Annotated in this window: 109 protein-coding genes and 4 pseudogenes (2 of these 113 cut by a window edge); 62 read left to right on the top strand and 51 right to left on the bottom strand. The window is 61.6% G+C overall.

The features are described from left to right. Together AC0NIE_RS31320 and AC0NIE_RS31315 are read right to left on the bottom strand one after the other, a co-directional pair. Positions 1 to 447 carry the 5' portion of a response regulator transcription factor gene (locus AC0NIE_RS31320; protein ID WP_473489608.1) on the bottom strand. 189 nt of this gene lie to the left of the window's left edge, so only the first 447 of its 636 coding nucleotides appear in the window; it begins with the start codon at positions 445 to 447; its stop codon lies off the left edge, out of view. Next, complete coding sequence (locus tag AC0NIE_RS31315; protein WP_473489609.1) at positions 444 to 2,558, bottom strand: ATP-binding protein; 2,115 nt, start codon at positions 2,556 to 2,558, stop codon at positions 444 to 446. Before AC0NIE_RS31315 ends, AC0NIE_RS31320 begins: the two co-directional genes overlap by 4 nt. A gap of 465 nt (positions 2,559 to 3,023) precedes the next feature. On the opposite strand from AC0NIE_RS31315, the gene AC0NIE_RS31310 reads away from it, so the two are divergent. The 5 genes and pseudogenes from AC0NIE_RS31310 to AC0NIE_RS31290 form a co-directional block, all read left to right on the top strand. Further along, positions 3,024 to 3,335 carry a hypothetical protein gene (locus AC0NIE_RS31310; RefSeq protein WP_473489610.1) on the top strand — a complete coding sequence of 104 codons (312 nt, stop codon included), beginning with the start codon at positions 3,024 to 3,026 and terminating at the stop codon, positions 3,333 to 3,335. 369 nt (positions 3,336 to 3,704) lie between these two features. Then, a complete protein-coding gene (locus AC0NIE_RS31305; RefSeq protein WP_473489611.1) occupies positions 3,705 to 4,475 on the top strand; it encodes a porin family protein in 771 nt (256 codons plus the stop codon). 172 nt (positions 4,476 to 4,647) lie between these two features. Next, a complete protein-coding gene (locus tag AC0NIE_RS31300) occupies positions 4,648 to 5,937 on the top strand; it encodes an alpha/beta hydrolase (protein WP_473489625.1) in 1,290 nt (429 codons plus the stop codon). Positions 5,938 to 6,044: 107 nt separating this feature from the next. Further along, a complete protein-coding gene (locus AC0NIE_RS31295) occupies positions 6,045 to 7,046 on the top strand; it encodes an Lnb N-terminal periplasmic domain-containing protein (RefSeq protein WP_473489612.1) in 1,002 nt (333 codons plus the stop codon). Beyond that, positions 7,046 to 7,150 (top strand): annotated as a pseudogene (locus tag AC0NIE_RS31290) (transposase); the annotation flags it as partial. The gene AC0NIE_RS31295 and the pseudogene AC0NIE_RS31290, both read left to right, overlap by 1 nt. Position 7,151: 1 nt before the next feature. Here AC0NIE_RS31290 and AC0NIE_RS31285 read toward each other — a convergent pair. From AC0NIE_RS31285 to AC0NIE_RS31235, 11 genes are all read right to left on the bottom strand, one after another. Continuing rightward, positions 7,152 to 7,865 (bottom strand): LssY C-terminal domain-containing protein, encoded by a 714-nt coding sequence (locus AC0NIE_RS31285; protein WP_473489613.1) that lies wholly within the window; start codon positions 7,863 to 7,865, stop codon positions 7,152 to 7,154. A gap of 564 nt (positions 7,866 to 8,429) precedes the next feature. Continuing rightward, the gene (locus AC0NIE_RS31280; protein WP_473489614.1) at positions 8,430 to 8,819 is read right to left on the bottom strand and encodes a hypothetical protein; all 390 of its coding nucleotides are present in this window, start codon (positions 8,817 to 8,819) and stop codon (positions 8,430 to 8,432) included. A gap of 142 nt (positions 8,820 to 8,961) precedes the next feature. Then, positions 8,962 to 9,465: a two pore domain potassium channel family protein gene (locus tag AC0NIE_RS31275; protein WP_473489615.1), complete on the bottom strand. Its 504-nt coding sequence runs from the start codon at positions 9,463 to 9,465 to the stop codon at positions 8,962 to 8,964. A 334-nt stretch (positions 9,466 to 9,799) separates the two neighbouring features. Further along, positions 9,800 to 10,555: a hypothetical protein gene (locus AC0NIE_RS31270; protein ID WP_473489616.1), complete on the bottom strand. Its 756-nt coding sequence runs from the start codon at positions 10,553 to 10,555 to the stop codon at positions 9,800 to 9,802. A 114-nt stretch (positions 10,556 to 10,669) separates the two neighbouring features. Continuing rightward, entirely contained in the window at positions 10,670 to 11,242 is a 573-nt protein-coding gene (locus tag AC0NIE_RS31265; RefSeq protein WP_287322175.1) for an OmpA family protein, read from the bottom strand. A 27-nt stretch (positions 11,243 to 11,269) separates the two neighbouring features. Further along, entirely contained in the window at positions 11,270 to 11,698 is a 429-nt protein-coding gene (locus AC0NIE_RS31260) for a hypothetical protein (RefSeq protein ID WP_473489617.1), read from the bottom strand. 208 nt (positions 11,699 to 11,906) lie between these two features. Continuing rightward, positions 11,907 to 12,119, bottom strand: a complete 213-nt coding sequence (locus AC0NIE_RS31255; protein ID WP_473489626.1) for a hypothetical protein — start codon at positions 12,117 to 12,119, stop codon at positions 11,907 to 11,909. A 34-nt stretch (positions 12,120 to 12,153) separates the two neighbouring features. Continuing rightward, entirely contained in the window at positions 12,154 to 12,267 is a 114-nt protein-coding gene (locus AC0NIE_RS31250; RefSeq protein WP_473613759.1) for a hypothetical protein, read from the bottom strand. A gap of 265 nt (positions 12,268 to 12,532) precedes the next feature. Then, positions 12,533 to 14,053, bottom strand: coding sequence for a DUF1254 domain-containing protein (locus tag AC0NIE_RS31245; protein WP_473489618.1), 1,521 nt, complete (start codon positions 14,051 to 14,053; stop codon positions 12,533 to 12,535). Positions 14,054 to 14,120: 67 nt separating this feature from the next. Next, a complete protein-coding gene (locus AC0NIE_RS31240; RefSeq protein WP_473489628.1) occupies positions 14,121 to 15,554 on the bottom strand; it encodes a DUF1254 domain-containing protein in 1,434 nt (477 codons plus the stop codon). 97 nt (positions 15,555 to 15,651) lie between these two features. After that, entirely contained in the window at positions 15,652 to 16,470 is an 819-nt protein-coding gene (locus AC0NIE_RS31235; RefSeq protein WP_473489619.1) for a transporter, read from the bottom strand. A 1,397-nt stretch (positions 16,471 to 17,867) separates the two neighbouring features. Between AC0NIE_RS31235 and AC0NIE_RS31230 the strand changes: the two genes are divergently transcribed. Next, positions 17,868 to 18,143 carry a hypothetical protein gene (locus tag AC0NIE_RS31230; protein ID WP_473489620.1) on the top strand — a complete coding sequence of 92 codons (276 nt, stop codon included), beginning with the start codon at positions 17,868 to 17,870 and terminating at the stop codon, positions 18,141 to 18,143. A 691-nt stretch (positions 18,144 to 18,834) separates the two neighbouring features. Here the strand turns inward: AC0NIE_RS31230 and AC0NIE_RS31225 are convergent. Further along, complete coding sequence (locus tag AC0NIE_RS31225) at positions 18,835 to 19,362, bottom strand: hypothetical protein (RefSeq protein ID WP_473489621.1); 528 nt, start codon at positions 19,360 to 19,362, stop codon at positions 18,835 to 18,837. A 595-nt stretch (positions 19,363 to 19,957) separates the two neighbouring features. On the opposite strand from AC0NIE_RS31225, the gene AC0NIE_RS31220 reads away from it, so the two are divergent. The 7 genes and pseudogenes from AC0NIE_RS31220 to AC0NIE_RS31190 all read left to right on the top strand — a co-directional run bounded on the left by AC0NIE_RS31220 (position 19,958) and on the right by AC0NIE_RS31190 (position 28,470). Next, entirely contained in the window at positions 19,958 to 20,230 is a 273-nt protein-coding gene (locus tag AC0NIE_RS31220) for a tetratricopeptide repeat protein (protein ID WP_473489629.1), read from the top strand. A 185-nt stretch (positions 20,231 to 20,415) separates the two neighbouring features. Beyond that, a complete protein-coding gene (locus AC0NIE_RS31215; RefSeq protein ID WP_473489622.1) occupies positions 20,416 to 22,566 on the top strand; it encodes a mechanosensitive ion channel family protein in 2,151 nt (716 codons plus the stop codon). Between the two features lie 263 nt (positions 22,567 to 22,829). Further along, positions 22,830 to 23,617 (top strand): annotated as a pseudogene (locus AC0NIE_RS31210) (HAD family hydrolase). A gap of 54 nt (positions 23,618 to 23,671) precedes the next feature. Continuing rightward, the gene (locus tag AC0NIE_RS31205) at positions 23,672 to 24,655 is read left to right on the top strand and encodes a formylglycine-generating enzyme family protein (protein WP_473489623.1); all 984 of its coding nucleotides are present in this window, start codon (positions 23,672 to 23,674) and stop codon (positions 24,653 to 24,655) included. A 337-nt stretch (positions 24,656 to 24,992) separates the two neighbouring features. Beyond that, the gene (locus AC0NIE_RS31200) at positions 24,993 to 25,895 is read left to right on the top strand and encodes a Vgb family protein (protein ID WP_473489624.1); all 903 of its coding nucleotides are present in this window, start codon (positions 24,993 to 24,995) and stop codon (positions 25,893 to 25,895) included. 38 nt (positions 25,896 to 25,933) lie between these two features. Then, positions 25,934 to 26,155 carry a DUF5996 family protein gene (locus tag AC0NIE_RS31195; protein WP_258116552.1) on the top strand — a complete coding sequence of 74 codons (222 nt, stop codon included), beginning with the start codon at positions 25,934 to 25,936 and terminating at the stop codon, positions 26,153 to 26,155. A 1,115-nt stretch (positions 26,156 to 27,270) separates the two neighbouring features. After that, the gene (locus tag AC0NIE_RS31190; RefSeq protein WP_474044558.1) at positions 27,271 to 28,470 is read left to right on the top strand and encodes an IS256 family transposase; all 1,200 of its coding nucleotides are present in this window, start codon (positions 27,271 to 27,273) and stop codon (positions 28,468 to 28,470) included. A gap of 351 nt (positions 28,471 to 28,821) precedes the next feature. Here the strand turns inward: AC0NIE_RS31190 and AC0NIE_RS31185 are convergent, their stop codons facing one another. From AC0NIE_RS31185 to AC0NIE_RS31160, 6 genes are all read right to left on the bottom strand, one after another. Further along, entirely contained in the window at positions 28,822 to 31,101 is a 2,280-nt protein-coding gene (locus tag AC0NIE_RS31185; protein ID WP_473486198.1) for a tetratricopeptide repeat protein, read from the bottom strand. Positions 31,102 to 31,187: 86 nt separating this feature from the next. Next, a complete protein-coding gene (locus AC0NIE_RS31180) occupies positions 31,188 to 31,754 on the bottom strand; it encodes a hypothetical protein (protein ID WP_473486197.1) in 567 nt (188 codons plus the stop codon). Between the two features lie 202 nt (positions 31,755 to 31,956). Next, positions 31,957 to 32,694, bottom strand: coding sequence for a hypothetical protein (locus AC0NIE_RS31175; RefSeq protein ID WP_473486196.1), 738 nt, complete (start codon positions 32,692 to 32,694; stop codon positions 31,957 to 31,959). 56 nt (positions 32,695 to 32,750) lie between these two features. Next, positions 32,751 to 33,761, bottom strand: coding sequence for an HAD family hydrolase (locus AC0NIE_RS31170; RefSeq protein WP_473486195.1), 1,011 nt, complete (start codon positions 33,759 to 33,761; stop codon positions 32,751 to 32,753). Between the two features lie 74 nt (positions 33,762 to 33,835). Then, positions 33,836 to 35,458 carry an arylsulfatase gene (locus AC0NIE_RS31165; protein WP_473486194.1) on the bottom strand — a complete coding sequence of 541 codons (1,623 nt, stop codon included), beginning with the start codon at positions 35,456 to 35,458 and terminating at the stop codon, positions 33,836 to 33,838. Positions 35,459 to 35,691: 233 nt separating this feature from the next. Beyond that, positions 35,692 to 37,401, bottom strand: a complete 1,710-nt coding sequence (locus AC0NIE_RS31160) for an arylsulfatase (RefSeq protein ID WP_473486193.1) — start codon at positions 37,399 to 37,401, stop codon at positions 35,692 to 35,694. 230 nt (positions 37,402 to 37,631) lie between these two features. Here AC0NIE_RS31160 and AC0NIE_RS31155 point away from each other — a divergent pair, with 230 nt between their 5' ends. The 14 genes from AC0NIE_RS31155 to AC0NIE_RS31090 all read left to right on the top strand — a co-directional run bounded on the left by AC0NIE_RS31155 (position 37,632) and on the right by AC0NIE_RS31090 (position 50,897). Then, positions 37,632 to 39,515 (top strand): sensor histidine kinase, encoded by a 1,884-nt coding sequence (locus AC0NIE_RS31155; protein WP_473486192.1) that lies wholly within the window; start codon positions 37,632 to 37,634, stop codon positions 39,513 to 39,515. A 6-nt stretch (positions 39,516 to 39,521) separates the two neighbouring features. After that, on the top strand, positions 39,522 to 40,187 hold the full coding sequence (locus AC0NIE_RS31150; protein WP_473486191.1) for a response regulator transcription factor: 666 nt from the start codon (positions 39,522 to 39,524) through the stop codon (positions 40,185 to 40,187). Positions 40,188 to 40,251: 64 nt separating this feature from the next. Continuing rightward, positions 40,252 to 40,635, top strand: coding sequence for a response regulator transcription factor (locus AC0NIE_RS31145; protein ID WP_473486190.1), 384 nt, complete (start codon positions 40,252 to 40,254; stop codon positions 40,633 to 40,635). A gap of 29 nt (positions 40,636 to 40,664) precedes the next feature. Further along, positions 40,665 to 41,474, top strand: coding sequence for a transporter (locus AC0NIE_RS31140; protein WP_473486189.1), 810 nt, complete (start codon positions 40,665 to 40,667; stop codon positions 41,472 to 41,474). Between the two features lie 67 nt (positions 41,475 to 41,541). Continuing rightward, positions 41,542 to 42,867 (top strand): DUF3300 domain-containing protein, encoded by a 1,326-nt coding sequence (locus AC0NIE_RS31135; protein WP_473486210.1) that lies wholly within the window; start codon positions 41,542 to 41,544, stop codon positions 42,865 to 42,867. Positions 42,868 to 42,887: 20 nt separating this feature from the next. Next, positions 42,888 to 43,877 carry a DUF2950 domain-containing protein gene (locus AC0NIE_RS31130; RefSeq protein ID WP_473486188.1) on the top strand — a complete coding sequence of 330 codons (990 nt, stop codon included), beginning with the start codon at positions 42,888 to 42,890 and terminating at the stop codon, positions 43,875 to 43,877. A gap of 394 nt (positions 43,878 to 44,271) precedes the next feature. Then, positions 44,272 to 44,955 (top strand): DUF2092 domain-containing protein, encoded by a 684-nt coding sequence (locus AC0NIE_RS31125; RefSeq protein WP_473486209.1) that lies wholly within the window; start codon positions 44,272 to 44,274, stop codon positions 44,953 to 44,955. Beyond that, a complete protein-coding gene (locus tag AC0NIE_RS31120) occupies positions 44,952 to 45,161 on the top strand; it encodes a hypothetical protein (RefSeq protein ID WP_473486187.1) in 210 nt (69 codons plus the stop codon). The genes AC0NIE_RS31125 and AC0NIE_RS31120 overlap by 4 nt, the downstream gene beginning before the upstream one ends. Positions 45,162 to 45,363: 202 nt before the next feature. Next, on the top strand, positions 45,364 to 45,573 hold the full coding sequence (locus tag AC0NIE_RS31115) for a hypothetical protein (protein WP_473486186.1): 210 nt from the start codon (positions 45,364 to 45,366) through the stop codon (positions 45,571 to 45,573). A gap of 176 nt (positions 45,574 to 45,749) precedes the next feature. Then, entirely contained in the window at positions 45,750 to 46,421 is a 672-nt protein-coding gene (locus AC0NIE_RS31110; RefSeq protein ID WP_473486185.1) for a hypothetical protein, read from the top strand. Further along, entirely contained in the window at positions 46,418 to 48,352 is a 1,935-nt protein-coding gene (locus tag AC0NIE_RS31105) for a DUF3604 domain-containing protein (RefSeq protein WP_123146771.1), read from the top strand. Before AC0NIE_RS31110 ends, AC0NIE_RS31105 begins: the two co-directional genes overlap by 4 nt. Before the next feature lie 117 nt (positions 48,353 to 48,469). Continuing rightward, positions 48,470 to 49,348: a peptidyl-prolyl cis-trans isomerase gene (locus AC0NIE_RS31100; RefSeq protein ID WP_123146772.1), complete on the top strand. Its 879-nt coding sequence runs from the start codon at positions 48,470 to 48,472 to the stop codon at positions 49,346 to 49,348. A 98-nt stretch (positions 49,349 to 49,446) separates the two neighbouring features. After that, complete coding sequence (locus tag AC0NIE_RS31095; RefSeq protein ID WP_473486184.1) at positions 49,447 to 50,367, top strand: HupE/UreJ family protein; 921 nt, start codon at positions 49,447 to 49,449, stop codon at positions 50,365 to 50,367. A 56-nt stretch (positions 50,368 to 50,423) separates the two neighbouring features. Continuing rightward, the gene (locus tag AC0NIE_RS31090) at positions 50,424 to 50,897 is read left to right on the top strand and encodes a hypothetical protein (protein WP_473486183.1); all 474 of its coding nucleotides are present in this window, start codon (positions 50,424 to 50,426) and stop codon (positions 50,895 to 50,897) included. 243 nt (positions 50,898 to 51,140) lie between these two features. Here AC0NIE_RS31090 and AC0NIE_RS31085 read toward each other — a convergent pair whose 3' ends face one another. The 4 genes and pseudogenes from AC0NIE_RS31085 to AC0NIE_RS31070 all read right to left on the bottom strand — a co-directional run. Continuing rightward, positions 51,141 to 51,566 carry a type II toxin-antitoxin system VapC family toxin gene (locus AC0NIE_RS31085; protein ID WP_123146775.1) on the bottom strand — a complete coding sequence of 142 codons (426 nt, stop codon included), beginning with the start codon at positions 51,564 to 51,566 and terminating at the stop codon, positions 51,141 to 51,143. Continuing rightward, complete coding sequence (locus AC0NIE_RS31080) at positions 51,566 to 51,808, bottom strand: type II toxin-antitoxin system Phd/YefM family antitoxin (protein ID WP_123147434.1); 243 nt, start codon at positions 51,806 to 51,808, stop codon at positions 51,566 to 51,568. The genes AC0NIE_RS31085 and AC0NIE_RS31080 overlap by 1 nt, the downstream gene beginning before the upstream one ends. 113 nt (positions 51,809 to 51,921) lie before the next feature. Continuing rightward, the gene (locus AC0NIE_RS31075) at positions 51,922 to 52,878 is read right to left on the bottom strand and encodes an ROK family protein (RefSeq protein ID WP_473486208.1); all 957 of its coding nucleotides are present in this window, start codon (positions 52,876 to 52,878) and stop codon (positions 51,922 to 51,924) included. Positions 52,879 to 52,989: 111 nt separating this feature from the next. Next, positions 52,990 to 53,118, bottom strand: a pseudogene (locus tag AC0NIE_RS31070) (hypothetical protein); the annotation flags it as partial. Positions 53,119 to 53,259: 141 nt separating this feature from the next. Here AC0NIE_RS31070 and AC0NIE_RS31065 point away from each other — a divergent pair. From AC0NIE_RS31065 to AC0NIE_RS31000, 14 genes are all read left to right on the top strand, one after another. Beyond that, the gene (locus tag AC0NIE_RS31065) at positions 53,260 to 54,525 is read left to right on the top strand and encodes an ABC transporter substrate-binding protein (RefSeq protein ID WP_473486182.1); all 1,266 of its coding nucleotides are present in this window, start codon (positions 53,260 to 53,262) and stop codon (positions 54,523 to 54,525) included. Positions 54,526 to 54,585: 60 nt separating this feature from the next. Continuing rightward, positions 54,586 to 55,521 carry a carbohydrate ABC transporter permease gene (locus AC0NIE_RS31060; RefSeq protein ID WP_473486181.1) on the top strand — a complete coding sequence of 312 codons (936 nt, stop codon included), beginning with the start codon at positions 54,586 to 54,588 and terminating at the stop codon, positions 55,519 to 55,521. Then, the gene (locus AC0NIE_RS31055) at positions 55,514 to 56,416 is read left to right on the top strand and encodes a carbohydrate ABC transporter permease (RefSeq protein ID WP_473486180.1); all 903 of its coding nucleotides are present in this window, start codon (positions 55,514 to 55,516) and stop codon (positions 56,414 to 56,416) included. Before AC0NIE_RS31060 ends, AC0NIE_RS31055 begins: the two co-directional genes overlap by 8 nt. 10 nt (positions 56,417 to 56,426) lie before the next feature. Further along, positions 56,427 to 57,524, top strand: coding sequence for an ABC transporter ATP-binding protein (locus tag AC0NIE_RS31050; RefSeq protein WP_473486179.1), 1,098 nt, complete (start codon positions 56,427 to 56,429; stop codon positions 57,522 to 57,524). Positions 57,525 to 57,573: 49 nt separating this feature from the next. Next, positions 57,574 to 58,302: an SDR family NAD(P)-dependent oxidoreductase gene (locus tag AC0NIE_RS31045; RefSeq protein WP_473486178.1), complete on the top strand. Its 729-nt coding sequence runs from the start codon at positions 57,574 to 57,576 to the stop codon at positions 58,300 to 58,302. Between the two features lie 40 nt (positions 58,303 to 58,342). Next, a complete protein-coding gene (locus AC0NIE_RS31040; RefSeq protein ID WP_473486177.1) occupies positions 58,343 to 59,344 on the top strand; it encodes a sugar phosphate isomerase/epimerase family protein in 1,002 nt (333 codons plus the stop codon). After that, complete coding sequence (locus AC0NIE_RS31035; protein WP_473486176.1) at positions 59,341 to 60,153, top strand: SDR family NAD(P)-dependent oxidoreductase; 813 nt, start codon at positions 59,341 to 59,343, stop codon at positions 60,151 to 60,153. Before AC0NIE_RS31040 ends, AC0NIE_RS31035 begins: the two co-directional genes overlap by 4 nt. A 346-nt stretch (positions 60,154 to 60,499) precedes the next feature. After that, entirely contained in the window at positions 60,500 to 61,687 is a 1,188-nt protein-coding gene (locus tag AC0NIE_RS31030) for a magnesium transporter (RefSeq protein ID WP_473486175.1), read from the top strand. A gap of 15 nt (positions 61,688 to 61,702) precedes the next feature. Next, entirely contained in the window at positions 61,703 to 61,876 is a 174-nt protein-coding gene (locus AC0NIE_RS31025) for a hypothetical protein (RefSeq protein WP_473486174.1), read from the top strand. Positions 61,877 to 62,199: 323 nt separating this feature from the next. Further along, complete coding sequence (locus tag AC0NIE_RS31020) at positions 62,200 to 63,456, top strand: tetratricopeptide repeat protein (protein ID WP_473486173.1); 1,257 nt, start codon at positions 62,200 to 62,202, stop codon at positions 63,454 to 63,456. Positions 63,457 to 63,551: 95 nt separating this feature from the next. Continuing rightward, the gene (locus tag AC0NIE_RS31015; protein WP_473486172.1) at positions 63,552 to 64,268 is read left to right on the top strand and encodes a FecR domain-containing protein; all 717 of its coding nucleotides are present in this window, start codon (positions 63,552 to 63,554) and stop codon (positions 64,266 to 64,268) included. A gap of 15 nt (positions 64,269 to 64,283) precedes the next feature. After that, positions 64,284 to 66,203 carry a CHASE2 domain-containing protein gene (locus AC0NIE_RS31010; RefSeq protein WP_473527512.1) on the top strand — a complete coding sequence of 640 codons (1,920 nt, stop codon included), beginning with the start codon at positions 64,284 to 64,286 and terminating at the stop codon, positions 66,201 to 66,203. Positions 66,204 to 66,496: 293 nt separating this feature from the next. Further along, on the top strand, positions 66,497 to 66,685 hold the full coding sequence (locus AC0NIE_RS31005) for a hypothetical protein (RefSeq protein ID WP_473486170.1): 189 nt from the start codon (positions 66,497 to 66,499) through the stop codon (positions 66,683 to 66,685). A 12-nt stretch (positions 66,686 to 66,697) separates the two neighbouring features. Continuing rightward, positions 66,698 to 67,558, top strand: coding sequence for an alpha/beta hydrolase (locus AC0NIE_RS31000; RefSeq protein WP_473486169.1), 861 nt, complete (start codon positions 66,698 to 66,700; stop codon positions 67,556 to 67,558). A gap of 63 nt (positions 67,559 to 67,621) precedes the next feature. Here the strand turns inward: AC0NIE_RS31000 and AC0NIE_RS30995 are convergent, their stop codons facing one another. The 3 genes from AC0NIE_RS30995 to AC0NIE_RS30985 all read right to left on the bottom strand — a co-directional run bounded on the left by AC0NIE_RS30995 (position 67,622) and on the right by AC0NIE_RS30985 (position 70,972). Next, the gene (locus AC0NIE_RS30995) at positions 67,622 to 68,521 is read right to left on the bottom strand and encodes a proline iminopeptidase-family hydrolase (RefSeq protein WP_473486168.1); all 900 of its coding nucleotides are present in this window, start codon (positions 68,519 to 68,521) and stop codon (positions 67,622 to 67,624) included. A 298-nt stretch (positions 68,522 to 68,819) separates the two neighbouring features. Continuing rightward, positions 68,820 to 69,716 carry an arginase family protein gene (locus tag AC0NIE_RS30990; protein WP_473486167.1) on the bottom strand — a complete coding sequence of 299 codons (897 nt, stop codon included), beginning with the start codon at positions 69,714 to 69,716 and terminating at the stop codon, positions 68,820 to 68,822. 311 nt (positions 69,717 to 70,027) lie between these two features. Next, the gene (locus AC0NIE_RS30985) at positions 70,028 to 70,972 is read right to left on the bottom strand and encodes a LysR family transcriptional regulator (protein ID WP_473486166.1); all 945 of its coding nucleotides are present in this window, start codon (positions 70,970 to 70,972) and stop codon (positions 70,028 to 70,030) included. Between the two features lie 75 nt (positions 70,973 to 71,047). Here AC0NIE_RS30985 and AC0NIE_RS30980 point away from each other — a divergent pair, with 75 nt between their 5' ends. Continuing rightward, complete coding sequence (locus tag AC0NIE_RS30980) at positions 71,048 to 71,527, top strand: cupin domain-containing protein (protein WP_473613638.1); 480 nt, start codon at positions 71,048 to 71,050, stop codon at positions 71,525 to 71,527. Positions 71,528 to 71,814: 287 nt separating this feature from the next. Beyond that, positions 71,815 to 72,474, top strand: coding sequence for a hypothetical protein (locus AC0NIE_RS30975; RefSeq protein ID WP_473486164.1), 660 nt, complete (start codon positions 71,815 to 71,817; stop codon positions 72,472 to 72,474). A gap of 3 nt (positions 72,475 to 72,477) precedes the next feature. Here AC0NIE_RS30975 and AC0NIE_RS30970 read toward each other — a convergent pair whose 3' ends face one another. The 9 genes from AC0NIE_RS30970 to AC0NIE_RS30930 form a co-directional block, all read right to left on the bottom strand. Beyond that, positions 72,478 to 72,861 carry a transposase gene (locus AC0NIE_RS30970; protein WP_473486163.1) on the bottom strand — a complete coding sequence of 128 codons (384 nt, stop codon included), beginning with the start codon at positions 72,859 to 72,861 and terminating at the stop codon, positions 72,478 to 72,480. A gap of 707 nt (positions 72,862 to 73,568) precedes the next feature. Then, positions 73,569 to 74,648, bottom strand: a complete 1,080-nt coding sequence (locus tag AC0NIE_RS30965) for an ABC transporter ATP-binding protein (protein WP_473486162.1) — start codon at positions 74,646 to 74,648, stop codon at positions 73,569 to 73,571. Beyond that, positions 74,645 to 75,445, bottom strand: coding sequence for an ABC transporter permease (locus AC0NIE_RS30960; protein WP_091597346.1), 801 nt, complete (start codon positions 75,443 to 75,445; stop codon positions 74,645 to 74,647). The genes AC0NIE_RS30965 and AC0NIE_RS30960 overlap by 4 nt, the downstream gene beginning before the upstream one ends. 1 nt (position 75,446) lies before the next feature. After that, positions 75,447 to 76,307 (bottom strand): ABC transporter permease, encoded by an 861-nt coding sequence (locus AC0NIE_RS30955; protein ID WP_473486161.1) that lies wholly within the window; start codon positions 76,305 to 76,307, stop codon positions 75,447 to 75,449. 69 nt (positions 76,308 to 76,376) lie between these two features. Beyond that, positions 76,377 to 77,393, bottom strand: coding sequence for an ABC transporter substrate-binding protein (locus tag AC0NIE_RS30950; RefSeq protein WP_473486160.1), 1,017 nt, complete (start codon positions 77,391 to 77,393; stop codon positions 76,377 to 76,379). 54 nt (positions 77,394 to 77,447) lie between these two features. Continuing rightward, a complete protein-coding gene (locus AC0NIE_RS30945; protein ID WP_473486159.1) occupies positions 77,448 to 78,923 on the bottom strand; it encodes an aldehyde dehydrogenase in 1,476 nt (491 codons plus the stop codon). Further along, complete coding sequence (locus AC0NIE_RS30940; protein ID WP_473486158.1) at positions 78,920 to 79,972, bottom strand: LLM class flavin-dependent oxidoreductase; 1,053 nt, start codon at positions 79,970 to 79,972, stop codon at positions 78,920 to 78,922. Before AC0NIE_RS30940 ends, AC0NIE_RS30945 begins: the two co-directional genes overlap by 4 nt. A gap of 6 nt (positions 79,973 to 79,978) precedes the next feature. Then, positions 79,979 to 81,772: an alpha/beta fold hydrolase gene (locus AC0NIE_RS30935; protein WP_473486157.1), complete on the bottom strand. Its 1,794-nt coding sequence runs from the start codon at positions 81,770 to 81,772 to the stop codon at positions 79,979 to 79,981. After that, a complete protein-coding gene (locus AC0NIE_RS30930) occupies positions 81,765 to 82,352 on the bottom strand; it encodes an amino acid synthesis family protein (protein WP_473486156.1) in 588 nt (195 codons plus the stop codon). The genes AC0NIE_RS30935 and AC0NIE_RS30930 overlap by 8 nt, the downstream gene beginning before the upstream one ends. Positions 82,353 to 82,499: 147 nt before the next feature. Between AC0NIE_RS30930 and AC0NIE_RS30925 the strand changes: the two genes are divergently transcribed. From AC0NIE_RS30925 to AC0NIE_RS30885, 9 genes are all read left to right on the top strand, one after another. Next, the gene (locus AC0NIE_RS30925; RefSeq protein WP_473486155.1) at positions 82,500 to 83,171 is read left to right on the top strand and encodes a GntR family transcriptional regulator; all 672 of its coding nucleotides are present in this window, start codon (positions 82,500 to 82,502) and stop codon (positions 83,169 to 83,171) included. Positions 83,172 to 83,419: 248 nt separating this feature from the next. Beyond that, a complete protein-coding gene (locus AC0NIE_RS30920) occupies positions 83,420 to 84,004 on the top strand; it encodes a sulfocyanin-like copper-binding protein (RefSeq protein WP_473486154.1) in 585 nt (194 codons plus the stop codon). A 45-nt stretch (positions 84,005 to 84,049) separates the two neighbouring features. Beyond that, on the top strand, positions 84,050 to 84,241 hold the full coding sequence (locus tag AC0NIE_RS30915) for a hypothetical protein (protein ID WP_473486153.1): 192 nt from the start codon (positions 84,050 to 84,052) through the stop codon (positions 84,239 to 84,241). Between the two features lie 30 nt (positions 84,242 to 84,271). Next, a complete protein-coding gene (locus AC0NIE_RS30910; RefSeq protein ID WP_473486207.1) occupies positions 84,272 to 85,078 on the top strand; it encodes an SDR family oxidoreductase in 807 nt (268 codons plus the stop codon). Between the two features lie 11 nt (positions 85,079 to 85,089). Beyond that, positions 85,090 to 86,037 (top strand): 3-hydroxyacyl-CoA dehydrogenase, encoded by a 948-nt coding sequence (locus tag AC0NIE_RS30905; RefSeq protein WP_473486152.1) that lies wholly within the window; start codon positions 85,090 to 85,092, stop codon positions 86,035 to 86,037. Then, the gene (gene kce, locus AC0NIE_RS30900) at positions 86,034 to 86,996 is read left to right on the top strand and encodes a 3,5-dioxohexanoate:acetyl-CoA acetone transferase (protein ID WP_473486151.1); all 963 of its coding nucleotides are present in this window, start codon (positions 86,034 to 86,036) and stop codon (positions 86,994 to 86,996) included. Before AC0NIE_RS30905 ends, kce begins: the two co-directional genes overlap by 4 nt. Before the next feature lie 150 nt (positions 86,997 to 87,146). Continuing rightward, complete coding sequence (locus tag AC0NIE_RS30895) at positions 87,147 to 87,326, top strand: hypothetical protein (RefSeq protein WP_473486150.1); 180 nt, start codon at positions 87,147 to 87,149, stop codon at positions 87,324 to 87,326. A 97-nt stretch (positions 87,327 to 87,423) separates the two neighbouring features. Beyond that, positions 87,424 to 88,635 carry an acyl-CoA dehydrogenase family protein gene (locus AC0NIE_RS30890; protein ID WP_473486149.1) on the top strand — a complete coding sequence of 404 codons (1,212 nt, stop codon included), beginning with the start codon at positions 87,424 to 87,426 and terminating at the stop codon, positions 88,633 to 88,635. A 31-nt stretch (positions 88,636 to 88,666) separates the two neighbouring features. Next, complete coding sequence (locus tag AC0NIE_RS30885) at positions 88,667 to 89,698, top strand: phosphotransferase family protein (protein WP_473486148.1); 1,032 nt, start codon at positions 88,667 to 88,669, stop codon at positions 89,696 to 89,698. Between the two features lie 27 nt (positions 89,699 to 89,725). On the opposite strand, the gene AC0NIE_RS30880 is transcribed toward AC0NIE_RS30885, so the two are convergent. From AC0NIE_RS30880 to AC0NIE_RS30855, 6 genes are all read right to left on the bottom strand, one after another. Continuing rightward, positions 89,726 to 90,223 (bottom strand): sarcosine oxidase subunit gamma family protein, encoded by a 498-nt coding sequence (locus tag AC0NIE_RS30880; RefSeq protein WP_473486147.1) that lies wholly within the window; start codon positions 90,221 to 90,223, stop codon positions 89,726 to 89,728. Further along, positions 90,216 to 93,170, bottom strand: coding sequence for a sarcosine oxidase subunit alpha family protein (locus tag AC0NIE_RS30875; protein WP_473486146.1), 2,955 nt, complete (start codon positions 93,168 to 93,170; stop codon positions 90,216 to 90,218). Before AC0NIE_RS30875 ends, AC0NIE_RS30880 begins: the two co-directional genes overlap by 8 nt. Further along, a complete protein-coding gene (locus AC0NIE_RS30870) occupies positions 93,167 to 93,448 on the bottom strand; it encodes a sarcosine oxidase subunit delta (RefSeq protein WP_473486145.1) in 282 nt (93 codons plus the stop codon). The genes AC0NIE_RS30875 and AC0NIE_RS30870 overlap by 4 nt, the downstream gene beginning before the upstream one ends. Before the next feature lie 13 nt (positions 93,449 to 93,461). Beyond that, positions 93,462 to 94,718, bottom strand: coding sequence for a sarcosine oxidase subunit beta family protein (locus tag AC0NIE_RS30865; RefSeq protein WP_473486144.1), 1,257 nt, complete (start codon positions 94,716 to 94,718; stop codon positions 93,462 to 93,464). 10 nt (positions 94,719 to 94,728) lie between these two features. Further along, positions 94,729 to 95,877 carry a M24 family metallopeptidase gene (locus AC0NIE_RS30860; RefSeq protein WP_473486143.1) on the bottom strand — a complete coding sequence of 383 codons (1,149 nt, stop codon included), beginning with the start codon at positions 95,875 to 95,877 and terminating at the stop codon, positions 94,729 to 94,731. A 78-nt stretch (positions 95,878 to 95,955) separates the two neighbouring features. Further along, positions 95,956 to 97,146, bottom strand: a complete 1,191-nt coding sequence (locus AC0NIE_RS30855) for a M24 family metallopeptidase (protein WP_473486142.1) — start codon at positions 97,144 to 97,146, stop codon at positions 95,956 to 95,958. 219 nt (positions 97,147 to 97,365) lie between these two features. Between AC0NIE_RS30855 and ehuB the strand changes: the two genes are divergently transcribed. From ehuB to AC0NIE_RS30830, 5 genes are read left to right on the top strand one after another with little or no spacing between them, the layout of a single operon-like run. Next, positions 97,366 to 98,235, top strand: coding sequence for an ectoine/hydroxyectoine ABC transporter substrate-binding protein EhuB (ehuB, locus tag AC0NIE_RS30850; protein WP_352951645.1), 870 nt, complete (start codon positions 97,366 to 97,368; stop codon positions 98,233 to 98,235). Positions 98,236 to 98,290: 55 nt separating this feature from the next. Then, positions 98,291 to 99,019 carry an ectoine/hydroxyectoine ABC transporter permease subunit EhuC gene (ehuC, locus tag AC0NIE_RS30845; protein ID WP_287049344.1) on the top strand — a complete coding sequence of 243 codons (729 nt, stop codon included), beginning with the start codon at positions 98,291 to 98,293 and terminating at the stop codon, positions 99,017 to 99,019. Further along, a complete protein-coding gene (ehuD, locus tag AC0NIE_RS30840; protein ID WP_473486140.1) occupies positions 99,016 to 99,675 on the top strand; it encodes an ectoine/hydroxyectoine ABC transporter permease subunit EhuD in 660 nt (219 codons plus the stop codon). The genes ehuC and ehuD overlap by 4 nt, the downstream gene beginning before the upstream one ends. Beyond that, positions 99,672 to 100,451, top strand: a complete 780-nt coding sequence (ehuA, locus tag AC0NIE_RS30835) for an ectoine/hydroxyectoine ABC transporter ATP-binding protein EhuA (protein ID WP_473486139.1) — start codon at positions 99,672 to 99,674, stop codon at positions 100,449 to 100,451. The genes ehuD and ehuA overlap by 4 nt, the downstream gene beginning before the upstream one ends. Continuing rightward, on the top strand, positions 100,448 to 101,179 hold the full coding sequence (locus tag AC0NIE_RS30830) for a GntR family transcriptional regulator (RefSeq protein ID WP_473486138.1): 732 nt from the start codon (positions 100,448 to 100,450) through the stop codon (positions 101,177 to 101,179). Before ehuA ends, AC0NIE_RS30830 begins: the two co-directional genes overlap by 4 nt. A 120-nt stretch (positions 101,180 to 101,299) precedes the next feature. On the opposite strand, the gene AC0NIE_RS30825 is transcribed toward AC0NIE_RS30830, so the two are convergent. Continuing rightward, on the bottom strand, positions 101,300 to 101,605 hold the full coding sequence (locus AC0NIE_RS30825) for a hypothetical protein (RefSeq protein WP_473486136.1): 306 nt from the start codon (positions 101,603 to 101,605) through the stop codon (positions 101,300 to 101,302). 6 nt (positions 101,606 to 101,611) lie between these two features. Beyond that, entirely contained in the window at positions 101,612 to 102,382 is a 771-nt protein-coding gene (locus AC0NIE_RS30820; RefSeq protein ID WP_473486135.1) for a DUF899 domain-containing protein, read from the bottom strand. A 137-nt stretch (positions 102,383 to 102,519) separates the two neighbouring features. Between AC0NIE_RS30820 and AC0NIE_RS30815 the strand changes: the two genes are divergently transcribed. Both AC0NIE_RS30815 and AC0NIE_RS30810 read left to right on the top strand, forming a co-directional pair. Beyond that, on the top strand, positions 102,520 to 103,740 hold the full coding sequence (locus AC0NIE_RS30815; protein ID WP_473486134.1) for a helix-turn-helix domain-containing protein: 1,221 nt from the start codon (positions 102,520 to 102,522) through the stop codon (positions 103,738 to 103,740). A 9-nt stretch (positions 103,741 to 103,749) separates the two neighbouring features. Continuing rightward, a complete protein-coding gene (locus AC0NIE_RS30810) occupies positions 103,750 to 104,400 on the top strand; it encodes a Vgb family protein (protein WP_473486132.1) in 651 nt (216 codons plus the stop codon). A 265-nt stretch (positions 104,401 to 104,665) separates the two neighbouring features. On the opposite strand, the gene AC0NIE_RS30805 is transcribed toward AC0NIE_RS30810, so the two are convergent. From AC0NIE_RS30805 to AC0NIE_RS30790, 4 genes are read right to left on the bottom strand one after another with little or no spacing between them, the layout of a single operon-like run. After that, positions 104,666 to 105,136 carry a MaoC/PaaZ C-terminal domain-containing protein gene (locus AC0NIE_RS30805; protein ID WP_473486130.1) on the bottom strand — a complete coding sequence of 157 codons (471 nt, stop codon included), beginning with the start codon at positions 105,134 to 105,136 and terminating at the stop codon, positions 104,666 to 104,668. A gap of 1 nt (position 105,137) precedes the next feature. Continuing rightward, entirely contained in the window at positions 105,138 to 106,214 is a 1,077-nt protein-coding gene (locus AC0NIE_RS30800; protein WP_473486129.1) for a Gfo/Idh/MocA family protein, read from the bottom strand. After that, positions 106,207 to 106,536, bottom strand: coding sequence for an L-rhamnose mutarotase (locus AC0NIE_RS30795; RefSeq protein WP_473486128.1), 330 nt, complete (start codon positions 106,534 to 106,536; stop codon positions 106,207 to 106,209). Before AC0NIE_RS30795 ends, AC0NIE_RS30800 begins: the two co-directional genes overlap by 8 nt. A 10-nt stretch (positions 106,537 to 106,546) precedes the next feature. Beyond that, positions 106,547 to 107,659, bottom strand: a complete 1,113-nt coding sequence (locus tag AC0NIE_RS30790; protein WP_473486126.1) for a mandelate racemase/muconate lactonizing enzyme family protein — start codon at positions 107,657 to 107,659, stop codon at positions 106,547 to 106,549. Positions 107,660 to 107,893: 234 nt separating this feature from the next. On the opposite strand from AC0NIE_RS30790, the gene AC0NIE_RS30785 reads away from it, so the two are divergent. Both AC0NIE_RS30785 and AC0NIE_RS30780 read left to right on the top strand, forming a co-directional pair. Further along, positions 107,894 to 108,697, top strand: coding sequence for an IclR family transcriptional regulator (locus AC0NIE_RS30785; protein WP_473486125.1), 804 nt, complete (start codon positions 107,894 to 107,896; stop codon positions 108,695 to 108,697). Between the two features lie 50 nt (positions 108,698 to 108,747). Beyond that, positions 108,748 to 109,584 (top strand): amidohydrolase family protein, encoded by an 837-nt coding sequence (locus tag AC0NIE_RS30780; RefSeq protein ID WP_473486124.1) that lies wholly within the window; start codon positions 108,748 to 108,750, stop codon positions 109,582 to 109,584. A gap of 171 nt (positions 109,585 to 109,755) precedes the next feature. Here the strand turns inward: AC0NIE_RS30780 and AC0NIE_RS30775 are convergent, their stop codons facing one another. From AC0NIE_RS30775 to AC0NIE_RS30765, 3 genes and pseudogenes are all read right to left on the bottom strand, one after another. After that, entirely contained in the window at positions 109,756 to 110,892 is a 1,137-nt protein-coding gene (locus tag AC0NIE_RS30775; protein WP_473486206.1) for an extracellular solute-binding protein, read from the bottom strand. 20 nt (positions 110,893 to 110,912) lie between these two features. Beyond that, positions 110,913 to 112,073 (bottom strand): CaiB/BaiF CoA transferase family protein, encoded by a 1,161-nt coding sequence (locus AC0NIE_RS30770; RefSeq protein ID WP_473486123.1) that lies wholly within the window; start codon positions 112,071 to 112,073, stop codon positions 110,913 to 110,915. Between the two features lie 3 nt (positions 112,074 to 112,076). Next, a pseudogene (locus AC0NIE_RS30765) lies at positions 112,077 to 112,163 on the bottom strand (amine oxidase); the annotation flags it as partial. A 169-nt stretch (positions 112,164 to 112,332) separates the two neighbouring features. Between AC0NIE_RS30765 and AC0NIE_RS30760 the strand changes: the two are divergent. After that, positions 112,333 to 112,934: the 5' portion of a lactonase family protein gene (locus AC0NIE_RS30760; RefSeq protein ID WP_473486121.1), read on the top strand. The gene runs 496 nt beyond the window's last position; only the first 602 of its 1,098 coding nucleotides appear in the window; its start codon is at positions 112,333 to 112,335; its stop codon lies off the right edge, out of view.

Below are 112,934 nucleotides of genomic sequence, written 5' to 3'. Positions count from 1 at the left end.
GAAGACCTGAAACTCGCGCGGCGTCAGGCCGGCTGCGAGTGCATGAAGCTTGTCGATTCTATGATGCTCGGCGCAGCGTTTCTCGTTCTGCAGCAGCGCACGATTGATGGCCTCCAGCAGGTCCTTGGCCGAGACGGGCTTCTCCAGAAAATCCTCGGCACCCGCCTTGATGGCGCGAACAGTCGTGGCGATATCGCCGTGCCCGGTGAGGAAGACGGTCGGCAAAAGCGGCGCCTCCTGTGAAAGGCGGTCCTGCAGATCCGCGCCGCTCAGGCCGGGCATCTGCAGGTCGAGCAGTATGCAGCCTGGTTCCGCTGTCGGCAGGCGCGAAAGGATCTCTTCACCCGAACCGTAGGAAGCTACTCGAAACCCGGATGCCTCGACCAGCCGGCCGAGAGCCGTTCGAAACGACGCGTCGTCGTCGACAATGTGGATGACCGGTGTCATTGGATGCTCTGCGCCAGCGGCAGGTCGAAGCGAAAGACGGTGCCGCCCTCCGGGCGGTTGGCTGCCCAGATCCTGCCGCCATACGTCTCGATGATCGTCCGCGTGATGGACAGGCCCAGTCCGGTGCCTGCCGGCTTGGTGGTGTAGAAGGGATCGAAGACTGCGGCAAGCCGCTCATTGGGGATGCCGACGCCCGTATCCGAAATCGAGAGCTCGACCGTGGAGTTGTTGGTAATAGCGGTCTGGAATTCGAGTCTCCGCTCTGGCGAAGCCTTCTCATCCATCGCATCCATCGCATTCATCGCGAGATTGATGATGACCTGCTGGATGTGAACCCTGTCGGCGCGCACGGGCAGGTGCCTGGCCCCCCGAACCGAACGGACGGATACTTTCTGGCGTTCGGCTTCGGCGTGCAGGATGTTGATTGAACTGTCGAGAACCTCGTTGAGGTCGAAATCCTGCCAATCGATCTCGCCCCGCTTCTTGAGCATTTTGCGCAGGCGCTGAATGATGTCTCCCGCGCGCTGGTCATCGTCCTTTATGTCGGCGATGATCTGTTGGATGAGCTTGAGGTCGGGCTGATCGCTCTGAAGCAGTATCTCGGCCGCTTCCGCGTTGCTGCGTATCGCGCCGAGCGGCTGGTTGAGTTCATGCGCGATCGACGCGGACAGGGCGCCCGCCGTTGCGGACTGGTTGAGATGGACGACCTCGAGCAGGCGATGACGCGACTGGATTTCAGCTGCATGCCGGCGGCGACGCTCGTAGAACAGTCCGAGGATCGCCAGGCTCTGCGCCAGCAAGGCCAAGCCGACGAGGGTGATCTGCCATCGATACGTCTCCCAAAGCGTCGGCGTATAGTGAAGGATATTGGCGTCGTCCCGGAGGCTGGCCTTGTCCAAACCCCAGCGTTCTAGTTGACGCCAGTCGAGGACCGGAAAGTTGGTCGCATAGACAATCTGCGGAGCGGATTCGTCACCGGAAATACGTTCAATGACCTTGGCCGCAATGTCTTCGCCGATGGACCGATACGTCCCCATGTTGCCGCCCTCTATTCCCAGGCCGACATACGAACTCAGCAGACCGTAGCTCGGCGCACCGGAAACCGCCGCGATTTTCGCGGCGGCATCGCGGGGGCGATACTTCGTGCCGCTGGCATCCTCGAAAATCGTAAGGATGAGCAGGATGGTCTGTGCCGTCAACTTCTCTGTTTCGGCCATCATCGATTCGAGCGTGAGGCCGGAGAGATACTCAAGGGGCAGATCGTGATATCTGTCGCCTAGGATCTGCCGGGCATTGTCCTGCCAGGATCGATCGAATTCAGTCGATCCAGACACCACCACGATCCGTCGAGCGTCGGGCTGCAGGCCGATTGCGAGATCGGTCGTCTTCGCGATGTCGTAAGCGCTGACCACCCCTTTCATGTCCGGCCGGGGAGAAAGTCGCTTCAGCGACCTCTCGCTCAGGTCTCCAAAGATGATGGCGGCGGTCGGGGCAATGGGGCTACGATGATCCAATATGAAGCGCAAAGCTTCAGGGCCGACCGCGACAACCATGTGAAGAGGAATGCTTTCGAATTTTGCGTGCAAACCATCAGGCAAACGTCGCAGATGGTCCGGTGTAGAAAAACGGCCGCTATCCAGGAATTCCGTATAGATCTCCAGCTTCGTCGTCGCCAGCTTTCCGAGGCCCTTTGCCAGTCCGTCGGCGATCTCGATGGCGGATGTCATCGTGCTGCTATCCTGGTGCAGGATCAAAATACGGTGGACGGCCGGGTCGGCGCTCGCAGTCGCAATGGTCAGGCTCGCTTGAAACGCAAGAATGGCGGCCGCTGACAGGACGTTTCGGGTCGATCGTCCGTTGTAACTTCTGATAAGGGCCGTTTTGGAGGCCGCCGACGCAAGTCGACCTAAGCAGCGGATTGCTCGTACGGTCAGCCTGAGGATCCCCGGCGGGTTGCAGGTTTGTGAGGCAAAGAATGCGATCACGAGAGGAAACAAGGAGCGGGCGTGCGACGGCAAGGCCAAGCAGGATAGAGCCAGCATCGTGCGCACCATGCGGAAACGCTCCTCTGCCAGCCCACCCCAGCCAATATTAGCAGCCGTCTGCGTCATGCGGACAGTAACCCAGGCAACCCCGTACTGGTGAAGATCAGGGCAAGGTGGGCACGACCTCTGGGGTGAGCTGATGCCCGCTCCCCGCGGCTGTGTCCGCCTGGATCACCTTGGTTCCCTCACCTGACGTTCTGGGGTGACTACTCCCAGTTATATTTCATTTTTCGCCGGTTACCCTCGCTGCGTAATTTACATCCGCGAGCCTGTTCTTGCAATACTCCCAGTATTCTGAACGGATAACGCTGGGACGACGGCGACGGTTCGCGGAATGCGCCGGCGGATGACAACGGATCAACAGGTAGGCGGCCTGACCGGCAAGCGCAATTTGAATTTGCAATTTTATTGGCTTGGCGCCCACCGAGCTCGCTATGGATGTTCAGAAATTACCCTGTAGCCCACGTAACTTACATTCCGCAGCCGCCTCCATGCGCTAGGCTACGGTGGTCTCGGGATACGAATTGCGCCATGAGGATGGACGACGAACCGGCTGATAGACAAAGAGCGGTCTCGGCGGCGGTGCGTCGATTCCCGCAGTTTGAATTGGCGATCCATCGGCTGATGGACCGAAGTGAGAGTTTTCAGGATATGTGCGAGGAACTTGCAGAAGCGGAGCTCGCACTGTCGAGGATCGACAAGGTCCCGCCGGCATTGCGCGAGTCTAGACGGGCCGAATGGCAGGAACTGGTGGATCAGTTGGTTGGGGAAGTCGGAGCCGTGTTGCACGCGGACTCCATCCGGAAACCGCATGTCATTCCTTGGCCGCCACGCCAGAACTAAGCGGAGGCTGGCTTGGAATTTCCGTCTGGCAAGCGATCTCCACAAACTATAGCAGCCATGCTCCCGCCCTGCTTGTCGTCACGGTAAGCCCCGATAGCGGACCCGACGGGCTTGGATTGCGCACGGGAATTACCCTGCTGTTCCCGAAGTAGGCCCGGCACTGTCCGTCCGTGACAGGCACGAACAAATGAACCGCTGTCGACATGAAAAACGATCGGAATCCGAAATCCATTAGCAGCGCAGCGCGAATACAGATATGTTGTCACTGCCGGCGTAAGACGATCGCATCGGACAGAAGTAAAAGACAGACTTAGAGGGGACTACAATATGGGAATCATCCGAGCTCTCGTGTTGGCTTCGGCGGGAACAGTGGCAGCGCTGTTTGCGGTGCCGGCGATCGCTGCGGACGCTGCGACGCAACTTCCTGAAGCCGCGCCCGCGCCTGCTGAAGCCGCGCCGGTCTGGACCTTCACCGCAGAGCCCTATTTCTGGATGGCAGGCATGAAGGGCAGGGTCGGCGTCAGGGGCCTGTCGCCGGTAGATATCGACGTCGATTTCAGCGAGATTTTCGACCACATCGATTGGTCTCCCCCGCCGGTCATGCTTGCCGGTGAGGCGCGCAATGGCCGCTACGCTCTTTTCACTGACTTCATATACCTGGGACTCGAGGCCGATGGCACGTCGCCCGGCCCGTTGGCTCTTTTTTCAGCCGAAGCGAACATAAACACGGTGGTGTGGACCTTCGGCGGCTCCTATCGGGTCGTCGACAATGGCACCGCGACCTTGGACGTTCTGGCCGGCGGACGGCTCTGGTACCTAGATGCGGATTTGACCGTTACTGGCCCTCTCGCCACGAGGGAGGCCAGCGGCAGCAAGACCTGGGTCGACCCCGTGATTGGTGTGGCCGGCGATGTTGCTCTCGGTAACGGTTTCGGACTCCATGGCGAGGCGGATGTCGGTGGCTTCGGCCTTGGCGCCGACATCGATTGGCAAGTGCAGGGCACGCTTCAATACCGGTACAGTGATTCGGTCACGCTCGAGGCGGGCTATCGCTACCTTGCCGTAGACTACGAGGACGACGGATTTGTGTTTGACATAGCAATGCAGGGACCAATCATCGGCGCCAGATTTCGGTTCTGATCGGATCTGCGCCGGCGATTTTTAAATAGATCACGGTCGCGTGTCTGAGGTTCGCGCTAGCAGTGCAGTGCTGATCGTTTTCACTCCCGGTTGCGGGGGCGGCTTTCGCGACCCGAGGTCGCTTTGGGACGACTTCGAACGGGAGAAGAGTTTGGGAAACTGTTTCGTGGGTCTGTCCACAGTCAGACGTATCAGCAACGTTTTGTTGGCGTCGGCGTTGGTTGGCCTGCTGTGGGGGTGCGCGTCCCGTCCGACGAATGTGCTGCTGCCCGTGGCCGATACCTCTCCTTCCTCAAGCAAGGTGGAGATGCTGGTCACAACGACACGCAGTCGTTCCTCCAATCCGGCACAAATGTATACGGGCGAGCGCGGACTGGCCCCCTCGTTCGCGGAGATTACGGTGTCGATCCCTCCGGCATCGGTCCGCAAGGTTGGAGAGGTCGCATGGCCCAAGAAGCTGCCATCAAACCCGGCGACTGATTTCGCAGTCGTGCAGGCCCAGGAATTGACGCTCCAGACAGCGAAGGGGTGGCTTAGCGCCTCCGTCAGGAAGAGCCCGGATCACAGCGTCCTGGTCTTCATTCACGGATTCAACAATCGCTTTGAAGACTCGGTCTATCGTTTTGCGCAGATCGCAAAGGACACCGGCACGCAGAGCGTTCCGATCCTGGTCACATGGCCCTCCCGAGGCAGTGCGCTGGCCTATGGCTACGATCGTGAAAGCACCAACTACACGCGAAATGCGCTTGAGCTGCTGTTCCAATATCTTGCACGCGATTCTGAAATAAAGGAAGTTTCGATCCTCGCCCATTCGATGGGCAACTGGCTTGCGTTGGAAGGCTTGCGCCAGATGGCCATCCGCAATGGCGGCCTTCCGGCGAAGTTCAAAAACGTCATGCTGGCCGCGCCTGACGTCGATGTCGACGTGTTTCGCACTCAGATTGCCGACATGGGCAAACAGCACCCGCAGTTCACCCTCTTTGTCTCGCAGGACGATCGCGCGCTGAAAGTTTCGCGACGGGTCTGGGGCGATATCCCCCGGCTCGGATCGATTGATCCGGAACAAGCTCCATACAAGGAAGAACTCGCCACCAACAACATAACCGTCATCGATCTGACCAAAGTCAAATCCGGAGATCCTTTGCATCACGGCAAGTTCGCGGAGTCACCGCAGATCGTGCAACTGATCGGGGCGCGTATGGCCGGCGGCCAGACGTTGACCGACAACAGGATAGGCCTCGGCGACACGATCATCCACGCAACGACCGGTGCGGCGGCAGTGGCCGGCAGCGCGGCAGGGCTGGTGATTGCGGCACCTGTTGCGGCGGTCGATCAAAACAGCAGGGAAAATCTTGGCAATCACATCAGCGCCTTGACGGGTTCCCAGACCAGCCAGAAATCGAACCCTAGCAGTAAGGATTGCGCTGCCTCCTCTCCGACTAGGAAAGACTGCAAGAAATAATCATTCGTCGAAGCCAAAGCGGCAGCACTGAAGCCGATGACGGGGAGAGTCAACCGCATCCGCAGGAACGTTGCCGCGGTCCCGTCTGGGCTGAAAAGGGGGGATGAATGCGTCGCATCGCTCGGATATCGCTTGCCATTATCCTTTCGCTAGCCGTCGCAATCCTGACTGCCTGGGCCGGACTTGCCATGTGGTATCGCCTGCCCTTGGCTGAGTTTGGACGGGCTGTGGTCGGCGGCCTTTTCACCTTGTTCGGCCTCGCCACTATCATCGCGCTGTTCAGCCGGTTTCGCATCAGGGCGCTTGTCCTGTTTGCAGCTGCGTTTGCTGTGGTTCTGGTTTGGTGGAGCACTATCAGGCCTTTTGATCACGCGGACTGGGCGCCCGACGTCGCCCGTCAGGTGACCGGCACCCGCGACGGGAAGCTGTTGACGCTGACCGATGTGCGCGACTTCGAATGGCGTAGCGCTACTGATTTCACCGAACGCTGGACAACGCGGACCTACGACCTCTCCAACCTTCAGACGGTCGATCTCTTCATGTCTTATTGGTCCGGGACCAAAATCGCCCATGTCATCATAAGCTTCGGCTTTGCAGGAGGGGACTATCTTGCCTGGTCGATTGAGGTGCGGCGCCAGGGAGGCGGCAAGTTTTCTCCCATGGCAGACCTGTTCAAGAGCAATCCCCTGGTCATTATTGCGGCTGACGAGCGAGACGTCGTCGGCGTCAGGTCAAACGTTCGCGGAGAAGATGTCCAAATCTATCGGCTAAAAGCGTCACCGGAAGCGGCGCGGGCGCTCTTGCTGGAATACGTGTTGGACGCAAATGCACTTTCCACGACTCCAGAATTCTACAATTCCATCACGACGAACTGCACGACCACGATCGTCAAGATGATGCGAGCTGTCGGTGACGTGGTCCCGCTTGACTGGCGCCTCATCGTTAACGGCTATCTTCCCGAATATGCGTATGCACGGGGTGCGCTCGATGTCAGCTTGCCATTGTCAGACTTAAGAGCGTTAGCCCACATAGACGAGCGCGCACGAAAGTCAGGCCTGTCGCCGGATTTTTCGAGATTGATCCGTGTTGGCGTACCGTCTCCGCCCTAAATGCGCAAGCTCACAAGGTGGCCGGCGTTCGCGAGATCATCGAGGCGGCCGGCGCATGCCTACGCTATCTTCCGCCCTACTCGCCGGACCTCAATCCGATCGAGTCTAAATAGGCGAACGTCCTTTCAGCATACCAACGAGAGCCTTCCCGTCCGTATAATACGGATCCCCACCGCCGTTGCGGCCGTCTTTGGTGGCGCCAATTCCGGAAATCTCGTAACTGGAGGAAAGCTGTCCGGCTGCCGTCAGGTCGCTGATGACCAGATCGCGTTCGGCGTCGACATCGGGGCCTATGTGGTGGGTGATTTGGCCGGTGTCATGGCTAAGTCCGACGCCGCGATCGAAACTGGCCGAACCCAGCCAAAGCGGACGGCCATCACTGCCCAATTTCTTGGTCAGCCAGAAACGGACATGATTGCGCTGGTCCGCGCTGTCTCCGACCGGTTTTTCGAAAGCCAGGTCTTGCTTCCTCCCCTCAAAAAGCAGGGCGCTGACAGGAGCATCCAGATCGGGTCGGTGGAGCACGACGCTGAGACCGATATCGATGGAAGAACGGAGCGTGATGGGGTCGGCAGGGTCCCAGTCGGCTGCCACGAATGCACGAATGACCTCCTCCTTTGTTCCGACGAGCCCGACGTTGATCGGATCGCCCGGGATATCCTGCTCGGTATGCGTGAGCATGCTGCCGAAGTCCGATACCCGTGAGGCATCTCGAAACACCCAGATTTCCGGCACGACGAAATAGGCGAGGAGCAAATAGGTGAGGGCCAGACCTAATACGACCGTGGTGGCAGTCCGTGTTTTGGTTCGACGCCGCATGGGCAATTCCATTCTTATACGATGCGCAACGGTCTTCGATCAGCTCAATAGCAGGCGGGTAAAGAGAGTAACGGCAAGCCGGACGAGGAGGTGTTTGTGTCGCCCGCGGCGAGATCGGAGGCCGCCAGCAGAGGGCTCCGTCTGTTGGTCATTTTGCGATCCTTTGCCTGCATTCCCAGCGAGGGTTTGCTTTCCCTGTGAACTTTGGCGGATTAATTGACGGGGCGGAACGTAACTAACTGTATTCTACTCGGAGAATTAAGCGCGGTAGGCCCACGAAGTCAGCAATCGACGTCTCTTCGATAGCGGATGGAGGGGGCACGCAGAAGCAGTATGAGCTGGCACATGCGCTCTAGAAAGAGCGCGAGTATCCGAGAGCGAAGCCGACGGTGTCGGGATGCCAATCCTTCCAATTGTATTGGACCTTGCTCGAGATCGAATTGTGATCATCCACCTTGAAGGTAACGCCGGTCGCAAGTTGCGGCGTCAAATAGTCGTCACTGGATTCGAACGCATCACGGTATCGAAAGGCAACCGCATTCCAGGTTACTTTCTCACTGAGCTTCAGGTCCGCTGCTGCGCGCAGTACGTAGTATAGGCAATGTCACCGCCATCGCCGGACACCTGCAAACGATCGCCAATTCCCACGCTGCCGATCACCGAGAGGAAGTCGTTGAAGCGTAGACGGTAGCCTACCGTGGCTTCGAGGTTGGCGGTTGCCGAGTCGCTAAAGGCCTTATTGGAATATTGGGCCGAGGCACCCAAAATGACTCCGGTATCGAAGGTGTGTGAGGCACTGACTTCAAATTGGGTACTCTCCGGTTCGCCCAGGTTTTGCTGATCGCGATCAGACGTATGCGATACACCGATGGAACTGCTGTCGGCCATCGCGTCAGAAGTCACAGCCACCATAGCTAGGGCGATCAAAAGCGGGATTACATGGGTTATCGACACCGCGTCTGCTCGGGGTGCGCTCCTCACTGAAGATCTTAGCATACTACGTCCCCTTGCGCCTGCCGAACATTGATCCGTTCAGTGGTGGAACCCGTCTGTCGTCGCCTCGGGAAGGGAGACAACGCCGCCCACTGACCTGTAGTCATGGTTCTGGCTCAGTCCCTTCAGGAGGCCCGCGATCCCTCAAATCCTTGGCCCGCACTTTGTCGAGTTTGCCAAAATCGGTCATGATGCTTACCAGGGCGCTCCCCGTCCAACCGAATGTGAACAACCCCGACATCGCTATGATCGGTCCGACCAAACGCCATCGATCAGGCAAACTAATGCTGCCCTCGCCGAGCGTCGTATAGCTCTCCAGGACGTAGTAGTAGCTGTCACGCATTGACGGAATTGATCCGGCCAAAAATATAGGGATGGCCCAGAGGAGCGTTTCGGCGAAATGCAATGCTGCCAGAGACCCTATCGTGATGGCGAGCAACAGGTTGAGGCGCCAATATGCCGTGGTTTCATTCACCTGAACCCAAGACTCGCTGAAGCGCTGATGGATTGTCCGAATTCCCGCGCCGTGGACGAAAATAATGACAATCATTATCAACGTGCCGAAAACAATTTCCAAAACCGGCCTGGGAGATGCCCCTTCGTCCATCGAGTTGTCTTTCTAGCCTAATGAATGCGAGTTCGATTGTTTGAAGGAAGCACTCTCGTGGGGATTTGGCCGTAGTTGCCAGTGCGGCCAGCACAATCGGGAGTGCGAGCCGGCTGCATCAGGCTCCACCTCCTGTCTGCGGTTCGGTTGCATGTCGTCGGCCTGACTTAGAAGGCGCCATCACCCGGACCTTTACGTGTGTCGAACCAGAAACTTGCATTCTCCGTAATTCGATGAATCCGGCAACCCGCGAGACGAACCAGACGGATGCCATGTCGGGGGTGTCGCGCGACCGGTTCGGCTGCATCGGATTGCGAGACGGCCGCGCTCGCCCTCAATAGCACGGGGGGTAAGGATAATATCCGCAGTACGGCGGATATGCGTATGGGGCGGCGGCCCCGACGGCGGCGCCAACAGCGGCTCCGGCAACTGCGGCCCCCGCCAAAGCGCCAGCACCATACCAAGCTCCACGATAGACAGGAGCATGCCAGTATGCGCCACCGTGATAACCGTATCCGCCACCATGCCAGACCGCGCCGCCGTAGCCGCCCACATGGGCGAATCCGCCACCGCCCGGTCCGCGAAACGCGAAGGCGTCAATGAAAAGTGCCGCAGGCCCGCTCGCATTGTTGAGACTGCCTTCCAGAACGGCAACGTCGAACGTCAGCGTGTTCCCCTCAAGTTTCGGCGCTTTGAGCGTAACCACGGCATCATCCACCTCCGAGCCGTCTCCCCCAAGAACTGAGACCGTTGCGTTCGGCGGGTCGACGGCGAAGCTGTCCTTGCCCTCATCCCACTGCATAATGAACTGCTCGGTCGCAACATGACCGGCGGCCCGCACCGGCCGATCGGCAAAGACGATTGAGTTTTTCGAAACGCCGGTCAGGACGAGCTTGCCGCCGTCGAGCGTGGCGCCCTGCGCATTGATGACGGCGAGCGACGGAATCGGTCCTGTCGGAGTAGCCTGGCCGATGGTCTTCTCCAGCGGGACATGCGGCTTCTTGGTTGTATCCTGGGCGAAGGCTCCGGTGGTTGCCAACCCCAGGCCTCCGACAAAGAGCATCAGACGTGCGGCGTGATTGAATGTCATGGCAAATCTCCTCAGATGTTAGCCGCATTCGGCGGACCTGATGTCACTACACTGGACGCCAACGCCCAGTATGAACGAGAGTAGCTGCACAGCACCTCCCGATCCCGAGCGCAGCTACTTGACCAACCCAATATTGAGCAATTGAACCCGACGGTTGTCCGCTGCCTTCGGATTGGCGGGGTCGACCGGCATCTCTGATCCCACTCCGATTGAGAACAAGCGATTCGGTGCCACCGAAAAGGTCGTCCCCAGCGCTTCCGCAATGGCTTCAGCGCGCCGTGCGCTGAGGTCAAGGTTGTGCTTGGCATCGCCGGTGGCATTGGTGTGCCCAACGACGAGAAATTTGTAGCGGAGCAGCAGCGGATGGTGGAGCGCGTCGGCGATCAAGCCAAGCGTCCTATAAGACCCGGGTTCGATTGCGACGGAGTTGTTCTCGAAGTTGATCTCGACAAAGAACTGCGGGAGGGTCGCCAACTGGCTCCAGTGGGGCAGACTGGCAATCCCCTTGCCCGGATTGGCAGCCAATTCTTGCGCAAGCATCGCCACGTCGACGGCTGATGCGGCTTCGGCGACCTGTCCTAAGGTGTTGACGAGTTGATGTTCACTCAACTGCTGAGCCCCGGCGTCGCCGGCAGCGGCCAGTAGAACGGTCAGCGCCAAGGTATTGCGAAATCGACGAATAGACATTTTCTTTTCTCCCGGTCTCAACATGGGTCACCGCCATCCAGCATCGGTGATGGCCTGACTGCATTTCGCGCCGACGATACGCGTCGCCTTCAGGAGACATCCAAGAATGTGCGCCTTGCCCGGCACCACGCCTCTGCACGCCCGGGCTGCGTCACGCGCACATATCTTGTCGACGCTTGCCTGCGCCGCCAGCCGTTGCTGGATCGAGGCGATCACGCCGGCCATGGTCGAGGTGCAGGCCGGTGAGACCTTCGCCTGATGCTGCGCAAGGCAGTTCTGGATTCGCCCATTGCCGAGATTGAGGCCTTTGCAGAATTTCTTGACGTCGGCGCCGCACTCCTTGGCAAGCAATGTTGCGGCGTCGGCGTAGCTGATGGTTTGCGTCTGCCCGACCCCGGTTTGGACAAGAACGGCAATCAGGACCGTCCCGCTAAGAACGCTCAGTCTATTGGCCATGCGTCACTCCATCTCTTGGCTGATGTCGTTTAAAAACTTCGCCCCACCGCAGTCGCCAGATCACGGCGCCGGTTGGCGCATTCCCAATGAACGTTGGCCCATTACTTGACCCGACGGAACGTAACTAACTGTATGCTACGGGCAGAATTGCAGTCGTTCCGCAAGGGCGAGGCGAGAGCACGCCAGGATTCCGCCCACCCGCTTCTGCCTAGCAATAGTACATACCAACCGCGCAGCGCCGTACCGTGCGCCGTGCTACGCCAGCCACGCTGAACTGCGTGAGCGGCCGCCCGATCCTGGCTTCGGCGGGCGACACAAGACCGCCAAAGCCGGGAAGCATAAGCTGCTCCGAGGCTCCGAGTCCGATTAATCCGGCGCTTGCGGTGAGCAGGATCATTCTGCGTTTCTTGGTCATGGTCATTGGGCCACCTTTTGGCAAGAACTGTGCTGGTAGTTCATCGATATCGACGAGATCCTTGAGGTCGATCTGCTTGGCATCGGCCGGGGCGTTGAAGGCGAAAATCGTCCGCGGGAACATCAGAACCGGTCTTCCAGTGGCTGAACTGGATGCTATATTGCGGACCCTGGTCGACCGCATTGGACGTGCGTCTCGCCGAAATATGCTTGCCGCTCTTGAGAATGTGCCGACGCTTGGATCAGCAAGAAAGCCGTCGAGGCCAGCAATCCGGTACGTCCCGTCCAACTGCGCATTGAAACTTCCTCATCTGAATTATGCCGATTTTGAGCGGCAATCACTTACCGCAGTGATTGAGCCTTCGCCTGAAGATCGAGCGAGCGGATGGAGAACCATCCGCTCGATTCGACTGTTTTCCCCTATTGCACCAGTTCGATCTCGCCCGGCTTCCAGGTCTTGTCGAACCATGACTCAAGCGGGCCATAGAGGCGAAGAAGAACGTTCCAGCCCTTGCCGGGAACTGTCTGGACCCAGTTGGCCTCATGGCCTTCCGGCGCTGTCGGGCCGAACCAGACATCGACGGAGGAGTCCGCGTTGATCACAATGTCTTTCTTGTCGCTGCCGATGCTGGGAAATTGCTGGTCCGTCTGCAGCATAGAACGCGTCTGATTGTCATACACAACGAACGACCAGAATTCCTTTGCCGGAATGTTTGGCGGCAGGTGCACCTTATAAGTCTTGCCGCCGTCGAACGGCTTGCGGTCCTTGTCGGTCGTGGCACCGGCGTATTGCGAACCGATGCCGACGCGCTTTATCGCCATGGCCGGCGTGATGCCCGTCGCATAGTAGTGGAACAGAACACGGGCATCCAGATAACGAACGCCGGGCTGCAGAAGAAACTCGTAGCTGCCGCCGACAAAGCCGGTGAACCAGGCACTGTCCGGATAATAGTAGGCGTCCTTCATGCGGGTCTTGAAGGTGATGGTGCGCGCCGTCGCATTGCCGACGGCGACGGCTTCAGTGAGGATCTTCTTCATCCGCTCGTCGGGTGCGAAGGGTTTGCCCTTTTCGATGCCGATGGCGGCGAGCTGTCCCAGCACTTCCGGGTGGTAGGCCTCGTTCGGCTCGTATTGGACGATGTTGTTCACTTCCTCGTAGAAATGAAAGTCATTGGCATGGATGGTGTTGTACTCCTTGCCAGAGGTATTGATGATCTTCATCGGCGGCGGGTTGCCGGCGTCCGAAAGAGGATACACCTTGGCGAACTTCTTGGTGTTTTCGATCGCGGTTGCAGTGCTGCCATTTTCGAGGAAGCCGCGCCAGAAGAACAGGTTTCCGTAAGTTGAGGTTCGAAACACGAAATAACCTTCGGGGACCTCGCCCTCGTAGCCCGGCGGTAAGAGCAGGTATTTTCCACCCTTGCCCTTGTCCGGACCGGCATTGCCGACATCGCCGACATACTCGAACCAGTGGTTGTCGATCATGCCCAGGATGTTGGGTGGTGTTTCGATGACCAGCGGACCGGCCTTGGTGTCCAGCCACATGAGATTGTAAATGCTTTCGGTGTTGCCGGTCAGGAACAACGAATGCGAGTCCATGAGGTTTTCAAAGATCAGGATAGTCTGGTTGTTGTCGGCGCCCTGGCTGGCGAGGCCAACCCGCATAGCTTCGACGGATGCACCGGGCATGGCGTCGAGAAAAGCATCGACGCCGCGCATGAAATCGAGATTGTCGTAGAGTTTCTCCGAAGTGGCGTCGTCCGGGAAGCCATCGAAAAAGTTCAGCTTGCCAAGCCTGGTGTCTAGACTCTCCGGCGTGACGATCGAATCCGGTATCGGCGTCGTCATTTTCATCTTCGGCGCCGTCTGGGCGGACGCGGTGCCCAGGCTTAAGAGTACCACCGCAGCGGTGGCGCAAATCAATCTCGTCGTGCGTATCATTGCTCTCTCCTCATCGACATCCGACGCCACGCGTCAGCCTGGTCGGGATAATTCATGGTCGGGATAATTATTGCGCCACGGTGATACCGGGCGGCTGCCAGGTGCCTTCGCCGACCGGCAGGATCGAAGGCGCTTCGCTCTTCGGCCAGTACAACCGCATGACGAGATAGACTGTGTCGTTGGGCGCAGGCAGCCAATTTGCCTCCTTGTCCGCGCCGGGGCTGTCTTTCTGGATATAGAGGGTGAGCGAGCCATCCTCGTTCTTCTTCATACCCGGCAACATCGGCGAGTTGATGAGGTAGCGACTGATCGGGTTCTTGATCAGGAGTTGGCTCTTGCCGTCATACATCGTCACCGACCAGAAGGAGTTCACCGGCGGGAGTTGCCCGGCGGGAAAGGTGATGGTGTAGTTGTGCTTGCTGGCGTCGAGTGTTTCGCCTGCCGTATTCGTGCGGGTAAAGGGATACATGGCTTCCACGGCGTCGTTCCCGTAGAGACCCGCCTTGGCACCGGCGGCGCGTTTTAGCCAATCACCCTTGTAGAAGTTTCGGTCGCCAAAGAATGAACCGACGCTCCAGCCGTTGATGATTTTGTTTCCGCTCGCCGCAAACTTGGCGACCTTCTCATCGCCATCCTTCATGCCAAGGCCGATCTCCAGCTTGTGAGCGATTGGAAGGTCCTTGAAATCGAATGATTTACCCGGGCCAACGCCAATACGTGCGAGCTTGGCACGAATGGCCTCATCCTCTTGCGTGGGCGGCACGAACTCGAGGGCGGCATCGAGATAGTCGAAGAAATTCTCTTTGATGCCCTGCGTTGTGGCCGGCAGGAAGTCGATCTTCGGCGCGGCAGGAGGCGCCGGCTGCTTCAGGAAGGCCGACAGCGGCTGCACGTTGTAGCCGGCCTGCACCTTTTCCACGTTCGGCATATCTTCGACGTTGATAAGCTGGGTCCGGAAGTTGGCGAACACGAACGGGGTGGTCGAGGAAAAGACCTGCTTGATGCCGGTGGGCTTCTCGCCTTTCCAGTCGGGTCCGACCACCAGATAGTCGCCCGACTCGGGCCCGGTGGCGCGCGTGCCGATGTAGCCAAAATTGTAGGTATTGCCGTCGATCAGTTGCACCGAATAGTAGCGCTCCTTCTCCACGGCCGGCACGGAGATCACCATCGGCTCGGCACGCAGATCCAGCCACAGTATTGAGTATGGCGTGTCGCTGTTCGGCGTGATGATTGCCGTGTCTTCGTAGGTCGCCACATGGTTCATGTTGTCAATCTTGTTGAATGGCGCCTTGAACTGGCTGGACTTCGGGTCGACGGCGAATTCATTCATCACGGCATAGTTCATCACGAGCGGCAGGCCGTAGATGAAGCCTTCCTCGGCGATGTCCTTGGCCTCGATGATGCCGGGGTAGCTCTGCGCCATCAGCAGGTTTGGCTTCGCAATCGCGGCGCCAGCCGCAATCGCCGCGGCTGAGCGAAGTAGATCTCGCTTTGTCAACATTTGCCGTACTCCTTTATCATTCGATGAGTTATCGAATTCGTGTGTTTCACAATTCTTTTCGTCAGTTCGCGCCGCGCCGGCAGGCGGGCCGGTGTTCTCATTTCTTCGGGAACAGAAGCGTAATCCCGGTGCGAAAGCCCCACCCGTCCGGGCCGCTGTCGGGGCTTTCAGCCCAGTAGCGGACGCCGGCGAAGAGGCTGATGGGCTGCTTGTCGACGACGACAAGCTTCGCGACCTGGAAGTTGACGGGAACGGACCATTCCTCCGCCTCCCAGTTGTAGGTGCTCTCCGTGTTCAGCGTGAACGTCCAGGCGTCCTTGGTCGTGTAGGAGACGAAGGGCTGCAGGAACGTCGAACTGATGTCGCCGCGATCGCTGTCGCCCGCGAACGACCAGACGTGGTTCGCCAATGCGCCGACCGTCCATCCGTGGCTCTGCTTCAGCACGACGGCGGTCGGGCCTGCGCCCCATTTGCCGCCGCCGAGCAGGTCGTCGGTCGCGGTAGGAAGCAGAAACACCGGGCCGACGCCCCAGACGATGCCGGATTCGGTCGGTTTTGACGGCGAGAAGAACAGGCTCTGCGTGATGTCGCCGAGGCCGGATTGCTCGCCCGACGGGCCGGCTATGTCGTTTTGCCAGATCACCGGCGCGATCGTGCGCGAGATCATGTTCCAGTCGGCATTCAGCGAGACGGGGATGACCGGCTGGATGTTGACATAGGCTTTCTCGCCGTCGTTCGGGCCGTAGCCGCTGTCGTAGTTGAACTGAAACGGCACGCTGATCAGCGAGGCGATCGGGTTCGACAGCTTCTTGGCGAGTTCCTGCGTGTCGTCCTGAGCAGATGCCGCGCCGCTGAACAACGCCGGAAACAGCCAGGCTGCAACTAGCCGAACCCGAGTGGTAGATCGAAGATCCATTGCCCCCTCCATATCGGTGCGAACTGACATCGGGTGTCACCGAACGCCCGGTGCTTGCCATGCTGCGCAGATATTAAATTCAACTGCTGGACCGGGGCTCCGCCGCCCTGAGTGCTAGCCAACCGTTGTTGGCGTAGAGTAGGGCAGCCCATACTCCACAGGGCAAGTCGCGGGGGTGTAACTTACGTGGGCAACTGTAGTCCGAACGGCAGCAATCGTCCTCTCAGGAGGATGCAACCTGACCATGTAAAGGTCGGCAACGGTGCATAGTGTTGAAAATTGGCGCTGCCCTTCACAGGTGACGACCAATGGGGCCTCATGATGCTTCTGGAAAGGGCCGGCGATACGTTTCCTACAAGATCACTTGTGCCATGCGGTTTTTACCATTGCGGCGACGCCAGGCGAACGGAGAAGAGCCTACATATGCTCTGCCAGATCGTGCTCACCGCGCGCCTCCGATCTTCGGAAGATATCGGGCCTTGGCCCGGCGATCACCTTCCCTGACCGCAGGATAGCGCATACAGCCAGCAGCGCCCTTTCCTCAGTCCGGCTGGCTCTGTCGTGGTCGCGGTTACTGCCATTTCGTGGATTGCCTTGCCGAACGCCGTGTACCCTGCCTTGTGCGCCTTTTATGGGCGTTCATGCCGACCGCGCTCGCTGCGGGATGTTCAGCAAATACCCGTCACCCACGTAACTTACATTCCGCTACCGCCTCCATACGATTATGCTACTGCGGTCCCGGGAGAACACGAATTGCGCCATGAGGATGGAAGACGAACCGCCTGATAGACGAAGAGCGGTCTCGGCTGCAGTGCGCCAGTTTAGGCTTTCGCCGCCTTTTGAAACAGTTTGGGGGCAGGGAGCAGCGGCGCTTCGGAAACTGCGTGCTGCGTGCCAAGGAGAGCGCAATGAATAGCCGTCCAAGATCGTTGTGGATTCGATCCCTCGCCACACGCGTTCTCTTATCGGTTGGTCTCGGAGGTTCTATTGCGACCGCCACAGCCCAAGACCCGAGCGCTGACGTAAGGATCGTTGGCGACCAGGTGCGAAGCCAGGGCTTTCCTTGCGACAATCCAAGCTCGGCTGAGCGTATCGAAGCGGAGTCCGCCCCCAATCACACTGTCTACCTGCTCAAGTGCGAGGGCGTGACTTACCGGGTGGTTCTGATTCCAGATCAAGCAGCTCAAGTGACCGAAGCTAAGTAAACCCGCCCCTAGCGGCGCGCTCCTGCATGGATCGGTACTGCCATCAAAGGCTGACTGTCTCGGTCCCGCCTGCAATTCCACCTGTAGGATACAGTTAGTTACGTTCCCTAAAGCAAAGCAATCGGCCAAGGTGACGCGTTCCTGCATGGATCGCTGCTTGGACGAATTTAAAAGCAACCAGGAGAAATGATCATGAACCTCAAGATGCTTTGCACGGGCGCGATGGCGCTTTCGATGATGACCGGCGCCGCACTTGCCGAGCACGGCGGCGCCCTCGATGAGCCGACGACAATGGCGCCCTTCTACACCGCTGCCGACATGAAGACCTTAAAATCGGAAGCCGACTTCAAGGACGCTTGGACGGGGTTGAAAGACGAGGATCGCGCCAAGATAACGCAGGAATGCGGCGGCATAGCCAGTGATGACCAGGGGCATGGCGCCTTCTGCACGATGGTTGGCCACCAGTAAACGCAGCCGGAAGTCGGAGATGGCGGGCAGCGTTGCCTGCCATTTTTCCATGACCGGATCTTTTCCCTCAGCGCTCATGAGATTACTGGCGGGGGCGTTCATTCGGGTGACATTGCGGCTAATTAAACGACGCTTTCAGATCGACCCCCAAAACTTCCGCTAAAGCGCCTATACTGGACACTCCCGAGCCTCTCTGGCCGCGCGTCCTCATGGATGGAGCGCTTGTTGGCATTCTGATTTACAACACGGCGGTATCAATTCTCCCCGTCTACGCGGGTGCAGTCCTAAAGATGACCGGCGTCATGCTTTGGTCCGCGGCTGGATTTCACGCGCTTCTTGCCGTCTGGAGTTGTCTGCTTCTACGTGGCGTTCCGAGCGAACTCCGCCGACAAATCGGTGACAACTGAGGGGTCCTTGAAAAAGGGCAACGTCACGTTGCTTGTGGCATATCGCGTGATATTGCTGCGATGCATGGTATTCCATCTGCGCATTGCTGAAAAGTCCGCGACTAAGTCAAGTAGGGCGCTTGCCGCGACCGCGCCCGGCGGGCCACGGTGCTCCGCGCCACCCAAGAAATACACCGCGCCCGGTGCCCAATTAGGCGTCGGGTGAAACAGAATGGCCAATTCTGTTTCACCCGCCAACCGCGCGTTCCGGACCCATGAAAGGAAAATGACTGGTCAGAGCGGGGTCACTGCGTGAGGCACTTGAGGCCCATTGCCATTGCCTTGTAAGTCCCCTTCAGATCGACGACAAAGGCCCCCTTGGTCTCCGGAAACACGATCATTTCATATTGCTTCGCTACGTCGCGCTTGAAATTCGGGTCGTCGGTCAAGATGTAGCCGCCAGAGTATCCGCCCTTGAGGTCGCCGCTCATGCTGGTAGCCACACCCTCGTAGAGACGGCCACCGATGGAGACGAAGATTTCCGACTTGGTCCCGTTCTGAAGGCCGATATCCTGCTTCGTGAACACGCCAAGATACCCGACCTCCTGATTTGCGGTAACGCCCATTTGCACCGAATTTGGGCCATTTGAGTGCACGATCAAGCAATCTCCGCGGGTTTGATTGGCATAGACGGTCCAGCCCTCGACGTCGTGCCCGTATCGGACAAGCACGTCGCTGGCCTTGGGAAGGGGGCTTTGATCTTGTGCGTAGGCTGCCATCGCAGACGAAAGTGCTACTGACGTTGCCGCGATGAGTGTCGTGAATTTTCGCATTGATATTCCCCTTGTGTGCAGGATTGTTTCTGGCTAAAGGCGCCCCATTTCGATTGCTCAGAGGCTGCTGTCCTCTTGCGGGGCGAGGCGATATTACGCGCTGTGAGTGACCTTGGCCGATCGGCTGACGTGAGGGAACGTAAATAACTGTAACCTACGGGCTAATACTGGCCAGCGCCTGCGGACCGTTCGGTCCTCGACGCCATCGACAAATGGCGGTTGGCACACATAGAACGCCGCTTAATCTCTTGCCATCCGACTATGTTCGTCAGAACGTCCGCAACGACGGCATGATGTCCGGTTTGACCCCGTTGCGGCCGTTCCTGAGAGATAGCCGGCGAACGACTATCAAGCGATAGCCATTGCCCTTTGGTCGGATATCGGTTTTGGCACGGCCCGAATTCCGTTCTCTCGGAATGCGTTGTGGACCGCCTTCAGTGCCGCCCGGTGGATCGCGGATTGCTTGCCCGGTTTCGCCGTAAACTTTGCCTGAATGACCATGCCGGGAAGGGGAAGCATCAACCTGATGACCGAGATTGCCAGCCAAGCGGCGGCGCGCGGAGACGATGCAGGCGCCATTGAATGATATCGGAGGATACTTGACGCTGACGGTTCCCAGCGTAACGCGCTCGCCGGGCTTGGAGTTTCGGCGTTGCGGCTCGGAGACTATGACCTGGCAATTGAAGTCACGGCAAAGCTGCTCAGCCATGAACCCGCCAACGCTCAGGCCTATGCGGTCATCGCCATCGCTTACTACGCAAAAGGCGACTATGATCGGGCAAAGGAGAACGCCGCCAAGGCCCGTGACATAGACCCTTCCATCCGCTGGGCGGATGAAGTCGACCGGCATGCTAGGCGGCCGAGCTGACTGACGGGGAGGCCAGCGGGCTACTCGAGGGACGAAATCGCGAGATCCAGCTCGCCAAGCATGCCTCAAAGCATGAAAGAAAGTGGAGCTTTGGTGATAATGTGGCTCGAAGGATTGGTTGTTATTTGGGAGCCTGCTCGGTGACTGGGTAGATCAGTCGAGATCGGATTTTCGCGGAGGGCAGCATGAGAGCGATCGAGATATCCCGGAAGTTTTTGGCGGTGTGCGTCATGGCCGCGCTGGCATTGGTGTGGTTGGCGGCAATGGGCAGCGCCTCGATGGCGCAGGCGCAGCAAACTTCGACCATGCCGGTGGCGGATGAAAAATTTCAGGCGTTCATCAAGATGCTTGATGATCCCGACATCCGCGCGCGGCTGGACGCCATGGCAGTGCCCCCTGCGGACAAACCAGGTGCGCCAGCCGCCTCGCAGATGGCGGTCTGGGACAGCCTCATTCGCAGCCATCTCGTTGCGTTGCGTAACGCGGTTCCGCGCATCCCGGGCGAGGCCGCAAACGCCGTCCGAATTGTGAGGTCAGAAATCAACAACCGTGGATTCGCCACCATACTTGTTCTCTTCGCAGCCTTGCTGGCGCTTGGCTTCGGAGCGGAGTGGCTATTCAAGCGTGCGGTGGGCGGAGTGAAGCAGCCTGGCTCGGGCCAGGCAGCCGATGCAAGCGCCGCACGCGAGGCCAATCGTGCCGCCCGATTACTCGCGGAACTGGCGCCGCTCGTCGTGTTTTCCCTCGTAAGCGCTGGGGTTTTCCTGGCCTTCGATTGGCCCGCCTTGCTGCGCGTTGTCATCCTGACCTATCTGGTCGCATTCATCGTCGCGCGGGTGGTGATGGCCATCGGCAGGATCCTGCTTGCACCGAATGGCAGCGCCATTCCGGCGGGACAGGAGAAACCGCTCCGGCTTGTTCCGGCGAGCGATGCCGAAGCCCATTTCTGGTATCGCCGGCTGGCCGTTTTCACCGGCTATCTGATGGCCGGATGGGCGACCGTCAGCCTGCTTCCGCACCTGGGCTTTTCGCCGGATGCAACGCGTTTGATCGCCTATCTGCTGGGCATCGGGCTTCTGGTCCTCGCCGTCGAGATGGTCTGGCGGCGTCCAGGCGGCCCAGCGACCACACAGCGCATAAGCACGAGGGAATGGCTCCTTACCATCTACCTGGTTCTCCTCTGGGGGCTCTGGGTCGCCGATCTCAACGGCGCGCTATGGCTCGGCATCTATGCCTTGCTATTGTCAAAGGCGTTGACCATCGCCGGCCATGTGGCAGAGGCGCTGGTGGTCCGGCCGGACAATGCCACCTCGGCGAATTCCGTTCGCACAGTGCTGATCAACCGCGGCGTTCGCGCGCTGGTGATCCTGCTCGCGGTGCTGTGGCTGAGCCTGGTCTGGCGCCTGGACCCAGGTGCAATGGCAGAAGGTAATACCACGATAAACCGCATCGGGCGCGGCCTGTTCCACGGTGTCCTGATCTTGCTGGTTGCCGATCTCATCTGGCAACTGGCGAAAGCCTATATCGGCCGGACGCTGGAACTGGCCGCGGTCGACGACACGGTCAGCGCTGAAGAGGCGGCACGCCGGAGCCGGCTCAGGACCTTGCTGCCGATCTTCCGCAACATGCTGGCTGTGCTGCTTGCTACTGTGGCCGTTCTCATGGTGCTTTCGGGGCTCGGCGTGCAGATCGCTCCGTTGATCGCCGGCGCGGGAATCTTCGGGGTTGCCATCGGCTTCGGCTCGCAGACCCTGGTCAAGGATGTGCTCAGCGGCGTCTTCTACATGCTCGACGATGCCTTCCGGGTCGGTGAGTACATCGAGAGCGGCAGCTACAAGGGAACCGTCGAATCCTTCAGCCTACGCTCGGTGAAGCTGCGCCATCATCGCGGCCCGGTGTTCACGGTTCCGTTCGGCGACCTTGGCGCGGTGCAGAACATGAGCCGCGACTGGGTGATCGACAAGTTCAGGATCCGGGTGTCGTTCGACACCGACATCAGGAAGGTGAAGAAGCTCTTGAAGGGTATCGGCGCGGAATTGCTTGCTGATCCTGAACTGGCACCGGAGATCATCGAGACGGTGAAGATGAAGGGCGTCGAGCAGTTCGGCGACTTCGGCATCGAGCTGAGCTTCGCCTTCATGACCAAGCCCGGTCACCAATTCGGCGTCAGGCGCAAGGCCTACACCATGATCCAGCAGGCGTTCGCAGAGAACGGCATCCATTTTGCCCAGCCCACGGTCCAGGTGGGAACCGATGAGAAGCAGGCGGCCATGGCTGCGGCTAATGTGATATCGCTTGCCCAGCAGAAAGCAGCCCAGACTGTACAGGGTGAATAGAAAGCGGCGATCATCGAGTCGGCGTCGAGAAGCAATGGTTGAAGCAACGACGTCGGTTGATCTGTTGACTCTTGTAAATGTGCGACTCTGGCGGACCGACCAAGATGTTCACGCACGGACCGCTCAGTGTGAAAAAAAAGTGCCGGATTTGGTGAAGAACACGCAGCAAGCGGTCTCGTTGCGGATTGCCCGTGCGCAGAACGTGGAGTTCTTCCTTGGCCCATTGAGGAAAGTCGAATCTTGCTTGCGCCGCGAAGCGCTACCTGTTGTCCATCTTCCTGTTATTGGGGGTCGCTGCCTCTGCCACCGCGCAGAACGCCGATCGGCTTCCATCTTGGCATGACGGCCAGGCCAAGCAGTCCATCGCCGCCTTCGTCGAACGCGTGACTGCGGAAGGTTCGGCGGATTTCGTGCCGATCGCCGAACGCATCGCCGTTTTCGACAACGACGGCGCGTTGTGGGCGGAGCAGCCGCTGTACTTTCAACTCCCGTTCGCACTCGATCGGGTCAAGGCAATGGCGCCGCAGCATCCGGAATGGAAGGACAAGGAGCCCTTTGCCTCGTTGCTCAAGGGCGACGTTAAGGCCGCACTCGCAGGCGGCGAGCCGGCGATCGTGGAGGTCGTCATGACCACCCATTCCGGCATGACAACGGAGGAATTCGACCAGATCGTTCGCGACTGGATTACCACCGCCAAACACCCCGAAGACCGGCCAGCTCTACACGCAGATGGTCTACCAGCCGATGCTGCAACTTCATTGACGACAAGGCGGGCAAGCCTGTCGGCATCCACCAGCACATCGGTCGCCGGCCAATCGCAGCGTTTGGCAATTCGGACGGCGACTTGCAGATGCTGCAATGGACATGCTCGGGACTTGGCCCGCACTTTTGCCTTTACGTGCACCACACCGACGGTGAGCGGGAATGGGCCTACGACCGGCAGTCCAGCATTGGCCGTCTGGACAAGGGTCTCGACGCCGCAGCCGTTTCTGGTTGGACGGTTGTCGATATGAAGAAGGATTGGAACCGGGTGTTCGCCTTCGAGCTTTGATCCTTATCGCGGCCTGAAGCGCTGCTGCATTGGAAGAGGAAGCGACACAAAGCCATGACAAGACTTGCCGACGCCGAACCAACGTCTGCGGGCTCTGGGCTCGCGCACCACGATCAGATGGTGTGGATTCCCGGCGGTACATTCCTCATGGGATCGGACAAGCACTATCCCGAAGAGGCTCCGGCGCATAGGGTGACAGTGGGCGGCTTCTGGATGGACGTCTGCACCGTCACCAACCGCGAGTTCGCTCGCTTCGTCGACGCAACTGGCTTCGCCACCTCGGCCGAACGTCCCGCAAATCCCGACGATTATCCCGGAGCGAAGCCGGACATGCTGGCGCCATCGTCCGTGGTGTTCAGCAAGGCCAAACAGCGCGTCGATCTTCGCGATCACTACAATTGGTGCGTCTATGTCCGTGGCGCCAATTGGCGCCATCCGCGCGGGCCGGCGAGTTCGATCAAGCGGCTGGCCGACCATCCGGTCGTGCATGTGAACTTTGAGGATGCCGAAGCCTACGCATCGTGGGCGGGCAAGGAATTGCCCACCGAGGCCGAGTGGGAATTCGCGGCGCGTGGCGGGCTCGACGCGGCCGAATTTGTCTGGGGCGATGAAATGGCGCCCGATGGCCGACACATGGCCAATACCTGGCAAGGCGAGTTCCCATGGCAGAATCTCTGCGAGGACGGCTACGAGGGGACGTCACCCGTCGCCTCCTTTGCCGCCAACGGCTACGGCCTCTACGACATGGCTGGCAATGTCTGGCAGTGGACCACGGACTGGTACCAGGAACACGGCAAGATCGACAGCCCGTGCTGCACGGTTGACAACCCCCGCGGTGCCAACCGGGAGGACAGCCTCGATCCACGGCAGCCGCAGATCAGAATCCCGCGCAAGGTGATGAAAGGCGGATCGCATCTTTGCGCGCCCAACTATTGCCGGCGCTACCGCCCCGCCGCGCGGATGGCGCAGCCGATCGATACGTCGACGTGCCATTTAGGTTTCCGCTGCATTGCACGCAGAACAATGGACCGACAATGATCCACTGAACGGCCGTGAAAGCCGTCTCGATCATGAGATAGTCAGGAACCGATGACATGAGGGTTTTGGCAGCAACGGCAAGCGTGGTGAAAATCCAGGACAGAATGCCACGATGCGGAGAGCGCACCCAGCAAGATCCGCGTGCACCTGCTTGTTGCTCTCATCTCGCTCCAAGTGTACCCTGACGATTGCGGACGGCGTTTAAAGCCATCCTTCTATGAGACACGAAGGGGGTAAACGGGACGTAAGACCGCGCTTTTGGCTGTAGCGCTTTCCAGTGGCGACTGTCAGGACCAGATAGACGGCCGTTACCGTCCATTGTGAACGGAGGTCCACTATGCCCAAGAAGGAGCAACTCGCTGCGGACACGGACAACGATACCTTTCTGTTCGTTAGCAGCACCAACACGAAGAGCGTCATGGCATACGACGGCGAGACCGGCGCCTTTCTGAAAAAGTTCGCCAACGGTGGCGGCCTCATCGAACCCGAAGGCATCGCCTTCGGTCCCGACGGCAACCTGTACGTCGCCAGCCGCAGCGATGAAGTGCTTCGTTACGACGGGGAGAAAGGCAACTTCCTTGATGTCTTCGCCAGCGGCCACGGCCTCGTCGACCCGGCCGGCATCGCATTTGGCGGACCAGACAACGACCTTTTCATCGCCGCGGGCCTCACCGACGACGGCCTCGGCAACCAGATCCTCCGCTTCGACGGCGACACCGGCGTCTTCGAGGCCGTCGTCGATCCTGCCAACGCGGCCGGGCTCGACGACCCGGAAGCGCTGGTCTTCGGACCGGATGGCCTGCTCTATGTTGCCAGCACTCCGGAATCAGGACCCGGCGAGGTCCTTCGCTACGACCCAGCGACGAACTCGTTCGTCGACAAGTTCGTCCCCAGTTCGGAGAGCAACATCTTGGATCCGACCGGCATGGTCTTCGGCCCCGACGGCGACTTGTTTCTCAGCAGCGCCGCGACGAGCGAGGTCATGCGCTACGACGGCACGACCGGCGACTTCGAAGGTGTCTTCATCACCGCCGGCAGCGGCGGCCTCAATGAGGCCGAGGGCATGGCGTTCAACTCGAACGGCAACCTCTTGGTCGCAAGCGAGCTGGGCCACTCGGTGCTGGAGTATGACGGCACCACCGGCGCATTCGTCGGCGAGTTCGTCGTTGCGGGCAGCGGCCACCTTTCGGAGCCGACATTCATCACCTTCGGACCCCCTGAATCGGACTTTTTCGTTTGAGGATTCCAGTGTCAAAAGATCGACCGTCCTAGAGTCGTTTGCAGGAATCGGAACCAGGCGAGCCCGCGGGCTTTGGCGACACGCCGTTGCGCACGCCTGAGGCCCTCTACGACAAGGGCCTTGGGCAGTTCATCCTGCCTTGCGACGCGGTTCGTCGGTCGCCCAACCCGGACGAGTTCCTCCTGGGTTTTCTTCAGGAAACCTATGAAGCGGCCGCCAATCTCGGGAAGTGGGATCGGCAAACGCTTGAGCGGCATTAGGTGTAGCCGGACCGGGCAAGGCGCAGCCCCCTGCGCAACGCGAATGACGAGGTCGACGTCGCCGGTGTGAGCGTCGGCACCTGTGCGCAAGCTAATAGGTCCGCCGTGGTCAGGTCTTGAATCTGATTGGCCGACAGGGAAGGCGTCGATCACGCGCAGCTTTTGCTGCAGTGCATGAGTCCGGAGCTGGCCCATCGCGTCGTCTTGCTGCGCCGCGGAATTTGGTCGGTATCGGGGCATAGCGGGCATCGATCAAGCACCAGTTATGAGTACGCGTCCTAGGACAGCAAGGCCGCGAAAGCGAGACGTATTAAGCAATTCCATGGGTGTTTTGCAGTTTTCATAACAGCAACTTGTTGATTCGGTTAGCTTTTCGATGACTCGGTCTGATTTTCACATTTTCTTACACATTCCTGGCATGTGTAAAAAATATCTAAACTAAATCAAGAACTTATAGATACACGCAGGGGACTTAAAAGTTTTTGCTGGTTAGCGGTTTCTCACTTGTGGCGGCAAGATTTTACGCTTCCGCGCCGAAGGCGACGCCCAGTTGCGCAGCGCCGCCCCGATGGGCGGTCATCATGTGCCAGCGCCCACAAGCACCCGGTCCGTTTTCTTGGAGCCGGATCGAGAGCACCGGAGCGCGGGTCTCGTCCATGAAGTGCTTGGTCGAGCACTTCGGCGAGGGCTGACCCGACAACCATCACCGCAACCGCATTCTCAGGCGCAGGAAGGACCACATTTCCGCAGCGTTCGGTAATCTTGTTCCACTGTCACGACCGGACTTTCCTGCACGATCCGTGCCTTGACCCAATTCGTCCATCGAGATGCCTCTCCCGTCTGCCCCTCCACGTTGTGAGAACCTCCGACGTAGCCTCCATGGACAAACTCCCTTCGATATTCCATGGAAGGTCGATCACAGATCACTGCAGACGGGACAACGTGGAGGCAGAACACCGGTTACCGCAGAACGTGACAAATACTGCAAAAAAGATAGTGTCCTGAAGGTTCTGCAAAAAGCTCTGGAGAGAGAACGGCCCTTGCTCTGAGGCGAGGGGCGGCCATGGCACGCTGGTGACGTTGCGACCACCGATTCCCGTGGAAGGGTAAGTGCCATGACCAAGCGAGACGTTAGACTGAGCAGAGGCGAGTTGAAAGCGTTGCTGTTGTCGGATGAGGACGGCTTTCGCAGAGTTTTGCAGACTGTCGTGCAGGAGGCTTTGGAAGCCGAGATGACGGAGGCGATCGGGGCCGAGAGAGGCGAGCGGACGACGGAGCGGGTTGGTTACCGGTCCGGCTATTACGAACGCAAGCTTGTGACGCGGGTTGGCGTGCTGGAGCTTCGGGTTCCGCAAGATCGGGCCGGCCGGTTCTCGACGGAGTTGTTCGAGCGTTATCAGCGCTCGGAGAAGGCACTGGTATCGGCGCTGGTCGAGATGTACGTGCAAGGTGTGTCGACCCGCAAGGTCAAGGCGATCACCGAGGAGCTGTGCGGCCATTCCTTCTCGGCCTCGACGGTGAGCCAGGCGACGGCGCGGCTGGATGAAGCCCTGAAGGCGTTCTATGAGCAGCGGCTTGCCGAACCTTACCCGTACCTCATTCTGGATGCGCGCTATGAGCGGGCGCGCGAGGCCGGCGTGATCGCCAGCCAGGCGGTCTTGGTGGCGATCGGCGTCGACTGGGAGGGCCGGCGCCAGGTGCTCGGTGTCGAACTGGCCAACCGGGAAAGCCATTCGAGCTGGCGCGCGTTCGTGGCAGGGCTCAAGCAGCGCGGGCTCGCCGGCGTCGAGTTCGTCGTCTCCGACGACCATCCGGGGCTCAGGGCAGCGATCCACGAAGTCCTGCCCGAGGCAGTCTGGCAGCGCTGTTACGTGCACCTCCTCAGAAACGCGCTCGACTATGTGCCGCGCAAGGTCGATGACGACTGCCTGATGGAGCTCAGATGGTTCTATGACCGGCGCGACCTGGCCGAGGTCAAGCGCGACCTGGCGCAGTGGATCGCCAAATGGCAGGCCAAATACCCGAAGCTGGTGGATTGGGTGGAGAACAACATCGAGGAGACGCTGAGCTTCTATCGGCTGCCGCTGGCGCATCACAAGCACATGAAGTCGACGAACATGCTGGAGCGGCTGAACCAGGAGATCAAGCGGCGCACCCTGGTCGTTCGCATCTTCCCCAACCCGCAGAGCTGTTTGCGGCTGGTTCGGGCATTGGCGGTGGAGATCCACGAGAACTGGCTCGAGGCGACCCGCTACCTCAACATGGATCATCTGCGCGAGCACAAGAAGGAGAACCTGAGGGCATTGGCCGCCTGAGACGCGGCCCGCCATGTCCGCCGCTCCGCTAAACACGGGGGCTGCGCGGCGGACACGCCAACGTCACCGCTGAATGCCACGCCATTTTTGCAGAACTTGACGCACACAACTGCAAAAAAGGCCCAGCCTAAGGCTTGCCGAGACAGACAGGGAGGATCGAAGCATGACGGGCAATGATATGTTGAAGGTCGGCGCTGGCGCTGCTGCTTGCCGGGTTTGGCTCGGCACATCCTGTCTTTGCACAAGAACAGGTCGCGGCGGCTGACGGCAGAAAAGGCGGAGCTTATGCTCATTGAACAGGAAAGTTAGGCCAATAGCTGCCGCTGGCTGAATATCTGCAAGCGTTCCCACTCATCGGCTAGCGCGCAATTGCACGATCAAGTCGGCAAGTTGCGCGTTGTCCGGTTGCTGCCGGGCAAGTTCTTCAGCCAGTCTCAGCGTTTCGGGGTAGCGCCGCAACTTAAGCCCAAATTGAATGGCGGTGCCGAGCAGGTTCGGATCGGCGGAGCCGTTGGTGACCGATTCGCCAAGCATTTGGAATGCATCGCCTGTGCGACCGACAGAGTCGAGAGCTATCGCTAGCGTGGTCCTGTATTGAACATTGGCTGGAGCAAGCCGCACCGAAGCCTCCAACTCGCTTATTGCGCCAGTCATGTTTTTCGCGCGAACCAGCGACAGGGCGTGGCCGTATCGGAGCAGGGGATCTTCGGGCGAGATCTTGATGGCCTCGGCATAAGTGCTTTCCGACTTCTCGTTCTGGCCGGTCGCCCTGTAAAGTTCGGCCAGATTGGCGCGTGCTCCGGCGAGGCTGCCGTCGAGCGAGATGGCACGACGAAGAGCGGCTTCGGCTTCATCCGCTTGACGCTGACCCATCAGGAAGAGGCCGTAGGCGTTCTGTGCTTCAGCCATGTCGGCATTGGCTTGCACATAGGCGCGCAAATCCTCCAGCGCGACGTCGAAACTGCGGCGCTGGTCACCGAGCAGATCATTCGTCGGCGCATCGCCGAGAGCCGTCACAGCGGCTACCCGAACGGCGCGCGTCTCGTCGGCAAGCAGCTTGCCGATGGCATTGAGCCGCAGTTCAGGCGGCAGGCTGCCGGCAGCCTGTGCCGCACCGAGCCGGACGAGCGGATCGGGGCTTGCTGCCGCGGCAGCCACATCTGCAAAAACGGCATCGCCGCCGAGGCGTCCCATCTCCACGATCGCGCTGCCTTTGACGATGGCCGCCTGTTCCCGGTCGGCGACGAGCGCACGCAAAGCTTCGATAGCTACCGGATCGTTTTGGGCAGCACCTGCGAAGGCATGGGCGATGGTCGGGCGCTCGCGCCAGGCTGCGCCATACCATTTGTCCATCGCTTCCGCCGCCCACTCGTTCGTCTGAGTTGCATGACAAGTCGTGCAGGCGTTCGGAGTGCCGTAGGCTATCGACAGGTCGGGCCGTGGAATGACGAATGAATGGTCGCGCCGCGGGTCGACCTTCATATAGGTGCGCTCGGGCATATGGCAGTTTGCACAGAGGGCGCCCGCGGAACCTGCTGGGTGATGTGTATGCGCGGGCGTGTCAAAATCCCCGCTCGGGTCGAAGTCCGTAAATCGCTCCGGCTTTGTCTCGGTATGGCATTGGGTGCATACGGAGTTGCCCTCGGCTTTCAGGGTCGCCTCGTGTTGTCTGTGGCAGTCGAGGCAGACGACGCCGGCTCTCGCCATCTTGCTCTGCTGGAACGAGCCGTATTCGAAAACCTCGTCGAGGATTTGCCCATCGGGAAAGTAGAGGTCGGGGCGCAGCAGATCAGGCGAGAAATGCTCGAGAAAAACCTTGCCCGGCCTATAGCCGTTAAGAAGTTTGGTGCGCCGCGTGTGGCAACCCAGGCAGACATTCTGATCGACCGGGATCAGACCGGAATTGGCGACCGACTGGGAACCGCCCGCCTCAGCCCATTCCACATGTTTCGCGCCGCCGCCGTGGCATGACTGGCAGCCGATGCTCGTCGCGACATAGGTCGATTTGTACTCGTCGGTCTCCGGCTGAAAATTCGCCTGAGGATCGGTGGAGTGACAGTCGATGCAAGTCCGGTTCCAGCGATAGAAGGGTCCGGTCCAGTGGTAAGTCGTGCCGGGTTTTGCGGGCTTGCCTGTGCCGAGCCAGAGCCATTCCCGTCTGATCGTGTCCCAGGCGATATCGAGCGCTTGCAGCCTGCCGCCGCCTATGTCGACGAGGTACTGCTGCAGCGGTTCGTAAGCGAAGGTGTATTTGACTTGAAACTCGCCCTGCCTGCCGTCCGGTCCCTCGGTCCGAACGAAAAACTGGCTTCCCCGTTTGAAGAAGGTCGTCAGGACGCCGTCATGCTCGTAGCGAGCACCATCGAAGTTCGCGCGCACCGTGCTGTCGTCTGCGACAGCCATAGCCTTGGCATGGTTCGATTTGGCGAAGGCCGCTGCCTGGTCCGCATGGCATGAGACGCATCTTTTTTCGTCGACGAACCCGTCGTGAATGGAGATCTGTGGATCAGATGTGGAACCACTTATTTCTGCAGCCAGACCGGCCCTGGGCGTAGTTATCACAAGCAAGGAGCCCAGCGCTGCTATTGCCAGACTAGCAGCGGCTCGTCCAGGCAAGTTACGGTCATTCATGACGGGCTTCGCTCGGTTGGCATGAGCACGCTGTAATGCCAATCACCAGCTAGGACGGGTGATGGGGCAGGCGCTCGAACGAGCGTCTAGAAAGAATGGGCATAGCTTAGTTCGAAGCCTATCGTGTCCGGGTTCCAGTCCTTCCAGTTATACTGGACCTTGCTCGAAACTGAATTGTGCTCGTCCAGTTTAAAAGTGAAGCCGGTCGCAAGCTGCGGCGTTAGGTAGTCGTCATCGACATCGAATGCATCGCGGTATCGAAACGCAATGGCATTCCAGGTCACTGTGTTGTTGAGCTTTATATCAGCCTCTGTGCGCAGCACATAGTATGCAATGTCGTCGCCGTCCCCCGATACCTGCATCCGTGCGCCAACCCCGACGCTGCCCATGACAGAGACTATATCGTTGAAATGAACTCGATAGCCTGCCGTAGTTTCGAGGTTTGCGGTCGCGGAATTGCTGAAGGCAGTGTCGGAATATTGGACCGAGGCACCCAGAATGACGCCGACATCAAACGTGTGCGACGCGCTGACATCGACCTTGGTGCTTTGCGGAACGCTAAGGTCCTGTTCCTGCCGGTCGGACGTCGCCGATATTCCCAGGGACGTACTTTCTGCCATCGCGTCGGATGTTGCGCCCAACACTGCCAGCACCGTCAAAATCCTGATAGTTCTCGCCTCCCGAGGATGCTCAACGACAAGCGGGACGCGCATTCGAGCATGTTGGTTCACGTTACGTCGCCATAGCTGATCGTTTGCGCTCGCCCAGGGCCGGCGAGCGCAAAGGAGGCCATCAGGATCAGACCGCTGAAAATCATCTTGTAAACCATGCTCAGCGTCCTTGTTGCAGATTGTCTCAATAGCACGGGGGGTAAGGATAATATCCGCAGTACGGCGGATATGCGTATGGGGCGGCAGCGGCCCCGACAGCGGCGCCAACAGCAGCTCCGGCAACTGCGGCCCCCGCCACAGCGCCAGCACCATACCAAGCGCCGTGATAGACAGGGGCATGCCAGTAAGCGCCGCCGCCGTGATAGACGCCGCCGTAGCCGCCGACATGGGCGAATCCACCGCCGCGCGGTCCACGAACCGCGAACGCATCAATGAAAAGAGCTGCCGGACCGCTCGCGCTGTTGAGACTGCCTTCCAGAACGGCAACGTCGAACGTCAGTGTGTTTCCCTCAAGTTTCGGAGCCTTGAGCGTAACGACGGCGTCGTTCACCCCCGAGCCGTCGCCCCCAAGAACAGAGACGGTCGCGTTCGGCGGGTCAATCGCGAAGTTGTCCTTGCCCTCATCCCACTGCATAATGAATTGCTCGGTCGCAACATGACCTGCGGCGCGCACGGGACGATCTGCAAAGACGATCGAGGTTTTCGAAACGCCCGTCAGGACAAGCTTGTCGCCTTCGAGCGTGGCGCCCTGCGAATTGATGACGGCCAAGGACGGGATCGGACCGGTCGGCGTAGCCGCGCCGATGGTCTTCTCCAGCGGGACATGCGGCTTCTTGGTTGTATCCTGGGCGACGGCCCCGGTGGCTGCTAGGGCCAAACTGCCGGCGAAGGCTATCGTACCTGTGATGCGACTGATGTTCATAGAATTGTCCTCCCCTTTGAGTTTCACGGAAAATCCGGACGCACGTCACGCTGGCTCTAGTTTCCCGGAAAGATCTGCTTCCAGTCGGCCTTCATGTCGACGACCGTCCAATTGTTGATGGCGGCGGCGTCGAGAGCCAGGTCGAGATGGCCGAACTCGCTTTTCCGGTCGTAGGCATATTCGCGCTCTGCGTCGGTGTGATGAACGATCAAGCCGAACTGCAGACCGTCGGCGAGAGTCGTCCATTGCAGCATTTCAAGATCGCCGTCCGAATTGCCGAACGCGGCAATAGGCTTGCGGCCGATATGCTCCTGAATGCCGACCGGCTTGCCGGCCTTGTCGTCGATGAAGTTGACCTCGGGCAATCGAAACAGCGTGGGGTCGCCGTCCTTCATCGCGAACTTCGTCTTGATCGAAGAGCCGACCACCTGTTCCGGCGGAACGCCGTAAACCTTTTCCGTCCAGGGGCGCATGAACTCGACGCCGCCGCCAGACACGATGAAGGTTTTGAACCCGTTGGCCCGCAGATAGGCGAGAAGTTCGAGCATCGGCTGGTAGACCAACTCGGTATAAGGCTTCTTGAAGCGTGGATCGCGCGCGTTGGCGATCCAGTCGGTCACGATTGTCTGGAATTGCGTGACGGTCATGCCGGCGTGGGTCGCCATGATGAGTTCCACCAGGCCCTTTTCACCGGCTGCTGCGAGCGCCTTCATGTCGCCTTCGAGCACGGCCTGAAACGGCTGGGTGGTCGCCCATTCGGGATGACTTGGCGCCTCGGCTTTTACACGGTCGAGCGCGAAGGCGAGTTGCACATACATCGGATGTTCGACCCACAGCGTGCCGTCATTGTCGAACACCGCGATGCGTTCGGGCTCCGGCACGAAGTCGGGCGAACCCTCCTTGCTCACCTTCTCGACGAACTCGACGATCGCAGCCTTCGGCGCGGTGTCGTTCCAGGACGGCAACGGATCGGACTGGGCCTGCACCGGAGCAACAAACAGCAGTGCTGTAATGGCTCCCAACGCTGCAATGCGAGTCCGTTCGAGGAAATCAAGAGTCGCGAACATTTGGCAAGCCTTTCAAACACGACACAGCATTGTCGGGCGGCCCTTGCGGGCCACCCGACAGGTTGAGGGTACGACTACTGCCCCGCGTGCTGCTTCGAGGCTTCCTCGATCTTCGCTTTCACGGCCTCGAGATTAAAGCTCGCGCCTTTCTGCATCGGCGGATACTCGATGCCGGTCTCGGCGAGTTTCGCCACTTGCTGCTGCACAAACACGAAGCGCCAGAACTCGTACTGGAACCAGCTGAAGTATTCCTGCGCCCCATCCAGCGTACCCTCCCTCGGCCAGGTCAGGCGCTCGAAGGGGTCGAGGCGCAGGTTGATCAGCGTGGGCACGTCGAGTTGAACCTTGCCGCCGATCCAACCGGCGGGCTGCTCGAGGAAGCGATACTTGAAATCGTCGACGCGCACTGCACCGAGGGAGCTTTCGCCGAAGTAGAATATCTCATGGCGGGCCGAAGGACCTTTGCCTGTGATCAGGTCCATCTGGTTGTATCCGTCGAGATGATTTTTATAGGTACGGTCGCCGACCTGCTTTCCTTTCAGAAGCTCGTCCGAAATGTTCGGATTGCCCGCTGCCGCAACGAAAGTCGGCAGCCAGTCGATCCCGGACACGATGCCGTTTTCCACTACGCCGGCGGGGACCTTGCCGGGCCAGCGGATCATCGCTGGGGCACGGAAGCCGCCTTCGTAGGTGGTACCCTTTTGCCCTTTGAACGGCGTGTTACCGCCGTCAGGCCAGGTGAACGTCTCCGTGCCGTTGTCGGTCGTGAACACGACGATGGTGTTGTCATCCACGCCTAGCTCCTTGAGCTTCTGCATAGTAGCGCCGACGACATCGTCTAGCTGGGCCATGCCGGCTTCGTGGATCGTCCAGCCATTCTGCGAGTTGCGCAGCCCCTCGTACTTCTCTGACAGGTGGGTGACGATGTGCATGCGCGTCGGGTTGAGCCAGAGGAAGAACGGCTTGTTGTCGGCCTTTGCCTTGTCCAGGAACTTGAAGGCGAGGTCCCGGATTTCGTCGTCCACGGTTTCCATCCGCTCGGGATAGAGCGTGCCGGCGTCTTCGATCTTCTGCTTGCCGACCTTGCCCCAGCGCGGATCGACGGTCGCATCATCGGTTTCGGTTGCCCAACTATGGACCATGTTGCGTGGGCCGACCTTGTTCAGCAGTTCCTGCGGATAGGCAGGGTGCGCGGGGTCCTCCATCGCGTCGAGATGATAGAGATAGCCGAAGAACTCGTCGAAGCCATGGACGGTGGGCAAGAACTCGTTGCGGTCGCCGAGATGGTTCTTGCCGAACTGGCCGGTGGCATATCCCAAATCCTTAAGCGCCGTCGCAATCGTCATCGCTTCTGCGGGCAAGCCGAGTGTCGCGCCCGCTTGACCGACCGTGGTCATGCCGGTGCGGATCGGCAGTTCGCCGGTAACGAAGGCTGCGCGGCCTGCCGTGCAGCTTGCTTCGGCGTAATAGTCCGTAAAGAGCATGCCTTCTGCCGCAATCTTGTCGAGGTTCGGCGTGCGTCCCGCCATCATTCCGCGGTGGTAGGCGCCGATGTTCCAGATGCCGATGTCGTCGCCCATGATGACGACGATGTTAGGTTTTGCAGCATCCTGAGCCTGCGCTGGGGCAAACGAACCCCAAAGCACCGCCGCGGCAGTCAAGGTTCCGATGCCGTAACTAAGGATCTTAAGACTCATGTTCAGCTCCTCCTGCTGGAAATCTCGTCAACCGCCCGAATTGGAACGATTCCGCGCCCGTGCGTCCGGTCGTGCGTGAGCCCGGCTGCGCGCCACCCAACAGGCGCACGGTCCGATTGACTTCCCCAAAGGACAATATCATCAAGCGTTGCTCGGATTTACCGTAGCGTCAGCCTTGTGTGCTGACTGATCAAGCGAGGGGCGCCCTGGGGCGTCCGGCATTGGCGGGCGGGTCAGTCGTGACCTGTCTTCATGCTCCGGACTTGCGCCATCACTTGCTCCAGATTGTAGCTTGCAGGGTCCTGGAGCGGCGGGAAGGCGATGTAGGTCTCGAGATGCTTCAGCCACAACTGCTGGCCGATGGGCAGGATGTTCCAGTCATAGACGTAGGCGGTGGACGGTGACGCGATGGAGCCGCCCATACCAAAGAGCGTCTTGATCTGTTGTCCGACCGAGGTCTCGAACGGATCGCGCTTGATGTTGACGACCTGCGTCCACGAGTACGGCATAACCCCGGCAATGAAGCCAGCCGGATCGTCTGACACCATCGCGAAATACATCTTCCAGTTCTTGTAGCGGACCGCCGACGGCTCCTTGCCGGAATAGTACAAGAAAGAGTCGCGCGCAGACGGCGCCTTGCCTTCCAGGAAGTCACGCTGATCGATCCCGTCGAGTGTGGTCTTGACGACATTCGGATACGTGCCTGCCTCAATCCGTTTCTTCAACTCGTCACCCTTCGGGCCGCCTGCGATGTTCACGAGCGTCGGCAGCCAGTCGAGCGCCGAGAACATGTCGTTCTTGACGGTGCCGGGCTCGATATGCCCCGGCCAGCGAACGACCAGTGGTGCCCGCATGCCGCCTTCCCAGGTGCTGAGCTTGCCACCCTTGAACGGGGTGGTGCCGCCATCCGGGAAGGTGATCGTCTCGGCTCCGTTGTCGGTGGTGAAGACGACGATGGTGTTGTCGAGCTGGCCCATGTCTTCCAGCTTCTTCAGGACGACGCCGATATTGTCGTCCATCTGCTTCATGCCGGCTTCGTTCATGCCCCAGTCCTTGCCGCCGGGCTCGCCGATCATATTGAGATACTTGTCCGGCAACACCGTCGTGATGTGCATGCGGGCCGGGTTGTACCAGACGAAGAACGGCTTGTTGGTCGTCTTCGGGTCGTTTCGGTCGAGGAAGTCGACGACCTTGGCGGAGATTTCCTCGTCGATGGTCTTTGACCGCTCCAGCGTCAGCGGGCCCTCGTCCTTGCAGGACTGATTTGCCGGGGATCCGTCGGAGGATGTGCACGCGAGCATTGGACGCGGTGGCGTCAGGCAGGTCGTGGTCTTCGGATCGACAGCGCCCGGAACCTCGGCCAGGCCGGGGATCGGTGTATTCATGCAGGGCGGCGCGATCCCCTGCTCGGTTGGGCTCTTGTTGATGTCAGGGAAGCTCACGCCCTGCATGGCGTCGAGGTGATAGAGGTAGCCCCAAAATTCCTGGAACCCGTGTGCGGTCGGCAGGGATTCGGTGGTATCTCCGAGATGGTTCTTGCCGAACTCACCTGTCGAGTAGCCGAGATCATTCAGGAACCTGGCGAGGTGGGGCGTGCCGGCCCGCAGGTAGGACGGGCTTCCGGGAATCTCCGGCAGGACCATGCCGACGCGCACCGGCTGCATGCCGGTGATGAAGGCGGTACGCCCCGCAGTGCAGCTCTGCTCGGCATAGTAGGTCATGAATTTCGCACCTCCCTGGCCGATGCGATCGATGTTGGGCGTTTCGCCGACCATCAGGCCCTGATGATAGATGCTGGGCTGCATCCAGCCGATATCATCGCCCATGATGAACAGGATGTTGGGCTTTTGCGCATCCTGGGCCTGTGCCGGCGCATGCGCGCCCCACAGGACCGTCGCAGCGGTCAGTATCCCAATGCTGCAGTCAAGGATTCTACGACTCATTTCCCTCTCCTCTGGTTGCTTACGGATAGATGCCTCGCCACCGCCCACGGCACGATTTCGAGCCTGAACGACCTCCCGTCACCAGTCGGAGCGCTCAAGATCACGCTACGGTAGCCCTAGCTAACACATGGTGATATTGTCCTTTGGGGAAGTTGTTCAGGTGCAGATGCGGTAACGCTGCCCGATCTACTTTCCCAGCTAAAAGCTTGGCTTGTGAGGGGGTATCCATCATGCTGTGCGATCCGCCTGTTCGGTCGCGCCGACGCGCCCAGAACGCGGTCAGGTTCCTTGTTGCAATTTTGATTGCGATTTTTCTGGACGGCGGCTCTGCAGCAGCTGAGGTCGTCGGCCGGTCTCCGCGTGTGCTCATCCTCCATCCGTATGACGAGCGACTGCCCGCAAGCTCGATTGCCGGGGAGAACGCCAGAAATCGGCTTATCGAGGCGACGTCCGGCAATGTCGATCTCTTCTCGGAGTTCCTGGACCTCTCGAGGTTTCCCGAGGAAGCCCATATCGACCGCATGGCGCGGTATATGTCCGAGAAATACGTCGATCATCGCCCGGACGTCGTGATCGCGCTCGGCGAATCGGCAACCCGTTTCATCGTCAATAACCGTGAGGCGATCGCGCCCGACGCAAAGATCGTGTTCTGCGGCTTCGGGCGTGACAGTGCTTCGAAACTCAACTTGCCGGCAGATGTCGTCGGGGCTTTCAGCGAATTCGATATTGCCAAGACGCTCGAATTGGCCCGCGCCCTCCAGCCCGACGCCGAAAATCTTTTCATCATTGGTGGTTCGGCAGCTTTCGATCGCACTTGGCTTGACAGCGCTAGAACCGACCTCGCGGTCGCTTCAAAAGATTACGCAACCACCTACTTGGAAGGTTATTCGATCGATGAATTCGTGGAGCGTGCCTCCCATTTCCCACCGGACAGTATTGTCCTGTTCCTCACCATTCTTGCCGATAGTACAGGCCGCAACTTCCTGCCCAAAGACGCTTTAGGAATAGTGGCGGCGAAGGCCAGTGCGCCGATTTATGGACCCTATGACACCTACGTTGGTCAAGGTGTCGTGGGCGGAAACTCGGTAACCTTCGACTCCTTGGGAAACGCGGTCGCCGGCTTGGCTTTGGATGCACTCGCGGGAAAGCCGATCACAGACATCGAAGTGCCGCAAACATTCTTTGCCGACGCAAGGCAGCTAAAGCGATGGGGCCTGTCGGAAAGCGCGCTTCCTGCAGAGACCGCGTTGAGTTTCAGAGAACCTACGCTTTGGGAGCAGCATGGCGATTTGGTCGCGGCAGCCATTGCCCTGGTCGCCTTACAGGCCCTGATCATCACTGGGCTGCTCTTCGAGCGACGCCGGCGTTTCGCCGCCGAAGGTGAATCCAGCCTGCGTCTCCTTGAGCTGGTCCACATGAATCAGTCTGCAACCGCAGGCGCATTGTCGGCATCGATCGCTCACGAACTCAACCAGCCGCTGGGCGCCATTCTCAGCAATGCCGAGGCAGCGGAGATCATACTCAAGGGAAAGACGCCTGATCTGGATCTCATCCAGCAGATTTTGGCTGACATCAGGGACGACGACCAGCGAGCAGGCGATATTATTCTTCGCCTTCGGGGTATGCTGAAGAAAAGGAGTGCGATCGACTGGCAGGAGTTTGACCTCAATGAGGTCGTCGACGGCGCCATTTGTATCTTGCGCGCTGAAGCCGCGAAGAAACAGGTGGCCGTAAGCGCCGAGCAATCCACGGGCAGACTGCCGGTTCGCGCCGACAAGGTTCATCTGCAGCAGGTCATCCTGAATCTCGCGACCAATGCAATGGACGCGATGGTCGAATCGGTAACAGCGAACCGCAAGCTTGTGTTTCAGACGGCGTTACAGGGCGATGCCAGGGTCGAGATGTCGATTTCAGACACCGGCAGGGGCATCCCAAAAGACCATCTCGATAGTATCTTCGCAGCATTCTACACGACAAAGCCAACCGGAACCGGGCTGGGGCTCTCCATCGCTCGCGCGATCGTGGAAACTTACGGTGGAAAGATCTGGGCGGACAATCGCGTCGGCGGCGGCGCGGTGTTCCGCTTCGTCCTGCCGCTCGCGGAGGCCACTTGAACGCCTATGGAACCATTCATTCACATTATCGATGACGACGCATCGTTTCGAACGGCGCTCGGACGTCTCGTCGAAACCTATGGTTTTCGGGTTAGCGGCTACCAGTCGGGCGAGGATTTCCTGGCGCAGCTGCCGGAATCGGAAGCCGGCTGCATCCTTCTTGATCTGCGCATGCCCGGGCTCAGCGGTCCGGAACTGCAGGACAGGCTTGCACAAGCCGTCCCGCTGCTTCCCGTCGTCTTCTTGACGGGCCAAGGCACGATCGCCGCGAGTGTTCAGGCAATGAAGGCGGGCGCCGATGATTTTCTGGAGAAACCCATTTCGTCCCAAATCTTACGTGAGGCGATCGAGCGCGCGCTCGCCAAGAATGAAAAACGGCGCGCCGGACACGATCAGATTCAGGCGCTCCAGACCAAAGTGTTCAGCCTAACGCCACGCGAAATCCAGGTTTTCGATCTGGTCGTTCGCGGCAGGCGTAACAAGCAGGTTGCATACGACCTGAACACCTCCGAGCGCACGGTCAAGGCGCATCGGCACAGCGTCATGGAAAAGTTGGGCGTTACGTCCCTCGCCGAGATGGTATCGATCGCGGAGAGGCTGGGGGCCGTTCGGGCAGCGCAAACAGGCTCAAATCCAACATTCGGTGCTTCCCCAAAGGCCAATATCCAGTGACGTTAACTCGGCTCACAATCTCTCCGTTGATACTCGCACGCGTCGCCCCTTCGAGGAGCCAAATGTGGAAAGCCCGCCACGAACAGTGGCTGTCGTGGAAGACGATCCGAGCATGCGGAGAAGCATCGAACGGTTGTTAAACGCGCACGGTCACCAAACGCATGGATACGCGTCGGCGGAGACGTTTCTTGAATCCGATTTTGCCGGCTCGATCGGCTGCCTGGTGCTCGACATTCACCTCGCCAACATGTCCGGAATCCGGCTGCGGCGCTGGCTTCGCGATTTGGGCTCCAGCCTGCCGATTATCTTCATCACCGCCGTTGACGACGAAGCGCTTGAAGCGGAGGCGCGCGACGCGGGCTGCGTGGCCTTTCTTCGCAAGCCTTTCGCAGCCACTTTTTTGCTGTCTGCTATCGATGACGCCTTGTTGGGATTGTCTAACGAATAAGTGACTTCGCGCTGCCGGGAGGCGCTTGCATGAAAGCAATCCAAACCATTCCTACGGGCATCGCCTTTGCCGTCGTATCTGTCTTTTGCGATTTCGCTGCAGCCCAGGACGACAGCCAGGATCTTGCCAAGAAGCTTTCCAATCCGATCGCCTCGCTGATCAGTGTACCCTTGCAGTTCAACTACGACGAAGGGTTCGGGCCGAACGACGGGCAGAAGGCCGTACTCAACATCCAGCCGGTCGTTCCGATCTCGCTGAACGACGACTGGAACATGATCTCTCGCACCATCCTGCCGGTGATCTGGCAGAACGACATCGCCGGCCCCTCGGGCGAGCAGTCCGGTCTCGGCGACATCACCCAGAGCTTGTTCTTCTCGCCGAAGAACCCGGGACCGTCGGGCATCGTCTGGGGCGTCGGTCCGGCGTTTCTCGTCCCAACCGCCACCGACGATCTGCTCGGCGGCGGCAAATGGGGCGCCGGTCCCACCGCCGTGGTGCTGAAACAGATGGGCGGGTGGACGGTCGGCGCGCTGACCAACCACATCTGGTCCTTCGCCGGCGACGGCGACCGGGCGGACATCAGCTCCACCTTCCTGCAACCTTTTGTTTCCTACACCACGGCAGACGCCTGGACCTTCGGCGTCAACACAGAAAGCACCTACAATTGGGAAACGGAAGAGTGGTCGGTTCCGATCAATTTCACGGTGGCAAAGCTCGTCAAGTTTGACAAGCAACCGGTCAGCTTCACCGTCGGTGTCCGCTATTGGGCCGAAAGCCCCGACAGCGGCCCCGACGGGTTTGGATTCCGCGGCGTGGTGACGTTCCTATTTCCAAAATAGCCGCCCGGCACAAAGGCCTGCCGGGACGACGACAAACAGGGAGGATAGAAGCATGATGGGCAATGACATGTTGAAGGCGGGCGTTGCGGCGCTGGCGCTGCTGCTTGCCGGGTTTGGTTCGGCGCACCCTGTCCTTGCACAAGAACAGGTCGCGGCGGCTGACGCTTCGGGTGATGCCACGACTTCGCCGGAGCCGCTGAGCGCCGACGAGATGGAGGTCTTGGTTGCGCGGATTGCGCTCTATCCGGACGAGCTGATCGCAGTGATCACTGCGGCAGCGCTTTATCCGCTGGAGATCGTCGAGGCGGGGCGCTTCCTCGACAGGTACGAGAAGGACAAGAGTTTGAAGCCGAAGGAGAGCTGGGACGGCTCCGTGGTGTCGCTGCTCAACTATCCGGACATCGTCAAGATGATGAGCGACGACCTCGAATGGACGCAGACGCTCGGCGATGCCATCGCCTACCAGCAGAAGGACGTGCTGGTTGCCATCCAGCAGCTGCGTGACGAGGCGGTTGCCAAGGGCGTCATCAAGACCGACGACAAGATCCAGGTGGTCAAGGAGAACGACAATTTCGTCATCAAGTCGGCGAGCCCCGAGGTGATCTACGTCCCGCAATATCCCCCGCAGATGTTTTATGAGCCGGATTACGTGTGGGAACCGATCCGCTATTATCCCGATCCTTACCCCTATTATTGGTATCCGGGAGCGACCTTTTTCGCCGGGGCGGTGACGGGCGCCATTTGGGCCGCCGCCGTCGACTGGGACGACTGGGGCGTGTGGGGCGGCCGCTGGAACGGCAACGACATCGATATCGACTGCAACAACTGTTTCAACAACCGCGACTTCAACGGCAATATCAACATCAACGACGTCGACTGGAAGAATGTCGATCGCAGCAAGATCAAGATCGACCGCGATCAGTTGAACAAGTTCGACCAGAACAACATCAAGAACCGCATCGAGAAGGACGGCGACAACGCCATCCGCGACCGCGCACGCGAAATCAAGAAGAACGACAAACTCGCCAACAGGGTGCCGGGCAAGACGGCTGCAACGAGAGACATCCGCAAGAGCACGCTGGACGGGCTGAAGGCCAAGCCCGCCAACGTGACCCGCCCCGCCAAGCCCGCCAACATCCAGAAACCTGCGGCCAAGCCTACCGCCAATCGCCCGGCGGCGAAGCCGGCCAAGGTGAGCCGCCCGGCCGGCAAGCCAAAACCTGCGGCAAGGGTCGACAACCGGCCGAAGAAACCGTCGGGGCTTGGCAACGTCGATCGCGGCAAGGCGACCAAGGTCAGCTCCAACCGCGGCCACCAATCGATGGGTGGTGGCCAGCGCGGCGGTGGCGGCCACAAGCAGATCAAGCGCTCCAGTGGCGGACGCCGGCGTTAACGGAACGGGAGGACAGGATCATGATACAGATGTTCAGCACCACCCGTCACACGGGACTTTTGCATACAATCCTTCTCCGCTCTGTCTGCGCCGTGGCGCTTGCAGTGGGCATCATCGCTGTCTCGCAGCCAGCCGCCGCACAGGATGCGCCGGAGGCGCCGGAGATCACCGCCTTTGCGGCCGCCGCCGAGCCGCCCGTCTTCGATACGCCCGAGGCAGCGGTCGAAGCATTTAAGCAGGCCCTCAACGACGCCGGCAACGGTGCGGTTGCGGCCCTTCTCGGCCTCGATGCGGAAAAGCTGAAGGCCGACGAGAACTCGGACGAGACGCTGGCGGCGATCAAGGAGGGGGTGGCCAAGCAGCTTGTCGTCGATGGCGAGGGCGACCGCCGCACGCTGCAGATCGGCGACAAGCTGTGGCCGCTGCCGTTTCCGATCGTCAAGGGCGAGGACGGCAAGTGGGCTTTCGACACCTATGCCGGGCTCGAAGAGATCGTGAACCGCCGCGTCGGCGAGAACGAGCTCACCGCGATCGAGACGATGCGCGCCTATGTCGATGCGCAGGAGGACTATGCGTCGCAGGACCGCGACGAGGATGGCGTGGAGGAGTTCGCGCAGAAACTGATCAGTTCGGAAGGTGCCACCGACGGGCTCTATTGGCCGACCGACGACATCAACGGTGAAAGCCCGGCTGGCGCCAATATCGATCAGGCCGAACTTGAGGACGCGGCCAAGGGCGAAGGCTATTTCGGCTACAAGTACAAGATCCTGACCGGCCAGGGCGACCAGATCGCCGGCGGCGCTTACGACTACGTCATCAACGGCAACATGATCGCCGGCTTCGGCCTCATCGCCTGGCCGGCCAAATATGGCGAGACAGGCGTAAAAACCTTCGCCGTCAACCAGCACGGCGTCGTCTACGAGGCCGATCTCGGCCCAACCACCGAGCAGATCGTCAAATACATCGACCGCTTCAACCCGGACGACACCTGGCAGGTCGTGGCCGACTGAGAGAAAAGCGTTCTAGTTGTCTGCGGATAATATCGTCGACGCGCGCGACTCTGGGCGGCGGCGGTCTCCGCCTCGGCGCTGCATCGCGCGGCAAGGATAAGCCCGTTAGCAAGACGTCGACTTCTTGATTGGCTCGCTGAGAAAAGCCGGCCTCACCATCGCAGACTGACCGTAATTCTTCGAGTAGGATACAGTTAGTTACGTTGCGCACGGAGCGGCAATGCCGCAACGTCACCTGGGCGCAACAAGCCGGAAGGTGACTGGCATGAAAACCAACAGACGATCTTTTACAGGTCAAGCATTGGTCGGAAGCTTTGCGGCACCTGTTGTGGCGCTGGTTCTGGCGATTGGCCTGGGAGCGCCCGCAAGGGCCGACGAGGCTGCGGCCAAGAGCATGCTCAAGGCGATGTCGGATTATCTGACCGCGCAGACGACTATATCGTTCGGATACGACACCAATCTCGAGATCGTCACCAAGGATCACCAGAAGCTGCTGCTGGCGAGTTCGGGCATGGTGGATCTCAGCCGGCCCGACAAGTTCCGCGGCAGCCGCCGCGGCGGGTTTGCCAATGTCGAAATGGTCTTTGACGGCAAGACGCTGACGCTGCTGGGCAAGGACGCCAATCTCTATACGCAGGTCGAAATCCCCGGCACACTCGACCATCTGGTCGACGAGCTGCGGAACAAATACAAGAGGCCAATCCCCGGCGCCGATCTTCTGCTGTCGAACGTCTACGACGAGTTGATGCGCGACGTCACCGACGTCAAGGATCTCGGCAGCGGCGTGATCGGCGGCACGGAGTGCGATCATCTGGCGTTTCGGAAAAAGGAAGTCGATTGGCAGATATGGATCGCGCAGGGTGAGCATCCCTATCCCTGCCGTTATGTCATCACGTCCAACGCAGTCGACCAGGGTCCGCAATACAGCATTCAGATCAGCGACTGGAAAACCGGTGCTGATGTTGCCGCGGACGATTTCGCCTTCAAGGCGCCGGACGGTGCCAAGAAGGTCGATCTGAAGGAACTTGTCGACTTCGATGAACTGCCCACACATCTTTCGCCAGGAGCCGCCAAATGACCGTGTCGAGAAAACTGAGAATCGTCGTGCTCGCCGGAGCCGTTGGACTGTTCGGGCTTGAAGCCTCGGAGCAGCTAGCGCTTCCCGGCTTTAGCAGCCTTGTCTCCAGCGCCGAGGCCAGGGTCGGGCGTCCCCTGACGCCGGTCAGTGTCGCCGGGGTGGCGCGGCGCACGGTACGGCGCTGCGCGGCCGGTGTGTACTGTTGAGTTCGCGGCGAGCATTGATAGCGGTGCCGGTTGTTTGGTTACTTGCGGCAGCAGGTGTCATCGAGGCCGCCATGGGTGTGGCCCTCATCGTCGTTCCGAGCACGGTCGCCGTGTTGTTGCTCGGCGACGGTCTGACCGGTAGGGGCTGACAGTCGCCCGCGTCACCGGCGTCGCGCTGCTCGCTCTGGCAGTAAGTAGTTGGATGGGCCGGCAGGATCAGGGAAGGAGCTCGCCGCTGGCGGGAATGCTGACCTGCAACGTCCTTGCCGCCATCTATCTCGCCTATCTCGGGATGGAAGGTGCCCAGGTCGGAAAACTATTGTGGCCGACCGTTGTTCTCCATGCCGCGCTGACCCTGCTTTTTGTTCACGCCTGGTTTTCGTTCCAACCTGGATCACCGCGGAACTTCTGAGGGTGTGGCCCATGAGAGCCCTGCCTGGCCACCCCAACGAATTCCGCCTGTAGGATACAGTTAATTACGTTCCGTGCCGCCGAACAATGCGCGAGCCTCACCAAGGGCAGGCAAAGCCCCTCGGAGCGGCCAGCCCGGCTGGACGATGCGACCTTCTTATTAGGTGGGAGCACTATGTGAGAGTTCTAGCGTTGGGAAACTCCGGCGTTGTCTGGCTAACCCTGATGGCGGGGGTGATGGCGCCCGCTTCGGAAGCACTCGCGTGCGGCTATGACAGCCCGCAGTCGGTTTCGCGCGGCGTTTTGAACTGGGCCTATCCGGATTCGCTTCATGTCATCGGTGCGATATCGCGGGAGGTCGCGGCGCGGCGGCTGCCCTTGGCGAATTTCAATCGGGCCGGAGCAGATTTGTTCGGGCAGCGATTTCGCGCGACCCAGACGGCGCTCACCGGGTTCGCCGAATTGCTCCGCGCCGCGTCATCCGAGCCATCGCAGTCAGCCTTTTCCCTTGTCCTTGTCGAGCCGGTGCTTTGGACCCGCTTCGAGCCGAGCGCCGAAGGCTTGCATGCCAAGGTCCATGTTGCCTCCGCCGAACCGGGCGATCTGGTTCTGGTTACCGGCGAGGCTGTCATCAGCGAGATCGCGCTCGGCCGGCTGGCTGTCGGCGAGGCCGGTGAGCGCGGCCTCATTCGCTTCTACGGATCCGAGAAGCAGAAGTCGGACTTCATCGGCACCTATCGACACGCCGGAGGCCAACCTATTGCCAAGTTGGGCGCGAGCCATGCGACGACGTCGCCTGCCGCCCAGCTCATCACTGACGCAGTTCAACCTTCAGGAGGGAATCCATGACCAAGACATTGCTGTACGGGACGGCACTAGCAAGCCTGATGGGCTTCGCGCTTCCGGCGATTGCGCAGGACGCCGGGGCCTTGGACAAGGGAAAGGCCGACGCCGCGCACCAGCACCCGCCGGCCTACTCGCCATACGCGGAGCGCGACTTCCCGACGCGCCCATTCTTCGGCGATACGCATCTGCACACCGCGTTTTCCATGGACGCCGGCGCATTCGGCGCCAAGCTGACACCGCGGGACGCTTACCGCTTCGCCAGGGGCGAGGAGGTTACCTCGTCCACCGGCCAGCCGGTGAAGCTTTCCCGCCCGCTCGACTTTCTCGTGGTCGCCGATCACTCCGACAATATGGGCTTCTTCCCGGATCTGTTCGCCGGCAAGCCTGAGGTGCTGGCTGACCCTACCGGCAAGAAATGGTACGACATGATACAGTCCGGCAAAGGCGCGGATGCGGCGATCGAGATCATCGTCGCCTTCTCGCACGGGACGTTCCCGAAGGATATCATGTATTTCCCGGGCACGGCCGCCTACAAGGGCGCGTGGCAGGAAACGATCGCCGCCGCCGAGGATTACAACAATCCCGGCCTTTTCACCGCCTTCATCGGCTTCGAGTGGACGTCGAACACCGGCGGCAACAATCTGCACCGCAACGTCATCTTCCGCGACAATGGCGACAAGGCGAGCCAGGTCGAGCCGTTCACCGTCTATCCGCCCTACGGCAGCGACAACCCGGTCGATTTGTGGAAATGGATGGGCGCTTATGAACAGAAGACCGGCGGCGATGTGCTCGCGATCGCGCATAACGGCAATCTCAGCAGCGGCCTGATGTTCCCCACCGTCGAGCAGTTCGGCAAGCAGGTCGACCGCGAATATGTCGAGCAGCGGGCGAAATGGGAGCGGCTCTACGAGACCTCGCAGACCAAGGGCACCGGCGAGTCGCATCCGCTCCTCTCGCCCAACGACGAGTTCGCCAGTTTCGAGATCTGGGACAAGGGCAATCTGGACGGCAGCGTTCCCAAGACCAAGGAGATGCTCGAGTTCGAGTATGCCCGCTCGGCCCTCAAGAACGGACTGAAGCTCGAGCGCGAGCTCGGCACCAATCCCTACAAGTTCGGCCTCATCAGCAGCAGCGATGCGCACACCGGCCTCACCGCCATGGAGGAGGACAATTTCTTCGGCAAGACCACACCGCAGGAGCCGAGCCCGGAACGCATCGGCGCAACCTTTATCAGCAATGCCCAGACCGGTGTCAAAATCATGGACTGGGAGGTCGGCGCCTCCGGCTACGCAGCCGTCTGGGCCAAGGACAACACCCGCGCATCGATCTGGGATGCCATGCAGCGCAAGGAGACCTACGCCACCACCGGCCCGCGCATGCTGGTGCGGTTCTTCGGCGGTTGGGAGTTTGAAAGCAAGGATGCGCAAAATCGACTGCCGGGGCATATCGGCTACACCAAGGGCGTGCCGATGGGCGGCGATCTTCGCGCAGCCCCTGAAGGCAAGAAACCGACCTTCCTGGTCGCCGCCTTGAAAGATCCGCTCGGCGCCAACCTCGACCGCTACCAGATCGTCAAGGGCTGGCTGGAGGCGGACGGCAAACTGAAGGAGCAGGTCTATGACGTGGCTTGGTCCGGCGACCGGAAGCCCGACGCGGGTACCGGCAAGCTGCCATCGGTCGGCGACACTGTGGATGCCGCGAACGCCGGCTGGACCAATACGATCGGCTCCCCGGAGCTCAGCGCGGTGTGGGAGGACCCGGATTTCGACGCGAGCCAGCCGGCCTTCTACTATGGACGGGTGATCGAGATCCCGACCCCGCGCTGGACCGCCTACGACGTCAAGCGGTTCGGCGTAAAGGCCTTGCCAGGCACGGCGATGACCATCACCGAACGGGCCTACACCTCGCCGATTTGGTACACGCCAGGCACTTGAGGAAGGAAGCGACGCATCAAGACAAGGCAGACGCCCAGAGGCGTCTGCCTACCGCTCGCCACTCGCCAAGGCGGCACCAACTCATCGACACCGCCTAGCTAGCAAGGACGCCGCCCAATGAAACTTTTTCATGAACCCTTGCTGCATTTTGTCGTGGCGGGCACCGTGCTGTTCGCTGCCTTTGCATGGCTTGGCGACAGCGAAGAGCAGACGAAAAGCATCGAGCCGGTGCGTGTCGGCGACGGCGAGCTGAAGTGGCTCACCGAAACTTTCAAGGGCCAGTGGCAGCGTCCCCCGGATGGCCAGGAGCTGCAAGCCTTGATTACTGAGCTGATAAAAGAGGAACTATTCGCTCGCGAGGCGCGGGAAATGGGTCTCGAAGAGCACGACACGATTGTCAGGCGCCGGCTGGCCCAGAAACTGGAGTTCCTGCTCAAGGACACTGCCAAGGTCGTCGAGCCGACGGTAGCCGATCTTAGAAAATACTATGAAGCCAACCTCGACCTGTTCCGCGTCGCAAGCAAGGCAAGTTTCCGACAGGTCTATTTCAATCCGGACGGCCGCAAGGACGCCGCCGCCGATGCGGCCGATATGCTCGAACGGCTCCAGGCCGGCGATGCCGGCGACGTGGCGGAATTCGGCGACAGATTTCTGCTCGGCACCGAGTTCAAGAACCTCGACGAACAGGAGGCGACCGGCATGCTCGGCGAGGAGCTTTCGCGCGAGATCTACGCCGCGAGAACGGGAAGCTGGGCCGGCCCGTTCAAGTCCGGCTATGGCTACCACCTGATCAATGTCTCCGAGCGGAACGAACAGGGTTCGCGTCCTTTCGAAGAGGCGCGTGAGGCCGTGTCAGCCGAATGGCTCAGAGATCGCCAGGACGAAGTCAGCCGCGACTACATTGCACGGCTGCGCGAGAAATACGGTGTCGTCTATGGTGACGAGGTGGCGAAGCTGCTTTCTCCTGGCCCGAAAGCCGATGTGGCGTCGCGATGAGCCCGGTCCGTTTCCTAGCCTTACTCCTGCGGTTCGGGCGCGCTGCATTGCTTTTGGTTGCGGCATGCGTTGGGGCCTCCCCGGCCCTGACACACGAGATGCGCCCGGCATTTCTGGAGCTTCGAGAGGAAAGCCCGGGTGAGTTCAGCGTAACCTTCAAGACACCGATGCAGGGCGACTTCAGGCTCGCGCTTTCGCCGCGCTTTTCTGGCGCGGTCGAGAATCTGACGCCGGTGGTGTCGCGCGCGACGGGCGACGCCATGGTTCAGACGTGGCGGATTGCAGCGATCGAACCGCTCGCCGGCCAGAAAGTGAGCATCGAGGGCCTATCGCAGACCATGACCGATGCGCTGGTGCGCATCGAATTCGCCGATGGCGGCACATGGGTCGAGCGGCTCACCCCTAGCGCGCCCGACATGGCGATCCCCGCGACGCAGAACCCTTGGGAGGTGGCGGCGACCTATTTTCGCCACGGCATCGAGCACATCGCCTCCGGCATCGACCACCTCCTGTTCGTCGCCGCGCTGATGTTGATCGTGCGCGGCTGGCGACGGATAGTCGAGACGATCACCGCGTTCACCGTCGCCCATTCGATCACGCTGACTCTCGCCACCATCGGCTGGGTCACTTTGCCGTCTGCGCCGGTGGAGGCAATGATCGCCCTCAGCATCCTGCTTGTCGCGACCGAAATCGTTAGGATGGAGCGCGGGCAGTCGAGCCTGACCATCCAATGGCCTTGGGTCGCCGCCTTCGCTTTCGGCCTGCTGCACGGCTTCGGCTTCGCCGGCGCCCTGGTTGATCTTGGGCTGCCGCGCGGCGATATTCCGCTCGCTTTGCTGTCGTTCAATGTCGGCGTTGAAATCGGGCAGCTCCTATTCATCGCGGCGATCATGCTCGCCGTTCATTCGATACGGCGCATCATCACGCTACCGCGGCGGGCTATCGTCGCTTCGGCCTATGTGATCGGAACCGTCGCGGCGTTCTGGAGCATCGAGCGGCTGGACGCGATGTTTTTATGAGGGAGGCATGAACACATGCGTGATCGGTCGAGGCGGCAGCGGTCTTCTGCGAGTCGATGCCGGATCTGCGCGTCAATATTCAAGGGGATTTCGGTTGCGCGTTTTTGGCGGGAGCGTTGCTGCCTCCCACTGCGAGCGCATTGGAAGGAAGCTTTATGACCTTTGCACAAAAGCTAAAGCACGATTTCATCAGTCTAGCCTTCTACAAAGCCTGGAACGACAACATCATCTACTACGGCAAGCGCACGGCCGACCCGTCCGACTTCCTGCTGTTCCATGTCTGCCTCGATCCGCACTCGGCTCAGGGCGCGGATCTCGAGGTGCCGCTTTGGGAGTTCGGCCTCTCCGACGACGCCTCGATCGAAGTGGAGGACATGGTCGCCGCCCGCGCTTCACCTGGCACGGCAAAATTCAGCACATCCATCTCGATCCGTTTTACAAGCCCTATGCGGTGTGGCGACTCATCCCGCCGGCACACGCAGGGCTGTCTCGACCAAGCCAGTCATAAGCGAAGCAACATCCGTGCTTGATGACAGGAATTCGCTCACGGTCCTCGACCCCACGCTTTTGAGACCACGGCCCCTCTACCGTCGATCTTGTCGACACGACGCTTTTTTCACCGACAGGACATTTCCAGGCGGCGCCGATAATGCAAGTCGCCCGCGTTCCACGCGCGTCGCGTTCGATCTGGTAACTCTGTGTCTCGAGCTGTGACGAACTGACCGGAAGGAGCCGCTGCTGTCGAGAGGATCGAGGCCCTGGCGCGGCTCGGATCATGCCAGAAACTGCGTCGCCACGCCGAGCAACGGTCCAGCCTCGGCGAGCTTTTGGTCGAGCGTATGTATCGTGGCGCCATGCTCCGATGCCGTTGCGAGATGCAGCGCGTCACCAGCGCGAAGCCCGAGACTATGCTGATCGGCGAACTTTGCCGCCGTGCGGAAATGCCCGCCCGTGACAGGCAGCACGGTGAAGCTCTCGGCGGCCAGCTTGTGGAACATCGCGAGCGCTGCTGCGCGCTGCTCCAGGTTGATCTGCCCGGTTCGCAGCTTGATCGCCATGGCCGACGACATCTCGGTGATGGTCCAGTCGCTGATCAGAAGCTGCGCCGGGTCCTGCTCCGCCAGCCAGCTCTGAACGCGCGGCGTCGTCGCTTCATTTGAAAGGGCGGCAACGATCAGCGACGTGTCGAGATAGTGCATCAGTAGCGGTCGCCATCCCGCATCGACCGTACCAGATCGGCAGAACTCTCGGCCTGAGGCGGCATGGTCGCGGTCAAGGATTGCAGGAGGGTCGCGTCGATCCGCCGCCGCGGTCTCGCCACGGCGGTGAGCCGTGCGACCGGTTTACCCCGCCGGGTGATGTCGATCGTATCTCCTGCCTCGACACGATCCACTAGCTCGCTCAGACGGGCTTTGGCATCTGCCAGGTTGATCACACTCATGTCACGCTCCTGACCATGTAGATGGTCATATAGCGTATTGCGCTCAACAATTCCAGTGAGGGGTTTTCATGCGTCACGTTCTGACCCGGGGCGCCGCTCGGCGCAAAGCCAGCTCATTGCAGTCGGCTGTTGTGTCGCAGCACGAGGCCGACTGCGCCGAGCAACGCGTCGTTCTCTGTGTGCTTGCCGACGATTATCCGCGTGCGCAGGGCAGGCGCGATGTCCCGGGACTTGATGAGCGTGTGGCGTTCATATGACGCGATCAGCGGTGCCAGGAGAATGTCGCCTGCCAACGCCATGCGGCCACCGATGATGATGAGTGGCGGATTGATCACCGAGCCGATCAGACCAAGACCACGGCCGGCGAAGTCCGCGGTGTCCTCGATCATCCGCAGCGCCCCGACGTCGCCCTGTTCAGCCATCATGATCACCTCGTCCATCGTGACCGGCCGCCGCACGATGCGCGAAATCTGCTCGAGCGGCCGGGCAAAACTCGCATAGAGCTCCAGGCATCCGCGATTGCCGCACCGGCAAAGATCGCCGCCGGGATCGAGGCTGATATGCCCGAATTCGCCAGCGCCGCCGGCGATGCCCGTCACCAGCCGGCCATGCTGGACAATGGCCCCGCCGACGCCGAGATCGATCTTGAACAGCACGAAATCGTCTTGGCCGACGGCCGCGCCCCACATCAGCTCGGAAATGGCCGAGCAGTTGCTCTCGTTGTCGGCGAAAATCGGCTGTTCTAGAACCGGCCCGAACACATCGCGGATGTTGACCCCAGCCCAGGTCGGAACAATACTCGCACGCTGCACCACTCCTTCGCGGCTGACAGGGCCCGAGACGGAAACCCCAACCCCCAGGAGCCCCCCCATCGGCAGACCGTTCTCTTCGTAGCATTGGGCAATTGCTGATTTGGCGAGCCGGGCCGCCTGTTGCGGTTGGTAGTCCAGACCCATGGGGATAGTTTGTTCGGTAATGACAGAATGCGACACGTCGGCGACGACGCACCGCATCTCATCGAGGCCTAGGTGGATTCCGACGCAGGTGCCCGCAGCGGGATTGAGCGTCAAGGTCGCGGCAGGCCTGCCAATGCCCCTGGCCCCGTCATGGTGGGCCGAGGATTCGATCACCATTCCGGACTTTCTCAAGCCATTGAGCGCGGTTGAAACCGTCGATCTCGCCAATCCGGTGATATGCGTGATTTGCGACGCAGAAAGCACGCCGCGCTCACGCAGGCATCGCACGATCAGGCTCTCCGGTGATGCGGAGGGCCTGTCGATCAGCCAATTTCTAAGCGAAGGTTTGTTCATGATGAGCACAAATCACGTTGACTGATAGCTCAAATATGTCATCTTGGAAAGAACGGAGATACGCATCTCCGTCTGCGGCGAGCTCAGATTGCGTCCACAAGCGGTCGATACGAACCGTACATCACATATGGGAGTGAAACGATGGAATACCTGAGGACGGCCGTTGCGGCCGCTGCGGCGTACACCTTTGTTGCGGGAGCCGCGCTCGCAGAGCCCAAGACCAACCTGTTGCATCAATGGGCGACCGGATCGGACGCCCAGGCTATCGCCAAGCTCGGCGAGATGTTTACCGCTAAGGGTGGCACCTGGCAGCAGACCTCCATCGCGGGCCACACGGCCAACACGCTGGCGAAACTGCGCGCCGACGTTATCGCCGGCAATGCACCCCCCGCGGTGCAGCTCAAGGGACCCGAGATCGCCGAATGGAACGAGACCGGCATGACAGCCAATCTCGACGAACTGGCGACAGCGGAAAATTGGGAGAAGGTCGTCGCTCCCGAATTGCTGCCGGTGATGAAGCCGACCGGAAGCTGGGTGGCGGCGCCGATGAACATCCATCGCATCAACTGGCTGTGGGCATCGCCGAAGGTCATGCAGGAAGCAGGCGTCGCCGAGGTGCCGAAGACGTGGGCGGACTTCAACGCCGCCTGCGACAAGATCGTGGCGTCAGGCAAAATCTGCATCTCGCACTCGACTGCCGACTGGACCGATTCGACGGTGTTCGAGGTCGTGGTCTACGGAATGGATCTCGATCTCTTCAAGAAGGCCTTCGTCGAGGGTGACGTCGAGGCGATGCGCAGCGACGGCATGGTCAAGGCCTTCGAACAGTTCCGCACCATGACGACCAAATATATGGACCCCGGCATGAACGGGCGCGAATGGGATACCATGTCGCATCTGGTCGGCCGCGGCGAGGCCGCCTTCCACATCATGGGCGACTGGACGCTCGGCCTGCTCACGGCCGGCGGCTTCAAGGAGGGCACCGACTATGTCTGCGCCCAGGCGCCGACTGACTGGGGCAAGCCGGGCTTCATCCTGAATTCCGACTCGGTCGTGTTCTTCCAGCAGAAGGATCCAGACTACGTCGAGGGGCAGAAACTGCTCGCCAGCACGATCCTGTCGCCTGAGTTCCAGACGATTTTCAATCAGACCAAGGGCTCGATCCCGGCCCGTCTCGACGTCGATCTTTCGAACGGCTTCAATCCCTGCCAGCAGCTCTCCCAGAAGGACCTGCAGGCGTCGATCGATGGCGGCACGCTTGTCCGTTCGATGGCGCATAACATGACGATCCCGCAGAAGGTGCGCGGCGCGATCATGGATACCGTCACCGAATTCGTGGCGACGCCGGACATGACCGCGCAGGACGCAGCTAGTGCGATGGCTGATGCGGCCGAAGCGCAGATGTGAAGAAGCTGCCGATGATTGGCCCGGCGTGGCACGCCCGGCCTGACTTCGCCGGAGCAGCCGATGTCCACGCATGACCTGACTGTACCGGTTGCGCCTCCCGCAGCCCCGTGGCGGCAGCGCCTGGGCACGATGGTGCCCATTCTGGTGCTGGCGCCGTCGCTTGCAGCGAGTTTCATCTATGTCTTCGTCTTCACGATTTGGACGCTGTATCTCTCGCTCTCCAATTCGTCGCTGATGCCGACCTATGGCTTCGTCGGTCTGGACAATTATGCTTCGCTCTGGGCGAACCGGCGCTGGAACATCGCCTATACGAACCTCTTCCTGTTCAGCGGTTTCTATATCGTCGGCTCGATGGCCATCGGCCTGCTTCTCGCGATCCTGATCGACCAGCGCGTTCGCGGCGAGGCGGTTTGGCGCACCATCTTCCTCTACCCGCTGGCAGTGTCCTTCATCGTCACCGGTACGGTGTGGAGCTGGCTCTACAATCCCGTCGACGGCATCCAGGCCTTCGTGCGGGGGCTCGGCTGGACCGACTTCAGCTTCGCCCTGACGGCCAACCGCAACACCGCGATCTATGCGGTGATCATAACCGGTATCTGGCAGTCGTCCGGCTTCGCAATGGCGCTTTTCCTGGCTGGCCTGCGGTCGGTCGATCCGGATCTCATCAAAGCAGCGCAGATCGACGGTGCCTCGGTTTCCCGAACCTATCGGAAGGTCATCCTGCCGACGATCGCCCCGATTTTTCTGGCGGTGGCGGTCATTCAGATCCAGTTCGCCATCAAGACGTTCGACCTGGTGGCGGCGTTGACGCGGGGCGGGCCAGGTGTATCCACTACCTTCCCGGCGATCTACGTCTACGACCTGATGTTCCAGCGCGGGCAAATCGGCGAGGGTGCCGCTGCGGCGATGATGATGCTCGCCGCCCTCGCGGTTGTGCTTGTGCCTTATTCCGTGTGGATCGTTTGGCGCAGGCGGGCGGAGGGCCGCAATGGCTGAAATTGCCCTCAACGCCCGGCATGATCCCGAAGCGGCCGCGGCTACGCGGCGCTATTTCTGGAGCCGCTTCCTTGTCTATGCGGTGCTGACGCTTTTTGCGGTCATCTACCTTGCACCGCTGCTGGTCGTGGTCTTCAACTCCTTGCGGGAGCAGTCCGAGATTGCCCGCAGCGGCCTCATCTCCCTGCCGCGCAGCTTCCGTCTCGATGCGTGGGCGGAGGCTTGGGGCACTTATTGCGTCAGCGGCACCTGCGAAGGCATGAAGCGCAATTTCTTCAACTCGCTCTGGATGGCGATCCCCGCGACGGTTATCTCCACGCTTCTCGGCGCCATGAACGGCTACGTGCTGTCGAAATGGCGCTTCAAGGGCTCGGAAATTCTGTTCAATCTGATGCTGCTCGGCGTCTTCATGCCCGGCCAGATCTCGCTGATGCCGTGGGCGTTCCTGCTCGGCAAACTCGGGTTGACCAATTCGACGTATGGGCTGGTACTGATACACGTCGTCCAGGGCATCTCGTTCACCACCCTGTTCTGCCGCAACTTCTACGTCAGCATACCGGACGACCTTATCAAGGCGGCACGCATCGACGGCGCCGGCTTCTGGCGGATTTTTCGCAAGATCATCCTGCCCCTGTCGCCGCCGATTTTGATTGTCACCGTTATCTGGCAATTTACCGGTATCTGGAACGAGTATCTGTTCGGCGTCGTCTTCACCTCGGGCCAGCAGCAGCCGATTACGGCGGCATTGGTCGCCCTCACTGCCGGCGGCACGACCGCCCGCGCTTACGATGTGATGAGCGCAGCCGTGCTGATCGGCGCGCTGCCGCCGTTGCTGATCTACCTGTTCGGTGGAAAATACTTCGTGCGCGGCCTGACACAGGGCGCCATCAAATGAGGCATCGCCCATGTCCGCGCTGATGATCCGCGACCTTCACAAGAGCTATGGCGGGCTCGAGATTCTGGCCGGCATCAATCTCGAGGCGCGGACCGGGGAATTCATCGCCCTTGTCGGTCCCTCCGGCTGCGGCAAGTCAACCTTACTCGCCATGATCGCTGGCCTGGAAACCGTCACGTCGGGCGAGATCTGGATTGGCGACCGGCTGGTGAATTCCGTGCAGCCCAAGGACCGCGACATAGCGATGGTGTTTCAGTCATACGCCCTCTATCCCACGATGACGGTGCGCCAGAACATCACCTTCGGCATGGAAAGCCGAGGCGTGCCCAAAGCGGAGCAAGCGGAAGCCGTAAAGCGGGTTGCCGCACTCCTGCAGATCGAGCAGTTGCTCAAACGCAAGCCTGGGCAGCTGTCGGGTGGGCAGCGGCAGCGCGTTGCGATGGGGCGCGCCCTGGTACGCGACCCGAAGCTGTTTCTGTTCGATGAGCCGCTGTCCAATCTCGACGCCAAGCTGCGCGTGGACATGCGCACCGAAATCAAGAAGCTTCACCACCGGGTGGGCAAGACGACGGTGTACGTCACCCACGATCAGGTCGAGGCGATGACGCTCGCGTCCCGCATTGCGGTGATGAACCAGGGCTCGGTGCAGCAGTTCGACACGCCGAAGCGCATCTATGACCGGCCGACCAACATGTTCGTGGCCGGTTTCATGGGATCGCCGGCGATGAATTTCATCCCCGCCCGGCTTACCGGCTCAACCAGCATCTCGGTACGCGCCGCTGACGGCAGCGACGCCACTCTTGCCCTTGCCGCGCCTTTGCCCGCCGGTGCGCCACAGGACGTGGTGCTCGGTGTTCGGCCGGAACATATCTACCGTTTCACGGCGGACCTGAAGTCGCGCAAACCTGCTGTCGAGTCCATGAAGGCGCCGGTCGAACTGGTCGAGCCGACCGGGGCCGAGACGCTTGCCGTCCTCAGGCTAGGGGATCTGGAGATCGCCGGCCGATTCGAGCCGGATGACGCTCCCGTCATGGGCGAGACGATAACGCTTGGCATCGACATGTCGCGCGCCTGTCTGTTCGATCCAACAACCAAGGCGCTTCTGTGATCTGATGTCCATGCAATTTGCGACTTACCCGAGCTTGACCGATCGCGTCGTGCTGATCTCCGGCGGCGCCTCCGGGATCGGGGCCGATATGGTCCGCGCCTTTGCCTCGAATGGCGCCCGTGTGGCCTTTCTCGATGTGCAGGATGGGCCCGCAGAGGCGCTGGTCCGTGAGCTCAGCGGTGCCGGCGGGCGAGCTCCCCTGTACCTCCATTGCGATGTGACCGACGTCGCTGCGCTGCAGGCGTCGGTTGAAGGCGTGTGCGCGCGGCTTGGTCCGGTCGCCGTCCTGGTGAACAACGCTGCCGATGATCGGCGCCATCCCGTTGACGCGGTGACGGCCGAATATTGGGACCGCAGCTTCGACGTCAATCTCCGGCATCACTTCTTCGCTGCGCAGGCGGTACATCCGCATATGAAGGAACTCGGCTTCGGCTCGATCATAAACTTCTCTTCCATCGCCTGGCGTTTCGGCGCGGACCAGATGGTAGCTTATGCCACTGCCAAGGGGGCTGTGGTGGCGCTGACGCGCGCATTGGCGCGGTCGTTCGGATCCGACAACATCCGCGTCAATGCAGTCGAACCCGGTGCCGTCATCACCGAGCGGCAGCGCGAGCTGTGGTTCAAGACGCAGGACGCAATCGACCAGACGGTGCAGCGGCAATTTATCCGCCGCGTCCTCCTGGGCGAGGAGATTGCACGGACCGTGCTCTTCCTTGCAGCCGATGACAGCCGCATGATCACGAAGCAGTCCATCACCGTCGATGCCGGTCTGCGCTGATGCGATCGCTTCCACATCTTTCAACGGGACTGCCAAACTGATGCTTCGCCTCGGTCTCAACCCTTACGGACTGACCTACCATCTCGGCTTGCAGGGGCGCGGTACGCCGCGGCACAATCCGGATGGGGCGGGGCTGGAAGGCTTCATAGCGCTTGCGCAGGAACTCGGCGCACGCACGCTCGAGATCTACGAACCATGGCTGACCGACTTGCCGGACGCCGAGGTCGTCGACCTGCGCAGGCGTCTGGCCGCGCTCGACCTCGTCCCGGTGGTCAGCGGCGGTCTTATCGTGGCCGGTCCGTTGGACAACGCGTTTCGGGCTGCGCGCCTGCTCGAGGCGACAACGATCCGTATCGCACTGACCCCCGTCCTGTGCGGTGACCGCAACGTCTGGGGTGGGAAATGGAACGAGTTCAACGCGACGATCCGCGCTGCCCTGACGGAATGGGGGCCGCGTGCGGCGGCTGAGGGCCGGGTGCTCGGCATCGAGAACCATCAGGACTTCGGCAGCGACGAACTGGTCGCATTCTGCGAACTCGGCGGGCCCGGTGCCGGCATCACCTACGATACGGGCAACACGTTTCCCGTCGGCGAGGCACCGCTTGCCTTCACGCGGCGGATCGCGCCCTATGTCCGCCATGTCCACCTCAAGGACTATCGCGTGCAGTTCACGGATGAGGGCTATCGTCTGGTCCGCTGCGCGATCGGCGACGGCGCCGTGCCATTCGCCGAACTGGCAGCCATCCTCGCCGAGCACCACGACACGCTGACGGCTGCGCTCGAGCCGGGCGCACTGGAGGCACGCCACGTTCGCTGTCTGACCGACGACTGGTGGAACGGATATGCGCCCAAGACTGCGCGCGAGTTCGCGGCCTGCCTGAGTGCTGCGCGCGTAAACCGCCTTGCGGACGACGCCGACTACCGGACGCCATGGGAGCGCGACGATGACGGTGCGCTCGTTTCGTATGAGCTCGACATGATCCGGCGCAGCGCCGCTAACATGAAGAAGTTCGACTTCATTGCAATGGAGAAATCAGCATGACTGCCCGAGAACTCAGCGGCCTGACTGCCTTCGTGACCGGCTCGGGACGTGGCCTCGGCCGCGTCATGGCCGACCGCCTGGCCGAACTTGGCGCAAACGTCGCGATCCATGATCTCGATTGGACTCGGCCATCACAGTATGGCGAATTCGCAGACCTCGGCGAATCCGCCAGAGGCCTGGAAAAACATGGGACACGGGTAACCGCGGTTACGGGCAACATCGGTGACAGGCAAGCCGTTGCCGAAATGAAGAGGAAGATCGAGGCGGAGCTCGGCGATGTGCATGTTCTGGTCAACTGCGCCGGCGGGGACATTGGCGCCAAAGGGGTTAAGCCCAGTCCCAACAACGCGCTCGACATCGACTATGAAGACATCAAGGTGCTGACCGACAACAATCTCATCGGCACGATGCTGGTCTGCCAGGCGTTCATTCCGCCTATGGTCAAGCGCGGCTCAGGCTCGGTGATCAACATTGCCTCGGCGGCAGCGCATATCGGATGCTCGCCGGAGGTGGTCTACTCCACGCTCAAGGCGGCCGTTGTCCATTATACGCGTTGCCTCGCCAAGGAACTGATCGACGATGGCGTGCGCATCAATGCGGTGAGCCCCGGCGCCACCAAGACGGCACGGTTCCAAGCGAGCCGCGTCGTCGATCCGGAGCGCATGGATTCGAGCAAGAAATCGCTGAACCGCTATGCCGAGCCTGAAGAGATCGCCGAAGCGGTGGCCTTCCTCGCCGGTCCGCGCGCGCGCTTCATCAACGGGCAGGTCATTCGCGTCGATGGCGGTTTCACCATCTTCCCAGGTTGAATCGCGACCGTTCACACCGCGAACTGTCCGGCTGAGCGCACCCCAATGAGCAGGGCCACGACGGCCATTGCCGACCTTACTTCGTTGATGGGTTGCGACGTGCTCGCAGAGCGCAGGAATCGACGGTGAAGTTCGGCAACACGACAATTCTCTTGGCGACACGCTGACGTTACAGCCCGCTTGTATGCACCCACGCAATGGCTCAGATTTGTCTCGGTTCGGTCTACTCTGCGCCCTGAGAAGGCGAAGATTTCCGGATCGAGGCGCTGGGCCACCGCGCGCGTGACAGAACGAACCGCTCCTGTCGACACGTTCAGAGGCGCTACATTAAAGATTGAGGGGACAGATGAGGCAAGAGAACGACGTTGAGAAGTCGGTGCGCACCCTGCGTGCCCGAGCACCTGACGACGCGGCTGAATTGCTTGCCCGAGAGTCTCCCGAGTTCATCCGAGACGTATTAAAGTTGTTGCCGGATAGGCACGCCCGAAAGGTGGCGGAGCATTTGCCTCCGGATATGAGGCCTATCAAGCCTCATAGCGACAGCAAGGATATCGCTGTCCCCGGATCCGTCGTCGAGCTGATGGACCCGATCCCCGCCAGCGTTCCTGTCGGAACGACGGTAGCCGCCGCGGTGGAGGCCGTCAGACGCGCCCAGGTACCGACCGAGTTGACTTACCTCTACATCACGGACGCGGCCGACAAACTCGTTGGCCTGGTGGTTCTGCGCGATCTGATGCTGAGCGAACCGGCCGCCACGGTGGATCAGATCATGCTGCCGGAACCGTTCGCCCTTCACGTCAATGTGTCTTTGGGCGAAGCCTGCAAGGCGGCGGTACGCCGCCACTACCCCGTCTATCCCGTGGTGGACGCGGAGAACCGGCTGCTCGGGCAGGTTCGCGGGTGGCGGCTGTTCGAACAGCAAATCATCGAGATTTCTGCCCAGCCTGGCCAGATGGTGGGTGTCCAGAAGGAGGAGCGTTCTTTCACGCCGCTGGTTTCAGCCTTCTTGAAACGTCATCCCTGGCTGCAGCTCAACCTGCTGACGGCCTTCATAGCCGCCTTCGTGGTTGGCTCGTTCACAGGCACGATCGAGAAGATCGTCGCCTTGGCGGCGTTCCTCCCGGTGCTGGCCGGCCAGAGCGGAAACACCGGCTGCCAGGCGCTGGCCATGACGTTGCGTGGCCTCGCATTAGGGGATGTGGACAAACGACCGAAGCTGCACCTGGTGCTGAGGGAGGGAGCGCTCGGGATCGCCAACGGCTTGCTCGTCGGTCTGGTGGCGGCGGCGGCCATGTGGTTCTACGCTTCACGGCAGCCGGAGTCGGCATCCCAGGCGCCCATGCTGGCACTTGTGATCCTGCTCGCAATGTCCGGATCGTGCCTCATGTCCGGAATCTCCGGCGTGCTGATCCCGTTGGGCCTGCGGCGGGTCGGCGCCGATCCGGCCGTGGCTTCCGCGATCTTCCTTACGACGGTGACTGATATTGTAGGCATGGGCCTGATGCTGGGACTGGCCACCATGCTCGTGCTGTAGGCACGCTCGACGGACGTGATCGCGGACGAGGACGTTGTTGCCTATGAGCTGACCTCGTCGGCGTTCAACAAGATAACAAAGGCTAAGCCGCACATCGCGCAGGCCGTCCTGAGAAGCATCGCCCGCCAGCTCTCCGAGCGCTTGCGCAACGCGGCGGAAGACCTTCGGATGAGCTACATGTGTCCCTGATGCGTCGTGCGGCGACCAGATACGTGGAGAATCGCGCAAACAATATTGATCTTGTCGGCTGCGCAATCCACGGCTGATTATGATTTGGCTTAGTTGCCGTTTGTAGCGAATACTTGCTGGAAGCCCAGCAACGCTGAGAAGATGTTTGATTAACCAGCGTAGGCGAAATGCGAATGAAGCCGATAGTTTGTTGCGCAGCTGCAACAGCTGCTGAAGACTCGGAGGTTTCCTGACAGTTCTGTCGCTTTTTTTCGTGCAGGCGTGCTAGATCCGCTGCACTAGTCGGGTTGGGGTGGGTTCTCGGCATGCATTCCTCGTTTTCAATGATCCTCGGCTTCGCCGCGGCGCTGCTTTGTACCGGCATATTGCCGGCCGGCGCACAAGGTCTCTATCCGGTCTATGACGATGCGTTTTCGGCCCGCATTGCCAATCCGACCGACAACGGAGCGCTAGCTCAATTCGTCACAGTTGCCATCAACGCAGGGCAGTACGATCAGGCGATCTCATCGATCGAGCAGTATCTCATCAAATATCCTCGCGATGCGCGCGCCCGGCTCTCGGCCAGCCGGTTGTATTATCACGTCGGCTCCTATGAATTGGCCCGGCGGCAGGTGCAGTACGGCCTCGAGGTCGGGGATCTGTCCGCGGATGAGCAACAGGAAGCCGTTCGCCTGCTCGCCCGCATCGAGCGCGCGTTACTTGGCGTCACCTGGGAAATCGCTCTGACTGGCGGTATGTTCAGCGAATCCACCGATTTTGAACCGGGCGGGGCCGAAGACGACCGCACCTTGGTCTCGCCCTATGGGCGGGCGGACGGCTTTGTCCGATGGGATCTCGGCACGCCAAGTGCTGATGCACTTGTCCTCTCGGGCTCGCTGGCAGCGACAGAGCGCTTTTTCACCAAAGACCTGTCGGTTCCCGGTACCGAGGAGACGTTTATCCTCGGTAACACCGCCATTACCTTGGACAAGGGACTGCCCAACAGCGGGATCGATTCGCTACGGCTGCTACTTTCCGCGTTCGCCGTTACAGAGCGCTTCGACAGCGATATCAACGAGACCGGCGTCGGTCTAAATGGGCGCGTCCTCGTGCGCCCCACCGTCGAGACGACGCTTTTTGCAGGTGCCGGCTACATCGATCTAAGCGGCTCGAAAGGCATCTTCGCCGATAGCAGGATTTTCTATGAGGCAGGCGGCAGCTACCGCTTCCGCAATGGCCAGGCGCTCGGACTGCGCCTGGTCGGCTCGACTGACTTCGCCTCCGGAGCTGGCGAGATCGGCAGCAGCTACATGGGAGGGGTCCGCTACGGCGGCGTGGTAATGGAAGTCCCGGACCTTTTCGTATGGTCTCACCAGGTCGCCGTCTCGGCCGGCCACGGCGACACTCCCGACTTGTCCTTCGGCATCGGCACGAACATAGAGAGCGACTTCTGGCGCATTGCCTCGGAAAGCGATTTTCAGCTCACGGAGTCGCAGAAGGTCAGTGTCGACCTCGCCTATCGTGAAACCGACTTCGAGATCGCCAGCGGCGACCGAAATTCATTCGAATTGCTCGTGAGCTACACGTTGACGCTCAACTGAAAGAGGCCGCGATGAGGACCCTGTATCGTCAGATAGCCACTTGTATCGCCTGCCTTGCCTTTGCGGCACCATCTGTCGCTGAAACGGTCGGGTCCATGACGGCCTACCAGACCAACATCATCCGCAATGACGGCGAGGCGATGAACGTCGGCGCTGGCGTCGAACTCGGCGACCATCTGCGCAGCAATATCACCGGTCTCGGAATGCTCGTATTCCGGGACGAGTCGAGCGCCAAGATTGGTCCGAACACCAGCCTGACGATCGATGAATTCGTCTACAATCCGGGCTCCCGATCAGGAAAGATCGACATCAGGATGAACAGCGGCCTGGCCCGTTTCTACGGCGGTCAGGTTTCGAAGGGCGGCGACATGCAAGTTGCGACGCCACACATGGTGCTCGGAGCCAGAGGCGGCATCATTGAAGTGCTTGTGATAGCTGGTCAGACCGTCGGCATACTGCGCGCCGGCCGCATGACCTGCATGATGAATGGTCGCAAGCTCGTGATCACAAACCCGGGCCACGCCTGCACGTCGGACAATGACAAACTGCTGACCGGCTACGGCGGTATCGACGCCTTCCCGATATTGGACAGCATCGATCGGATAGCCGGCACCGGCCTGCCAGGCGAACCGGGTCCGGGGCTGAACGTAAGCGCGATTTGTGCGTCAGCACTCGGCAATTCGCTCAAAGCCTGCAAGTCCACCGACGGCGCATTGCCCGGCGTGGCCATGGAGTTCCCTGACAGCCCAACGCCCCCTGTAGGCAGCGGGGTGGATGATGAGGATGATGACTGCTTTCCCGACTGCCGGTAAGGCCGGCCGACCGGCATGAGCCCCTCGCTTGATTGGCGGCGGGCTGCCAGGCGGAAAATACCTGGTCTTGCGGTCGTACTCTTGCTGCTCGCTTGCCATTTTGCTTTCGATGGGCCGCTGTCGCGTCTGCGCGAGCGCACGTACGACCTCTACCAGTCCCTTGCCCCGCGCCAGGCGACTAGCAATCCGGTTGTAATTGTCTCGATAGACGACGCGAGCCTTAAGGCATATGGGCGATGGCCTTGGAATCGTGGCCTTTTGGCCGATCTGGTCGATGGTATCACCGAGTCTGGTGCCGCCGTGATCGGGCTTGCGCTGGTGCTGCCCGAGGCTGACACCTCTCCTGATGGCATCGCTGGAGACAAGCGCCTCGCCCGGGCACTGGCGAAACATCGAACCATGCTCGCCGTCAGCCTGGGCAATGAGGCAACGGTTTCAGAAGCAGAGCCCAAAGCCGGCTGGTCGATCGTAGGGCAAGTACCCGAGACGCTTCCTGGCTTCACCGGTCTGACGGGCTCGCTTGCGGATTTCTCGAGCGCCGCTGCAGGCCTTGGGGTAATTCGCACTTTGCCCGATCCCGACGGCGTATTGCGCCATGTGCCGCTGCTCTGGCTTCGAAATACGGATCAAGGCGTGCAGCTTTGGCCTTCTTTCGCAGTGGAACTCCTACGCCTCTACGCCGGAGAGAACAGCTTCGTAGCCCGAATGAATGCCGCCGGGTTTGACGCACTCAGGATGTCCGGCAGCATTGTGCCGCTCGAGCCGCAGGGTAGCATCCGCCTCTGGGAAACCGACACCAATACGCCGCGCATATCTGCCAGCAATGTCCTTTCGGGCCACGGCGATCCTCTGCTGCGGAATGCCATCGCGATTATTGACCTGTCGGCCGTGGGATTGACCCAGTATTTGCCCAGCCCGACGCGTCCGGCGCGACCAGGCGTCGACATCCACGCAGATGCAATCGGCCAGATGCTTGCCGGGCGCTATCTTGTAGAGCCTGTGCAAGCGCGAATGCTCGAGCGGCTCTGGTTTGTCCTCAGTGGCATCGTTTTCATCGGGCTTTCTGGAGTGCTCGCCGAGCGGGTCGTGCTTGGCGCATTCGCTCTGGCGCTCCTGGCAGCCACGCCCTTCGTGTTTGGCGCTCTCGAATACAGCCTGCAGGGTGTGCTCTACGATCCACTGCAGCCGGCGCTTGCGACGATCCTCGTAGCTGGCTTCGAAGGCTATGCCCTCTACAGGCGCAGCGAGCAGCGCCGGTCCACCCTGGCCCGGCAGTTTTCGCAATTTCTGTCGCCCTCCGTGGTGCAGCGCCTCGCAAATTCGGATACCGAAGCGATCCTGTCCGGAGAGAAGCGCGAGATCACAATCCTGCTGAGTGATATACGCGGCTTCACGACGATGAGCGAACAACTCGATGCCCAAGAAATCGGAAAGGTGGTCAACCACTTCCTCGGCCTTGCGACCGATGAGATACTCAAGCGCGATGGGACTATCGATAAGTTCATGGGCGATGCCGTGCTAGCTTTCTGGAACGCGCCGCTTGATCAGCCAGATCATCGCGAGCGCGCGCTCGAAGCGGGGCTCGCCCTGATCGAACGGGTGAAGCGCGAAAACGCCGCGTTCACCGCGCGCAGGCACCCCCCTATCGAAATCGGCGTCGCCATCGAGACTGGCATCTGCTCCGTAGGGAATTTCGGCTCCGAACGGCGCTTCGATTACACCGCGATCGGCTCGCCGGTGAACCGCGCGGCACGGCTCGAGTCAACGACCAAAAAGCTGAGCATCCCCCTGGTGCTTGGTCCCGGATTTGCCCAAGGAGCATCGATGCCGGTTGTCCAGGCGGGCGCCTTTGAACTCCAAGGCTTCAAGGGCGAGGTGCCGGTTTTCACCGTTCCGGAGATACACCCCTCGTCGCAATCTGGCGAGGTCGTGTGATGCTTGGCACCGGTTCAGCTCGCTAACCCATTGGCAGCCGGCGAGCGAAAGCCAAGGGCGGCGGAAATACGATGGGCTGTCTGGGCTACCTGCCGCCCAGTTCGCTTTTGCTGGTCGGTTTATGCCGATAAGCGGAGGCCCATGACTTCAGCACCAATCTGGACTCCTCGGGCGTCACCACGGGCGAAACCCTAACCGATGACAGCGCTGGCCGCGACGCAGAACCCGGATGCTGGTATGGGTATCGCTAGTTCGGGATGCTACTCCAATCCCGATCTCGATGCGAACTGGCTGTGGCTAAGCTGACGCTGGACGATGGCAAGCGCGAAAAGATGCTCTCGGAACTTAGCGAGATCGTCTTCAACGACGTCGCCCTGATTCCGATGCGAGGTCCTCATCGTGGCTGCCTGCCTGAAAGGACCTTCCAGTTCACGACGCGGGCCGACCAGTATACGCTAGCCATGAATGCCAAAACTGTCTGAGGAGGTGTAGAGTTGACGAACATCACCAGGGGGTCCGTTGCGGATCGCGGTCGCGCTACATACGATCTTGGCGCGACCGCCATCTTTGCTTCCAAATCAGACCCACGCTTCCATTATTGTCTGTATGTACCGCCCGCGGTTAGGGAAGGCGCCCAAGTCGACCTGCTGGTGGCCGTCCACGGCACTGGCCGCACCTCGTTCTTGGGTTTCCGCGACGCGTTCGCCGAGTTCGGACGCTGGAACGACTGCGCCATCTTGTGCCCGGTGTTTCCAATGGGCGTTCTCGGCGACGACGCCCGCAGCGGATACAAATACATGATCGAGGGCGACATCCGCTACGATCAGGTGCTGCTCGCCATAATAGAGGAAGTCGTGGCGAAATACCGTCAGGACTGGACCCGCTTCGCCATGTTCGGATTTTCCGGCGGCGGGCAATTCACCCACCGCTTCGCCATCCTCCATCCCGATAGGCTATGGGCGGCGTCGATCGGCGCGCCGGGCTCTGTGACCTTGCTCGATCCCGCGCGGGATTGGTGGGTGGGCATTCGCGACCTGCCGGAGAAGTTCGGCATCACCTTCGATGCCCCAGCGCTGGCAAAAGTGCCGGTCCAGATGATCGTTGGCGATGCCGACCTGGAGACCTGGGAAATCACGCATGTCCAGGGCAGCACCCATTGGATGCCGGGCGCCAACGATGCCGGACGGACGCGGCCGGAACGCCTCGGGACGTTGTGTCGATCTTTCGAGGAAGCGGGTGTGCGGGTGCGCTTTGATTTGCTGCCCGGGGTAGCCCACGAACGGGACGCGGTTCTCGATCCGGTCAAGGATTTCCTGGCCCAGGCGCTCAAGGAACGACGGAACGCATCAGGATGAATGCAATGGCCAGGCCCTGCACGATAAGCTTGTGCAAAGACAGGCTGCTGTGGGGCGCGGACCTCAATCGTATTTGGCCACAAAGCGTCCGACGGCGGCGAGGCAGTCGTCCTTCTCCTCGACATGCGGCATGTGGCTGGAATTCGGGAAGACCATGCCTTCGACGTCGGGAATATGATCGAGAAAGGGCTGGACGCAGGCCTCGGTCGCTTCGTCGTAAAATCCGCGGAACGCCAGGGTTGGCGCCTCGATCAGATGCAGGCGCTCGACGATGGTCCAGTTCCGCATGGTGCCGATCACGTGGAATTCATTGGGTCCGTTCATGGTATGATAAACCGTCGGATCCTCCTCGATTGCCGCGAATGTCCGGGCTACTTCCGGCGGCGTCGGAAGGACACGGCAGACGTGGCGGTCATAGAAGGCCTTGGTTGCCGCAACATAGTCCGGGTGACCGGTGGTTCCGGCTGCCTCGTGCCGGTCAAGCGCACTTTGCACATCGGCCGGCAGCCCGGCGCGCAATTGCAGCGCGCCTTCCACCCATAGCGCCATTGAGGCCAGCGAATTGGCCAGGATCAATGCCTTGAGCCCGGCGGGGCGTCGCACGGCATGTTCGGCCGAGAGTATGCCGCCCCAGGATTGGCCGAGCAGGGCGTAACGGTCGGCTACGCCAATGTGAGTGAGCAGCGCATCGAGTTCGCCCAGGAAGAAATCGACGGTCCAGAAGTCGCCGCCCTTGTCGGGGAGATGGGTCGATTTGCCGTTGCCGATCTGATCGTAGTGGATGACGGCCCGCCCGGTATCGGCCAACTCCTTGAATGAATCGACATAGTCATGGGTGCAACCCGGCCCGCCGTGAGCGACGACCAAAGGCAGCTTGCCCGAGTTGAGATCTCCGATTACGCGATACCAGGTGCGGTAATCCCGGTAGTCGCTAAATCCTTCGGTGGTCGCATGTGCCGTCACAGTTCCAAGCTCTGCGTCATGGCGCGGCAGGAACCAAAGTGACGGACCCTCCCAAGCCTTGTTTGCGGCCGAACGGTACTAAGCGGCCCGGCGCATTTACAGCTAGCACTATTTATAGGTTTGCCCTGTCAGGGGGCGGTGGCCGTCAGGTGGAGAGCCTCAATGCTCCGGCTCGAAACGGTCGCCTGGTTGCTTGCCATCATCCAGGCGGCGGACAAGGCGCGGGGTTCTCGTTCGGCGGACAAGTGGTTGCATGTGGCGCTTCAACGCCACCCGATAGCCGCTAGCTCCCGTCCGCTTAAGCGGGCGCGGCTGTGCCGAGAGCTGCGGCCAGGACATCAGCAAGGCCATGGCCGGCGCTGCCGTCCTCGTCAAGGCGCGGATTGTAGATGGTGACCTCGAGTCCGACCGCCTTTCCGCTCGCCAGGATGATCCGGAGCGCCGCCGACAGTTCGTCCCACGACAGCCCGCCCGGTACGCGGAAATCGACCGCCGGCATGATCGCATCGTCGAGACAATCGGCGTCGAGATGGATGAAAAAGCCGTCGAGTTCCGCCCGCGTCAGGTGGTCAACGGCCGCACGGGCGGCGGCTTCGACGCCCAGGCGGCGGACTGCGTGGAGATCGTAGGCCATGAGCTCGGCCGGCAAAGGCTGGCTGCCGTATTCGGCCTGGTCCTCGTGGTCGCGAAACGCGAAGGCGACAGCGTCCTCGGAGCGAACCAACGGGCGGCGGCCCTCCAGGTCGGTCAGCAGCGCCGGCCCGTAGCCGGTGACGAAGGCCAGATCCATCGAGGCGCCTTCGCTGTTGGGCTCCGCCTCGGGCTGGAAGAAGTCGGCGTGGCCATCGATGAAGAACAGGCCGTAGCGACCGCGCCGGCGCAGTGCCAGCATCGGACCCAGCAGGATCGTACAGTCGCCGCCCAGCACCACCGGGAATTCGCGGGCGTGCAGCACCTCCTCCACGGCGTCGGCGAGCATGGGTGACCACGCCGCGATCGCCTTGGCGTTCAGCGTCAGGGTGGCGGGGTCGGGCTTCGGGTCTTTCGGCGGGACCGCCAGCCGCCCGGCGCGGCGCGCATGGATGCGTTCGGCGAGGCCCAGTTCCAGCAGCCGACCGGGCAAGCCCTCCACGCCGTCGGTCGCCAGACCCAGCGAGGACGGCGCTTCAAGGATGGCATAGCGGCGGGTCGGCATCAGATCCTCCAGCTATGGCGAGTAAGAGCCGGCGCAACGCGGCGGTCTTCGCTACTGAGGGCTCCGCGGATGCCGGTTTGACGGCCGCATTAAGCGACGCTTTTGAGCAAAAACTCGCCTTGCAGCCGACGTAATCTCACCACGTGGGCGAAACCGAGGAAATTTCAACCCGCCCAATTCCCTTTTGAAGTCAAGATCGCAAGTTTTCCGGCCGGTGGGGAGACGGTTCTTGAGCGCATTCAGAGAGAAAGTGGCCAGGCTGGATCAATGGATTGCCGTAGCTCAAAAACGATCCAAACCGGGCGCTCCTCTCAAAGGCCTTCGTCCCAATACGGCGTACGCCCTATGCATCGCGCAAGGTGATCGACGAAGGCACGGACCTTCATCGACATGAGCCTGTTACTGGGATAGACGGCATAAATCGTGCTGGCTGGAGGCTCCCAGGCATTAAGCACGCGTCGCAGCGCGCCGGTGCGCAGCGGCTCCGCTACCGCCCATGTGGGCAGTAGGGCGATGCCGATGCCGTCGAGCGCCGCAACGCGCAGCATCTCCGCATTGTTGCTGCGAAAGCTGCCGCCCACGGCCACGCGCGCCTCGCCAATTTTGCCGGCAAGGCGCCATTCATCGCCCCAAGGCAAAAGGCTGGTGCAGAGGCAGTTGTGCTTGGCAAGGTCGCCCGGCTCGCGCGGCATTCCATGCTTGTCGAGATAGGCGGGCGCAGCACAGGCGACGAGCCGGGATGGCGCGAGCTTGCGCACGACAAGCGGCGAATCCTGGAGCACGCCGATGCGGATTGCCAGATCGAGCCCCTCATCGACCAGACTCACATGCGCCGGGCTCAAGGCAATATCGACGGAAAGTTCCGGATAGCGCCTCAGGAACTCCGGGACGGCCGGCGCCACATGCATCCAGCCGAAGCTGTCGGGCGCTGAAATGCGAATCGTGCCGCGCGGCTCGCGCTGCAGCGCGCTCGCTTCTTGTTCCGCCGCTTCAGCTTCGGCGAGAATCCGCGCACAGTGGCGGTAGTAAGCTGCGCCCGCTTCGGTCATCGAGAGTCGACGCGTGGTCCGGTTGAGGAGGCGAATCCCCAGGCGCTCTTCGAGCCGCTGCACATGGGCGCTAACGGCGGATTTGGAGAGTCCGAGCCGACCTGCCGCAGCCGAGAAGCTGCCGCTGTCCACGACGCGAGCGAACGCCGCGATGCCGTCGAGCGGGTTCATGATTCGATTGTCCTGAAATCCGGACAGCTTGTCCATACAATTCCGGCTAATCGACGGGCGGGAACGGGCCTATCTCTTGGTGAGCCACCTGAACCGCAAAGGAGATCGATGATGGATGCCAAAGTTAACACAGCCGAGTCGTTCGTTCGCGAGCCGGCGGTCGGGTCGACGCTCAACGTTTTGGGCATCACCCATATCTACAAGGCCACCGGCGCCGAGACCGCCGGATCCTTCTCGCTTTGGGAGTCCGTGGTTCCGCCGGGCGCGGGAACGCCACCGCACATCCATGCCCATGAGGATGAAGCCTTCTATGTACTGAGCGGCGAACTCGTCATCGAAGTCGAGGGCGACTCCGCGCCCCATCGCGTTGCGCCCGGCGGCTTCTTCTTCGGCGCACGTGGCCGGCGCCATGCCATCCGCAATGTCGCCGACAAGCCAGCTCGCGTGCTCGTCTTCTGCGCGCCGAGTTGCGGCCTTGATCAGATGTTCGCGGAATTGGACGCCGCGACCGCCGCCGGCACGCCGGAGATGGCAAAGGTCGTGGCCATCGCCGCTAAATACGGCGTGACCATCGAGGCGCCAGCTGCCTGAGAGACTGTTTCGAAAGTCGCTCCGGCGAGTCATATGGTGGTGGTTTCGAGACCGGAGCGCAACGGACATTTGGGTCCGTGAGCACGGGAAGCGCAGAAAACGCCATCAGATGGCCGCCGGAGTAGGGTTTCCAAACAGTCTCTGCGATGTCGTTCCAGACCGCCAGCACGTTGGGCTCCGGACCTATATGCCAAACGCAGGTTGGAGCCTTGCCGATGGTCGTAACACTGCGAACTTGATCCAGTAAGCTAACAGTTCCTCAAGTGGCTACGTGTAGCTTGCGGCGTATGAGATCTCTCTCCCTCATCGCCACAACCATACTGACAGTCCTGTCTGGCTGCGACTTCCTCGGCTTTAAGAGTTGGGAATGGCATCAACGCCTGGAGCTTGAAATCGAAACTGCGAACGGGACGATTTCAAGCGGTAGCGTCGCGGCGGTTCAAGCCAGCACGGAACCGAGATGGATACCTATTGATGGCGCTGGCGGCCTGCACAGCACTGTTGAAGGCGAGGCTGCCGTCGTGGAGATCACTCCAGGCAGGTATTTGTTCGCGCTGCTCGGCGACGAGACGAGCCGGGCGCTGTCTGTGTTCTTCCCGAAACCGGGACCGATTGGCGATGAAAGACCGACCTTGCTCGAATCGATGCGTGAAACCCGTGAGGTGCCTCGCGAGCATTACCCGCTCCTTGTCACCTTCACCAACGTCACCGATCCGACAACCGTGCAGCGAGTTGATCCCGACAATCTTGAGGCCACCTTTGGGCCGGGCGTGGCGCTCAAGCGCGTCACGTTGACCATCACCGACGAATTGGTGGCCAAGGGGCAAATCGCCGAAATCCTCCCCTGCCTGAAGTCCGGCAAAGCATGCATTCCTTTGAACAAGGATTTGCCTTACGGCGCTCCAATGCGGAACATCCTCAACGACAGGTTCTGGAGGAACCAATGACGATCAGCTCAGGATGCTTGCGCCTCGGCCCTGACGGCCGACGGTGCCCGCATATATCCCGGAGCGATCGGCTCTGGCCACTCCAGCCCGCCGTTTTCCGCCCTGCGTACCTGGCGGCCGACTGCGCGTCGCAGCAGGTCGCCGAGCTGGGTCGACGAAGTCCCGATAACTCAGCTCGAGGGAGGCGGGGCCGTCCTCGTGGTCCTTGCGGATGATGACTTCCTGCTGGTTCCGGCGGAACACGATCTCGTCGACATAGCGCTGAAGGTGGAATTCGCTGATGTAATGGAACACGGCGATCTGGGCACGCTTGAGCTGCGAGGCCAGTCCTTCGGCCGTATTCGAATGGACCTCGCCGCGGGCGAATTCGTCATCGCGGTGCGTCACTGTCCTATGCCCGCCCGAGAAGGCCTTCGCCGCACGGCCGATATGACGGCATCCCTGGAAACGAACCTGTCCAGGAAGCGGCCGATCGTTCGGGAGTCCGCCTTTGGGATGACGGCGGCGGCCACTCGTCCGCGCCTGTCGGCGGCGACCACGACCTGGGCCGCTTGGTGCCCTTGCCTGGCGGGTGCCAGACACGCCGATGGAACTTCGTTTTCTTCTTCCGGGGCGGCGCACCCATGTAGGTCGTGTCTACCTCGACGATGTGCCCGAGCAGCGGATCCCGCCCGTCGCGATCGTCCGTCATCTCCCTGACGGCATGCGCCACCTTCCAGGCGGTCGATTGCGTGACCCCCGAGCTGCTTTCCGAGGATGACGGAAGAGATACCCTTCGAGGAGAAAAGAATCAGATACAACGCCCTGAGCCAGACCTTCAGCGGGAGCTTGGTGGAGTACATCGGGGTCTTCGTCGTGACCGTGAACTGGCCCGAGCACTGGCCGCCTGAGACGCGGCCCGCCATGTCCGCCGCTCCGCTAAACACGGGCGCTGCGCGGCGGACACGCCAACGTCACCGCTGAATGCCACGTCACTTTGCAGAACTTGACGCACACAACTGTTACAACGTCGTGTTGCAGCGTGTGGCGATGAACATCTCAGACCTGGCGAGCTTTTAGGGCGAGATCCGCCGCGCTGAAGTCAGAACTGTCTGTCAGGCCGGAAACAGAAATGCGGCAGCGGGATCGAAAAAAATCTGCTGTCCGCGCGAGGCGATGCCTTCATGTGCTTCCGCCACATCGGATGTCGGCCTGACGTCGATCTCCTGGCCGGCGGCCGTGCGCGCGATGACGCGCCGCCGCTCGCCGAAGAAGGCGGTGTCGATGAACTCGACCGCAAGCCCGGCAGTGGCCGGGCCGGGTTTCAGCCGAAACGCTTCCGGCCGCACCATCAGCCGGGTCTTCTGGCCATGGCTGAAGTCCTGATCGATCCTGACGCCAGAGACGACCGAGCCATCGGCCAGGCGGATCGTGGCGGAGCCGTTGACGGTTTCAAGATGCTCTGCCGGCAGGAAATTGGAATTTCCGATGAAGCTGGCCACGAATTCGCTCGCAGGTCTCAGATAGAGGTCCTCACCGGTGCCGATCTGCTCGATGCGTCCGTCCCGAAACAGCGCGATGCGATCCGAAAGATGCAGCGCCTCGTCCTGATCGTGGGTGACGTACAGGATCGTTACGCCGGTTTCGCGGTGGATGCGCCGTATCTCGGCCTGGATTTCCTCGCGCAGCTTCTTGTCGAGCGCCGAAAGCGGCTCGTCCATCAGAAGGATCGGCGGATCGTAGGCCAGCGCCCGGGCAAGCGCCACGCGCTGCTGCTGTCCGCCGGAAAGCGCGCCAGGATATCGGCCGCCGAAACTCTCCAGCCGCACCAGCGACAGCATCTCGGCGACCTTTCGGTTCACCTCGGCGTCCGGCCGACGGCGCACGCGCAACGGAAAGGCAACGTTCTCGGCGACGGTGAGATGCTGGAACAGCGTGTAGCGCTGGAACACCATGCCGATATTGCGCTTGTGCGACGGCACCGACAGCAGCGACCTGCCTTCGAGAAGAACGTCACCGGATGTCGGCTGCTGAAAGCCGGCGATCGCGTAGAGCGTCGTCGATTTGCCGGAGCCGGAGGGGCCGAGAAAAGTCAGGAACTCGCCCTTGGGTATATCGATGGTGACATCGTGCACGGCGACGAAGCTGCCGAACGCCTTGCGCAGGTCGCGAATGGAGAGGAACGGTTCGGTCATTTCGATAATTTCCGCCGAATGAGTGCGGTTACGATCATCAGGCTCAGCGTCAGGAGAACGAGAAGGCTGGAGGCTGCAGCGATGACCGGGCTGAGATCCTGGCGCAGGCTGCCCCAGATCTTGACCGGCAGGGTCTGCAAGGTGGGGCTGGCCATGAAGATCGCGACCACCACCTCGTCCCATGAGGCGAGGAAGGCAAAGATCGCCGCCGAAAAAATCCCGATCTTGATCGCCGGCAAGGTGACCCGGAGTTTGGCTTCGAATGGGCTTGCGCCGCAGACGATCGCCGCATCCTCGATGGATTTGTCGAAACCTTCGAGAGCCGCAGTGATCGGGATGATGGCGAAGGGCAGTGCCAGGACCGTATGGGCGATGACGAAGCCAGCCGTGGTGCCGCCGAGCCCGATCCGCAGGAAGAATGCATAGATGGCGATGGCGAAGACCACGACCGGTAGCACCATTGGCGTCAGCAGCAGGCCGCGCAGCGTGTTGCGCCCGCGAAACTGTCCCCTGACCAGGGCGAAAGAAGCCAGCAGCCCGATGACGACAGCAAGAATCGCGGCCATGGTGGCAATGCGCGCGCTGGTCAGCGCCGCTTCGAGCCAGGCCGGATCGGCGAACAGCTCCTCATACCATTTCAGCGTCCAGCTTGGTGGTGGAAAAGCCAGCCACCGCGACGACCCGAACGACAGCAGCACGATGAAAACCACCGGCAGCAGCAGAAACGCGGCAACCAGGCCGGTGAAACCCAGTAGTGCTGCACGCAGCCAGCCCAGCCGGTCGTAGTCGAGCAGCATCTCAGATGCCTCCTGTCATGCGCTTGGCGCCGACGAGGCGCAGCTGCAGCGCGTAGAGCGCCATGGTGACCACAAGCAGGATGAAAGCCGCAGCACTTCCGAGCCCCCAGTTGAGCAAGGACTGGATCATCTGGGCGATCATTGCGGCGAGCATCATGTTGGAGGTGCCGCCGAGCAGCGTCGGCGTCACGAAATAGCCGAGCGACATGACAAAAACCATCAGGCCGCCTGCAGCGATTCCGGGAAACGATAAGGGCAGTAGGATGCGGCGGAAGGCGTCGAAGGGGCTCGCACCGCACAGGGCGGCGGCGCGCAGCGTCATCGGATCGATGGCGCGCAGGGTTCCGACCAGTGGCAGTATCATGAAGGGCAGCATGATGTAGACCATGCCGATGGTGACGCCGGTCAGGTTGTTGATCAGCGGCAGCGGCTGGCTGATCAGGCCGATATCCATCAGCGTCCGGTTGATCACGCCGGTGCGTTGAAGCAGCACCATCCAGGCATAGGTGCGGGTGAGCAGATTGGTCCACATCGACAGAATGATGATGCCGAAGACCATCGAGCCGAGGGCGGGCGGCATGATCGCCAGCATCCAGGCGACCGGAAACGCCACGATGACGGTGACGGCGGTGACGACGGTGGCGACCAGAAAGGTGTTGAAGAAGACCCGCGCATAGGTGCCATCGCCAAACAGCGTGGCGTAGTTGTGCAGGCCCGGCATGGGTTCGGTCACGCTGCGCAACAGCAGCGCAACGACCGGCACCACGAAGAACAGGGCGATAAGAGTCAGCGCCGGCAAGGCGCCGCCGATGCCATCTGGCCTTCGGAGGATTGGCTGTCGATGAAGCAAATGGCCCGACATGGCGATGATCCCGGCAGCTCAGGCGGGGCGCCTCGCGACGCCCCGCCGGTTCATGGGTGAGGTCGGCTTCTATTTGGCCTGCCAGGCGTACCAGCGCTCCGCGATCTTGTCGCGGTTTTCAGCCCAGTAGTTCATGTCGAGGTTGATCTGCCCGTCGACATAGGCGTCCGGCAGCGACTTGACGACATCGGCCGGCATTTCGGCCTTGGCTGCCGTGTTGATGGGGGCGTAGCCGCTTGCTTCAGCAAACATCGCCTGGCTTTTCGGGCTTGTCGCAGCGGCCAGGAATTTCATCGCGCTCGCCTTGTTCTTCGAACCCTTGGGGATGACGAGCACGTCGGCGGCGGTCAGGTTCTGATTCCAGGATGCGCCGACATCGGCGCCTTCCTGCTCGAGAGCGAAGACACGTCCGTTCCAGAGCTGACCGAAGGCTGCTTCACCGGAAGCGATCAGTTGTTGTGACTGCGCGCCGCTGTCCCACCAGACGATTTCCGATTTGATGGTGTCGAGTTTCTTGAACGCCCGGTCGAGGTCGAGCGGATAGAGCTTGTCTGCAGGCACGCCGTCGGCCAATAGCGCAATCTCGATGACGCCCGGCGCCGACCATTTATAGAAGGTGCGCTTGCCGGGAAATTTCGTCAGGTCGAACATGTCGGCCCAGCCCGCCGGTTCGCCCGACACCGCCCCTTTGTTCCAGGCAAGAACGAAGGAGTAGTAGAAGCTGCCGACCGCATGCTCGGTGGTGAAGCGAGGATCGAGATCGGCCTTCGGCACGACGTTGAAATCGATCGGCTCGAGCAGGCCGTCCTTGGCCGCCTTGATGGCGAAATCCATTTCGACATCGACGACATCCCAGGCGACGCTGCCGCCTTCCACCATGGCCTTCAGCTTGCCGTAGTCGGTCGGCCCGTCCTGCAGGACCTTGATGCCGGAACTCGCTTCGAACGGAGCAGCCCAGGATTTGGTCTGCGCCTCCTGGGTGGTCCCGCCCCAGCTGGTGAACACCATTTCATCGGCCTGCGCGGCAGTGGCTGCCAAGAGTCCGGCTATTAGTCCGGCCAAAATGCCGGTCAAAATCAGTTTCATGTCATTCTCCTCTGTTGGTTGTTTTTGTTTCTTGTTGTTGTGAAATTGCGCGCCTCATCGCATGACGAACGGGTCCGGGATCGGCTCGTCGGATATCCGTATCCAGACGGATTTCGAGCGCGTGTAATCGCGGATGGCGTCGAGCCCGCCCTCGCGGCCGAGCCCGGACTGACCATAGCCGCCGAACGGCACGAGCGGCGAAACGGCGCGGTAGGTGTTGACCCAGACGACGCCGGCATGGATGTCGCGCGCCATGCGGTGCGCCTTGGCGAGATTGGTGGTGAACACGCCCGAGGCGAGGCCGAACGGCGTATCGTTGGCAAGCGCCAGGGCTTCGGCTTCTGTGTCGAAGGTGAGGACACTGAGCACCGGACCGAACAATTCCTCGCGCACGCAAGGCAGTCCTGTGTCCTCGGCATCGATGATGGTCGGTGCGTAGTAGAAGCCGTCCGGATGATCGTCGGGCCTTTTTCCGCCGGTGACCAGCGTCCCGCCACTGGCGAGGCTCTCGGCAACGATCTTCTCGATCCATTCGCGCTGGCGTGGCGTTGCCAGCGGCCCCATTTCGGTGGCCGGATCCTTCGGATCGCCTATCCTGATGGCCTCGGCCTTGTGCTTCAGCCTGTCCAGGAACTCGCCCTTTATCGAACGCTCGACAAGCAGCCGGGAGCCGGCGACACAGCTTTGTCCAGACGCCGCAAAAATTCCGGCGACGACCGCGTTGGCAGCACTGTCCAGGTCGGCGTCGGCGAAAACCACAACCGGGCTTTTCCCGCCCAGCTCCAGCGTCGTATAGGCGAGATTTTCCGCCGTGTTGCGGACGATCGCACGAGCGGTCGAAGGCCCGCCGGTGAAGGCCACGCGTGAAACCAGCGGGTGACTTGTCAGGCGTCGGCCGCAATCTTGCCCGAACCCGGTCAGTATGTTGACGCTCCCGGCGGGAAATCCGGCCTCATGAACGAGTTCGGCGAAGGCCAGCAGCGGCGCTGGACCGTCCTCAGAGGCTTTCAGGACGACCGTGCAGCCGGCGGCCAGTGCCGGGCCGAGCTTGACCGCCGAAAGGAAGAGCTGCGAGTTCCACGGCACGACGGCAGCGACGACGCCGATCGGCTCGCGCCGGATGGTGACGTCCATATCGGCCTTGTCGATCGGCACATGCGAGCCTTCATGCTTGTCGGCAAGCCCGCCATAGTAGCGGTAATAATCCCCGACATAGGCGATCTGGGCGCGGGTCTCGCGGATGATCTTGCCGGTGTCGCGCGTCTCCAGCTCCGCCAGCCGCCCCGCATTGGCGGCGACCAACTCGCCGAGGCGCACCAGCAGCTTGCCGCGCGCCGTCGCCGTCACAGAAGCCCACGCGGCCGAGTGCAGCGTCCGCTGCGCCGCCTCGACGGCGCGGTCGACCTCGGCCTCGGTTGCGGCGGGCATCGTCGCCCAGGGCGCTCCGGTGGACGGATCGATGCTTTCGAAGGTGTTTTTCGGCGTATCGAACGCCCCATCTATGAAGTTGCTGAAGGCCACTAGGGTCATTGCGGCCTCCCATGTCCGAAGGCCGGCATCACCTTGTCGACGAACAGCTGCAGCGACTTCTTCTTGCGCTCGTGTGGCAGGCCGCTGTCGATCCAGATCGAATACTGGTCGTAGCCAAGCGCCTCATATGCCTTCAGCCGGGCGATCACCTCTTCGGCTTCGCCGATCACCAGGTTCTGTCGGATCTTGTCCGGCGCGTATTGCGGCATCGCCGCGATCTCGTCGTCGGAGAGCGCTTCCAATATGCCTTGGCGAACCGGCTTCTTGTTCTGGAACCAGGCGCCGAACTGGCAGTAGAACAGCGAAAGGTCCTTGGTCAGCTGCTCCGCATCGGCGGTGTCTTCGGCAACGAATGTGTGCATCAGCAGCATGATCTCGGGGCGGGCCATGTCCGGATGCGCTGCGCACGCCGCGTCGAAGCGCTCCATCAGGTTGGTTACCTCGTCATCGCCCGAGGCGAGCGGCGTCACCTGGACGTTGCAGCCGTTGGAGACGGCGAAGTCGTGCGAGTTCGGATCGCGCGCCGCCACCCAGATCGGCGGGTGCGGTTTCTGCACCGGCTTGGGCGACGAGGTGGTTGAGGGAAACGACCAGAACTCCCCGGACATCTCGAAGTCGCCCTCCCAGAGGCCCTTGATGGCCGGGATAATCTCGCGCATGCGCTGGCCCGCACCCCAGGCGTCGAGCCCCGGGAACAGGCGCTGGTATTCGTAGCTGTAGGCGCCGCGCGCGATGCCGATGTCGAGCCGGCCACCGGTGACGACATCGGTCATTGCTGCCTCGCCGGCGAGCTTGATCGGATGCCAGAACGGCGCGATGACGGTTCCTGTGCCAAGCCGGATGCGCTTCGTCCTGGCGCCGAGATAGGCGATGTTGATGAACGGGTTTGGCGAGATGGTGAACTCCATGCCGTGGTGCTCGCCGATCCAGGCCGACTCGAAGCCTGCCGCCTCGGCCATCACGACCAGTTCCTCAAGCTCGTCGGTGAGCTCGGCATGCGGCTTTGCCGGGTCCGAGCGTTCCATATGGACGAAGAGCGAGAACTTCATATCTGTTCACCCCGAAGTGTTCATGGCTGCCGGCTTGGCGAGCGGACGGACTTCACCTTCGACCTCGTTGCCGACATAGACTCCAAACGCATCCTCCCGACATTCGCGAACATAGCGGGCGAGCATCGAGCGCACAGCAGCGTCGGCGATGTTCAGTCCGGCAATCCTGTCGATGTCGACGAGCCGGACCTTGCCGTCGCTGGAGTGGGGCGCGTCTACCGTGCCGCGGTAGTAGACATGCGTTCGCGATGGGCTTGCGGCGTCATCCCAGACCGCAAACAGGAAGCCGAGATGCGCCTCGATGGCTTTCGCAGCGAGGCGTCCCCTAAGGCTTCGCGTGTCGCCGGGCGAGCCCAGTCCTCGGCCCGCCGGCAGTTCGAAAAAGCCGTCGGCGGTTTCGAAGAACAGCACGCGGCCTTCATCTTCGAGGATGGCGCCGACCTCCATGTCCGGAGGCGCGGCCGCCAGCGCTTCCTGGCTGAGACCGGGCGAGACATACGCCCCACGGCAATAGCCGAGCGGCTGCGATGAATTGTGGGAGAATTCGCGAACGCGGCCGATGAGGATCGAATGGTCGCCCGCGTCGACCAACTGCTCCATGTCACAGTCAAACGTCGCCACCGATCCAGCGAGCAGCGGGCTGCCGGTCGGGCCGAAGCGCCATTCGACAGCCGAGAACTTGTCCTGCGATTTCGAAGCGAAGACGCCGGATGCGGCTCGCTGTTCCTCCGAGAGCACGTTGATGGCAAAGCACTTCGAGGTCGAAAATACCGGATGACCCAGCGCTTTCTTGGCGACGCAGACCAGCACAAGCGGCGGATCGAGCGAAACGGATGTAAACGAATTGGCGGTGAAGCCTCTAGGCTCTCCTTCCGGCCCGATCGCGGTGACAATGGTAACGCCGGTCAGGAAGGAACCGAGCGCCCGCCTGAATTCGCCCGCGTCGAAGGCCGTGTCCATCGCCGGTCGCTCGGATGTGCTTGCACCGTCGTTGCTCTCGAGAAAATCGGCAATGCGCCGTGTGACCCCGTCGGGCGAGGCTACGGCCATCATATGTCGTTCACCCTTCAGGACGACGCAGCGACCGCGCGGCGCGAGGCGCGCCATCGCCGCCGACATCGCAGGTGAGGAATTCTTATCGTCGGAGCCGGTCATGAACAGGGCCGGCGCCGCGAGACCGGAAAGACGATCGCCATGCGCCGCATCCGCATGGGCGAAAAGGCGATAGGTGCGCGCATAGCCGTCCGGGTTGACGCTTTGCAGTGCCGCGCGCGTCGTCCTTGCAGCCTCTGCCAGGCGGTCGGGGACCGGGTTGCCGAACCAGCGCGCGATCGTTGCGTCCGTCCCCGACGGATTTTCTGCACCATTCAATTCTGCGGCGCGCTCGCGCACCGCCTGCGCAAGCTCCGCCGGGCGGCGAAAAACTACGTTGAGCGAGACGATGCTGTGGACCCGTTCGGGTGCATTGAGAGCGATTTCCTGCCCGACCAGCGCCCCCATTGAATGGCCAACGATCGAGACGGTTTCCAGGCCAAGGTGATCAAGAAGCCGGATTGCCTGTCCGGCATAGTCGGCAAGGCTGGCATCCTCGGTCGGCAGCGGCGACAGGCCGTGTCCCAGCATGTCGATCGCGATCACATCCCATCTGTCCTTCATCAGCGCGATCTGGGGCTTCCAGATCGCCGCATTCATGCCGACGCCGTGAATGAGGAGGACCGGCGCGCCGGATCCGGCACGGATGAAGCCGGTGCCGTCAGGCGCCGTTCCGCGATGCCAGCCAGGCTCCGTCAGCTCAGCCATGCAGGTCACCGACCTCCTTGAGATCCTGGTAGCGGTCGCCGATGCGATGATGCGGCCGTCCGCCGATCGAGGCGCCAAGCGCCACCACCAATTCGTCTGGCGCCGGCGCGTCACCGATCTGGAAGTGCACAGTCAGATAGTGCGAACGTCGGCCTTCGTCGTTCTTGTCCATGAGCGGGATCATGATCGGCGTGTTCGGCCCGCCGCGCAGATTGGTGAAGGCAAGATAGGTCTTGGCGCCGACGGCACGCCGATAGTGGTTGCCGAAATGCAGCGTATGGATGAGCGCCGAGGCATGCTCGATCTCGCCTGATGTGCCGCAGATTGCGGCCTTGCCGTAGCCTTCGATCGCTTCGCCGGATCCCGCGACCGCGAGGATTTCACGAGTCAGCATCTCTCCCAAAACCGGCGCATAGGTGCGGATCTCGGGAGAAAGGTCCTCAGTGAAACCGCGCCCGGCCCAGGGATTGTCGAGCACTGCCGCCACGCCGATCAGGCGCAGCGGCCGCGGGGCTGCCTTGCCGCCTTCAATCAGCGTGTTCTCGACATAGGTGACGATCTTTCGGATGGCCGGCTTCATCGAATCCTCTGTGGTCGATCGGGCTGAGACATCCGGAAAAGTTCCTTTTGCCTCGACAATCTTATGGTATACCATACTATTGAAGACCAAATCCCTTGTCAACGGATCGTCGAATCTGTTTGTTTGCGGGTGCTGGGAGTAGATGAATTGGCCGACGACAAACTGAGGATCGAACGATCCACCAAGACGCTGAGAACGCTGGCGCTGGAGCGCATGCGCGACGCGATCATGGGGTTTCACTTCCAGCCCGGCGAACGGTTGGTCGAGCGGCCGCTTTGCGACCAGCTCGGCGTCAGTCGCTCGGTGGTGCGCGAAGTTCTGCGGCAGTTGGAGACTGAAGGCCTGGTGCAGATGATACCGGGCCACGGACCCGCCGTGGCCCGGCCGGATCTCAGCCGCACCGATGAGATTTATGAACTGCGCGCTCTGATGGAGGGCATCGCGGCGCGCGCCTGCGCGCTGACCGCGACGGAAGACCAGATCGCTGCGCTTGAGCGCGCATTCGATGTGCTGCTCACGGCGTGGGCCTCAGCCAATCCGATCGAGGTGATGCGGGCGACGACAAAATTCTATGAAGTGCTTTTCGATGCCGCCGACAAGCGCATCGCCTGGGAGATCGTCCAGGGTCTGAACGTCCGCATCAACCAGCTGCGTTCCATGACCATCGCTTCGGTGGACCGCCGCGATGCCGCAATTGCCGAAATGACCGACATCATGAACGCCATCAAGTCGCGCAACGGCGATGAAGCCGAAGCGGCGGCCCGGCGACATGTGGAGCAGGCCTGGCGAATTGCGCAACAGACCCTTCGCAACAGCTGAAGCAGAAACTTCACATTACGGAATCGCCCGTCGCCCTCGCACTGACCCACTGCAGGCAACTCCAACGCGCATCCAACCGATGATATAGCAGCAATGGCGTTGTTTCTGACTGCTGACGATAGCGCACTCTGGGTTTGCTGGTGTGGATGCTATTTCGAGCGTATTCTCTTCCTTAGGGAACAAGCCAGGTCGACCTCGATTGGGCCGCTTGCGCTCGGCCGCCCGCTCGGGAGGAGCCTCTGATTGCGATGGCGCGCTTTGCTCACCTTGCCCTTCTCGCCGTCGCCTTGGCATTGCCTGGAATTGCACTGGCCGGGGAGCCCTTCGTCCCGAGCTGGATCAAGAACGATCCCGCAGCCAAGACAGTGGCCATGGAGATTGTTGCCGATTGGAATCAAGTCGAGCGGTTCCGCAGGGACAACATCCGGACCGACATTATCGACTTCAACGGTTACTGGGGCGGCAATCTCACCATCGTCGTGCCAGCGGAATGGTCGGTAAAGATCGAGTTCATCAATGGCTCCTCGTCTTTCCGGCACAGCCTGATGCTGACCAGGGTCTACGCTCAGTCAGAGATGCCAGTGAAGTTGACGGCCGAGGATGCGATCTGGGGGGTGTACATCGAACCGCCAGAGGGAATTAAGATCAATGAGAGGAGGCAACTCAATTTTGTTGCGCAGCAGGCCGGGAGCTATTTCCTCGCCTGCGGGAGGCAAACGCATCTAATGGACGGACATTGGATCGGTTTCGAGGTGAGAGACAGCATCGAGCAGGCCGTGGCAATCATAGACGAAAACAAATTTCCGCAGGAGCAGCCCCCAGGACGGCCTTAGGGGCTACGCGAGCAAGCCCGCGCCATGGCTTGGTCGTGGAGATCAATGCAAACCCAGGGCGGCTTACCGGAAATTCGAAAGTCTGGCGTGCCCGAGCAGCTGCCTTTGCTCGCCAAGCCACCAGCGGGCAATGCTTTCGTCACTATTTCAGCTGCCCTATGCCCCACAAGGGCAATTCTGTACGGCTTGGTCGTTCTGGGCGCTGTCATGGCGCTGCGCGAACGGCGGCTGCAATGAGGAAGGACAGGGACGATGAGCGTCAAGATTATGAGTAAAGGGGCGCCGACATCGGCCGACGATTTTCTGACCGGGCTGAAGGGGCAGCGCGTGCTGGTGACGGCCGGGGCCGGCGGCATCGGCTTGGCCATTGCCGACACGTTGTCGCGGCTCGGCGCGCGCATCGTCGTCTGCGACGTCTCCGACGAGGCGCTGACTGCTGCTCCGGACAAGATCGCCCTCGTCGCCGCGGTCAAGGCCGATGTCTCGCGCGAAGACGACGTCGACCGGCTGTTCGAGACGGTTAAGGAAAAGCTCGGCGGGCTCGACGCGCTGATCAACAATGCCGGCATCGCCGGGCCGACCGGCGGCGTCGATGAAATCGATCCGGCGGACTGGCGGCGCTGCATCGACATCTGCCTGACCGGCCAGTTCCTCTGCGCCCGGCGTGCCGTGCCGCTGATCAAGGCGACGGGCGGCGGCTCGATCGTCTCGATGTCGTCCGCCGCCGGCCGCCACGGCTACGCTTTCCGCACCCCCTATTCGGCCGCCAAGTTCGGCGTCATCGGTTTCACGCAGAGCCTCGCCAAGGAACTCGGGCCGCACGGCATAAGGGTCAACGCTATCCTGCCCGGCATCATCGAAGGACCACGCATCGACAAGGTCATCGCCGACCGGGCCAAGCAGCTCGGTGTGTCGAATGAGGAGATGACGGAGCGCTATCTCCAGAACATCTCGCTGCGCCGCATGACCAGCCCCTATGACGTCGCCGCGATGATCGCCTTCCTGTTGTCCGATGCGGCGATCAACATCTCCGGCCAGTCGCTCGGCGTCGACGGCAACGTCGAAACCCTTTGAGGAGCCCGACCATGGTGAAAGTAGCAATTGTCGGCAGCGGGTTCATCGGGCGGGCCTGGGCGATCAGTTTTGCCCGCGCCGGTCATGACGTGCGGATGTGGGACCAGTCGCCGGCCGCGACGACCGGCGCGCATGATTACATCGCCGGCGTGCTCGGCGACCTCGCGGCGAACGATCTGCTGCGGGGACAGGCAATCGACGCCGTGCTTGGTCGCATCACCATCGTGGCAGAACTGGGCGAGGCGCTGGCCGATGCGGTTCATATCCAGGAGAACACGCCCGAAAACCTCGATGTGAAACGCGAGGTGTTCTCTCGGATCGATGCAATTGCCGCTCCGCAAGCGGTGATCGCCAGTTCCACCTCGGCGTTGCTGCCGTCGAAATTCACCAACCATCTGCAAGGGCGGAACCGCTGCCTGGTCGTGCATCCGATCAATCCGCCCTATCTCATCCCGGCCGCGGAAGTCGTGCCGGCGCCATGGACGTCTTCCGAGACGGTCGAAAGGACCCGCGCCTTCCTCGTCGATGCGGGCCACGCGCCATTGGTGATGAAGCACGAGCTCGACGGCTTCATCATGAACCGCCTGCAGGGCGCGCTGCTGGAGGAGGCTTTTCGACTTGTTGCCGACGGCTATGCCAGCGTCGAGGATGTCGACATCGGCATTCGCGACGGGCTGGCGCTACGCTGGTCATTCATGGGCCCGTTCGAGACGATCGACCTCAATGCGCCGGGCGGCGTACGCGACTACGTCGAGCGCTATCAAGCGATCTATGCCAACATTTTTCCGCAGATGCTGCGACGGGTCGATTGGGCCGGCGAGGTCATCGAGACGGTCGAGGCCGACCGCCGCAAACGGCTGCCGCGAGAAGGCCTTGGTGAACGGCAGGTGTGGCGCGACCGCCGGCTGATGGCGCTGGCGGCGCACAAGAAAAAATCGGATCAGGAGTTTGGAAGATGACGGAAACAAGCCGCAAGCCCGGCGCCCAGCAGACCAAAGGCAAGGTGATCATCACCTGTGCGGTGACCGGGGCGATCCACACGCCGACCATGTCGCCCTATCTGCCGATCACGCCGGACCAGATCGCCGCCGAGGCGATCGCGGCGGCGGAGGCGGGCGCGGCGATCCTGCACCTGCATGCCCGCGACCCCGAGACCGGCAAGCCTGACCAGACGCCGGCGGCGTTCGCCCGCTTCCTGCCGCGCATCAAGCAGGCCACCAATGCCGTCATCAACATCACCACTGGCGGCAGTCCCTACATGAAGGTCGAGGAACGCGTGCGCCCGGCCGCCGAGTTCAAGCCTGAGGTCGCCTCGCTCAACATGGGCTCGATCAATTTCGGGCTCTATCACCTCGTCGACAAATACGAGACTTTCAAGTTCGACTGGGAAAGGCCGCATCTGGAAGCGACGCGCGACCTTGTCTTTCGCAACTCGTTCAAAGACATCGAATACATTCTTGCGACCTGCTATGACAACGGCACGCGCTTCGAGTTCGAGTGCTACGACATCGCCCATCTCTACAATCTCTCGCACTTCGCCGACCGCGGGCTGGTCAAGCCGCCGTTCTTCGTGCAGTCGGTGTTCGGTCTGCTTGGCGGCATCGGCACGCATCCCGAAGACGTCGCCCATATGAAGCGCACCGCCAACCGGCTGTTCGGCGACCAGTTCCGCTGGTCGGTGCTCGGCGCCGGCGCCAGCCAGTTGCGCATTGCCGCGCAGTCGGCAGCGCTTGGCGGCAACATCCGCGTTGGGCTCGAAGACAGTCTTTGGGCCGGCAAGGGCAAGCTTGCCAAATCGAACGCCGAGCAGGTGGTGCTTGCCCGCAAGATCATCGAGGGGCTTGGCATGGAAGTGGCGACGCCCGACGAGGCGCGCGAAATCCTGTCGTTGAAGGGCGGCGACAAGGTCGCGTTCTGAGGCGGCTCGCCTATCGCCGCACGGTGCCAACAGAGGAGGACGGCATGAGGACCGCTGTCGTGGTGGATGTGAAGACCGCACTGGGCGAGGGGCCCGCTGTGGGACGTAGAGCAGGGGCGCCTCTACTGGATCGACCGTTTCGACGGGCGGGTGTTTCGGGCGACCGCCCAGGGTGATATCGGCGGACCGAAGCTCGACACGCTGTACATGAACTCGATGGCAAAATCGCCGCTGCCGCGATTCCCCGGCGATGGCGTCCTGCGCGGCAGCCTGTTCGCAATAACCGGCCTTGGCATCAAGGGCGTTGCGGAACCACGCTTCGCCGGATGACGGCGGCTGCAAAAGAGGATAGAGGCGAATACGGAAAACGAGCGCTCGCTCGATTTCGAGACGATGGCGGCCACCTCGCTTCGCTGAGAGTTTGTCCATGAATTTCGACATTCCAGCCCGCACCGAAGATTACCGCGTCCGCATTGCCGACTTCGTCGAGCGTGAGATCCTGCCGCTCGAGGCCGACAAGATGTCCTATGACGCGCATGGAAATATTGCCTTGCCGCTGCTGGAGGCGCTTCGCGCCAAGGCGCGGATGGCGGGCCTGTGGTGCCTGCAGCTCAAGCCCGAAACCGGCGGCGCCGGTCTCGGCAAGATGGACATAGCGGTCTGTTACGAGGAGATGAACCGCTCGATCTTCGGACCCGTGGTGTTCAATTCGGCAGCGCCCGACGATGGCAACATGATGGTTCTGGAGGCGCTCGGCACGCCAGCGCAGCAGCAAAAATGGCTGAAGCCGATTGTCGAGGGCAAGGTACGCTCGGCCTTTGCCATGACCGAACCGCACCCCGGCGGCGGCTCAGACCCTTCGATGATTATGACGCGTGCGGAGCGGCGCGGCGACAAATATGTCGTGACCGGCCGCAAATGGTTCATCACCGGCGCGGAGGAGGCCAGCCATTTCATTCTGATCGCGCGAACCTCGGACGACCCGCGCCATGGTCTGTCGGCCCTGATGTTCCACAAGGACCAGCCGGGCTGGCGCATCATGCGCCGTATCGAGATCATGGGCCCGGAGGAGCATGGCGGGCATTGCGAGCTGGAATTTGACGGGCTGGAAATCCCTGTCGAAGACATGCTGGCCGGCGAGGGTAGGGGCATGAAGGTGACGCAGGTGCGGCTCGGCCCGGCGCGGCTAACCCACTGCATGCGCTGGCTCGGATTGTCCAAGCGCTGCGTCGAGATCGCGCGCGCCTACGCTGCCGAGCGCCATGGTTTTGGCCAGCGCCTCGCCGACCGCGAAAGTGTCCAGCTGAAGCTCGGCGACCTTGCCATGCGCATCGAGATCGGCCGCATCCTGGTGATGAAGGCTGCGTGGGAGCTGGACCGCGGCGGCTTTGCCCGCAAGGACGTGTCGATGGCCAAGGTCCAGGTCGCCAATGTGCTGCATGACGCGGCCGATGTGGCGATCCAGATCAATGGCGCGCGTGGCTATTCTAAGGACACGGTGCTCGAATGGATCTACCGCTATGCGCGCCAGGCGCGGCTGGTCGACGGCGCCGATGAGGTCCACAAGATGGTGCTGAACCGTTTCCTCGACGAAGAAGAGAGGGGCTTCTGGCGCTGGACTGTCGAAGGCCAGGCATAAGCGACGCGGGGTGGCATCTCAGGAGGAGAAGATGCCGTTGAATGCGGATTTCGACCCTGCGGCGTTGAAGGGCTTTCTCGCGAACCGCTTCGGCGATGCAGCAATGACGCTCGAGCGGATCGGCGGCGGGCAGTCCAACCCGACCTACTTCGTCGACTATGGTGCGCATCGCATGGTGCTGCGCAAGAAGCCGGCCGGGCCGATCCTGCGTGGGGCGCATGCGGTCGACCGCGAATTCCGCGTGCTTGAAGCGCTCGCACCGACCGATGTACCGGTGCCTGGGCCGGTGCTCTATCACGACGGTATCGAGCCGCTCGGCACGCCGTTCTACCTGATGGAGCGGCTGGACGGTCGCGTCTTCCATGACTGTTCGCTGCCTGGCCTTGCCCCGGCGGAGCGACGCGGCATCTATTTCGGCATGGCCGAAGCGATGGCCAAATTGCATGCTGTCCGTCCCGACGAGGTCGGCCTCGGCGACTACGGCCGGCCCGGCAACTATTTCGAACGCCAGATCGGCCGCTGGACCAAGCAGCTCAGGCAATCGCCGAGCGACAGAATTCCGGCACTCGAAGCGGTCGCCGACTGGTTGCCGCAGCATATGCCAGCCGACGATGGGCGCGTGTCGATCGCCCATGGCGACTTCCGCCTCGGAAATCTGCTGTTCCATCCCGGCAAGCCCGAGGTGATCGGCATTCTCGATTGGGAGCTGTCGACGATCGGCCATCCGCTCGCCGATCTCGGCTTTTGCTCGATGACCTGGCATTCGACCCCAGACGAATATGGCGGCATCCTCGGCCTCGATCATGCCGCCCTCGGCATCCCCAGCCAGCGCGAATTCCTCGACCATTATTTCGCGCATGCCGTACCCACTGCGCCCCTGGAACGCTTCCACCTGGTTTTTTCGCTGTTTCGTTTCGCCGTGATCTTCGTTGGCATCGCCGACCGGGCGCGGGCAGGCAGCGCGGCGTCGGCCGATGCCGCCGGCAAGTGGCCTCTCGCCGGTCGCTTTGCCGCACGTGCTCAAGAGATCATCCAAGGAGCGAGACCGTGGAGTGGCTCCTGAGGGGAGCGTTCGCGCCTGGTCCTTTCCCTACCCCGCGGCGTCAGCAATCCAGTCCGAGAGGCTTTGCGAAAAACTTCGCGGCACGATGAGTTCGCACACGGTATCGCCGGTGCGCAGGAAAAGCACGGGCACATGGTGCAAGGATGTCAGCACGGCGCGGCCCGGGGCGGCCGCCGGCGCGCGCCAGTCGACAGTGATGCATTTGGAGAGGACCCGCGCGACGTCGGCCCCAGCCATTCTGAAACGCACACGACCTTCGTCGAGAGAGACCGAACAACCGAGATCCGGGTCGACGGCAAGCGAAGGCGCTTGCGCGCCGTCGTCGAGAGCCAGCCAGAGACGACGAGGTGCAACGCGGATCACGAGAAAACCCTTGTGATCAACGGTCTCTCCGACCGAGACGGGAAGCTTGGTGCCGAGCGACGCCGAGAGGCTCGTTTCGAATTGGCCCAGCGTCCCGTCCCAACCCTCAACCTGGATGAGCGGACAATCGGCCATGGACAGGCTGAAATCCGGGCTAGCCATGCAGCCGCTCCCCCTGCGGATCGAGGAATACCGGCGAGACGATGCGGGCACGCACCGTTTCGGCTTTCATCGGATAGACGGCCACGACCTCGCTTCCTTCGCTAGCGATATCGCCGGCAAGCAAGGCCAGCCCGACATAGTGGCCGCGTTCGGGGCTGAAGGTGACGGAAGTCACGCGGCCGCGCCCGTGGCCGTAACGTTTCTCGCCCGGCAGAAACAGGATGGCGCCACCGCGAAGGCGTTTTCCCTCCTCGATGCATTCCAGTCCGACCAGGCGCTGGCGGTCGGGCGCCTGGAAGGCGGGGCGCCGTCGCAGCACGTCGCCGACGAAGCCGGTACGCTTGCCGGCCATGCGGCCGAGGCCAAGATCGTCGAGCGTCGTGCGCCCATCGATTTCAGGTCCGGCGACATGGCCCTTTTCGACGCGCAGCGCGCCGAGCGCCTCGACCCCGTAAGGTTTCAGGTCGAGCGGCCTGCCTGCTTCGAGCAGGCGGCTCCAAAGCTGTTCACCGGCAGTTGCGCCGACATAGATTTCGTAGGCGCGCTCGCCGGAATAACTGAGGCGCAGGATGCGGAGCGCACGGCCCTGCCATTCGCTTTCGAGCAATCCCATATGCGCAAGTGCCGCGTCGCAAACATCGAGAGCGGGAAACGCGGCACTCAGAATTGCGCGGCTTTTCGGTCCGGCAACCGACATCGCCGCCCATTCATCGCTCACCGAGGTCACGGCTACACGCAAATCCGGCCAGGCCGTATCGAGCAGGAATTCAAGACGCGACAGCACGTCGGCGGCCTTGGCGGTCGAGGTGGTCATGAAGAACCGGTTCTTGGCCAGCCGCGTCGTGGTGCCGTCGTCGAAGACGATGCCGTCGTCGCGCAGCATGACGCCGTAGCGGGCACGGCCAACCGGCAGTTTGGCAAAGCCGTTGGCGTAGATGCGATCGAGGAAAATCGCCGCATCCGGGCCCTGGACGTCGATCTTGCCGAGGGTGGAGATGTCCATCAGGCCTGCGGCCTGGCGCACATTCCGCATTTCGGCGACATAGGCTTCGTTCACGTCACTTCCGGATTGCCTGTAGAAATAGGGCCGCATCCAGAGCCCGACCTCCAGCATCTCGGCGCCGTTCGCCATGTGCCAGTCGTGCATCGGGGTGCGGCGGATCGGCTTGAAATGATGGCCGATGGCGCGTCCGGCAAGCGCACCGATGGCAACCGGCGTGTAGGGCGGGCGAAAGGTCGTGGCGCCGGTCTCGGGGATCGTTGCGTTGCGTAAGGCCGCCATCGAGGCAAGCGCCGCAAAATTGCTGGTCTTGCCCTGGTCGGTGCCCATGCCGAGCGTGGTGTAGCGCTTCAGGTGCTCGACCGATTCATAGCCCTCGCGATGGGCGAGTTCGATATCCCCGGTCGTCACGTCCATCTGGAAATCGACGAAGGCTTTTCCACGTCCGAGAGAAGGGACTTCGAAAAGCAGTGCCGTGGCGGTCTCGCCGAGATCGAGTTTCGACGGAGCGGGCACCGGCGCCGACTTGCCGCAGAACGATGCCGCCTCGGTGCCGGCGCGATGACCGTCCTCGATGACATCGGCGGTCGAATAGGCTCCCATCATCGAGCCGGCGCCGAACCGGTCCGCCGTAAACGCGCCCGGCACGAAGCCGGCAATGTCGTCGCGATATTGAGGTTTGACGCCCAGGTGCGAGGTGAGATGCACGGTTGGCGACCAGCCGCCGGATACACAGACCAGGTCGCAGGCGGCCTCGGATATGCCGTCCGGTCCGTTGAGTGTTGCACGCCTGACGGCATGGCCGCCGCGCAAGTCGATGATGCGTGTTGCGGCCCGCACCACCACGCCGAGCCGTGCGGCTCTTGTGGCGAGCGCGGCGGGTGGTGCTGCGCGCAGGTCGGCAACCGTCACCTCTGCGCCGGCATCGGCAAGGTCGAAGGCGGCGCGCCAGGCGCCGTCATTACTGGTGGCGACGATTATTTTCTTGCCGGGCAGGACGGCGAAACGGTTGAGATAGGTCCGGGCGGCCGACGCAAGCATGACGCCGGGCCGGTCGTTATTCGAGAACACTATTGGCCGCTCGATGGCGCCGGTGGCGAAAACGATCGAGCGGGCGCGAAGCATGGTGAACGTCTGCCGCGCTTCGCCGGCCAGCTGCGGATTGGTTGGGTCGCGTTGCTCGACCAGTCCGATGACATTGCCGTCATAGATGCCGAAAGCGGTTGTCCGCTTCATCAGGGTGACGGTTTCGGAGCTCTCCAGCTCGGCCTCGGCCTGTCTCAACCATGCGGCCGCTGCGCTGTCGGACGGCTCCGCCAGAAGCTGGCCGCCGAGCAGGAAATCCTGCTCGATCAGCGCCACCCGCGCGCCGGCCGCTGCGGCAGCACGCGCCGCCGACAATCCTGCCGGGCCGCCGCCGATGATTGCGACATCGGCAAAGGCATGACTGATGTCGTAGCGGTCGGGATCAGGGTCGGTGCCGGCTCTGCCGAGCCCGGCCGCCTTGCGGATGAAGTGCTCGTAGAACATCCAGGCGCGGCGCGTCGGGCCTATGAAGGTCTTGTAGTAGAAGCCGGCAGAAAGGAACGGCGCCAACAGGCCGTTGACGCTTTGCACGTCAAAGGCAAGCGAAGGCCAGCGGTTCTGGCTTTCTGCGACTACGCCGTCTGCAAGTTCCAGTGTCGTCGCCGGCAGGTTCGGCTCGCGCTTACCTGCGGTTGCGAGCGTGACCAGCGCATTCGGCTCTTCGGGCCCGGCGGACAAGATGCCGCGTGGACGATGATATTTGAAGCTGCGCCCGATCAGGGTGACGCCGTTGGCGAGCAGCGCGGAGGCGAGCGTGTCGCCGCGATATCCAGCCAGCGTCCTGCCATCGAAGGTAAACTCGACCGGCTGCTCGCGGTCGACACGGCCACCCATCGACAACCGCTTGTGGTTCGAACTCATGCTGGTGATTTCCTGGCCGATAATTTCCTGGCGAGATCGACGGATGCGATGGCGTGGTTGCGCGTGTCGCGTTCGACCACCAGCCATTGGCGGCAACCGATCACGTGCTGCCAGAATTCGCGGTGCGGGCCTGCCGGGTTCGCCCTGAGATAGACATAAACGTACCAGGCCTGCGGATCGGGATCGTCGTGGGCCGGACGCGTGACCGAGGCATCGCCGCCGTAGCGGAACTCGTCATGGTCGCGCAGACCGCAGCATGGGCATTCGATGCGCAGCATTGTCTTCCGCCTCCTATTGCAGCCAGGCTGAGGGGCCGGCGCCAGCCTCATCGAGCGTGTGGCCGGTGCGGAAACGATCGAGCCCGTAGGCTGCGATCAAGGGATGCGGCTTGCCGGTGGCGATCGTGTGGGCGAAGCACCAGCCGGAAGCCGGCGTTGCCTTGAAGCCGCCATAGCACCAGCCGCCGTTGAGATAGAGGCCCTCGATCGATGTCGGGCAGATGATCGGGCTGGCATCGGGCGTCATATCCATGACGCCGCCCCAATGGCGCAGCAGACGGACGCGCGAAATGCACGGCATCAGCGCAATCGCCGCCTCCGCCACTTCGCGCACGACGCCGAGATTGCCGCGCTGGGCGTAGGAATTGTAGCCGTCGAGATTGCCGCCGAAGACCAACCCGCCCTTGTCCGACTGGCTGACGTAGAAATGGTCGGCACCGTAGGCGACGACGTGGTCTACCAACGGCTTCAGCGGTTCGGTGACGAACGCCTGCAGGACGTGGCTTTCGATCGGCAGTTCCAGGCCGGCCTTGGCGCCGAGCACGGATGTATGACCGGCAACAGCGAGGCCGACCTTGCCGGCGCCGATCCGGCCTTTCGTCGTTTCGACGCCGACGATCCTGTCGCCGTCGCGGAGGAAGCCTGTCACCTCGCAGTTCTGGATAATGTCGACGCCATGACCGTCGGCGGCGCGCGCATAGCCCCAGGCGACGGCGTCGTGGCGCGCCGTGCCCGCCCGGCCCTGGAAGATGGCGCCATGGATCGGAAAGCGGGCCGTGTCGGAAAAATCGAGATAGGGCACCAGCCGGCGCACCTCGTCGCGGTCGAGGATATCGGCATCGATGCCGTTCAGCCGCATGATGTTGGCGCGGTGACTGAAGCCGTCGAGCTGATCGGCCGAATGCGCCGTGACGAGCTGGCCGCGTTGCGAGAACATGACGTTGAAGTTCAGCGCCCGCGACATGCCCTCCCAGAGCTTCATCGAGAATTCGTAGAACTGGGTGTTGCCGTCGAGCAGGTAGTTGGAGCGGATGACGGTGGTGTTGCGCCCGACATTGCCGCCGCCGATATAGCCTTTTTCGAGCACCGCGACATTGCGGATGCCGTGGTTCTCGGCGAGGTAGAAGGCGGTAGCGAGGCCGTGTCCACCGCCGCCGATGACGATCACGTCGTAGGCCGGTTTTGGCTCCGCTGCCCGCCAGGCGCGCTGCCAGTTCCTCTGGCCAGACAGCGCGTTGCGGAAAATTGAAAATGCCGAGTAGCGAGACATGCGTGCGGGCCTAGCGGACAATCGGGCCGGCCGGCATGCGGGTAAGCACTTCGGCGCCCGCATCGGTCAGAAGTACGGTGTTGGAGACGAAGTCATCGCCGCGACCGGTGCCCATCAGCCACGACAGGATGTGGAAGCTCATCCCCGTCTCGATTTCGAGGTCGGAATCGTGCCTCAAGCCGGTCACCGAATTGCCGCCGGTCCATGATGGCGGCTGGCCGGCGCCGACCAGATAGCCGCAGTGATGGCGGCGATAGTGGGAAAGACCGGCCTCGTCCGCGACGGTCTGCCAGGCGGCGTAGACGTCGCGCGCTCTGGCGCCGGGCCTGAGTGCCTCGACGACGGCATCAAACGCCTTGGCGGTCACCTCCGCCATCGCGGCGTCTTCGTCGCTGATATGGCCGATGCGAACGAGCCGGCCGAGCGGCGCGTGATAACGCGAGATGCAGCCGGACAGTTCGACGAAGACCGGTTCGCCCTTGCGATAGATCCCGTCGCCCCAGGTCGTATGCTCCTCGCCCAGGCGGGCGGCCGGGCGGATGAAAGGTCCGAAGCCCGGGGCATGACCGCCGGCGCGGATCATCGCCGCAACGCACTGGGCCGCGACCTCCTGTTCGGAAGCGCCGTCCGAGATCGCGGCGATCGCGGCGCCGGCGGCGGCGTCGGTCACTTGTGCCGCCTGACGCATCAGCGCCTGTTCCTCGGCGCTCTTCACCCGCCGCATCTTGTCGACCAGCCCGGAAACATCGCTCCATCTGGCATCGGCCTGCGTCTGGAGTGCGACGGCAAGCCCATGGCTGAGGCCCGCCGTCCAGTATTCGAGGCCGATCCGCTTGCCGGACAGGCTGGTCTCCGCAATGACCCGCGCGGCAAGATCAGCTGCCGTTTCGCTGTCGGAATGGCCGCGGAATTCCGCTGCCGTCACCTGTTTTTCGATCGTCACCTTTTCCATCGAGCGGGTGACCAGAACAGGTTTTCCCTCGAGCGGCACGATCAGCAGGTGTGGGGCAAAATATCCCCAGTGATCGAGCCCGGTGAGGTAAAAGACGTTCTCCGGCGAAGCAAAGACCCCCGCGTCCAGCTCGCGCTCAGCCAGCGCCGTGCGGACCCTGACAAGGCGGCCGGCGATTTCGGCCTCGGAAAACGGATTACGGTCCATCAGGCGTCCTCGTGCTGGTTACCGGTTTTCGTTGCCGGCATGATCTTTCGTCAGTTACCGGCTTCCCGTCCGTCATGGTCAGTCGATGACGATGAGTTCGCGCGCCACGTCGCAGAGGCGTTCGCCGCCGTGATCCGTGACGACGAAGGATTCCGAGATGGCGATGCCGAAATCGTCGAGCCAAACGCCGGCCATGAAATGGAAGCACATCCCGGACTGCATCTCGGTGGTGTCGCCGGGACGAAGACTTGCGGTGCGTTCGCCCCAATCGGGCGGGTAGGCGAGCCCGACCGGATAGCCGACGCGGCTCTCCTTCTTCAGCCCGTTCTTCCTCAACACTGCCTGCCAGGCGGCTTCGACCTCTTCGGCGGTGTAGCCGGGGCGCGCCTTCTCAAGGCCGGCGTCGACGCCCTCGACGATCGCCTTGGCCAAGTCGATGATGGCTTGCGGCGGCTTGCCGAAATGTACGGTCCGCGTCAGTGCCACATGATAGCGCCGCCGCACCCCGGCGATCTCCAGAATGGCGAGGCCGCTGTCCGGTAGCGGCGCGTCGGACCAGGTCAGATGCGGCGTGCTGGTGCCCTCGCCGACGGGCATCAGCGGACAGATCGCGGCATAGTCGCCGCCCGCTCCAGGCACGCCCATGATCTGTGCGTGATAGATTTCCGCAATGACATGGTTCTGCGGCACGCCGGGTCTCATTTTTTCGATGGCGCGTTTCATGGCGTGCGTGCAGATCGCACCGGCCTCGCGGATCAGCACCAGCTCGGCTTCGGATTTGACCAGCCGCGCCCAGTTGACGAGATCGTGGTTGTTGGCGAAGTGCGCGTCAGGCAGCCCGCTGACGAGATGGGCATGGCAGCGCGCGGTGTAATAATGCGCGTCCATCTCGACGCCGATGCGGGCGTTTCTCCAGCCACGCGACCGGATCAGCTGGGCGAGTTCGTCATAGGGGTGCTCGACGGGCTGCTGCACCAGCCGTTCCGAGAACGGCACGATGTTCTTCTCCGGCAGGCCGGTGGTCAGGCGTGCGCTCCTGGCGTCCTGCGCCCTGCCGAACCAGATCGGCCGGTCTTCCTCCAGATGGACGAGCACGCATTGCGGAACATAGAACGACCATCCGTCATAGCCGGTCAGCCAGCACATATTGGCTGGATCTTGACAGATGATGAGGTCGAAGCCGGCCTTCTCCATGCGCGTCTTCACGCCGACCAGGCGCTGCGCATACTCCGCTTGCGTGAAAGTCCCGAAACCGCTCGCGCTCGCCACCGAAATCCCACCCACCGGTACGCTGGTTTTTCTTAAATTGTGCACAACTAGGGCAATAATTCGTGGTTTGACCACGAATTATTACCGACTTTCCGTGGTTTTTATATCTTCGCTTGCACAATGTCTAGGGCAGTTGTATACGTCTTGACAAGCAGGTGTCGACCTCGAAGAAGGCCGCGCCCTGGGAATCATCAGTCAGTTGTTCAATGGGAGAAAAGCATGTTCAAATCATCGATATCGCGCCGGATGGTCGTGAAAGCCGCCGCCTGCCTCGCGCTTGCCGCGACATCACTCACGGCGCTGCCCGCTTATGCGGAAACCACCCTCGAACGGGCCAAGAAGGACGGCTACATCCGCGTCGGCTTCGCCAACGAGGCGCCGTTCGGTTACGCCACGCCTGACGGCAAGCTGACCGGCGAAGCGCCGGAAGTTGCCAAGGCGGTGCTCGCCAAGATGGGTATCGCGCAGGTTGACGGCGTGCTGACCGAATTCGGTTCGCTTATCCCAGGTCTCAAGGCCGGCCGCTTCGATATCATCGCCGCCGGCATGTTCATCAATCCGAAGCGCTGCGCCGAGATCAATTTCTCCGAGCCGTCCTACGGCATCGGTCAGGCCATGCTGGTGGCAAAAGGCAATCCGAAGGGCGTGAAGGACTTTTCCAGCTTCAAGGAAAACCCGGATCTCAAGCTCGCCGTGATGGCCGGCGCCGTCGAGGGCGGTTACGCCAAGGACGCAGGCGTCGCCGCAGGGCAGATCGTTGCCTTGCCCGACCAGTCCAGCCTGGTCGCCGCCGTCCAGTCGGGCCGTGCCGACGCTGCCGCACTAACCGCTCTTTCGATCGCCGACATGGCCAAGAAGGCCGACGGCGTCGAATCGACCAAGCCGTTCGGCGAGGTTGCCGGCAAGTCGGTGAAAGGCCATGGCGGCTTCGGCTTCCGCAAGGAAGACACCGATCTGCAGGAGGCGTTCAACGCCGAGCTGAAGACGTTCCTCGGTTCGCCGGAGCACATCGCGCTGGTCGAGCCGCTCGGCTTCGGCAAGGACTACCTCCCCAACAAGACCACCGCGGAGCTTTGCGCGGGCAAATAGGTTCCCAACTGCTGGCGGCGCGAAAGCGCCGCCCCTTTTTCCTGGGGGAATCCGCATGGGGATACGTACGCTCGTTGCCATGCTGGTCGTCGCGCTTGTCGTGATCGGTGCCTTGGCAACGCAGGAATCTTACAAAGTGTTTATGCCGGGGCTGCTGCAAGGCGCGGTCCTGACGATCGAGATCGCTATCCTCGGTAGCCTGCTGGCAATCGTCATGGGCGTGCTGGCGGCGCTGGCAAGGATGTATGGCCCGGCGCCGCTCAGATGGCTGGCCACGGTCTATGTCGAGATCTTCCGCGGCACCTCGGCGCTGGTGCAATTGTTTTGGCTGTTTTTCGTGCTGCCGCAATTCGGTGTCACGCTCAACGCATTCCTGGTTGCTGTCCTGGCGCTCGGCCTGAACGTTGGTGCTTACGGGTCGGAAGTCGTGCGCGGCGCGATCCAGTCCGTCGCCCGTGGACAGTGGGAGGCGTCTACCGCATTGAACATGAGCCGCCCCCAGATGCTGCGCCGGATCATCCTGCCGCAGGCTTTTGTCGCCATGATCCCGCCTTGGGGCAATCTGTTCATCGAGCTTTTGAAATCGACAGCGCTGGTCTCGCTGATCACGCTCTCGGACCTCGCCTTCAAGGCGCAGCAAATGAACCAGAACACGTTCAAGACCATTCCGATCTTCACCCTCGTCCTGCTGATGTACCTGGCAATGTCGCTGGTTGTGACCATCGGCATGCGGCTTCTCGAAAGGCGGGCTTCGCTCGGACTGGCGCGGGGGAAGGCAGCATGATCTGGGACTGGGCATTTGCTTTTGAAATCCTGCCGGTGCTCGCCCGCGCTGCCATCGTTTCCATCGAGGCGACGCTGATCGGCTTTGCGCTTGCCGCCTCGCTTGGCCTGGTGCTGGCGGTCGTCCGCATCGCCGTGCCGTGGACCGGCTGGACGATTTCGGTGCTGGTCGAACTGATCCGGTCGACCCCGCTGCTGATCCAGATATTCTTTCTCTATTTCGTCTTTCCGAAATTTGGCGTCGTGCTCGACGCCTTCACCGCCGGGGTGCTTGCCATCGGCATCCACTACGCTGCCTATTGTTCCGAGGTCTATCGCGCCGGTTTCGACAACATCCATCGCGGCCAGTGGGAAGCCTCGGTCGCGCTCAACCTGTCGGCCTGGACGACGTTCCGCGACATCATCATTCCGCAGGCAATCCCGCCGATCGTTCCGGCGCTCGGCAACTATCTGGTTGCCTTGTTCAAGGAGACGCCATTGCTTTCCGCAATCGCCGTGCTGGAGCTGATGCAGACGGCCAAGATCATCGGCTCCGAAACCTTCCGCTACACTGAGCCGATGACGCTGGTCGGCCTGTTCTTCCTTGCCATGAGCCTGGTTTCTGCCGCGCTCATTCGCTCCCTCGAACGCCTGCTCAACCGGAGGACCATGCGATGACGGAACAACCGATGGTCCGCTTCGACAATGTTTCGAAACGCTACGGCGCGCTGACCGTTCTCGACGGGCTCAATCTGGAAATAGCACGCGGCGAGAAGGTCTCCATCATCGGCCCTTCAGGTTCCGGCAAGACCACGGTGCTGCGTATGCTGATGACGCTGGAGACGATCAATGACGGCGTCATCTGGGTCGAAGGCGAGCCGCTCACCCACATGGAGAGGAACGGCAAGCTTGTTCCCGCCGATCTCGCGCACATTCGCAAGATCCGCGCCAAGATCGGCATGGTGTTCCAGTCGTTCAACCTGTTCCCGCACATGACGGCTATGCAGAACTGCATCGAGGCCCCGATAACCGTGCTCGGCATGAAGCGCGCCGATGCCGAGGCGCGTGCGGCCGAGCTGCTCGACATGGTCGGCTTGTCGGAGAAGAAGGACCACTATCCCTCGCAGCTTTCCGGCGGCCAGCAGCAGCGTGTCGCCATCGCCCGCGCTTGCGCCATGCGGCCCAAGATCATGCTGTTCGACGAGGTGACCTCGGCACTCGACCCCGAACTCGTCGGCGAAGTGCTTGAAGTCATCCGAAAACTCGGCAGGGAACATGACCTCACCATGCTGATGGTCACCCACCAGATGGGATTTGCCAAGGAATTCTCCGATCGCGTCTGCTTTTTCCATGCCGGCAAGATCTGCGAGCAGGGGCCGCCAAGCGAGTTGTTCGGCGCCCCCAAGAACGAGCGGACACAGCAGTTCCTGCACGCTGTCCTGGAGGCTGGATGACGGTTGAGACGGATGCCACGCCCCTGGCCGTGACCGCCGCACCGCCGCGTCCGCTCTCGGCGCGGGAGCGGTTCGAGCGTATCTACCGGATACTGCGCGACCGCATCTGCCTGCTCGACTACGCGCCAGGTAGCCATCTCTCCGAGGAAGAGCTTGCCCAGGAATTCCAGATCAGCCGCACGCCGGTTCGCCGTGTCCTGGCGCGCCTCGAATCCGAGGGTCTGGTTCAATCCGTCCATGGCGTCGGCACGATCGTCACCGATGTCGACATCGAGGAATTGCAGCAGGTCTATCACTTGCGCCTGGAACTGGCGCTCCTCGTCGGCAAGCTTTCGCCGATCCCGCGCACGGCGGACGACCTCGACCGGATAAGGGCACTCATCGCGCGCTGCGATTCCGATGTGCTCAATCCCGACCAGCGCGCTTTCCTGCGCCTCAACATGGATTTTTTCTACGAGCTCACCGCGATGACCGGCAACCAGCCGCTGCGCGAGATCAGCGAGCGCCTGTATTTTCAGGTCGCGCGCGTCGTCCTGAAGATGATGCCGCAGTTGGGCCTTGTGGAGGAGTTCACTGCGTTCCGCCGCGAAATGGAAGAGGTGCTTGCCGCCGCCGAGATCGGCGACTGGGAGTCCATCGGGCACATAAGGCGAGCTCATATCTCGATGAGTTTTCGCCGCATGATGCGTCATGCAGGCGAGGCCAGCACATCCGGCGGAACTCTGTAATTTACGCTCTGAATTCCCTCTTCCGCCGGGAATGACATTTGCACAAAATCGACTGCCATCGCCATGTCGGGGCTGCGCCAGGTCGCGCGCCGGTTGCCGTTTGATCCGGCGAGCGCCGGATCACGACCGGCGGACAGCGCTTCGTCGGCTGCCAACCAGCTTCAGCCAAGGCGCCGAATGGAAGGCGCTCATCAGCAAGTACATTACGACCATTCCGCTCAGCGGCGACGCATCTCGCGCCGCCGAGCAGATCATGTCCGCATCACCGGTGACGGCCGTCAGCAGCGCCATCATTGCGAAGGTTGGCGCGGCTGCCAGGGATAGCCAGTCGGCCGCGCCGCGGGCGGCGACATTGTCGCTTGGGAAATCGGCAGATCCGCTGCCTGCGGGCGGCATCTTCTGCGTGTGGTTGGAGTGCAGTGTCATCGAACGTCAGCCTTGGCCGTACTCGTCGTGGCGGCGCCACCAGACGCCCGTCTCGTTACGCCCTTGGGGCGCGCGGTCGAGCCACTGATACATGCCCCAGAGGCCGTCCAGTCCGCGCGCATAGGTGGAATAGGCGTGGTAGACGACGCCGTCCTCGAGCACGAATGCGCTCATGCCTGGCCTCTCGCGCGTGTACGTGGCCATGTCTGTTCCGCTCATTGCAGCGAACGTCTCGGAGCCGTCGGCAGTCGTACGTGAGGGTATTTTGGCGAGAGGCGCCTCGCGTACATAGTTGTATTCGATGCCTTCCTCGCGCTGCTGCTCCTCGGTGAACGAAACGTCGAAGTCGAAATTGAAGTCGCTGCCGTGTGAGGAGGCCCAGGGGAACGTCCATCCCATCCGCCCCTTGTACGCCTGCAGCTTCGCGAGCGGTGCCCGCGATACCGCCGAAAGCATGACGTCGTGGTTGGCCAGGTGGACGACGAAGCCGTCGAATCCGTCCGCGATCGCCGAGCAGGCCGGACAGCCCGCCGTATAATCGGGCCCGAACATGAAGTGGTAGACGAGGAGCTGCGAGCGTCCCCTGAAAAGGTCTGCCAGTGAAGCGCTGCCTTCGTCGGTCTCGAATCGGTAATCCTTATCGATCCGAACCCAAGGCAATTCCTGCCGCCGCCGCGCCACCTCGTCGCTTTGTCGCGTGAGCTCCTTCTCCGCCTTGAGCAGATCAAGCCGCGCTGCCAGCCACTCCTCACGTGTTCCGGTCCTGTGTGTCGGCATCGTTCTTCTCCTCTATGTTCTGTCCTCTATGTCCTGCCTCGTTCGCACCGTTTTCGTACGGCGCGCTGGTTGTTGGTCCTGAGATAGATTAGGACCGGATTTCGAATGGTGAGAGTTACAAGTGTGACGGGATTCCGATGGACTCGCTGATCACCGCTGCGGCGCGCGCCCTCGCAACGGGTGATCCCCTCGGCGCATTGAAGCGGGTCGCCCTGCGTGACGATGCGCCTGCGCTTGCGCTGCGCGGCATCGCGATGGCGCAGCTCGGCGATCTCGTTCGAGCAAAGGCTCTCCTCAAAAGTGCTGCGCGCGCCTTCGGTCCGAAAGAGGCCGTGGCCCGGGCGAGGTGCGTCGTCGCCGAAGCCGAGATCGCACTCGTCTCGCGAGACCTCGGCTGGCCGGCGAAGGCACTCGACGCCGCGCGGTCGACGCTTGAAAAGCACGGCGACCACGTCAATGCCGCGCATGCGCGCAATCTCGAGGCTCGGCGCCTGCTCCTGATCGGACGCCTCGATGAGGCCGAGAGCAGGCTCGCCGGGTTCGACCCGACAACACTCCCACCCGCGTCGAAGGCCGCCCACGAGTTGGTGATTGCGGGGCTCGCGATTCGCCGCCTCCGGACCAAGGCGGCGCGCGTTGCGCTCGCGCGGGCCGAGCACGCCGCGCGCCAGGCGGACATTCCCGCGCTGACGGCCGAGGTTGAAGGCGCATCCCTCGTGATGAACACGCCCGCGGCGCGCCTGATCGCCCGTGGTGAAGAGCGCCCGCTGCTGCTTGAGGAGGTCGAAGCGCTGCTGGCGTCGGGGGCGCTCGTCGTCGATGCCTGCCGCAATGTCGTGCGGGACGCCGGCATGATCGTCTCGCTCGCGACGCGCCCGGTCTTGTTCGCGCTTGCGCGCACGCTGGGCGAAGCCTGGCCCGCGGACGTGCCGAGGAGCACGCTCGTCGCCCGCGCCTTCGGCGGCAAGCATGCTGATGAATCGCATCGCGCCCGTTTGCGGGTCGAAGTCGGCCGGCTTCGCGTGGAGCTGCGGTCACTGGCGGATGTGAGCGCGACCAAGCGAGGCTTTGCGCTTAAGCCGCGCCGCCGACGCGATGTCGTGGTGCTGGCGCCGCCCGTCGACGAGCAGCATGCAGCGGTGCTCGCCTTCCTCGCCGATGGCGAGTCGTGGTCGAGCTCGGCGCTCGCAATTGCGCTCGGAGCCAGCTCGCGCACCGTGCAGCGATCGCTCGAGCAGCTTGCGGCAGCAGGCAAGGTGCAGTCGTTCGGTCGCGGGCGAGCGCGTCGCTGGATGACCCCACCCGTGCCGGGATTCCCGACAATCTTGTTACTCCCCGGCTCGCTGTCGGGCTACTAGGATAGAAGCATGAAGCGATCTGCAGCCGAAGTCCTCCGCGAATATGGACCCTTTCCGGGTGTCGACCAGGTCGCTGGGGTTACGTTCGACGGTCAGCACGTCTGGTTTGCGTCAGGAGACAGACTGAACGCCCTGGATCCTGCGAGCGGCAAGGTGGTGCGCGCGATCGATGTCGCCGCGCACGCAGGAACGGCCTTCGACGGCCAGCACCTGTTCCAGATCGCTGAAGATCGCATTCAGAAGATCGATCCAAACACCGGCCGCGTACTGGCCACGATTCCGGCGCCAGGTGGCGGCGGCGACTCCGGGCTCGCCTGGGCCGAAGGTTCACTTTGGGTGGGGCAGAATCGCGGTCGCAAAATTCATCAGATCGACCCCCAGACAGGGGCAGTTCTTCGCACAATCGATTCCAACCGTATCGTCACAGGGGTCACCTGGATCGACGGCGAACTCTGGCACGGCACCTGGGAAGGTGACGAGAGCGACGTCAGGCGGATAGATCCTGAAACCGGAAAGGTTCTGGAGAAGCTCGATATGCCGCCTGGAACAGGCGTGTCGGGGCTCGAGTCCGATGGTGGCGATCAGTTCTTCTGCGGCGGTGGAAACAGCGGCAAGGTGAGAGCCATCCGCCGGCCGAGGCAGGCCTCCACGAGCAAGTAACCGAAGCGGCGCTCGCGGGCGCGCTTTCCCCTTTGACGAACCGATTGGACCGCACGGAAAAGGGACAGCGCAAACCTGAAGCGATGGAATTGCAACTGTAGGTAGTTTCAACTTGACAGGTGACGGCCGCCGCCAAGGCGGGTTTTTGTCTCGGGGTTTCGGCGCCATCTTTCACTGGCCCGCGAGATCGAGGCTGGCGGCACGAATTGACCTAACCGTCAGCCACTTCCGGGAACTTGAGGCCTGGCTAAAAAAGCGCGTTTTGTCAAACTGAGTTCGAAGCGCTGTTGGGCTTATCACGGCGCTCGACGATGTAGATGTGGTCGGCCACTAGGACCACATCGCCATGCTGGTTGATCACCTCGCAGCGTTCGATGACCCGGCCCGAATCCGGCCGCTTGGGGTCGTCTTCCCTAGCCGAGATGGTGGTGCGGGTCTTGATCGTATCGCCGATGAACACCGGCTTGATGAAGCGCAACCTGTCATAGCCGTAGGAAAAGGCGACCGGGTTGATGACGCTTGCCGTCAGCCCGACGCCGACCGAGAAGACCAGCGTGCCATGGGCGATGCGCTGGCCGAACGGCGTCGTCTTCATGAACTCGGCGTCCATGTGGTGAGGAAAAAAATCGCCGGTATGGCCGGCGTGAACGACGAAGTCGGTCTCGGTAATGGTGCGCCCGCTGGTCGTGCGCGACGAGCCGATCTTGTAGTCTTCGAAATAGACAGTCTGCTCCATGTCAGGGCCTCGCCGCGATCAGTGTTGCCGGCGCCGCGCTCGATTGGTAGGCGGCTTCAACCAGCGCCATGGTGTTCCAGGCGTCCTCGACGGAACTGACAAGTTCGGCATCCTCGCCTGACGCGTAGCGCTGAACATTGGCCATGCGGCCGACAAAGGCGTCCGGAAACCATTCGCCGACGAGCGGCACCGTAATCCAGTCGGAGCCGCCCTTCGGATAGATTTCAAGGATATCCGGCTCGCCGCGCGGATAGTCGAGATTGAGTCCCAGTTTGAGGTAGGCGGCGCCCTCGGTTCCGCAGATGCGGAACTCGCAAGCCTGGTGTTTTCGGCCAAATTTATGATCGTGATTGATCGACAGCGCACAGCGTACCGTGTCGCCATAGTCGAGGATCGCGCTGGTGCGCGTTTGCGCAACCTTGTGGCCGGGATGACCGAGCGTCTTGGCGTGAACGCCTCCGGGATCGCCGAGCAATTGCCGGATCAGGTCGAGATAATGGATCGAATGCATGGCGATCTCGACGCGCGGCGCCTTCAGCAGGAACTCCCAGAGTTGCCAGGGAGTGGCAAGCGCCAGCCAAGCGTCGAAATCGACCACGTCGCCCAGCCAGCCCTTGGCGATCGCATCCTTCAGCGCCAGCATCATCGGCGCAAAGCGGAGTTGGAAATTCACCGCCGCCTTCAGGTTTTTGGAGCGGCAGATTTCGAGGATCTCGGTCGCCTCGGTGAGATCGCTGCCCATCGGCTTCTGGATCAGCGCCACCGCACCATCGGGCAACGCCCTGAGCACGCCGGCATGATGAGCCGGCGGCGTCGCCAGATCGAAGACCGCGTCCTTGATCGCCGCGGCCTCCTCGGCCGACCGGTAAGCGGTGACACCCCATTTCTGCGCCAGTCTTTCCGCCTTGGCATGGTCGGGATCGAAAACCCCGGCGACGGGGAATCCGGCTTTCCCATAGGCCGGGAAATGCGCATCGCCGACGATCGACCCGGCGCCGAAAATCACAATCGGCTTGGGCTTTGACGGCTGTGCCCACGCCTGGGAGAGCGAGGCAGGATCGAAAACACCGTCAGTCATGATGGAAGACTTCGTCCATCGATGCCCACCACTCGCCTTCCCCGCGGGTCGGCAGCGGCTCCTGGCAGGGCATGCACAGTGCCCACCATTCCTGCGTCTTGGGATCGGCGGCCATCTTCGCCATGTCGGCGGCATAGTCGGTGCCGTGGTACTCGAAAGTGCTGAACAAAAGGTGCTCCGGCTCCTTGAGATAGATCGAATAATTCCTGATGTTGCAGGCCGAAATCATCGCAAGGACTTCAGGCCAGACGGCGGCGTGAAGCCGCACATACTCGGCGACCTTTTCCGGCTTGAGGCCGAGCACCATTCCCATCCGCTGCATTTCCGGCTCCCTACTCCATTATTTCGGTCGTGAATTCCGCGATGCTCTTCGCCTTGACCGCGTCCCAATCCCAGTCAATGCCGATGCCGGGCTCGTCGGGCGCCAATGCGTGCCCGTTCTCGATGCGCATTTTCTTGCCGGTCAACTCGTCAAGCTGGGGAATATACTCGACATATCGGCCGTTCTGAATGGCGCAGGTCAGGCTGACATGCAGTTCCATCAGGAAATGCGGGCAGACCGGGATGTCGAACGCCTCGGCAGCATGCGCGACCTTCAGCCAGGGCGTGATGCCGCCGATGCGGCCGACATCGACCTGCACGATCGAGCAGCCGCCTTTTTGCATATATTCGCGGAAGTGCCGGATCGAGTAGAGCGACTCGCCAATGGCGATCGGCGTCGACGTCGCATTCGACAGCCGCACATGGCCGTCTATGTCGTCGGCCGGCAGCGGTTCCTCGATCCAGGCGAGGTCGAGATCGCGCAGCCGCTCCGCCCGGCGGATCGCCTCGTCGACCGAAAAGCCCTGGTTGCAGTCGGTCATGATCTCGTAGGATGAGCCGACCGCCTGGCGCACCGCGGTCAGCCGGGCGAGATCCTCGGAGCCGTGCGGCTTGCCGATCTTGACCTTCGAGCCGCGAAAACCCTTGGCCTTGGCGGCCAGCGCGTCTTCGACCAGCGCCTCGGTCTCGATGTGCAGCCAGCCGCCTTCGGTCGTGTAGAGCGGACAGCGGTCCTTGGCGCCGCCGGCCAGCTTCCACAGCGGCAGGTTTTGCTTCTTCGCCCTGAGATCCCACAGCGCCGTATCGATGGCCGCGAGCGCGATTGCCGTGATCGCGCCGATCGTCGTGGCGTGGGTGGCGAATTCGAGCTCGTGCCAGATCGCCTCGATCATATCGGCGTCGCGGCCGATCAGCCGCGGCGCGAGGTGATCGGCCAGGAGCCGCATCACCGAGGAGCCGCCGGTGCCGATCGTGTAGCTGTAGCCGGTGCCGACCGCGCCGTCGGTGTCGGTGATGGTGACGATCGGTGTCTCCTGGCTGACGAAACTCTGGATCGCATCGGTGCGCTTGACCTTCGGCACCAGGTCGACCATGCGCAGTTCGACTTTTTCGATCTTTGCCATGACGTCAACCTCGCAATGTCTTGCCGGTATCGGGCAGAAAACAGATGGGCCGGCGACAGGTCCAGGCTCATTTTCACCCGGTCGCCTGGCCTTAAGCGGTTCCCGTCGCGCCGACCCGATTTGCAGGCTTAATTCATATACAAACAAAACATTTACGGGGTCGTCAAGTTTGAAAGTTCTTTCCGGATACAGCCATTGTGCGTATATGAATGTCAAAATTCACTGGGGAGTGCTATGGCGGAGGACGAGGACGAGGACCGTTATCGCGCCCCGGCGCTCGACAAGGGGCTCGACATCCTCGAGCTTCTGGCCGGCGTCGACGGCGGCCTGACGCAGGCGGAAATCGCCAAGAAGCTCGACCGCAGCCCCAACGAGTTCTACCGTATGCTGGACCGGCTGGTGCGACGCGGCTACGTCACGCGGCCCGACGGTGATCGTTATTCGCTGACGCTCAAGCTGTTTGGACTGGCGCAGTTGCACGCGCCGGTGCGGCGGCTGGTCTCCTATGCGACGCCGCTGATGCGTGAACTTGCCGAAACCTCGCAGCAGGCAAACCAGCTTGTCGTCTTCGACCGCGGTTCTGCCGTGGTTATCGCGCAGCAAGAAGCTCCGGACTATTGGGGCATCTCGATTCGTGTTGGCTCCCATATCAGCCTGTTCGACACCGGCTCCGGACATGTGTTGCTGGCGTTCCGCTCACCGGAAGAGCGGCAGATGATGATCTCCGAACATCTGCGCAGCACCGACAAGCCGCCTCAATCGCCGGAATTCTTCGCCCGCCTCGACCAGATTCGTGAACGCGGCTATGAGATGATGGCGTCGATGCAGACCGCCGGTGTCTTCAACCTGTCGGCACCCGTGCTTGGCTCGGACGGCAGGGCGATCGCCGCGCTGTCGATCCCCTACATAACCCTGGTCAACGCACCCAAGGCGCCCGATATCACCAGGACGATAGAGCTGTTGCTGGCGGCGACCGAAAAGCTGTCGCAACTGGCGGGATCAACGGTCAGGCAGGTACGTAAATTCTTATTTGAATGAAAGATTTCTCCGTGAGATGATTTGAAACGCCGAAGGAGGAGAGCGCCGTCATGATCTTCGATACCCATCTGCACCTGATCGACCAGTCGGCACTGCGCTATCCCTGGCTCTCCGGCGTGCCGGCGCTCAACCGCGATTTTTCCTACGACGAATATGCAATCCAGGCCCGCCGTGCCGGCATAGAGGGCGCGTTGCATATGGAAGTCGATGTCGATCCAGCCGACATCGAGGCCGAGACCAGCCATGTGAAAGCGCTGTCACAACAGAGGGACAGTTTGCTGCGCGGGGCGATCGCCTCCTGCCGTCCGGAAGAGCCGGGCTTTGCCGCCTATATCGAGCGCCAGCGCGCCGATCCCTTCGTCAAGGGTTTTCGGCGGGTGCTCCACGTCATGCCGGACGAGCTTTCGGAAGGCGCGCTGTTTCGCGAAAACATCAAACGGCTTGCCGGCACGCAATTGACCTTCGACCTCGTCGTCCTGCCGCACCAAATCCCCAAGGCGATTGCACTCGCCGATCTCGCGCCGGACGTGCAGTTCGTGCTCGACCATTGCGGCGTGCCCGACATCAAGGGCAGCAGTGAGCATCCCTGGCGCGAGCATATGGCGGAGATTGCGCGCCGCCCGAACGTCGTCGGCAAAATTTCCGGTGTGGTCGCCTATGCGGACACTGGATCGTGGACTATCGAAACGCTGCGTTCCTATGTGGAGCACACCATCGAATGCTTCGGCTGGGACCGCGTCGTGTGGGGCAGCGACTGGCCGGTCTGCACGCTTGGCGGCGGGCTTGCGACCTGGGTGGCGGCGACGCACGCGCTGCTTGCCGGTGCAAGCGTCGACGAACGGACAAAGCTGCTGTCCGCCAACGCGAAGCGGCTGTGGAGCTTGTAAGCCGCCTCAGATCGTCGTCGCACGTCCCGCTCGCGGCCGTGGAGCGAAACCAGTAGCACGATCACCGCGCTCGATTGCCGCCTGCGGTCGACAGCCGGAAGCCGAGGCCGATCAGCAGCGTGGGTTGCCGCGGATCAGACTGTTCATGTGTTCTCCTCCATTTAGTTGGTTTCAGGATCCTCCACCGGCAGCGCCGGGTGCCGGGAAACTCTCCACAAACAGGCGATTGAGATCGGCAACGACGCGGCCGGCATCGTGCTTCTCGGTCAGGCCGAGATTGATGCGATCGGATGCGGCCTGCTGGAAAGTCATGTAGCCATCGTGGCGTGGCCTGACCCAGGCACCCTCGAGCGTGGCGCGTGTGTCCTTGTAGAAATTGCCGGCGGCTGCGTTGACGGCTGCATCGTCCCAAGCTGCGGCATGGCCGGGCTGGCCGCCGGCCGATGCATAGGGGCCGCGCTGCACCTCGCCGCTGGCGATCCAGTAGGCAAAGTCGATGGCCTCTTGCGTGGCGTTCGAAAAGGCCGACACGGCAATGCCGGTTCCGCCGAGCGCCGAGCCGACCGGACCGGCATTGCCCTCAGCTGGAATGTCCGCGAAGGCAAGGCGGTTGCTCCGAAAGCCGGCGATGGCATAGGAGACATAGCCATAGATCAGCGGCGCGCAGGCGATCCGTGAGCCGAACCTGGCCATTTCCTCCAGGAGGTCGATCGGATCCATGCCGAGGCAGGCCGGATCGACGAGAGCCGCGATCTCGCGCATCATCTCGAAAACGCGGCTGCCTACGTCCGGGTTTACGTGGTTGCCAGGCTCTTCGACGGCGGGTCGACCGAGATTGCCGGCAAGCGTGTAGAACACCATCAGCGAATGCGGCGGCCTCATCGGCAACAGCACGCGGCCTTGCCGCGCGAGGTTGAGCACGTCGGACCAGTTCGCCGGGGCGGCGGAAAGCATATTAGGCCGCCACGCCTGCACCTGGCTCGCCGTGTCGATCGGAAACGCCCACTGCCGGCCCTGCCAGTTGTAGCTCGGATAGGACCGGCCGACGCTGCCCGCCGCCAGCGCCGCGCGTTCCGCTTCGCGGCAAACGACGTCGAGCGGCGCCAAACAGTTCTCGGCGGTGATCTGGCCGACATGCGGATGATCGATGACGATCAGATCGTAGGCACGGGCCAGTTCCTCGACCGGGAAGGATTCGAAATCCTGCAGTGAGCGCTTGTCCCATTCTATGGTGACGCCGGTGCGGTGCTTCCACAGCGCCGAACAGGCGACCATCGGATCGTAGCCGCGTGGATGGCTCCAGGTCATGCCTTTGAGCGTCACGTCGCTCACAGTCCGAATTCCTTGCGGATCATTGCGCTGTGCTCGCCGATCCGCGGCGCGGCCCGCTCGACCTTGGCGCGCACACCATCGACCCTGAGCGGCGAGCGCGTGGTGAGGATCGAGACGTCATCCTCGCGCGTCACCGTCTGCAGCATGTCGAGCACCTGGAAGCCCTCGCTGGCCATCATCTCCGGCCAGGTCAGCACCTTGGCGCACCAGATGTCGGCAGGCTCGAGGATGACAAGCCATTCGTCGACCGTCTTCGTCGCGGTTTTTTGCGCGATGATCGCCTTGATCTCGTCGCGGGCGGTGAACCAGGTCGACGGCTGATCGCGATAGGGCGCAAGCTCTTCGAGCGCCAGGAGGTCGGCCAGCTTTGGGATCGGCGTCATGGCAATCGCCAGATAGCCGTCCTTGGCCGGATAGACGCCGTAAGGCGCCGACAGATAGGCATGGGCGCTGCGGAAGGCCGATCGCCGCGGCAGGCGGCGTCCGTCATTGAGATGCGTGGTCAGCACCTCGAACTGGAAGTCGACCAGCGCTTCGAGCAGGCTGGTCTCGACATGGCTGCCCGTGCCGGTCACGCCGCGCCGCACCAGTGCGGCAAGGATGCCTTGCGCGGCGGCGGAGCCCGCCAGCATGTCGGCAATCGCCAGGCCGAAGGGCACCGGCCCCTGGTCCTCATCGCCGTTCAGCCACATCACGCCGGAGCGGGCTTGCGCCAGCAGATCCTGCCCGGGCCGCTTGACCCACGGGCCTTCCTCGCCATAGCCGCTGATCGAGGCATAGACCAGGCGCGGATTGATCTTGCGCACCGCCTCGTAGTCGAGACCCAGGCGCTCGATGACCCCGGGGCGGAAATTCTGGATCAGCACGTCGGCCTTGGCCAGCAGGCCGCGCAGCGCCGCAAGGTCGGCCTCGTCCTTGAGGTCGATGGCAAAGCTTTCCTTGGCGCGGTTGATGGCGTGGAAGATTGTAGAGTCGCCGCCGATCTCGGTGTCGCTGAGATAAAGCCGGCGCGACAGGTCACCGCCATCCGGGCGTTCGATCTTGATGACGCGGGCGCCGAGATCGAGCAGTCTCAGCGAGCAGTAGGGCCCGGATAGGAACTGGCTCATGTCGACGACGACGAGCCCGGTCAGCGGCAATTCGGCAATGGCAGCCATCGCCTATTTCTCCGTCTTGCCGGCGAAATCGGCCGGATTGCGGTATTTCACCGTCTGCAGGTGCTCGCAATAAAGCACGAGCTCTCCTTCGCGATCACCACTGCCGACGAACCGTGGAACAGCGAATTGCATGATCTATCCTCCCGTCAATCTTCTTTTGTGAATAAACTTTTCACATATGGGATTGCCTTGCAAGCGTGAACAGGCGAAATTTCGCGCGAATCCGCGGCGGCCAACGCCGCGGAACAAGGGAGGATTTATGCGGAATGCCTGTCTGGTCTTTGTCGGCAGTCTCAACCGCGAGGCGCCTTATTTTCAGGGCGCGCGCGGCGTCGGGCTCGGCGTCTACAGCTTCGACGAAGAGACGCTGGAGACGAGGAAACTGACTGAGACGGGTGACATCGACAATCCGACCTTTCTCTCGGTGACGCCGGACGGCTCCCACGTCTATGCCAATTCCGAGGTGCTCACCTGGCGCGAGGGCGTGGTCTCGGCCTACCGCTTCGACAGGCAAGCCGCCGCGCTTTCCTACATCAACAAGCAGCCGACCCTTGGCAGCATCACGGCGCACAACACCATCACGCGCGACGGGACGAAGCTCCTGGTCGCCAATTACGGCATCGGCGAAGGCGGTCCCGATCGCTCGGTCGTCGTCTATGGGCTGCGCGAGGACGGTGGTCTGACCGCGCCGTTGTCGAGCGTTACCCATACAGGGACTGGTCCCGACACAACTCGCCAGGAACGCTCCCATGCTCACAGCGTAACCGAGACGATTGCCGGCGGCGTGGCGATCGTCGCCGATCTCGGCATCGATCGGCTTGTCTCGTACCGCATCGGGCGTGACGGCAGCCTGACCAGACT

The sequence above is a fragment of the Mesorhizobium sp. WSM4842 genome (genome assembly GCF_055901575.1).
Note: the sequence above shows the minus strand (reverse complement) of the source record. Positions and strands in the feature narration are given on the sequence as shown.

What these genes read in the sequence shown, in the direction of transcription:
- AC0NIE_RS31315 (WP_473489609.1), bottom strand. Translation starts at nt 2,558, where the DNA reads ATGACGCAGACGGCTGCTAATATTGGCTGGGGTGGGCTGGCAGAGGAG.
- AC0NIE_RS31310 (WP_473489610.1), top strand. Translation starts at nt 3,024, where the DNA reads ATGAGGATGGACGACGAACCGGCTGATAGACAAAGAGCGGTCTCGGCG.
- AC0NIE_RS31295 (WP_473489612.1), top strand. Translation starts at nt 6,045, where the DNA reads ATGCGTCGCATCGCTCGGATATCGCTTGCCATTATCCTTTCGCTAGCC.
- AC0NIE_RS31285 (WP_473489613.1), bottom strand. Translation starts at nt 7,865, where the DNA reads ATGCGGCGTCGAACCAAAACACGGACTGCCACCACGGTCGTATTAGGT.
- AC0NIE_RS31275 (WP_473489615.1), bottom strand. Translation starts at nt 9,465, where the DNA reads ATGGACGAAGGGGCATCTCCCAGGCCGGTTTTGGAAATTGTTTTCGGC.
- AC0NIE_RS31270 (WP_473489616.1), bottom strand. Translation starts at nt 10,555, where the DNA reads ATGACATTCAATCACGCCGCACGTCTGATGCTCTTTGTCGGAGGCCTG.
- AC0NIE_RS31265 (WP_287322175.1), bottom strand. Translation starts at nt 11,242, where the DNA reads ATGTCTATTCGTCGATTTCGCAATACCTTGGCGCTGACCGTTCTACTG.
- AC0NIE_RS31260 (WP_473489617.1), bottom strand. Translation starts at nt 11,698, where the DNA reads ATGGCCAATAGACTGAGCGTTCTTAGCGGGACGGTCCTGATTGCCGTT.
- AC0NIE_RS31255 (WP_473489626.1), bottom strand. Translation starts at nt 12,119, where the DNA reads ATGACCATGACCAAGAAACGCAGAATGATCCTGCTCACCGCAAGCGCC.
- AC0NIE_RS31245 (WP_473489618.1), bottom strand. Translation starts at nt 14,053, where the DNA reads ATGATACGCACGACGAGATTGATTTGCGCCACCGCTGCGGTGGTACTC.
- AC0NIE_RS31240 (WP_473489628.1), bottom strand. Translation starts at nt 15,554, where the DNA reads ATGTTGACAAAGCGAGATCTACTTCGCTCAGCCGCGGCGATTGCGGCT.
- AC0NIE_RS31235 (WP_473489619.1), bottom strand. Translation starts at nt 16,470, where the DNA reads ATGGATCTTCGATCTACCACTCGGGTTCGGCTAGTTGCAGCCTGGCTG.
- AC0NIE_RS31230 (WP_473489620.1), top strand. Translation starts at nt 17,868, where the DNA reads ATGAACCTCAAGATGCTTTGCACGGGCGCGATGGCGCTTTCGATGATG.
- AC0NIE_RS31225 (WP_473489621.1), bottom strand. Translation starts at nt 19,362, where the DNA reads ATGCGAAAATTCACGACACTCATCGCGGCAACGTCAGTAGCACTTTCG.
- AC0NIE_RS31215 (WP_473489622.1), top strand. Translation starts at nt 20,416, where the DNA reads ATGAGAGCGATCGAGATATCCCGGAAGTTTTTGGCGGTGTGCGTCATG.
- AC0NIE_RS31205 (WP_473489623.1), top strand. Translation starts at nt 23,672, where the DNA reads ATGACAAGACTTGCCGACGCCGAACCAACGTCTGCGGGCTCTGGGCTC.
- AC0NIE_RS31200 (WP_473489624.1), top strand. Translation starts at nt 24,993, where the DNA reads ATGCCCAAGAAGGAGCAACTCGCTGCGGACACGGACAACGATACCTTT.
- AC0NIE_RS31190 (WP_474044558.1), top strand. Translation starts at nt 27,271, where the DNA reads ATGACCAAGCGAGACGTTAGACTGAGCAGAGGCGAGTTGAAAGCGTTG.
- AC0NIE_RS31185 (WP_473486198.1), bottom strand. Translation starts at nt 31,101, where the DNA reads ATGAATGACCGTAACTTGCCTGGACGAGCCGCTGCTAGTCTGGCAATA.
- AC0NIE_RS31175 (WP_473486196.1), bottom strand. Translation starts at nt 32,694, where the DNA reads ATGAACATCAGTCGCATCACAGGTACGATAGCCTTCGCCGGCAGTTTG.
- AC0NIE_RS31170 (WP_473486195.1), bottom strand. Translation starts at nt 33,761, where the DNA reads ATGTTCGCGACTCTTGATTTCCTCGAACGGACTCGCATTGCAGCGTTG.
- AC0NIE_RS31165 (WP_473486194.1), bottom strand. Translation starts at nt 35,458, where the DNA reads ATGAGTCTTAAGATCCTTAGTTACGGCATCGGAACCTTGACTGCCGCG.
- AC0NIE_RS31160 (WP_473486193.1), bottom strand. Translation starts at nt 37,401, where the DNA reads ATGAGTCGTAGAATCCTTGACTGCAGCATTGGGATACTGACCGCTGCG.
- AC0NIE_RS31155 (WP_473486192.1), top strand. Translation starts at nt 37,632, where the DNA reads ATGCTGTGCGATCCGCCTGTTCGGTCGCGCCGACGCGCCCAGAACGCG.
- AC0NIE_RS31150 (WP_473486191.1), top strand. Translation starts at nt 39,522, where the DNA reads ATGGAACCATTCATTCACATTATCGATGACGACGCATCGTTTCGAACG.
- AC0NIE_RS31140 (WP_473486189.1), top strand. Translation starts at nt 40,665, where the DNA reads ATGAAAGCAATCCAAACCATTCCTACGGGCATCGCCTTTGCCGTCGTA.
- AC0NIE_RS31135 (WP_473486210.1), top strand. Translation starts at nt 41,542, where the DNA reads ATGTTGAAGGCGGGCGTTGCGGCGCTGGCGCTGCTGCTTGCCGGGTTT.
- AC0NIE_RS31130 (WP_473486188.1), top strand. Translation starts at nt 42,888, where the DNA reads ATGATACAGATGTTCAGCACCACCCGTCACACGGGACTTTTGCATACA.
- AC0NIE_RS31125 (WP_473486209.1), top strand. Translation starts at nt 44,272, where the DNA reads ATGCTCAAGGCGATGTCGGATTATCTGACCGCGCAGACGACTATATCG.
- AC0NIE_RS31120 (WP_473486187.1), top strand. Translation starts at nt 44,952, where the DNA reads ATGACCGTGTCGAGAAAACTGAGAATCGTCGTGCTCGCCGGAGCCGTT.
- AC0NIE_RS31115 (WP_473486186.1), top strand. Translation starts at nt 45,364, where the DNA reads ATGGGCCGGCAGGATCAGGGAAGGAGCTCGCCGCTGGCGGGAATGCTG.
- AC0NIE_RS31105 (WP_123146771.1), top strand. Translation starts at nt 46,418, where the DNA reads ATGACCAAGACATTGCTGTACGGGACGGCACTAGCAAGCCTGATGGGC.
- AC0NIE_RS31100 (WP_123146772.1), top strand. Translation starts at nt 48,470, where the DNA reads ATGAAACTTTTTCATGAACCCTTGCTGCATTTTGTCGTGGCGGGCACC.
- AC0NIE_RS31095 (WP_473486184.1), top strand. Translation starts at nt 49,447, where the DNA reads ATGCGCCCGGCATTTCTGGAGCTTCGAGAGGAAAGCCCGGGTGAGTTC.
- AC0NIE_RS31090 (WP_473486183.1), top strand. Translation starts at nt 50,424, where the DNA reads ATGCCGGATCTGCGCGTCAATATTCAAGGGGATTTCGGTTGCGCGTTT.
- AC0NIE_RS31085 (WP_123146775.1), bottom strand. Translation starts at nt 51,566, where the DNA reads ATGCACTATCTCGACACGTCGCTGATCGTTGCCGCCCTTTCAAATGAA.
- AC0NIE_RS31080 (WP_123147434.1), bottom strand. Translation starts at nt 51,808, where the DNA reads ATGAGTGTGATCAACCTGGCAGATGCCAAAGCCCGTCTGAGCGAGCTA.
- AC0NIE_RS31065 (WP_473486182.1), top strand. Translation starts at nt 53,260, where the DNA reads ATGGAATACCTGAGGACGGCCGTTGCGGCCGCTGCGGCGTACACCTTT.
- AC0NIE_RS31060 (WP_473486181.1), top strand. Translation starts at nt 54,586, where the DNA reads ATGTCCACGCATGACCTGACTGTACCGGTTGCGCCTCCCGCAGCCCCG.
- AC0NIE_RS31055 (WP_473486180.1), top strand. Translation starts at nt 55,514, where the DNA reads ATGGCTGAAATTGCCCTCAACGCCCGGCATGATCCCGAAGCGGCCGCG.
- AC0NIE_RS31050 (WP_473486179.1), top strand. Translation starts at nt 56,427, where the DNA reads ATGTCCGCGCTGATGATCCGCGACCTTCACAAGAGCTATGGCGGGCTC.
- AC0NIE_RS31040 (WP_473486177.1), top strand. Translation starts at nt 58,343, where the DNA reads ATGCTTCGCCTCGGTCTCAACCCTTACGGACTGACCTACCATCTCGGC.
- AC0NIE_RS31035 (WP_473486176.1), top strand. Translation starts at nt 59,341, where the DNA reads ATGACTGCCCGAGAACTCAGCGGCCTGACTGCCTTCGTGACCGGCTCG.
- AC0NIE_RS31030 (WP_473486175.1), top strand. Translation starts at nt 60,500, where the DNA reads ATGAGGCAAGAGAACGACGTTGAGAAGTCGGTGCGCACCCTGCGTGCC.
- AC0NIE_RS31020 (WP_473486173.1), top strand. Translation starts at nt 62,200, where the DNA reads ATGATCCTCGGCTTCGCCGCGGCGCTGCTTTGTACCGGCATATTGCCG.
- AC0NIE_RS31015 (WP_473486172.1), top strand. Translation starts at nt 63,552, where the DNA reads ATGACGGCCTACCAGACCAACATCATCCGCAATGACGGCGAGGCGATG.
- AC0NIE_RS31010 (WP_473527512.1), top strand. Translation starts at nt 64,284, where the DNA reads ATGAGCCCCTCGCTTGATTGGCGGCGGGCTGCCAGGCGGAAAATACCT.
- AC0NIE_RS30990 (WP_473486167.1), bottom strand. Translation starts at nt 69,716, where the DNA reads ATGCCGACCCGCCGCTATGCCATCCTTGAAGCGCCGTCCTCGCTGGGT.
- AC0NIE_RS30985 (WP_473486166.1), bottom strand. Translation starts at nt 70,972, where the DNA reads ATGGACAAGCTGTCCGGATTTCAGGACAATCGAATCATGAACCCGCTC.
- AC0NIE_RS30980 (WP_473613638.1), top strand. Translation starts at nt 71,048, where the DNA reads ATGGATGCCAAAGTTAACACAGCCGAGTCGTTCGTTCGCGAGCCGGCG.
- AC0NIE_RS30975 (WP_473486164.1), top strand. Translation starts at nt 71,815, where the DNA reads ATGAGATCTCTCTCCCTCATCGCCACAACCATACTGACAGTCCTGTCT.
- AC0NIE_RS30965 (WP_473486162.1), bottom strand. Translation starts at nt 74,648, where the DNA reads ATGACCGAACCGTTCCTCTCCATTCGCGACCTGCGCAAGGCGTTCGGC.
- AC0NIE_RS30960 (WP_091597346.1), bottom strand. Translation starts at nt 75,445, where the DNA reads ATGCTGCTCGACTACGACCGGCTGGGCTGGCTGCGTGCAGCACTACTG.
- AC0NIE_RS30955 (WP_473486161.1), bottom strand. Translation starts at nt 76,307, where the DNA reads ATGTCGGGCCATTTGCTTCATCGACAGCCAATCCTCCGAAGGCCAGAT.
- AC0NIE_RS30950 (WP_473486160.1), bottom strand. Translation starts at nt 77,393, where the DNA reads ATGAAACTGATTTTGACCGGCATTTTGGCCGGACTAATAGCCGGACTC.
- AC0NIE_RS30945 (WP_473486159.1), bottom strand. Translation starts at nt 78,923, where the DNA reads ATGACCCTAGTGGCCTTCAGCAACTTCATAGATGGGGCGTTCGATACG.
- AC0NIE_RS30940 (WP_473486158.1), bottom strand. Translation starts at nt 79,972, where the DNA reads ATGAAGTTCTCGCTCTTCGTCCATATGGAACGCTCGGACCCGGCAAAG.
- AC0NIE_RS30935 (WP_473486157.1), bottom strand. Translation starts at nt 81,772, where the DNA reads ATGGCTGAGCTGACGGAGCCTGGCTGGCATCGCGGAACGGCGCCTGAC.
- AC0NIE_RS30930 (WP_473486156.1), bottom strand. Translation starts at nt 82,352, where the DNA reads ATGAAGCCGGCCATCCGAAAGATCGTCACCTATGTCGAGAACACGCTG.
- AC0NIE_RS30920 (WP_473486154.1), top strand. Translation starts at nt 83,420, where the DNA reads ATGGCGCGCTTTGCTCACCTTGCCCTTCTCGCCGTCGCCTTGGCATTG.
- AC0NIE_RS30915 (WP_473486153.1), top strand. Translation starts at nt 84,050, where the DNA reads ATGCAAACCCAGGGCGGCTTACCGGAAATTCGAAAGTCTGGCGTGCCC.
- AC0NIE_RS30910 (WP_473486207.1), top strand. Translation starts at nt 84,272, where the DNA reads ATGAGTAAAGGGGCGCCGACATCGGCCGACGATTTTCTGACCGGGCTG.
- AC0NIE_RS30905 (WP_473486152.1), top strand. Translation starts at nt 85,090, where the DNA reads ATGGTGAAAGTAGCAATTGTCGGCAGCGGGTTCATCGGGCGGGCCTGG.
- kce (WP_473486151.1), top strand. Translation starts at nt 86,034, where the DNA reads ATGACGGAAACAAGCCGCAAGCCCGGCGCCCAGCAGACCAAAGGCAAG.
- AC0NIE_RS30890 (WP_473486149.1), top strand. Translation starts at nt 87,424, where the DNA reads ATGAATTTCGACATTCCAGCCCGCACCGAAGATTACCGCGTCCGCATT.
- AC0NIE_RS30885 (WP_473486148.1), top strand. Translation starts at nt 88,667, where the DNA reads ATGCCGTTGAATGCGGATTTCGACCCTGCGGCGTTGAAGGGCTTTCTC.
- AC0NIE_RS30880 (WP_473486147.1), bottom strand. Translation starts at nt 90,223, where the DNA reads ATGGCTAGCCCGGATTTCAGCCTGTCCATGGCCGATTGTCCGCTCATC.
- AC0NIE_RS30875 (WP_473486146.1), bottom strand. Translation starts at nt 93,170, where the DNA reads ATGAGTTCGAACCACAAGCGGTTGTCGATGGGTGGCCGTGTCGACCGC.
- AC0NIE_RS30870 (WP_473486145.1), bottom strand. Translation starts at nt 93,448, where the DNA reads ATGCTGCGCATCGAATGCCCATGCTGCGGTCTGCGCGACCATGACGAG.
- AC0NIE_RS30865 (WP_473486144.1), bottom strand. Translation starts at nt 94,718, where the DNA reads ATGTCTCGCTACTCGGCATTTTCAATTTTCCGCAACGCGCTGTCTGGC.
- AC0NIE_RS30860 (WP_473486143.1), bottom strand. Translation starts at nt 95,877, where the DNA reads ATGGACCGTAATCCGTTTTCCGAGGCCGAAATCGCCGGCCGCCTTGTC.
- ehuB (WP_352951645.1), top strand. Translation starts at nt 97,366, where the DNA reads ATGTTCAAATCATCGATATCGCGCCGGATGGTCGTGAAAGCCGCCGCC.
- ehuC (WP_287049344.1), top strand. Translation starts at nt 98,291, where the DNA reads ATGGGGATACGTACGCTCGTTGCCATGCTGGTCGTCGCGCTTGTCGTG.
- ehuD (WP_473486140.1), top strand. Translation starts at nt 99,016, where the DNA reads ATGATCTGGGACTGGGCATTTGCTTTTGAAATCCTGCCGGTGCTCGCC.
- ehuA (WP_473486139.1), top strand. Translation starts at nt 99,672, where the DNA reads ATGACGGAACAACCGATGGTCCGCTTCGACAATGTTTCGAAACGCTAC.
- AC0NIE_RS30830 (WP_473486138.1), top strand. Translation starts at nt 100,448, where the DNA reads ATGACGGTTGAGACGGATGCCACGCCCCTGGCCGTGACCGCCGCACCG.
- AC0NIE_RS30825 (WP_473486136.1), bottom strand. Translation starts at nt 101,605, where the DNA reads ATGACACTGCACTCCAACCACACGCAGAAGATGCCGCCCGCAGGCAGC.
- AC0NIE_RS30820 (WP_473486135.1), bottom strand. Translation starts at nt 102,382, where the DNA reads ATGCCGACACACAGGACCGGAACACGTGAGGAGTGGCTGGCAGCGCGG.
- AC0NIE_RS30815 (WP_473486134.1), top strand. Translation starts at nt 102,520, where the DNA reads ATGGACTCGCTGATCACCGCTGCGGCGCGCGCCCTCGCAACGGGTGAT.
- AC0NIE_RS30810 (WP_473486132.1), top strand. Translation starts at nt 103,750, where the DNA reads ATGAAGCGATCTGCAGCCGAAGTCCTCCGCGAATATGGACCCTTTCCG.
- AC0NIE_RS30805 (WP_473486130.1), bottom strand. Translation starts at nt 105,136, where the DNA reads ATGGAGCAGACTGTCTATTTCGAAGACTACAAGATCGGCTCGTCGCGC.
- AC0NIE_RS30800 (WP_473486129.1), bottom strand. Translation starts at nt 106,214, where the DNA reads ATGACTGACGGTGTTTTCGATCCTGCCTCGCTCTCCCAGGCGTGGGCA.
- AC0NIE_RS30795 (WP_473486128.1), bottom strand. Translation starts at nt 106,536, where the DNA reads ATGCAGCGGATGGGAATGGTGCTCGGCCTCAAGCCGGAAAAGGTCGCC.
- AC0NIE_RS30790 (WP_473486126.1), bottom strand. Translation starts at nt 107,659, where the DNA reads ATGGCAAAGATCGAAAAAGTCGAACTGCGCATGGTCGACCTGGTGCCG.
- AC0NIE_RS30785 (WP_473486125.1), top strand. Translation starts at nt 107,894, where the DNA reads ATGGCGGAGGACGAGGACGAGGACCGTTATCGCGCCCCGGCGCTCGAC.
- AC0NIE_RS30780 (WP_473486124.1), top strand. Translation starts at nt 108,748, where the DNA reads ATGATCTTCGATACCCATCTGCACCTGATCGACCAGTCGGCACTGCGC.
- AC0NIE_RS30775 (WP_473486206.1), bottom strand. Translation starts at nt 110,892, where the DNA reads ATGACCTGGAGCCATCCACGCGGCTACGATCCGATGGTCGCCTGTTCG.
- AC0NIE_RS30770 (WP_473486123.1), bottom strand. Translation starts at nt 112,073, where the DNA reads ATGGCTGCCATTGCCGAATTGCCGCTGACCGGGCTCGTCGTCGTCGAC.